This window comes from Desulfovibrio oxyclinae DSM 11498, from assembly GCF_000375485.1.
Lineage (GTDB): Bacteria > Desulfobacterota > Desulfovibrionia > Desulfovibrionales > Desulfovibrionaceae > Pseudodesulfovibrio > Pseudodesulfovibrio oxyclinae.
On record NZ_AQXE01000006.1, the window covers coordinates 57,672 to 173,014 of the forward strand.

Annotated in this window: 104 protein-coding genes and 1 tRNA gene (2 of these 105 cut by a window edge); 45 read left to right on the top strand and 60 right to left on the bottom strand. The window is 59.6% G+C overall.

What is annotated here, in order from left to right:
- Positions 1 to 1,136, top strand: the 3' portion of a protein-coding gene (locus B149_RS0107710) for an ATP-binding protein (RefSeq protein WP_018124609.1). It extends 91 nt beyond the left edge of the window; only the last 1,136 of its 1,227 coding nucleotides appear in the window; its start codon lies beyond the left edge, outside the window; its stop codon occupies positions 1,134 to 1,136.
- 575 nt (positions 1,137 to 1,711) lie between these two features.
- A complete protein-coding gene (locus tag B149_RS0107715) occupies positions 1,712 to 3,493 on the top strand; it encodes a hypothetical protein (RefSeq protein ID WP_018124610.1) in 1,782 nt (593 codons plus the stop codon).
- A 749-nt stretch (positions 3,494 to 4,242) separates the two neighbouring features.
- Here B149_RS0107715 and B149_RS0107730 read toward each other — a convergent pair.
- Both B149_RS0107730 and B149_RS0107735 read right to left on the bottom strand, forming a co-directional pair.
- Entirely contained in the window at positions 4,243 to 5,652 is a 1,410-nt protein-coding gene (locus B149_RS0107730; RefSeq protein WP_483782816.1) for an RHS repeat domain-containing protein, read from the bottom strand.
- A gap of 224 nt (positions 5,653 to 5,876) precedes the next feature.
- Positions 5,877 to 8,063 (bottom strand): molybdopterin-containing oxidoreductase family protein, encoded by a 2,187-nt coding sequence (locus tag B149_RS0107735; RefSeq protein ID WP_018124614.1) that lies wholly within the window; start codon positions 8,061 to 8,063, stop codon positions 5,877 to 5,879.
- A 385-nt stretch (positions 8,064 to 8,448) separates the two neighbouring features.
- Here B149_RS0107735 and B149_RS0107740 point away from each other — a divergent pair, with 385 nt between their 5' ends.
- A complete protein-coding gene (locus B149_RS0107740; protein ID WP_018124615.1) occupies positions 8,449 to 8,982 on the top strand; it encodes a TetR/AcrR family transcriptional regulator in 534 nt (177 codons plus the stop codon).
- A 33-nt stretch (positions 8,983 to 9,015) separates the two neighbouring features.
- Here the strand turns inward: B149_RS0107740 and B149_RS0107745 are convergent, their stop codons facing one another.
- From B149_RS0107745 to B149_RS0107820, 15 genes are all read right to left on the bottom strand, one after another.
- Complete coding sequence (locus B149_RS0107745; RefSeq protein ID WP_018124616.1) at positions 9,016 to 10,005, bottom strand: PGN_0703 family putative restriction endonuclease; 990 nt, start codon at positions 10,003 to 10,005, stop codon at positions 9,016 to 9,018.
- Between the two features lie 192 nt (positions 10,006 to 10,197).
- The gene (locus B149_RS0107750) at positions 10,198 to 11,547 is read right to left on the bottom strand and encodes a sigma-54-dependent transcriptional regulator (RefSeq protein WP_026167511.1); all 1,350 of its coding nucleotides are present in this window, start codon (positions 11,545 to 11,547) and stop codon (positions 10,198 to 10,200) included.
- The gene (locus B149_RS16750) at positions 11,544 to 13,004 is read right to left on the bottom strand and encodes a sensor histidine kinase (protein WP_018124618.1); all 1,461 of its coding nucleotides are present in this window, start codon (positions 13,002 to 13,004) and stop codon (positions 11,544 to 11,546) included. Before B149_RS16750 ends, B149_RS0107750 begins: the two co-directional genes overlap by 4 nt.
- A 2-nt stretch (positions 13,005 to 13,006) precedes the next feature.
- Entirely contained in the window at positions 13,007 to 13,870 is an 864-nt protein-coding gene (gene phnD, locus B149_RS16755) for a phosphate/phosphite/phosphonate ABC transporter substrate-binding protein (protein WP_083909181.1), read from the bottom strand.
- Between the two features lie 21 nt (positions 13,871 to 13,891).
- Positions 13,892 to 14,359, bottom strand: a complete 468-nt coding sequence (locus B149_RS0107765; RefSeq protein ID WP_026167512.1) for a universal stress protein — start codon at positions 14,357 to 14,359, stop codon at positions 13,892 to 13,894.
- 240 nt (positions 14,360 to 14,599) lie between these two features.
- On the bottom strand, positions 14,600 to 15,679 hold the full coding sequence (locus B149_RS0107775; RefSeq protein ID WP_018124621.1) for a YeiH family protein: 1,080 nt from the start codon (positions 15,677 to 15,679) through the stop codon (positions 14,600 to 14,602).
- A 487-nt stretch (positions 15,680 to 16,166) separates the two neighbouring features.
- A complete protein-coding gene (gene secA / locus B149_RS0107780; RefSeq protein WP_018124622.1) occupies positions 16,167 to 18,698 on the bottom strand; it encodes a preprotein translocase subunit SecA in 2,532 nt (843 codons plus the stop codon).
- 135 nt (positions 18,699 to 18,833) lie between these two features.
- Positions 18,834 to 19,235 (bottom strand): hypothetical protein, encoded by a 402-nt coding sequence (locus tag B149_RS0107785; RefSeq protein WP_018124623.1) that lies wholly within the window; start codon positions 19,233 to 19,235, stop codon positions 18,834 to 18,836.
- A 163-nt stretch (positions 19,236 to 19,398) separates the two neighbouring features.
- Positions 19,399 to 20,124 (bottom strand): hypothetical protein, encoded by a 726-nt coding sequence (locus tag B149_RS0107790; protein WP_018124624.1) that lies wholly within the window; start codon positions 20,122 to 20,124, stop codon positions 19,399 to 19,401.
- A gap of 83 nt (positions 20,125 to 20,207) precedes the next feature.
- A complete protein-coding gene (locus tag B149_RS0107795) occupies positions 20,208 to 21,314 on the bottom strand; it encodes a (Fe-S)-binding protein (RefSeq protein WP_018124625.1) in 1,107 nt (368 codons plus the stop codon).
- Between the two features lie 71 nt (positions 21,315 to 21,385).
- The gene (locus B149_RS0107800) at positions 21,386 to 22,573 is read right to left on the bottom strand and encodes a pyridoxal phosphate-dependent aminotransferase (protein WP_018124626.1); all 1,188 of its coding nucleotides are present in this window, start codon (positions 22,571 to 22,573) and stop codon (positions 21,386 to 21,388) included.
- Positions 22,570 to 23,331 (bottom strand): GNAT family N-acetyltransferase, encoded by a 762-nt coding sequence (locus B149_RS0107805; RefSeq protein WP_169332910.1) that lies wholly within the window; start codon positions 23,329 to 23,331, stop codon positions 22,570 to 22,572. Before B149_RS0107805 ends, B149_RS0107800 begins: the two co-directional genes overlap by 4 nt.
- Before the next feature lie 301 nt (positions 23,332 to 23,632).
- Positions 23,633 to 25,021 (bottom strand): FAD-binding oxidoreductase, encoded by a 1,389-nt coding sequence (locus B149_RS0107810; RefSeq protein WP_018124628.1) that lies wholly within the window; start codon positions 25,019 to 25,021, stop codon positions 23,633 to 23,635.
- Between the two features lie 153 nt (positions 25,022 to 25,174).
- Complete coding sequence (locus tag B149_RS0107815) at positions 25,175 to 26,758, bottom strand: HEAT repeat domain-containing protein (RefSeq protein ID WP_018124629.1); 1,584 nt, start codon at positions 26,756 to 26,758, stop codon at positions 25,175 to 25,177.
- 33 nt (positions 26,759 to 26,791) lie between these two features.
- Positions 26,792 to 27,250 carry a chemotaxis protein CheX gene (locus tag B149_RS0107820; RefSeq protein WP_018124630.1) on the bottom strand — a complete coding sequence of 153 codons (459 nt, stop codon included), beginning with the start codon at positions 27,248 to 27,250 and terminating at the stop codon, positions 26,792 to 26,794.
- 237 nt (positions 27,251 to 27,487) lie between these two features.
- Between B149_RS0107820 and B149_RS0107825 the strand changes: the two genes are divergently transcribed.
- From B149_RS0107825 to B149_RS0107845, 5 genes are all read left to right on the top strand, one after another.
- The gene (locus B149_RS0107825) at positions 27,488 to 28,660 is read left to right on the top strand and encodes an MFS transporter (protein WP_018124631.1); all 1,173 of its coding nucleotides are present in this window, start codon (positions 27,488 to 27,490) and stop codon (positions 28,658 to 28,660) included.
- A gap of 64 nt (positions 28,661 to 28,724) precedes the next feature.
- On the top strand, positions 28,725 to 29,477 hold the full coding sequence (locus tag B149_RS0107830; RefSeq protein WP_018124632.1) for an N-acyl homoserine lactonase family protein: 753 nt from the start codon (positions 28,725 to 28,727) through the stop codon (positions 29,475 to 29,477).
- A complete protein-coding gene (locus tag B149_RS0107835; protein WP_018124633.1) occupies positions 29,477 to 30,385 on the top strand; it encodes an AEC family transporter in 909 nt (302 codons plus the stop codon). Before B149_RS0107830 ends, B149_RS0107835 begins: the two co-directional genes overlap by 1 nt.
- A gap of 84 nt (positions 30,386 to 30,469) precedes the next feature.
- Positions 30,470 to 30,943, top strand: coding sequence for a hypothetical protein (locus tag B149_RS0107840; RefSeq protein ID WP_018124634.1), 474 nt, complete (start codon positions 30,470 to 30,472; stop codon positions 30,941 to 30,943).
- A gap of 90 nt (positions 30,944 to 31,033) precedes the next feature.
- On the top strand, positions 31,034 to 31,531 hold the full coding sequence (locus B149_RS0107845) for a gamma-glutamylcyclotransferase family protein (RefSeq protein ID WP_018124635.1): 498 nt from the start codon (positions 31,034 to 31,036) through the stop codon (positions 31,529 to 31,531).
- A 6-nt stretch (positions 31,532 to 31,537) separates the two neighbouring features.
- Here B149_RS0107845 and B149_RS0107850 read toward each other — a convergent pair whose 3' ends face one another.
- The 3 genes from B149_RS0107850 to trpB form a co-directional block, all read right to left on the bottom strand.
- A complete protein-coding gene (locus tag B149_RS0107850) occupies positions 31,538 to 31,933 on the bottom strand; it encodes a DUF2721 domain-containing protein (protein WP_026167514.1) in 396 nt (131 codons plus the stop codon).
- Positions 31,934 to 32,062: 129 nt separating this feature from the next.
- Positions 32,063 to 32,860 carry a 2-amino-3,7-dideoxy-D-threo-hept-6-ulosonate synthase gene (locus tag B149_RS0107855; protein WP_018124637.1) on the bottom strand — a complete coding sequence of 266 codons (798 nt, stop codon included), beginning with the start codon at positions 32,858 to 32,860 and terminating at the stop codon, positions 32,063 to 32,065.
- A 279-nt stretch (positions 32,861 to 33,139) separates the two neighbouring features.
- On the bottom strand, positions 33,140 to 34,360 hold the full coding sequence (gene trpB, locus B149_RS0107860) for a tryptophan synthase subunit beta (protein WP_018124638.1): 1,221 nt from the start codon (positions 34,358 to 34,360) through the stop codon (positions 33,140 to 33,142).
- Between the two features lie 287 nt (positions 34,361 to 34,647).
- Here trpB and B149_RS0107865 point away from each other — a divergent pair, with 287 nt between their 5' ends.
- Entirely contained in the window at positions 34,648 to 36,000 is a 1,353-nt protein-coding gene (locus tag B149_RS0107865; RefSeq protein ID WP_018124639.1) for an MATE family efflux transporter, read from the top strand.
- A 76-nt stretch (positions 36,001 to 36,076) separates the two neighbouring features.
- Positions 36,077 to 38,359 carry a PAS domain S-box protein gene (locus tag B149_RS0107870; protein ID WP_026167515.1) on the top strand — a complete coding sequence of 761 codons (2,283 nt, stop codon included), beginning with the start codon at positions 36,077 to 36,079 and terminating at the stop codon, positions 38,357 to 38,359.
- A gap of 89 nt (positions 38,360 to 38,448) precedes the next feature.
- Here B149_RS0107870 and lepB read toward each other — a convergent pair whose 3' ends face one another.
- The 4 genes from lepB to B149_RS0107890 all read right to left on the bottom strand — a co-directional run bounded on the left by lepB (position 38,449) and on the right by B149_RS0107890 (position 43,067).
- The gene (gene lepB, locus B149_RS0107875; protein ID WP_018124641.1) at positions 38,449 to 39,123 is read right to left on the bottom strand and encodes a signal peptidase I; all 675 of its coding nucleotides are present in this window, start codon (positions 39,121 to 39,123) and stop codon (positions 38,449 to 38,451) included.
- Between the two features lie 23 nt (positions 39,124 to 39,146).
- On the bottom strand, positions 39,147 to 40,949 hold the full coding sequence (gene lepA / locus B149_RS0107880) for a translation elongation factor 4 (protein WP_018124642.1): 1,803 nt from the start codon (positions 40,947 to 40,949) through the stop codon (positions 39,147 to 39,149).
- A gap of 147 nt (positions 40,950 to 41,096) precedes the next feature.
- Positions 41,097 to 42,470: an MFS transporter gene (locus B149_RS0107885; RefSeq protein WP_026167516.1), complete on the bottom strand. Its 1,374-nt coding sequence runs from the start codon at positions 42,468 to 42,470 to the stop codon at positions 41,097 to 41,099.
- Positions 42,471 to 42,599: 129 nt separating this feature from the next.
- On the bottom strand, positions 42,600 to 43,067 hold the full coding sequence (locus tag B149_RS0107890; protein WP_156816778.1) for a hypothetical protein: 468 nt from the start codon (positions 43,065 to 43,067) through the stop codon (positions 42,600 to 42,602).
- A 104-nt stretch (positions 43,068 to 43,171) separates the two neighbouring features.
- Between B149_RS0107890 and B149_RS0107895 the strand changes: the two genes are divergently transcribed.
- Complete coding sequence (locus B149_RS0107895; RefSeq protein ID WP_018124645.1) at positions 43,172 to 43,789, top strand: LysE family translocator; 618 nt, start codon at positions 43,172 to 43,174, stop codon at positions 43,787 to 43,789.
- 51 nt (positions 43,790 to 43,840) lie between these two features.
- Positions 43,841 to 44,590 carry a hypothetical protein gene (locus B149_RS0107900; RefSeq protein WP_018124646.1) on the top strand — a complete coding sequence of 250 codons (750 nt, stop codon included), beginning with the start codon at positions 43,841 to 43,843 and terminating at the stop codon, positions 44,588 to 44,590.
- Between the two features lie 1,475 nt (positions 44,591 to 46,065).
- On the opposite strand, the gene rlmN is transcribed toward B149_RS0107900, so the two are convergent.
- The 4 genes from rlmN to B149_RS0107920 all read right to left on the bottom strand — a co-directional run bounded on the left by rlmN (position 46,066) and on the right by B149_RS0107920 (position 48,664).
- Positions 46,066 to 47,100, bottom strand: coding sequence for a dual-specificity RNA methyltransferase RlmN (rlmN, locus tag B149_RS0107905; RefSeq protein ID WP_018124647.1), 1,035 nt, complete (start codon positions 47,098 to 47,100; stop codon positions 46,066 to 46,068).
- A gap of 63 nt (positions 47,101 to 47,163) precedes the next feature.
- On the bottom strand, positions 47,164 to 47,337 hold the full coding sequence (locus tag B149_RS18695; RefSeq protein ID WP_018124648.1) for a hypothetical protein: 174 nt from the start codon (positions 47,335 to 47,337) through the stop codon (positions 47,164 to 47,166).
- A gap of 2 nt (positions 47,338 to 47,339) precedes the next feature.
- A complete protein-coding gene (locus B149_RS0107915) occupies positions 47,340 to 48,104 on the bottom strand; it encodes a purine nucleoside phosphorylase YfiH/LACC1 family protein (RefSeq protein ID WP_018124649.1) in 765 nt (254 codons plus the stop codon).
- Positions 48,092 to 48,664, bottom strand: a complete 573-nt coding sequence (locus tag B149_RS0107920) for a 5-formyltetrahydrofolate cyclo-ligase (RefSeq protein ID WP_018124650.1) — start codon at positions 48,662 to 48,664, stop codon at positions 48,092 to 48,094. Before B149_RS0107920 ends, B149_RS0107915 begins: the two co-directional genes overlap by 13 nt.
- A 208-nt stretch (positions 48,665 to 48,872) precedes the next feature.
- Here B149_RS0107920 and B149_RS0107925 point away from each other — a divergent pair, with 208 nt between their 5' ends.
- Genes B149_RS0107925 through B149_RS0107940 form a run of 4 tightly spaced genes read left to right on the top strand, consistent with a single transcriptional unit; the run spans position 48,873 to position 51,517 of the window.
- Positions 48,873 to 49,529: a metallophosphoesterase family protein gene (locus B149_RS0107925; RefSeq protein WP_018124651.1), complete on the top strand. Its 657-nt coding sequence runs from the start codon at positions 48,873 to 48,875 to the stop codon at positions 49,527 to 49,529.
- The gene (locus B149_RS0107930) at positions 49,529 to 50,005 is read left to right on the top strand and encodes a 23S rRNA (pseudouridine(1915)-N(3))-methyltransferase RlmH (RefSeq protein WP_018124652.1); all 477 of its coding nucleotides are present in this window, start codon (positions 49,529 to 49,531) and stop codon (positions 50,003 to 50,005) included. The genes B149_RS0107925 and B149_RS0107930 overlap by 1 nt, the downstream gene beginning before the upstream one ends.
- 13 nt (positions 50,006 to 50,018) lie before the next feature.
- Positions 50,019 to 50,237, top strand: coding sequence for a hypothetical protein (locus tag B149_RS0107935; RefSeq protein WP_018124653.1), 219 nt, complete (start codon positions 50,019 to 50,021; stop codon positions 50,235 to 50,237).
- 2 nt (positions 50,238 to 50,239) lie between these two features.
- Entirely contained in the window at positions 50,240 to 51,517 is a 1,278-nt protein-coding gene (locus tag B149_RS0107940) for an iron-containing alcohol dehydrogenase (protein WP_018124654.1), read from the top strand.
- A gap of 69 nt (positions 51,518 to 51,586) precedes the next feature.
- Here the strand turns inward: B149_RS0107940 and B149_RS16760 are convergent, their stop codons facing one another.
- A complete protein-coding gene (locus B149_RS16760; protein ID WP_018124655.1) occupies positions 51,587 to 53,338 on the bottom strand; it encodes a PAS domain S-box protein in 1,752 nt (583 codons plus the stop codon).
- Positions 53,339 to 53,523: 185 nt separating this feature from the next.
- The gene (locus B149_RS18700) at positions 53,524 to 54,018 is read right to left on the bottom strand and encodes a hypothetical protein (RefSeq protein WP_018124656.1); all 495 of its coding nucleotides are present in this window, start codon (positions 54,016 to 54,018) and stop codon (positions 53,524 to 53,526) included.
- Between the two features lie 295 nt (positions 54,019 to 54,313).
- On the opposite strand from B149_RS18700, the gene B149_RS0107960 reads away from it, so the two are divergent.
- On the top strand, positions 54,314 to 55,687 hold the full coding sequence (locus B149_RS0107960; protein ID WP_018124658.1) for a sodium-dependent transporter: 1,374 nt from the start codon (positions 54,314 to 54,316) through the stop codon (positions 55,685 to 55,687).
- An 83-nt stretch (positions 55,688 to 55,770) separates the two neighbouring features.
- Here the strand turns inward: B149_RS0107960 and rffA are convergent, their stop codons facing one another.
- Positions 55,771 to 56,901, bottom strand: a complete 1,131-nt coding sequence (gene rffA / locus B149_RS0107965) for a dTDP-4-amino-4,6-dideoxygalactose transaminase (RefSeq protein ID WP_018124659.1) — start codon at positions 56,899 to 56,901, stop codon at positions 55,771 to 55,773.
- 484 nt (positions 56,902 to 57,385) lie between these two features.
- Here rffA and B149_RS0107970 point away from each other — a divergent pair, with 484 nt between their 5' ends.
- From B149_RS0107970 to B149_RS0107980, 3 genes are read left to right on the top strand one after another with little or no spacing between them, the layout of a single operon-like run.
- Complete coding sequence (locus tag B149_RS0107970; RefSeq protein WP_026167519.1) at positions 57,386 to 58,516, top strand: class II glutamine amidotransferase domain-containing protein; 1,131 nt, start codon at positions 57,386 to 57,388, stop codon at positions 58,514 to 58,516.
- On the top strand, positions 58,480 to 60,114 hold the full coding sequence (locus B149_RS0107975; protein ID WP_018124661.1) for a glutamate synthase-related protein: 1,635 nt from the start codon (positions 58,480 to 58,482) through the stop codon (positions 60,112 to 60,114). Before B149_RS0107970 ends, B149_RS0107975 begins: the two co-directional genes overlap by 37 nt.
- 40 nt (positions 60,115 to 60,154) lie before the next feature.
- On the top strand, positions 60,155 to 62,482 hold the full coding sequence (locus tag B149_RS0107980) for an FAD-dependent oxidoreductase (RefSeq protein WP_018124662.1): 2,328 nt from the start codon (positions 60,155 to 60,157) through the stop codon (positions 62,480 to 62,482).
- Between the two features lie 624 nt (positions 62,483 to 63,106).
- Here the strand turns inward: B149_RS0107980 and B149_RS0107985 are convergent.
- From B149_RS0107985 to B149_RS0108005, 5 genes are all read right to left on the bottom strand, one after another.
- Positions 63,107 to 63,508: a hypothetical protein gene (locus tag B149_RS0107985; RefSeq protein ID WP_018124663.1), complete on the bottom strand. Its 402-nt coding sequence runs from the start codon at positions 63,506 to 63,508 to the stop codon at positions 63,107 to 63,109.
- A gap of 183 nt (positions 63,509 to 63,691) precedes the next feature.
- On the bottom strand, positions 63,692 to 64,372 hold the full coding sequence (locus tag B149_RS0107990) for an ABC transporter ATP-binding protein (protein ID WP_018124664.1): 681 nt from the start codon (positions 64,370 to 64,372) through the stop codon (positions 63,692 to 63,694).
- The gene (locus B149_RS0107995) at positions 64,373 to 65,461 is read right to left on the bottom strand and encodes an efflux RND transporter periplasmic adaptor subunit (RefSeq protein WP_018124665.1); all 1,089 of its coding nucleotides are present in this window, start codon (positions 65,459 to 65,461) and stop codon (positions 64,373 to 64,375) included.
- On the bottom strand, positions 65,458 to 65,934 hold the full coding sequence (locus tag B149_RS0108000) for a YkgJ family cysteine cluster protein (protein WP_018124666.1): 477 nt from the start codon (positions 65,932 to 65,934) through the stop codon (positions 65,458 to 65,460). Before B149_RS0108000 ends, B149_RS0107995 begins: the two co-directional genes overlap by 4 nt.
- A gap of 10 nt (positions 65,935 to 65,944) precedes the next feature.
- Positions 65,945 to 67,312, bottom strand: a complete 1,368-nt coding sequence (locus B149_RS0108005) for a phosphomannomutase/phosphoglucomutase (protein WP_018124667.1) — start codon at positions 67,310 to 67,312, stop codon at positions 65,945 to 65,947.
- Positions 67,313 to 67,389: 77 nt separating this feature from the next.
- Here B149_RS0108005 and hflK point away from each other — a divergent pair, with 77 nt between their 5' ends.
- The 6 genes from hflK to B149_RS0108035 all read left to right on the top strand — a co-directional run bounded on the left by hflK (position 67,390) and on the right by B149_RS0108035 (position 73,625).
- Positions 67,390 to 68,475 (top strand): FtsH protease activity modulator HflK, encoded by a 1,086-nt coding sequence (hflK, locus tag B149_RS0108010; RefSeq protein ID WP_018124668.1) that lies wholly within the window; start codon positions 67,390 to 67,392, stop codon positions 68,473 to 68,475.
- A 15-nt stretch (positions 68,476 to 68,490) separates the two neighbouring features.
- Positions 68,491 to 69,342 carry a protease modulator HflC gene (gene hflC / locus B149_RS0108015; protein ID WP_018124669.1) on the top strand — a complete coding sequence of 284 codons (852 nt, stop codon included), beginning with the start codon at positions 68,491 to 68,493 and terminating at the stop codon, positions 69,340 to 69,342.
- Between the two features lie 303 nt (positions 69,343 to 69,645).
- Positions 69,646 to 70,368 carry a LexA family transcriptional regulator gene (locus B149_RS0108020; protein ID WP_018124670.1) on the top strand — a complete coding sequence of 241 codons (723 nt, stop codon included), beginning with the start codon at positions 69,646 to 69,648 and terminating at the stop codon, positions 70,366 to 70,368.
- Between the two features lie 115 nt (positions 70,369 to 70,483).
- A complete protein-coding gene (locus tag B149_RS0108025) occupies positions 70,484 to 71,758 on the top strand; it encodes a diguanylate cyclase (protein WP_018124671.1) in 1,275 nt (424 codons plus the stop codon).
- A 22-nt stretch (positions 71,759 to 71,780) separates the two neighbouring features.
- A complete protein-coding gene (panB, locus tag B149_RS0108030) occupies positions 71,781 to 72,662 on the top strand; it encodes a 3-methyl-2-oxobutanoate hydroxymethyltransferase (RefSeq protein ID WP_018124672.1) in 882 nt (293 codons plus the stop codon).
- On the top strand, positions 72,663 to 73,625 hold the full coding sequence (locus tag B149_RS0108035; protein WP_018124673.1) for a hypothetical protein: 963 nt from the start codon (positions 72,663 to 72,665) through the stop codon (positions 73,623 to 73,625).
- Between the two features lie 500 nt (positions 73,626 to 74,125).
- On the opposite strand, the gene smpB is transcribed toward B149_RS0108035, so the two are convergent.
- The 8 genes from smpB to B149_RS0108080 all read right to left on the bottom strand — a co-directional run bounded on the left by smpB (position 74,126) and on the right by B149_RS0108080 (position 80,430).
- Positions 74,126 to 74,602, bottom strand: coding sequence for an SsrA-binding protein SmpB (gene smpB / locus B149_RS0108040; protein ID WP_018124674.1), 477 nt, complete (start codon positions 74,600 to 74,602; stop codon positions 74,126 to 74,128).
- Positions 74,603 to 74,610: 8 nt separating this feature from the next.
- A complete protein-coding gene (gene ptsP / locus B149_RS0108045) occupies positions 74,611 to 76,395 on the bottom strand; it encodes a phosphoenolpyruvate--protein phosphotransferase (protein ID WP_018124675.1) in 1,785 nt (594 codons plus the stop codon).
- A gap of 8 nt (positions 76,396 to 76,403) precedes the next feature.
- Entirely contained in the window at positions 76,404 to 76,709 is a 306-nt protein-coding gene (locus tag B149_RS0108050; protein WP_018124676.1) for an HPr family phosphocarrier protein, read from the bottom strand.
- A gap of 48 nt (positions 76,710 to 76,757) precedes the next feature.
- Positions 76,758 to 77,534, bottom strand: coding sequence for a PTS system mannose/fructose/sorbose family transporter subunit IID (locus tag B149_RS0108055; RefSeq protein WP_018124677.1), 777 nt, complete (start codon positions 77,532 to 77,534; stop codon positions 76,758 to 76,760).
- A gap of 55 nt (positions 77,535 to 77,589) precedes the next feature.
- The gene (locus B149_RS0108060; RefSeq protein ID WP_018124678.1) at positions 77,590 to 78,132 is read right to left on the bottom strand and encodes a biotin transporter BioY; all 543 of its coding nucleotides are present in this window, start codon (positions 78,130 to 78,132) and stop codon (positions 77,590 to 77,592) included.
- The gene (gene bioB, locus B149_RS0108065) at positions 78,125 to 79,123 is read right to left on the bottom strand and encodes a biotin synthase BioB (RefSeq protein ID WP_018124679.1); all 999 of its coding nucleotides are present in this window, start codon (positions 79,121 to 79,123) and stop codon (positions 78,125 to 78,127) included. Before bioB ends, B149_RS0108060 begins: the two co-directional genes overlap by 8 nt.
- Positions 79,120 to 79,965: a 16S rRNA (cytidine(1402)-2'-O)-methyltransferase gene (gene rsmI / locus B149_RS0108070; RefSeq protein WP_018124680.1), complete on the bottom strand. Its 846-nt coding sequence runs from the start codon at positions 79,963 to 79,965 to the stop codon at positions 79,120 to 79,122. The genes bioB and rsmI overlap by 4 nt, the downstream gene beginning before the upstream one ends.
- Positions 79,966 to 80,043: 78 nt before the next feature.
- Complete coding sequence (locus B149_RS0108080) at positions 80,044 to 80,430, bottom strand: YraN family protein (RefSeq protein WP_211208183.1); 387 nt, start codon at positions 80,428 to 80,430, stop codon at positions 80,044 to 80,046.
- Positions 80,431 to 80,521: 91 nt separating this feature from the next.
- Between B149_RS0108080 and B149_RS0108085 the strand changes: the two genes are divergently transcribed.
- Positions 80,522 to 81,154: an HD domain-containing protein gene (locus B149_RS0108085; protein ID WP_018124682.1), complete on the top strand. Its 633-nt coding sequence runs from the start codon at positions 80,522 to 80,524 to the stop codon at positions 81,152 to 81,154.
- Between the two features lie 24 nt (positions 81,155 to 81,178).
- Here B149_RS0108085 and B149_RS0108090 read toward each other — a convergent pair whose 3' ends face one another.
- Positions 81,179 to 81,931: a substrate-binding periplasmic protein gene (locus tag B149_RS0108090; protein ID WP_018124683.1), complete on the bottom strand. Its 753-nt coding sequence runs from the start codon at positions 81,929 to 81,931 to the stop codon at positions 81,179 to 81,181.
- A gap of 246 nt (positions 81,932 to 82,177) precedes the next feature.
- On the opposite strand from B149_RS0108090, the gene B149_RS0108095 reads away from it, so the two are divergent.
- The 13 genes from B149_RS0108095 (at position 82,178) to B149_RS0108160 (ending at position 94,307) form a co-directional block, all read left to right on the top strand.
- Positions 82,178 to 82,984, top strand: coding sequence for an MlaE family ABC transporter permease (locus tag B149_RS0108095; protein ID WP_018124684.1), 807 nt, complete (start codon positions 82,178 to 82,180; stop codon positions 82,982 to 82,984).
- Positions 82,985 to 82,997: 13 nt separating this feature from the next.
- Complete coding sequence (locus B149_RS16765; RefSeq protein ID WP_018124685.1) at positions 82,998 to 83,819, top strand: ABC transporter ATP-binding protein; 822 nt, start codon at positions 82,998 to 83,000, stop codon at positions 83,817 to 83,819.
- A 27-nt stretch (positions 83,820 to 83,846) separates the two neighbouring features.
- Positions 83,847 to 84,290 (top strand): outer membrane lipid asymmetry maintenance protein MlaD, encoded by a 444-nt coding sequence (gene mlaD / locus B149_RS0108105; protein ID WP_026167523.1) that lies wholly within the window; start codon positions 83,847 to 83,849, stop codon positions 84,288 to 84,290.
- 2 nt (positions 84,291 to 84,292) lie between these two features.
- Positions 84,293 to 84,922 carry an MlaC/ttg2D family ABC transporter substrate-binding protein gene (locus B149_RS0108110; RefSeq protein ID WP_018124687.1) on the top strand — a complete coding sequence of 210 codons (630 nt, stop codon included), beginning with the start codon at positions 84,293 to 84,295 and terminating at the stop codon, positions 84,920 to 84,922.
- A gap of 2 nt (positions 84,923 to 84,924) precedes the next feature.
- A complete protein-coding gene (locus tag B149_RS0108115; protein WP_018124688.1) occupies positions 84,925 to 85,728 on the top strand; it encodes an MlaA family lipoprotein in 804 nt (267 codons plus the stop codon).
- Between the two features lie 2 nt (positions 85,729 to 85,730).
- Entirely contained in the window at positions 85,731 to 86,210 is a 480-nt protein-coding gene (locus B149_RS0108120) for a metallophosphoesterase family protein (protein WP_018124689.1), read from the top strand.
- Between the two features lie 101 nt (positions 86,211 to 86,311).
- Positions 86,312 to 86,611, top strand: a complete 300-nt coding sequence (locus tag B149_RS16770; protein ID WP_018124690.1) for an SHOCT domain-containing protein — start codon at positions 86,312 to 86,314, stop codon at positions 86,609 to 86,611.
- 91 nt (positions 86,612 to 86,702) lie between these two features.
- Positions 86,703 to 87,353: a Crp/Fnr family transcriptional regulator gene (locus B149_RS0108130; protein ID WP_018124691.1), complete on the top strand. Its 651-nt coding sequence runs from the start codon at positions 86,703 to 86,705 to the stop codon at positions 87,351 to 87,353.
- A 154-nt stretch (positions 87,354 to 87,507) separates the two neighbouring features.
- Positions 87,508 to 89,385 (top strand): anaerobic carbon-monoxide dehydrogenase catalytic subunit, encoded by a 1,878-nt coding sequence (gene cooS / locus B149_RS0108135; RefSeq protein ID WP_018124692.1) that lies wholly within the window; start codon positions 87,508 to 87,510, stop codon positions 89,383 to 89,385.
- A 55-nt stretch (positions 89,386 to 89,440) separates the two neighbouring features.
- Entirely contained in the window at positions 89,441 to 90,217 is a 777-nt protein-coding gene (locus tag B149_RS0108140; protein WP_018124693.1) for an ATP-binding protein, read from the top strand.
- A gap of 300 nt (positions 90,218 to 90,517) precedes the next feature.
- Positions 90,518 to 92,269, top strand: a complete 1,752-nt coding sequence (locus tag B149_RS16775; RefSeq protein WP_018124694.1) for a methyl-accepting chemotaxis protein — start codon at positions 90,518 to 90,520, stop codon at positions 92,267 to 92,269.
- Positions 92,270 to 92,497: 228 nt separating this feature from the next.
- On the top strand, positions 92,498 to 93,010 hold the full coding sequence (locus B149_RS0108155) for a phosphate-starvation-inducible PsiE family protein (protein WP_018124695.1): 513 nt from the start codon (positions 92,498 to 92,500) through the stop codon (positions 93,008 to 93,010).
- Between the two features lie 58 nt (positions 93,011 to 93,068).
- Entirely contained in the window at positions 93,069 to 94,307 is a 1,239-nt protein-coding gene (locus B149_RS0108160) for a cation:proton antiporter (protein ID WP_018124696.1), read from the top strand.
- Here B149_RS0108160 and B149_RS0108165 read toward each other — a convergent pair.
- The 5 genes from B149_RS0108165 to B149_RS0108190 form a co-directional block, all read right to left on the bottom strand.
- Entirely contained in the window at positions 94,304 to 95,170 is an 867-nt protein-coding gene (locus B149_RS0108165) for a carbon-nitrogen hydrolase family protein (protein ID WP_018124697.1), read from the bottom strand. The genes B149_RS0108160 and B149_RS0108165 overlap by 4 nt on opposite strands.
- A gap of 207 nt (positions 95,171 to 95,377) precedes the next feature.
- Positions 95,378 to 96,307, bottom strand: a complete 930-nt coding sequence (gene hpsH, locus B149_RS0108170) for a (2S)-3-sulfopropanediol dehydratase activating enzyme (RefSeq protein WP_018124698.1) — start codon at positions 96,305 to 96,307, stop codon at positions 95,378 to 95,380.
- A 96-nt stretch (positions 96,308 to 96,403) separates the two neighbouring features.
- Positions 96,404 to 98,899, bottom strand: a complete 2,496-nt coding sequence (hpsG, locus tag B149_RS0108175) for a (2S)-3-sulfopropanediol dehydratase (RefSeq protein ID WP_018124699.1) — start codon at positions 98,897 to 98,899, stop codon at positions 96,404 to 96,406.
- Between the two features lie 404 nt (positions 98,900 to 99,303).
- Complete coding sequence (locus B149_RS0108185) at positions 99,304 to 100,752, bottom strand: sigma-54 interaction domain-containing protein (RefSeq protein ID WP_018124701.1); 1,449 nt, start codon at positions 100,750 to 100,752, stop codon at positions 99,304 to 99,306.
- A 33-nt stretch (positions 100,753 to 100,785) separates the two neighbouring features.
- The gene (locus B149_RS0108190) at positions 100,786 to 101,514 is read right to left on the bottom strand and encodes a sulfite exporter TauE/SafE family protein (protein ID WP_040372471.1); all 729 of its coding nucleotides are present in this window, start codon (positions 101,512 to 101,514) and stop codon (positions 100,786 to 100,788) included.
- A 144-nt stretch (positions 101,515 to 101,658) separates the two neighbouring features.
- On the opposite strand from B149_RS0108190, the gene B149_RS0108195 reads away from it, so the two are divergent.
- The 3 genes from B149_RS0108195 (at position 101,659) to B149_RS0108205 (ending at position 105,906) form a co-directional block, all read left to right on the top strand.
- A complete protein-coding gene (locus tag B149_RS0108195) occupies positions 101,659 to 102,495 on the top strand; it encodes an amidohydrolase family protein (RefSeq protein ID WP_018124703.1) in 837 nt (278 codons plus the stop codon).
- Between the two features lie 480 nt (positions 102,496 to 102,975).
- On the top strand, positions 102,976 to 103,995 hold the full coding sequence (locus B149_RS0108200) for a TRAP transporter substrate-binding protein (protein WP_018124704.1): 1,020 nt from the start codon (positions 102,976 to 102,978) through the stop codon (positions 103,993 to 103,995).
- 33 nt (positions 103,996 to 104,028) lie between these two features.
- On the top strand, positions 104,029 to 105,906 hold the full coding sequence (locus B149_RS0108205) for a TRAP transporter large permease (RefSeq protein WP_018124705.1): 1,878 nt from the start codon (positions 104,029 to 104,031) through the stop codon (positions 105,904 to 105,906).
- A 214-nt stretch (positions 105,907 to 106,120) separates the two neighbouring features.
- Here B149_RS0108205 and B149_RS0108210 read toward each other — a convergent pair.
- The 3 genes from B149_RS0108210 to B149_RS0108220 form a co-directional block, all read right to left on the bottom strand.
- A tRNA-Pro gene (locus B149_RS0108210) sits at positions 106,121 to 106,197 on the bottom strand.
- 42 nt (positions 106,198 to 106,239) lie between these two features.
- The gene (amrS, locus tag B149_RS0108215) at positions 106,240 to 107,256 is read right to left on the bottom strand and encodes an AmmeMemoRadiSam system radical SAM enzyme (protein ID WP_026167528.1); all 1,017 of its coding nucleotides are present in this window, start codon (positions 107,254 to 107,256) and stop codon (positions 106,240 to 106,242) included.
- Positions 107,257 to 107,263: 7 nt separating this feature from the next.
- The gene (locus tag B149_RS0108220; protein WP_018124707.1) at positions 107,264 to 107,617 is read right to left on the bottom strand and encodes a hypothetical protein; all 354 of its coding nucleotides are present in this window, start codon (positions 107,615 to 107,617) and stop codon (positions 107,264 to 107,266) included.
- A gap of 191 nt (positions 107,618 to 107,808) precedes the next feature.
- Between B149_RS0108220 and purM the strand changes: the two genes are divergently transcribed.
- Both purM and B149_RS16785 read left to right on the top strand, forming a co-directional pair.
- Entirely contained in the window at positions 107,809 to 108,870 is a 1,062-nt protein-coding gene (purM, locus tag B149_RS0108225; RefSeq protein ID WP_018124708.1) for a phosphoribosylformylglycinamidine cyclo-ligase, read from the top strand.
- Positions 108,871 to 108,882: 12 nt separating this feature from the next.
- Positions 108,883 to 109,755 (top strand): mechanosensitive ion channel family protein, encoded by an 873-nt coding sequence (locus B149_RS16785; protein ID WP_018124709.1) that lies wholly within the window; start codon positions 108,883 to 108,885, stop codon positions 109,753 to 109,755.
- Here B149_RS16785 and B149_RS0108235 read toward each other — a convergent pair whose 3' ends face one another.
- The 7 genes from B149_RS0108235 to dinB all read right to left on the bottom strand — a co-directional run.
- Positions 109,756 to 111,777: a hypothetical protein gene (locus tag B149_RS0108235; protein WP_018124710.1), complete on the bottom strand. Its 2,022-nt coding sequence runs from the start codon at positions 111,775 to 111,777 to the stop codon at positions 109,756 to 109,758. It abuts the gene before it with no gap.
- On the bottom strand, positions 111,713 to 112,543 hold the full coding sequence (gene truA, locus B149_RS0108240) for a tRNA pseudouridine(38-40) synthase TruA (RefSeq protein WP_040372430.1): 831 nt from the start codon (positions 112,541 to 112,543) through the stop codon (positions 111,713 to 111,715). The genes B149_RS0108235 and truA overlap by 65 nt, the downstream gene beginning before the upstream one ends.
- Before the next feature lie 2 nt (positions 112,544 to 112,545).
- On the bottom strand, positions 112,546 to 113,220 hold the full coding sequence (locus B149_RS0108245) for a MotE family protein (protein WP_245533206.1): 675 nt from the start codon (positions 113,218 to 113,220) through the stop codon (positions 112,546 to 112,548).
- Entirely contained in the window at positions 113,132 to 113,584 is a 453-nt protein-coding gene (fliJ, locus tag B149_RS0108250) for a flagellar export protein FliJ (RefSeq protein ID WP_018124713.1), read from the bottom strand. The genes B149_RS0108245 and fliJ overlap by 89 nt, the downstream gene beginning before the upstream one ends.
- A gap of 6 nt (positions 113,585 to 113,590) precedes the next feature.
- On the bottom strand, positions 113,591 to 113,767 hold the full coding sequence (locus tag B149_RS18705) for a hypothetical protein (protein ID WP_018124714.1): 177 nt from the start codon (positions 113,765 to 113,767) through the stop codon (positions 113,591 to 113,593).
- Between the two features lie 80 nt (positions 113,768 to 113,847).
- A complete protein-coding gene (locus B149_RS16790) occupies positions 113,848 to 115,113 on the bottom strand; it encodes a hypothetical protein (protein WP_018124715.1) in 1,266 nt (421 codons plus the stop codon).
- Positions 115,114 to 115,186: 73 nt separating this feature from the next.
- Positions 115,187 to 115,343, bottom strand: the final stretch of a protein-coding gene (gene dinB / locus B149_RS0108265) for a DNA polymerase IV (RefSeq protein ID WP_018124716.1). It continues 1,019 nt past the right edge of the window; 157 of the gene's 1,176 nt are visible here — the last part of the coding sequence; its start codon lies beyond the right edge, outside the window; its stop codon occupies positions 115,187 to 115,189.

Sequence of the window (115,343 nt, forward strand, 5' to 3'; positions counted from 1 at the left end):
GCACTCTGGTCAAGGACCTGCTCGCTGACGCGTTCGAGGCCAAATACGTCACCTTGGACAACGCCACGGTTCTAGCCTTAGCTGGTGGCGATCCTACGGCATTCATCGCAGGTCAACCAAGGCCATTGATCATAGACGAGGTTCAACGAGTGCCGGAGTTGCTGCTGGCAATCAAGGAGGCTGTGGACGCAGATCGGAAACCAGGAGATTTCCTGCTGACTGGCTCTGCAAATCTTCTGACCCTCCCCCTAGTGAGTGACTCCCTTGCCGGACGCATGGAAATACAGACTTTGTGGCCGCTCTCCCAGGCAGAGGTGCATGAGCGCAAGACGGATTTCGTGCAAGCTCTGTTCGACAAAGATTTCGGGCAGCAAGGCGTAGCGGAAGAGTACGACCTGCCAGACATATTGATAGCGGGAGGCTACCCGGAAGCCATGACGCGTAAAACGCATAAGCGAAGAAACGCATGGTTCGATTCTTACCTGACAACCATCGTTGAGCGAGACATCCGCGACATTGCACGTGTCCAGGAGACAGCCACCATGCTCAGACTGGTGCGCCTGCTCGCAACGCGCACGTCGAGCCAGCTCAACCAGTCCGAAGTGTCCAGAACCATGCAAATGCCAAATGCGACGCTCGGACGGTACATAGACCTGCTTGAGAAGGTTTTCCTCATCCACTTTCTTCCGGCCTGGGCCCCCAACCTCGGCAAACGCCTCGTCAAGTCGCCCAAGCTTTACATGGTGGACTGCGGCCTTGCAGCCCACCTCATGGGCGCTGACGCTGATAGGTTGCTAAACACGCCGGAACTCGCAGGCCAGCTCCTCGAAACCTTCGTGGTCAACGAAATACTCAAGCACCTGACGTGGAGTAATGTTTCGGCCACCCCCTATCACTTCCGCACTCATGCAGGCCTTGAGGTAGACCTCATTCTGGAAAAGCCGTCCGGCAAGATCGGATGCGTTGAAATCAAACACTCCGCACAAGTCGCACCGAAGCACTTCCGTGGGCTGAAAGCAGTGAAAAACGATCTCGGAGACAAGTTCCAATCAGGTGTGGTGCTGTATGGAGGGACGGAGGTAGTCCCATTTGGTGAGGATATGTTTGCAGTCCCCATCAGCGCACTATGGGGATAGGCACATTGGATGCTCACCCTCCTGACAATTACTCAGTAAGTCATCTCAAGCGAATTGGCTGGATTTATTAAAAAAATGGGTCACACCTTCTATTGTAGCAAAGTCAAAAACAACAAGTAACCGCCTAAAAATCATGCCTTTTTCCTTGGTATACCGAGTGTATACCAGGATACGCCTTTTTGCCCCGGTATACGGAAATCTTAAAAATAAATTCAATCATTTCAAGACTTAATTCCCAGATTTTGTCTTCGTAATCAGTAGGTCGTCAGTTCAACTCTGATCTCTGGCTCCAACGAAATCAAGCACTTACGACAAGTCGTAAGTGCTTTTTTTGTGCCTTGGTATACGCCTTGGTATACATTTGAGTGCAGGGGGATGTCCTGGGGTGGCCGGGGTGTATACATTAGAAAGGACGGCATACACTTGGTAACGACGGTAACAATATTACATCAAAACAGTCTGTAACACCCTCAGATACTAAAATGTTGGCAAAATGAAAAATTTTAGCCTATATGAAATTCTCGAAATCAATAATCACACACGAATATCTCAGTCTAAACACTAGGTAATACTACATGCGCTTTCGAAGCATTCAAAAATGGAATGATTTAGAAAACTCAAAGAATTTATTATTCTTTGCCCAAATAGTTGATGAATTACTATTTGATTTCTCGCTAGACACATACAAGCCTTCAGCTATGAACCCTAGCATACTCTGCAACGAAGCGATGTTAACAATAATCAACATCGATGAGGGAGTAATATCACGACCGAACCTAACTCATATTTTAGATGAGTTACATGACCAAATTTCCAAAGATGAAGTTGCACAGTCCCTCATATCACAAGACTTGGGATTCACATACAAGATACTGAAGGATCCTGGATGCACTTTTGAAGAAAGGAAGACATTAATTGGTATTCTTTTAACGCAACTCGATATTCCACAATACAAAAATAAGATCGAAAAGCTTATAGAGCAATCAATTATTGATGAACAATTCTCCCCTTCTAGGATTCGAGCATTAGCCCGCTCATACATTACAACACTTATAAACTTCGGATACAGCCAAAGACATATCAATAAAGCCTCTCAAAACTATTTTTTCTATGGCGCAAACACAATTTCTGGGAATAATGACATTAAGGTGTATTTTGAACTATTTAAATCGACACTTAAGGAATACACACTCATATACAAAGCATCTAAACAAATAGTTTCGATTAAAGATTCCTGCATAAAACTTGGAATACAAGTTCATGAAAACACCGACGGTTTCGGCGCGGATTTTGATCAAGAGCTATTCAAGCTGGGTGAAAACGAAGTCTATATAAGCATACTCAAAAACTCATTAGACAAATACAGAGCAAGATCTTTAGCAGACAAAGATATTGAACAAGCTCTTACGGTATACAAAATATTCAATCATAAAGAGCCTATCGCCATTTCCTCAAAATGCATAATTTTTGACAAAGACTCTGAGTCATATTCTTCTTCCCCTGCACCTATAAACACAATGCTAAAGTGCAGTGATTCAAAATCATCAGTTGCAGCGAAAAAAATGAACCAGTTCGTGCCCGACTTCTCACTTGCACATGAATCTTTTTTAAAATTCCATCGCGCAGCAGAACTCCACTCGATGGCCTTGGAAAGCAGGTTCGAAGAAAATCAATTAATCAACCTATGGATAGCCCTTGAGTCAATTGTTCCCGTTAAATGGGAGGACAAAGACATCTCCAAAATCAAACACATTGTTGATTCAATCACCCCAGTGCTCAATATCAACTATTTTGACACATTGATGAATAACCTCCTCAAAGACTTGATACGCTGGAACAGAAGAGAATTAACGCATGCAGTTACTGGAGTTCAAGGGACAAGCTTAAGGGAAAAACTGACCAAGATTATAGCTCTTGGAATATATAAGACAAAAAGGGAACGATTAGAACAACAGTTTGGCGATTTTCATTTACTACGAGATCGCTTCAGTTTTTTTGTGTCTGCGTTTTCTTCACCCAAGACTATTGGAGCTATGCTAGAAAAACATACCCAAAGAGTTGGATGGCAGATTCGGAGAATTTATCGGGCAAGAAATATGATTGTACATAGTGGTAAGACTCCCTCCTTCACTAATATTCTCATTGAAAACACTCACGACTACCTTGATACAATCATGAAAACTACGATAAAATTATCGACTCACAACAAAAAAATAAGTTCAATACAACAAGCATTTATGTACTCAAATATCCAATACTCAGCCTTGATAAAATGGCTTTCAAAAAAAGACACAGAATTTTCCGATGATAACATCAATCGTATAATAGGAAATCCACTCGCAACTAATGATTTCTAATAGTCACTCCTCACCTCCACGACAACGTCCGCAAATCGTCTGACCTTGCTCCGGCACAGGACCATCAGCCCAGGAGCTGTCCCCATCTCGGCAAGCGTGAAGTAACCCCACTCTGCGTCATCGAAATCGCCATCCAGGACGACGCAGCCGAAGTACAGCCCCCTGCCGTTGGCCTCTGCCGCCATCCAGTGAGAGCCCGAGCCCAGCCGGAAGAAGTGCAGCCATATCTCCTTATCCTCGAAGGGGACGCCATCGTCTCCCCAAGCCTGGGCATCTTTGCTGTGTGCAGCCGGAACCCGTCAGCCATTCCATCCCCCTCCGTGCTGTTCCGACATGACCTCCTTGAACTCACGCACCCGCCACCCGTCCTCGACGCTAACCACGAACGGCCCTACCCTGAGTTCGGTCAACTCTGCCAGCGAGAAGTATGCCCACTCCAAGTTCATCATGTCGTCGTCCTGTGGTCCGAAGAACGGAGGCCACTTCTAAAACACGCTTACATGAAAAAACGCCCTGATAATCATGCAGGGCGGTTTTCATTAGTCCTTATTATCTTTTTTCGCGAGATGAAGACCGAAGTATCCAAGCAACAATTGGAATTGCAACCCCTAAAGCAATGAGTATGCCTCCTGACAGTCTGGGATACGCAATTGGAATATCTCGAATAGACATTTTCCCATCAATTGCTCCTTCCAACCCCATAAGAATCAGCGCAATCCCCAAGCCTAGATCCATCCACTTCAATCGCTTCAACGCCTTTTCCTCCATTCTTCAAGACGATCTATCGTTTCCTTTACACCCAATCCAAGTATTCCTGCTGATGATTGCGGCGGCTGCCCAGAGTTAAATGCGCCGTCAATCAACTCCGTCGCAGTCGCAACGTATCCCGGATTCAGCCTTCCAAATCTGGCAACAGCAGCCCCTCCCGCCCCCAAGACACCTGCTCCGACCGTACCCGCCTGGATTCCAGCAACTTTTTTCATGGAATCATGCACCCCCTCAGTAGCCGTGGGCTTATCCTTGCCATAGTTCTCGTCGATATTCTCGCCCAGCAAGTCTACGCCTTTGGCGGCTCCGTATAATCCAGTGCCTGCAATTGCCGTTACAAGCGTTTTCCCTATTATGAGAGGTGCTATAACTCCCATCAATCCGTTAGGATCATGGGCGTTAACCGGATCATCCAGACAATACCCGTACCAGTCCGGATCGCCGCCAGCGTCACCAATCGGGTCAGGGGCTGTCCAGCGCCCGGTGAAGGGATCATAGTCCCGCCAGCCGAACCTTACGAAGCCCAAATTCCTGTCATGAAGACCACCTGCAAACCCTATTGGCACCCGTATATCCGGGTTGGTGTCTCTGATTATTCCACCGAATGGGTCGTACAGGATTTCCTTTATCACGTTGTTTGCTGAGTCAGCAACAACACGGAGCGAGCCGACCTGGTCGTAGTGCAGCGTATAAACGGCGCCATCTTCACGGCGCATGGCCGAAGGCAACCGTTCATCGTTTTCGTACTCAAATTCATATCCCACGCCTCCGTCGTGGAATGCTGCAAGGCGAAGAAAGTCGAGCCACTGATATACTTCCACGGTCTGACCGTTGAGTTGCTTGGCGACCCGTTGCCCGTTGTCATCATGCAGAAAGGTAACGACGTGGTCCTGATTCTCTATCTTCATACTCAGCAGCCGATAGTCCGGCGCATATTCGTAGAGGTGGTACGTGCCACCATTTGCCCAAATACAGCGGAACCCGTTTGCGTCATGCGTGTAACCGCTGTTCCCCGCGGCCTGAAGTCGGTTGTCCGTTGTATACCGGTAGTCACGAAAGCGAGGTCCCACCGTTACAGGCAGATAGTCCCGCATGCGGCGACCTTCATTATCGTAGTACCCCTGAAAAATCAGGCGGTCATCCAGATGGGCTTGAAAAAGACGCCCTGCGTCATCATAGGAATAATTCCAGGTGACCTGCCGCCCTGCCACTGTTTCCTTTTTCTCGACTATGCGACCGTGTTGGTCGCCTTTCACCCGATATGAATACACTTCAGTCATAACGATACACCACTCATCATTTTGTTCCCGAAGACCATTCCCGGAAATCAGGACAAGAATACCACGGGTTTGGCGACAAAAGTGGGTGAAACAGCTTCGGAGGGACGAAATGCAACATTATGTCGGTCCTCGGCGCGTCCAGACAGGCAAGATACTTACTCTGGTTGACCGATTTGTCTTGACAGGATTTTGAACGAAGGACGTCTCCCCTCTCCTCCTGCTCATGAAAAGCGCACCTGTAACATGATACAAGTGCGCTCTCATTGACGATGTTTTCCACACAGCCACACGATGGCAGGCTGGCCGAAGGTGGACTAATGCATCAGGACCGCTCGCTATTCTCCTTCCTTCTCGATGCGACACATTAACGCGGAATGGGGCCAGCTGCCGATTTCCGGGCTACAGAATTCAGGAGCGTCCGGGCACAGGACGTTGGTATTCGACTCAAAAACTCCGAACAGTTCCGGTAGCTTGTCGCTTCTTTCAGGGAACCACCACGAATGTTGTGCGTCCGCCATGTGTGGGTGGATGGCATCCGTGACATGCACCCGCTGCCGGATCGATCCTAGCGGTGTCGAAATCACGGCCCAGTCGCCCTCGGCCAAACCAAGCTCTTTGGCGGTATCCGGATGAATCGATACCAGAGGATCCGGTATCTTCTTGCGGGCCTTTTCAATCTGCCGCTGCTCTGAATGATACATCGGCATGAATCTGCTTCCGGTTATCAGAATGATCGGATATTCGTCCGATATTGAGGAATCCCTGCTCTCGGGGCTCCAGATCGGCTCGCGATATGTGGGCAGGGGCTCCGCTCCAAGTTCTTCGAAGATAGAAGACTTCAGTTCAACCTTGCCGGACGGAGTGCCGAACCCGTGATTTTCGTACTGTCTGTATTCCCTCTTTCCGAGAAGACCGTTCTGCTCCGCCAGCTGCTGGAATGTCAGTCCGACCGGTTCCAGACAGTGGTCATAAACCTCTTCCACGGTCTCCCACGGCCAGTACTCTTCCTGTCCGAGCCGCACTCCAAGCCCGCGATAGAAATCATAGCTGCTGCGACGCTCCTCTATGCGCTCAATACCTTGCGGGCAGGCCACGCAGAACCCGCTGGTCAGCCACAGCTCCGGCTGTTCCACGGTGGTCGCTGCCGGGAAAACATAGTCGGCCATGGCTGCGGACGGAGTCATGTAATACTCCATGACCACATAGAGCTGAAGAGCCTGCAATGCCTCGAACACCTGCTTTGTATTGGGCAGGGCCAGAAGCGGATTGTTGGCCAGCGTGATGGCGGCGGTCACAGGGTACGGCTCGCCGGTTGTGATGGCGCTCATCACTTCCCTTGCATGAGCCAGATTGGAATGCCATGCCTCAGGCGCAGCGACGTATCCATGAGGCAGTTTCTTGTTGGCCGCCGAGTTCATTTCCCACCCAGGGAAACCGAAGAACGGATACTTGTCTATGCCCAGCTGCTTGGCCCGCTGCTCACCGGAGATCATGTCATTGAGTTCAAGAAACTCAAGGTCTCGAATCTTTCCGACTTCACCGGCCATACTGAAACCGTCGCCGCCCTCAATTTCCAGATTGCCCGTGATGGCGCGCAGGATCGCCCTGCCCCTCGCGCATTGCGTGGAGTTGACGCCTTGCTTGTCCAACCCAAGCCCGAAGGGAATGACCGCCGGGCCGGAGGTGGCGTACATTCTGGCGGATTCGGCAACCATCTCGGGAGGCACCGAGGTAATTTCGGCCACCTTTTCCAAGGTATAGGAATCCACTGCTTCCCAGAGCTCTTCAAATCCCACTGTCCAGTTGGCCACAAAATCCTTGTCATGCAAATCGTTTTCGATGATGTAGCGTATCCAGCCCAACATCAGGGCGAGGTCCGTCCCGGGGCGAATCTGCAGCCACAGATCGGCGGATTCAGCTTCTTTCGTCCGACGCGGGTCGATGACGATGAGCTTCGCGCCGTTTTTGCGTGCCTTGCTCACTTTGGGGTACATTCCCACGGGGCTCGACTTTGAAGCATTGCACCCCCACATGACGACGCAGCTCGCGGTCATGACCTCGCTGCCCATGACCATGCCGCCGTATGTGGCATACTCGGTGGCATAACTCGGACACATGCAGATGGTGTTCACGCCGCAGGTGTTGGGAGAGCCGAAGAGGTTGAAGAAGCGGCGGCAGTCCCAGTGGTAGGTCCGTTTGGTGCCGTGGGTGAAAGTCAGCGTTTCCGGGCCGAACTCATCCTTCAGCTTCCGCAGTTTATCGGCCACCTCGTCAAGAGCCTGATCCCAACTCACCCGTTCCCAGCGACCTTCCCCGCGTTTGCCGACACGCTTGAGCGGGTAATTCAACCTGTCCGGATGATATATGTGATCCAGCATCAGCCGTCCGCGTTCGCAAATGGCTCCGCGGGTGATCGGATGATCCGGATCCCCGGTGACTTTCACGACCTTGCCGTCTTCAATATGTAACAGCGTTCCACAGCGTGGATGACATAGGCCGCAATAACTTCTGCGCACTTCCATGGCTTCGGCTCCTGCTTTTCGATTCTTCGCCCTGACACCGCATACACCTGCATGCCAGTATACACATTACTGGCTCCGGCGTTCAAGGCTTCTCGCACCGCACTGCCATTGCGAGCGCCCTCCGCACTCTGCCGACAGGGCTGAATCCAGCCTGAACCAAAATAGACCGACGGTCAATTTTAAATTCGACTTGCGGTCGAAAAAACTGTTATTGACCACATATGCATTCGCGCAGAGTATTTTCCGCAAAGGATAACGCTCAGAGAGAAATCGGGGATATATGAAGAAAAGCACGCAAGTATCTGTCCACTCAGACGACAGGCCCACATCGCGCCGCGGCGCGCCTCCGGGGCCCCGCAAGGCAAGCCTTCGGCGCGCTGCGCTGATGGAAGCCGCCGAGAAGCTATTCATGGAGAAGGGATACACCGCCACGACCATGAACGGAGTAGCCGCTGCGGCCGGGTTCGCCAAAGGGACCTTATATCATTATTTCGCGAACAAGGCCGAACTGCTTCAGGCGCTGAGGGACGACTTTGACAAAGAGGTGACAAAGCGTATTCAGGCGCACGTCGAACGCTGCCCCGCCGGGGACTGGCGAGGACGGGTGAAAGCCTGGATCGAAGGCGCGGTGGAGAGTTATTTCGCCATGAGCGCGCTGCATGACGTGGTCATCTACGGCTCCGGGCAGCCGTTTCGCAACGCGATGACACACTCCGAGGTGACGCGCCATCTTGCCGGGCTTATCAGCGACGGGGCACGAGCCGGAGCATGGAAGGTCGATGATGAACGCTGGCTTGCGGTGATGATGTTCTACAGCTTTCGCGGCGGCTGCGACGAAGCCATGCTCGGCACGCAACGCCCCGAGGACCTTCCGGAAAAACTCTACGAGCTGTTTCTGCGGATGCTTGGAGTCAGCTAACTATGGGCGTATCTTTTGATATTCAGATCTCTATCAGCCTGCCGGCGCTCGCTTCCCTTTCAGGCCATACTTTGCTTCAAATAAATCAATCCAATCACTATGGATATTATGGCGTTTGATTTCCGCGACCAAATCCTGAACGGTCACCCTCCCTATCCTGTCACGGTACTGGTCGGGTATAGACTCAAGCAAGAAAGGCCAGAGCCCGGCCTGCTCTCCATCGCCATCCCTTTCCTTCACGTAAGCAGGGTTTCTGGAATCATGCAGCAGGAGAAAACTGCCCCCCAGATGAAGAGCGAACATCGCCTCCCGGAAGAACTGATAATAACTGACGAATGGACATATCCGACCTTGTAAAAGCGGTGACTCTGTCATTCCCAGTTCTTTCATTCTCTGCCAGTAGGCTCTCCCTATGTGATGAAGATAACACTCCGAAAAACGATCAGGACTCGGATTTCTTCCTGCGCAGTCTCCCCGTGAAAAAACGGAACACCCACCGAATCCGCTTTCCGCGAACTTTGCCTCTATGAAGACCGCATTGCCAGAATCTCCATGCAGGCAGGCGTCTATGGATGTCGGCTGTCCCGCGTCCTCATTGAAAACCGAGCGGTCGTCGAACTCGAAAGTTAGATCAACATTTCCGACGGGGCCTTTGATGCCAGCAGCTGCCACCATGTTCTCAAGTGGAGTCAGGTCACCCCTCACCTTAAGCGGCCCCAAAAGATTAAACAACATGGCCTGACTGCTCAGACCGTGATGCAAATACTTGTGGAGAGGAAAGCAGGTCCTTTCCTGTTCGTGCTGTTCTTTAGTGCTCTGGATATACTCCACCACTTGATCAGAGATGATATTGCCAGGCCAGCTTTCCCGCCCACCGCTCAGGCAGTAGGGCCTTTTGGCGGCAGTTGCATATTCTTTATCTTCAAACCATTTTTCCGCAGCAGCTCGAACCTCACTCTGAAAGGCGCTATAGAGCTTATAATGCCAACTTTTCCTCAAGCCTTTGCTGTTTTTGGCAGTCATATCCAGCCCAATAGTAATGTTATAAGGTCATCAGGGTAACGAATCATCACTGTCCAGAATAGAAAAGCAGACAGCACTTCTCATATAAAAACGGGCAGCTGATTCTTGCGCACCCAAGCCGACATTGACACTCGCTCATGCCCCCCTGCTATGGCGGAGTTGGTATGATTCTACAGGGGCCTTTTCAGCCCCCTACGAATTGATGCCCAGATCCTTCATCTTTTTCCAGAGAACCTTGCGGCTGATGCCGAGCTGCTCGGCGGCGAGCTGTTTTCTGTTGCCGGTCTGTTCCAGTGCGTGGATGATGCGCTCGCGTTCGTACTGGCGCACGCCGTCCTCAAGACCCACGGTATCTTCCACGCACCCCGGAGCGGCGGGCGGTTCCTCACCCCGCACCCGCTGCGGCAGATGCCCGAGGCGAACCACACCCTCCTGCGTGAGCAGCACGGAGCGCTCCACGATATTGCGCAATTCCCTGATATTGCCCGGATAGTCATAGCTCAGCAGGGCGTTCTGGGCCTTGGGCGAGATGGTGATGCCTTCCTTGCCGTGTCGCGCTCCGTAGAGTTGCAGGAAGTGCTGCATGAGCTTGATGATGTCGTCTCCGCGTTCGCTGAGCGGAGGCAGCGTAATGGGCACCACATTGATTCGGTAGTAGAGGTCTTCGCGGAAAGCTCCTTCTTCAAGCGCCGCGTCAAGGTCCTTGGCTGTGGCAAAGACCGTGCGCACCTCCACCCTGATGGGTGTGTTGCCCCCCACGCGGGTGATCTCCCCGTCTTCCAGAACGCGCAACAGCTTGGCCTGAAGCGAAAGCGGCATGTCCCCGATTTCATCAAAGAAAAAGGTTCCGCCGTTGGCAGCCTCGAACTTGCCCACCCGCCGCTTGTGCGCGCCGGTAAACGCTCCCTTCTCATGCCCGAACAGTTCCGATTCCAACAGGTGCTCCGGCAGCGCAGAGCAGTTGATCTTGATGAATTCGCAGTCGTTTCGGGCGCTCAGGTTGTGCAGAGCATTGGCCACCAGCTCCTTGCCGGTGCCGCTCGGCCCCAGAACAAGCACCGGAGTACAGGCGTCGGCAATAGCCCGGATCCGCTCGAACACCGGCTGCATGGCCTGCCCGCCGATCATCTCGTCCAGCCCGGCGCTGGTCTTGAACTGGACGTTTTCGCGCTTGAGCTCGCGGTAATTGAAAAACCGCTCCACGGCGATGAGCAGCCCTTCGTTGCTGAAGGGCTTGCAGAGAAAATCGAAGGCGCCCTGTCGCATGGCCTTCACGGCCAGCTCAATTTCGGGGAAGGCAGTGATGAGCATGGTCCCGGTTCCGGGATACAGCTCTTTGACCCGCCCCAGCAGATCGAGCCCGGAGATGCCCGGCAGGCGCATGTCCGTGATGAGCAGGTCAAAGCTGCGTTCCGTCATGGCCTGTAGCGCGCTGTCCGCATCCTCGTAGGATTCCACGGAATATCCTTCCGCCGTGAGTGTGTGCTGAATCCCGATGCGGATGGAGAGTTCGTCCTCCACAACTAAAACATTCCGACTCATCTATCCTTCTCCCTGCGCGGCAGATGTATGGCGAACACGCTGCCCTCTTTGTCCGATTTGGCCAGAACAAGCCTGCCGCCGTGCTGCTCGGTGAGCGACTTTGCCAGCGCCAGCCCGAGTCCGGTGCCCTCGCCCACGTCCTTGGTGGTGTAGAACGGATCGAAAATTCGTTCGCGTATTTCTTCCGGGATGCCGGGCCCGGTATCCGAAATCATCAGGGTGAGCCAGTCCTTCTCGGCGTAGCCTTCGATGATGATGGAGCCGCCCTCGGGCGTGGCGTGCACCGCGTTCACCAGCAGGTTGACGACCACCTGCTGCATCTTCGCGCTGTCCATGGGAACCTGCGGAAGCTCATCCGGCAGGGTCACTTCAATGCGCACATGACGTTTCCTGCTGAACAGCTCAAGCAGCGAAACGCTTTTGCGAACCACGTCCTCCACATCGGCGGGCTGAATCACCAGCGACGACTGGCGCGAGTAGTCCAGCAGGTCCCGCATAATCTTGCGAATACGCTCAATGCCGGAATGGATGACCTCGATGTGCTGCTCCCGGGCCTGCTCGTCAAGTTCTCCCTTGGTCAGGTTGTTGAAGCACAGAATGACCCCGCCGAGGGGATTGTTGATTTCGTGCGCGATGCTCGCTGTAAGCTTGCCGATGGTCGCCATCTTCTCGGTGTGGAACATCTGCTCTTCCGCTCTGGCGCGCTCCTCTTCCTCGTCACGAAGCCGGCGAACCATCCACGCGAAACTCTGCTGAAGCTGGCCAATTTCGTCCTTGCGTGCGGGCAGCTCCGGGAAAGGTCGTGAAAAATCCTTGTTCACGGTGAACCGTTCCATGGCCCCGGAAAGCTTCTTGAGCGCCTTGACCTGAAAATGAATGACGATCCCGACCAATAGTGCGGAGATCAGCAGGCACAGCCCGGCGATGAGCAGAATTTCGTTCCGCGCGGAAACCCTTGAGCGCTCGATGTTCTCCAGCGAAAAGACGAGACGACAGTAGCCCCAGCGCTTGGACTCGATGGCCAGCGGCATGGAAACGGCGAGGGCGGCGTCATAGCCCTCCCCGACAACCACCGTGCGCAGTCCGGACAACCCCTTGAGCTGTCCGACGTCTTCCCACGCCTCGGAGCGGCTGTTGTTCGCCACCACTTCCCCGCGCTTGTCGAGCACCGCGAAGGCCAGAATCCTCGGGTCGGTGCGCATGACATCGGAGACATAGTAGGAGAGGTAGTCCACCATGTCCGTCTCGTCGAGCATCTCCAACTCTTCGTAGATAAAGGTGTTGGTGAAGACGATGGCGGAGGCCTTTGTCAGCGACACCGCCTGCTGCCGTGCAGTCTTCATGAGCAGCTCACGCTCTTTTTCGAGCATGGAATAGGCGGTGGCGAAAATAGCGCCTGAGATGCACAGCAAGACTATCGCGATGGATCGAAACCGCAGTCCTCCGGGGAGAGCCATCCCTACCCCCCGTACCCGTACCGGGCGGCGCATTGGAGCAGGTCCCGGACCTTGGAGTAATCGGAGTCGGCAACCGAGACGAACCCGTTGCGCAGCAGCGGACTCCATCCTTCAGCCTTGGAACGCAGTTCAGGCGAGGAATAATCCATCCCCAGCAGAAACTGCCTGAAACGCTCGACCCTCGGAATCCCCGGCGCTCTGGCGGCAAAGACGAATCCCGGATGCGACGGGGTGCGGGCAAGGGTTTTCAACCCTTCCCCGGCAAACCGCATGAACGTGGACGCCGAAACCGCTCCTGCGTCATAGTTGCCCCGGAGCACTGCCCGGACAACGGCCTCGTGGGTGCGCAGATTCTCCGCCTTGACGAAATCGGCGCGCTCCACGCCGTTTTTTCCGAGAAAGCACAGAGGGTGCAGATAGCCGGAGGTGGAATGACGGGAGGCAAAGGCGAAACGTTTGCCCCGCAGGTCCTTCAGGGTGGCAATGCTCCCGCCGGTTTCGCGGGTGAAAATGACGGTGCGATTCGTGGGGGTCCCGTCGCCTGAAAGGACACCGCACAGGGGCGTGATGTCGGCGGAAGCCCGGCGTGCTTCGAGGTAGGACAGCCCGCCCAGCAGAGCCACGTCTATCTCGTCATCCAGCAGATCCCGGATGATGCTCTCGTAGTCCTTGGCGAGCACAAGCTCGACGGTCAGCTCGGAGTGTTCGGAAACATGGTCGGTGAACGGCAGGTACTGCCGATACATCATGAGCGGATGACTCAGGGTGATGACGCCCAGCCGCAACGGGTCGCCGGAACCCAAGGCAGGGGTTGATGCGACCAGCAACAGCAGCATTAGGGCCAGAATACGCGCCAGCCTTGTCATCCGTTTAGCGACTCCCGGGAGTTAGAATACCTTCCTGACCTGACACGGCACCTTCCGCGTGAGGCAGTGCGAAAGACTGAACGGGTTGAATCGTTTCCGTTCCCCGCCGATCACCAGAAGCTCGGAGCGCGTCTCGCGCACATGCTTCGTGATGCAATATAAGGGAGCATCCCATTCTATGTACAGTTCATAATCCACGTTCAGGGCCTCGGCTTTGGCGGTTACGCGCTCCAGCCGCTGCCGGACGTCATATTCCTCCTGCCTTCGGGCGTGAATGATGAAATCGCTCCGGTCGCCCTCGGTGGCAAGCGAGTCCACCTGACCGTAATGGCTCAGGTCGGATTCCACCACATGCACGATACCGAGTGTGGCAGCGTTTTCCGCGCAGTAGGAAAGCGCAAACTCTTCGGCCTTGAGACAGTTGTCCCTGCCGGTGGTGGCCAGCAGGACGTTTTTCGTTCCGGATGCAACCGCTGCGTCTGACTGCATGGTCGATCCCTCCCTGTGAAGATGCACCGGCAGCCGCATGTTTTTCGGGGCTGCCGGTGCAAGAAAATATTTATGGAGCCGCACCGTCGGTTGTGCGGCTCCACCTGGACCTCGTTTAACTGTTCATTGCAATGGCAACGAAGACCAACCCTATACCGAGCAAGCAGACCATGAGGTCCTGCTTGCGACTGGAGGAGAGACGTTTCAGATAACTCAGCATGGCGTAATACTCCCTGCTTATCAGTTGATGAAGTACAGAACCGCGAGCAGCGCCAGCCCCGCCTTGAGAGACGCGACGGTGAAGCCCACGACAAATCCGGACACGCCCGCGGCCTTCAGGTCGGACAAGCGCGTGGTCAGGCCGATGCTGGCGAAACCAAGAAGGAACGCCCATTCCATGAAGCCCTTGGCGGTTTTGACGGCGGGATCGCTCAGCATGCCCATGGTGTTCATCATGACCACGGCGAGGAAGCCGAGGACGAATACGGGGAACTTGGACAGGATGATCTGCTTCTTGTTCACCGGCTCGCAGGACAGGCTTGATTCGCGCTGGCAGGCCATGAGCGTCAGCATCAGCACGATGAACGGCAGGAATATGACCCGGCCGATATTGTACACGCCCGCAATGATCCCGGCCTCGTCGCTGAATCCGAATCCGGCTGCCAGCACCTGTGCGGAGTTGATGATGCCCACGCCGGAGAATGCGCCGTACTGGGCATCGGAAAGATTCAGCAGCTGCCCCAGCGGAGGGAAGACGATCAGCGCCAGCAGGCCGAACATCAGCACCACCGCGATGGAGTAGGCCATTTCCTCTTTCTTGGCGTTGACGGCCGGGGCCACGGCGATGGTCGCCGAGACACCGCACACTGAAAGTCCGGCCGCGAGACATGCCGTCAGGGACGTGGGCATGTTGACCTTCTTGCCGACCCACATGAGCACGATCGCGGACATGAAAAGGAAGAAGAAGATCATGCCCAGTGCCTGTCCGCCCACGGTCACCAGCCCCGCGAGGGAATACTTGGCTCCCATGACCACGATGCCGGTCTTGGTGAGAATGGTCGAAAAGCGAAGCCCCGGACGCATGATCTGGGGAACGCCCACCGTATTGCGGATGGCGATACCAACGATAATGGCGAGGATGAAGTCCTTCAGAGTCAGGTATTTCTGAAAGAATTCATAGTTCTTCAGCATCGGCGCGGCCTGATGCGCGCCCACCGCCACGGCTATGACCAGGAAAAGCCCCGGAAGGCTGTCGATCACTTCCTGGGCAAAGGTTCTGGGGAGCGGAGCTCCGTTTGCACTTGCGTAGTTGTTTGACATGTATACCTCCGACTCTCCCAATGGCAAAACACGTGCCAGCCTTCACAAGTCGGTAAGTATCCGATTTATAGAGCATTTATTCTACAACCGACGACACCTTCGCATACGCATTGTTCCCCACCGGGAACAAAACGAACCAGATCGGTTCCCGAAAGGGAACAAAAACCTCAGCTTCCTCTCTGTATTGCTCATACAGACGACAAGCGCCCTCTGGATGAGTAATGGTTGAGAAAGATATCACATCGTCAACACACTCCCATAACAACCTGAAATACTGTGATATCATCCCGAAAGGTCGTCTTCTGACTTTCCCTACGCAACGACGCATAGCCCTTCGTTCAGAAGGTCTTTTTTTCTACGACCATCGCGGTAGGGATTGCGTTCCCAACAGGGAACAATGCCTCTGAAAGATATAAAGCAGGACAAAAAAAAAGCGGAGCCCCGTTTCGGGACTCCGCCTTTGATCTGCTATAGCGTAACGGGCCTGCTAGCGCCCGCAGCACTTCTTATGCTTGCGACCGGATCCGCAGGGGCACGGGTCGTTGCGCCCGACCTTGGGTTCCGAGCGGCGCACCGGTTTCTTTTCCTTCTCTTCCTCGCCGCCGGAGTACTCCAGTTCCTTTTCCGAGCCGTGCTGGAATTCGTCCTCGGTCACCTCGGCCTGAATGCGCAAGTGCGAGAAGGCCCGCATGGCATTTTCCTTGATGGTGAAGACCATTTCCTGGAACAGGTTGAAGCCTTCGCGCTTGTACTCCTGCTTGGGGTCCTTCTGGCCGTATCCGCGCAGGCCGATGCCGTCGCGCAGATGGTCCATGTTGAGCAGGTGCTCCTTCCAGTTGCGGTCCAGGGAATCCAGCAGGAAGTAGCGCAGAATCTCTTCATAATGATCCGGGGCGGATGCCTTGAGCTCCGCAAGAATCTGTTTCACCCACTGATGCGCCTGCTCCATGCTCGGCAGGCCGCCCTCGCGGAAGTCCTCAAAGCGTGAGAAGTTGAATATCTCATCCAGCCGCTTGCGGACGGTGTCGAGCTCCTCCTCGTCCAGCTCCTTGGCGTCGAGCGCCGGGGAGAGGTATTCCTCAAGCAGGTCGTCGGCGTATTCAAACGCAACGCTTTCCGTGGATTCCTTGCTCATGAGTTCGCGGCGCAGGGTATAGACCACTTCGCGCTGCTGGTTCATGACGTTGTCGAAGTCCAGCAGCTGCTTGCGGATTTCAAAGTTGTGGTTTTCCACGCGGCGCTGGGATTTTTCAATGGCGTTGGAAACCATCTTGTTCTCGATGGCCTCCCCTTCCTTCATACCCAGCTTGCCCATGACGTTCTGCAACTTGTCCGAGCCGAACAGGCGCATAAGGTCATCGTCGAGCGCAAGGTAGAAGCGCGAGGACCCCGGGTCGCCCTGACGGCCGGAACGGCCTCGCAGCTGGTTGTCGATACGGCGGGATTCGTGCCGCTCGGTGCCTATGATATGCAGGCCGCCAAGCTCCTTGACGCCTTCGCCGAGCTTGATGTCGGTACCGCGACCCGCCATGTTGGTGGCGATGGTCACGCGTCCCACGTGACCGGCCTCGGCCACGATCTCCGCTTCCTTGTCGTGCTGTTTTGCGTTGAGCACGTTGTGCGGCACGCGCAGCTTCTTGAGCATTCTGGAAAGAAGCTCCGACTTTTCAATGGAGACGGTACCCACCAGCGCAGGCTGTCCGCGCTTGTAGCAGTCCGCGATATCGTGCGCGATGGCGTTGTACTTCTCGTCCTGGGATTTGAAGATGGCATCGGGATGGTCCTTGCGGACCATGGGCTGGTGCGTGGGAATCACGATGACTTCAAGCTCGTAGATCTGGCCGAATTCCACGGCCTCGGTGTCTGCGGTACCGGTCATGCCCGCAAGCTTGTCGTACATGCGGAAGTAGTTCTGGAAGGTGATGGAAGCCAGCGTCTGGTTCTCGGACTCGACCTTCACGTTCTCCTTGGCCTCGATAGCCTGATGCAGCCCGTCCGAGAGACGGCGGCCCGGCATGAGACGGCCGGTGAATTCGTCAACCAACACCACCTGACCGTCCTTGACGATGTAGTCCACATCGCTCTGGAAGATGTGGTGCGCCTTGAGGGCCTGAAGCACGTGATGTTGCAGGCTGATGTTCTGAGTGTCGAACAGGTTGTCCACGCCCAGCAGCTTCTCCACCTTTTCCACGCCGGCGTCGGTGAGGGTCACGCTCTTGGCCTTCTCGTCGATCTCGAAATCGCCGTCCGGCGGAGTCTCGTCCTCGGCCTCACGCGGGGTGGAGCGCACAAGGTTGGGGATGATGCCGTCGATCTTTCGGTACAGGCCGACGTTCATCTCCACCTGTCCGGAGATGATGAGCGGGGTTCGGGCTTCGTCGATGAGGATGGAGTCGACTTCGTCAACGATGGCGTAATTCAGGTCGCGCTGCACGAGCTGTTCTTCATAGAACTTCATGTTGTCGCGAAGATAGTCGAAGCCGAATTCATTGTTGGTGCCGTAGGTGATGTCGGCGGCGTAGGCCTGCTTGCGTTCCTCGTCGTTGAGCCCATGCACGATGACGCCGTAGGTCAGGCCGAGGAAGTTGTAGATCTCGCCCATCCACTCGGCGTCGCGGTGCGCAAGGTAGTCGTTGACCGTAATGACGTGCACGCCCTTGCCGGAGAGCGCATTGAGCACCACGGGCAGGGTCGCCACGAGGGTCTTGCCCTCACCGGTCTTCATTTCGGCGATCTTGCCCTGATGCAAAACGATGCCGCCGATGAGCTGCACGTCGTAGTGGCGCATCTGCATGGTGCGCACGCCCGCCTCGCGGACCAGTGCAAAGCATTCGGGCAGCACGTCATCAAGCTTTTCGCCCTTGTTCTGGACGCGTTCCTTGAGTTCCTCGATGCGCCGCGGAAAATCCTCGTCCGCCAGGGCCTGCATCTCGGGCTCCAGCGCGTTGATCTTGTTGATCACCGGCTTGAGCTTTTTCAGATACCGGTCGTTCTTGGTTCCAATGATATATTTGAGCATCGTATATGACTCCTGAGGCCGCAACTGTCGGATGCGGCACGGATAGGCTGTGGGCAGACCCCGGGCCTGCCTTGAATTGTCGTGGCTTTGGACGTCCCTTTCCCTTTCGAGAGGACTTGTCCAACGGCGATTGCGCTAGGCGCGGATGGCGGTGGGTGCGCGCGGCGGCGCTCTGCCCGTTATCGGGCGGGAAATGACAAGCGGCGGCGGGAGCACGCTTGCGTCGGGGAAATCGACCTGCCGGTTGGCAGCGGTCCAGCCGTCGCGGCGCGCGGCAAGAGCCAGCTGATACGACGGCCCATCACCCGCCGCTGCGGCCTCCGGAGAGCCCGAAGGCTTATGGCTGACGCGGCCAAGCAGGTGCAGCCCGGAACGGTTTCTGCCGTTTGGCCTGACGCTTTCCTCCTGCATGAGCGGAGAGGCCAGCGCCTCGGCGGCCACTGCGGGACAGGCCACGGTCGCGGCCACTTCGATGAAACCCACCGCCACGGCGAGGGCTACGAGGGAAACGGATTTCCGGGCGAAGTGTCTCTGCAAGGGTCTGTCCAGCGTTCGGGTATCATTCATGCGGCCAATAATGGAAGTATGCCCGCAGCATTGAAAGTCAACGGGCCGGAGCGGTTTTCCGCCTCCGGCCCATGGTCGATAGCATATTCGTTTGCGTCAGTAAAAGCTTTCCGGACGCTCCCGGCGGAGCGTGTTACTGAGCGGCAACCGGCTCGCTGGTCATTTCATCATACGCCACCGAGCAATACAGGCACAGAATGACAACCATCAGCCCCCTCAGGACGACCAGCCCTATTGAGGGAAACAAGCCGCCTCCCAGGTACATCCAGAGATAGTCGAGCGCCGTGCTCAGCACGAAGGCAATGATCAACGGCAGCAGATAGGAAATGGTCCTGCCACTCGTCAACCGCCAGGAAGCGGCCATGGGCACCTCATGGTTCGCCAGCGGAGCCATTGCATAGGGCAGAAGACGAAGCCCGATGTACCCAATGAGTATGGTGCTGATGATCCCGTTGGCGACCAGAAGAGTCGTCACGACATCGGTCGAGAAATTCGTGGCGGCAAATGCCGTGGAAAACGACATGATCAAGAACGGGATGGAGGCAAGGAGAAGCACTATGAGAAAGCGACCAAATGCTTTGACAAGCGGACGCACTGGTCGCAGGAGAACCAGTTCAGATTCTCCCTTAAGACGCTGCATTCCCATGCGGACGATCATAAACGGAATTGCCATAAGGACAAGAAACAGAGCAAGGCCGACAGGCACCATGATCAGACCGATAGGCTGCTCGAAAAAATCGGGCGGAAGACTGATGAGGGGAAGTAGGCAAAGCGCCATGAAAATCGCCGTAAGACGTCTCAGCGGACCGGAGGTGCTTTTTGCAAGAGAAAAGACACGGTACCACAAATCCATACGCATGAAGAGCTCCTTAAAAGGGAAAAGGGAGAGAGTGAGGGAGAGGTCGAGTTCGACAAGGATTCCCGGCAGCAAAAAAAGGGGTGCTAAATATCAAACATCATTACATCTATCCAGTGTCCTGCATTGCCTTTTTCCGACAGGATGGACGGCAGACGCGCCGCACAGGCGGAGCAGCCCGTCAGCACCAGCTCGGCCCCGGATAACGCACGCGCGCATTCCGCCCCGGCGCGGTCCGCGGTGTCAGGATCCGCAAGACGCATCAGTCCGCCGAAACCGCAGCATTCGCGGCTGGTGCGGACATCCGGTTCCGCTCCTAGCATGGCCCCGACGAGCGCAGCGTCCGTGTCGCGCCCCACCGTATGGCACGGCCTGTGATAGCCCACCGGCTCAGGTCTTTCCCCGGCAACGGCAAACTCACAGTCGAGCAGCGCGCCGGACAGGGGACGCAGTGACGCGCGCCAACGTTCAGCCTCGTCCGAATCGGCGAACACGTTCCCGGAATAATCCGTCAACGAATGCAGGCAGGAAGCGCACGGTGTGACGATCAACGGCTCCCCGGCCTTCCGCCATGCCTTCACGTTGCGCACATTCAGCCTGTCGGCGTCCTCGAAGCATCCGGCAAGGCGGAGCGACCCGCCGCAACACTCAAAAGATGCGGGCAACACCTCTGCTCCGAGGCCTTCCAGCAGGTGCAGCGCCCCCCGAAGCCAGTGCTTGCGCACATGTCTGGCCATGCAGCCGGGGAACAGGGCCACCCGCTGTCCGCGCAGGGCGTCACCAAAGGCCTTCACCCGCACAAAGGGCTCCACGGCTGGGCCGCGCCGTGCATCCGCGAGCATCTTGAGCATCGGCCCCAGTCGTTCGGGGCGCATCCGCCCGGGCAACAGCCGCGCGGCAAGTCCCGTGGACGGCCAGAGCTCTCGGGAACGCGTCAGCCACATCTTCCAAAGCCACGAATGAAAATCGGGATGCTCGCTGCGAAGCCGCGCCACGAGCATGGGCACGTCCACACCCTGCGGGCATTTGTCGCGACACCGCTGACATCCGAGGCACAGCCCCGCAAGCCTTGCCGCATCCTCGCCCGAGAGATCGGACAGCACGGCCTTGGCGCGCGGGGAAAGCTCCTCGCGGTCCGTGGCCCGAAGCAACGGGCAGACTTCCATGCACTTGCCGCACAGAATGCAATTCATGATCAATGCCTCCGATGCGGCCGGAACTCCTGTTGGAGTCCCGACCGCAGGGTCAAGGCATAGTCATTTCATCAGGCGTTGGCAACTTCGCGCAGCGTTCGCACGAACAGACCGTTTTCATAGGAACTGCGCATGGTCATGCGCAGGAACCCGCTGCCTTCGATGCCGGTCACGCCGTTGAGGTTGGCGGTCAGGAATCCCCGGTTCGACAGTTTCTCGTGCAGGCTTCCGGCGGGAACGTCCTCGTGCCGGAACATGACGGTGTTGGTGTCCGTGGAGAGAGCCTGAATGCCGGGGATGGACTGCAACTCGGGAAGCAGCCGGTTTCTGCGCCGCAGATTGCGCCCCCGGCACTGGCAGACGTAGGGGTCGTCCATGATGGCGATCTGGGCCATCTGGATGGAGCTCCACGGCAGGGGGAACGTGGGCCGGAACGCGTTCACGGCCTGAATCAGTTCCTGCGCCGCGCACATGACGTACCCCACGCGGGCGCTCGGCAGCGCGTACATCTTGGAGAACGTCCGCAACACCATCAGGTGCGGGTATTCTTCCAGATACCGTGTTGCGCTGACCACGGCGTCCTCGTGGTCCGTGTATTCCCCGTAGGCCTCGTCCACCGCCACCAGCGTACCGGTCCGCTCCGCCTGCTCGCAGATTTCCCGGATGGTCGCCAGCGGGAGCAGCTGGCCCGTGGGGTTCACGGGGTTGCTGATCCAGATGAGCTTGGGGTTGCGACGGCGCATCACCTCGCAGATGCGTGCCACCGTCGCGGCGGTCCATCGATGATTCGGCGGCGAGGTGCTCACCGGGATGACGGCCGCCCCGGCCCGGCTGGACATATCCTCGAACACGCTGAAGTTGGGGACCGGAAACAGCACTTCGTCATCCGGTTCCAGCACGGCACGGCAGATCTGGTCGATGATCGACTCCAGCCCGGCGCCAAAGGCCATGTGCGCCGGGTTGATACCGTGACGCATGGCGATCTGCCGCCGCAGCTGGCGAAAGTGGTTGTCCGGATACTCCACCATGTTCCGGGTGACGTTTTCGGCGGTTTCCGGCAGGGACAGCACGCCCCGGATAAGCGGGGTCACGCCGTCGGTGTTCTTGCCGATGTCGAAACGATAGACATGACTCAGGCCGCCGGCGGCCATGATTTCGTCGATGTGCGCCTGCTCGTCCACGTCCTTGCTGACGTAGTCGCCGGACTGGCGAGCGAGAGCCTGCTGTGCCTGCGTCGCGAGCATGGTCTGCATGTTCATGCGGCCTCCCCTTTTTCGAGCAGATAGCGACCGGTGGCGCCGTCGTCGGGCAGAACCACCCCCACGGCCTGATATCCGCGGTTGTTCAGGTACTCCGAAAGCACTTCGCGCGTCTGCATCCTGTACTCGGCGGCCCGCTCCAGATCGGCCTTCTTCAGCCCGGCCAGATCGCGCGGAATCTCCACCAGCACATGCTTTTCCTCGGGCATGGAGTCGGGCATGGCCAAGGGGGCGTCGTCATGCAGGTTCTTGCTCGGCGGCTCCACGGTCACCGGGAAGCTGAGCAGCATCCGGTCCAGTGGCAGCCCCTTGTGCATCTCGCACTCCACGTCGTAGCATTCGGGCACGTACCCGTAGGCCACGGCCCCCATCTTGTTCAGATAGATGTGGGCGTTCTTGCATTCCAGCGGATCGAACGTCCCGGCCATGCTCCTGATGCCACGGTCGGAAAGCTCGTGCATCATTTTGGCATAAATGCGCGTCCCAAGGCCCATGTTGCGGTACTTCGGCAGCACGCCGAACATGTGGGCGTAGGCCATGTCGTTCCGGAAGGAGGGAATCACCAGCATGAACCCGGCCAGCACGCCATCGACGAACGCTCCCAGATTCACGCTCATGTTGGGGTTCTCGAAAGTCAACGCTTTGAGCGTCACCGGCGACATGGTGCCCTGCGCGTCGAGCCCCCAGATTTCTTCCTGAAGCGCGATGCATTCACGCAATTCGCCGTGGGTTTTGATCTTCCTGATTTCCTGTGCCATCGCTTCGTCCTCTTTTCCGAATGTCTTGATGATACGGCGGCTTACTGACCACCCGCGCCGCACCGCTTCGGATACGGCACAGCGCATACGACAACCCGTTATCATCTAGACTATTGCAGCGGACATGCCAAAAGACACGACATATCGTTAGAAATATCGTGTACGGCCCTGCGACCCCGAAGGATGCAGGGAAAACGTTTTTTTCAAACAGTCAAGCTATTGAAAAGAAGAAGGGAAATTGGTCCGATAGCGGCCCGCGGGTGCGCACGCATCCGGCACTGGTGCGCAACTGACGAAGCGTCTACCAGCCCTTGCCGGGATTCATTATCCCGTGCGGATCAAACGCCGCTTTTATCTCGTGCATGAGTCCCCGCTCCACCTCTCCGAGCTGGTCGTCGACGTGATCTCTCTTGGTCAGGCCGGTGCCGTGCTCGCCCGAGATGGTCCCGCCGAGGTCGAGGGCCAGCCCGAAGACCTCCCTTTTGGCGGCACTGGCGGCGTCGGCTTCTTCGGGCCACGAGGCGTTGTACATGATGTTCACGTGAATGTTGCCATCCCCGAGATGCCCGAAGCACATGATGGGCAGGTTCAGCCTGGAGCCGATGCGGTGCGCGGCCTCCACGGCTTCCGGCACTCTGGAGCGAGGCACGGCGATGTCCTCGCCCATCTTGTCGGGCCTGAGGTTGAACGATGACGGGCTGATCCGCCGCCGCACATCCCATATCGCGGTTTCAGCGTCGCCCGTGCCCGAGACAATCTCCAGCGGCCCGCTCTCCCCGAGGGCCTGCTCCAGCGTCGCTAGCTCCGACTGCACGCAGGCGTGCGAGCCGTCCACCTGCAACAAGAGCGCGGCCTGCGCCGCATCGGGCAGAGGCAGGGAGTCGCCCAGACGAATGGCGGCGAGCGTGGCGCGGTCCATGAACTCGCAGGCGCAGGGAAGAATCCCGGCGCGAAAGACCGAGGCTGCCCCATCCATGGCCGAGCGGAGGTCACCGAAACCGGCAAGCACCGAAGCCGTGGCCTCTGGCCGGGGAACGAGCTTCATGGTCAGTTCCGTCACGATGCCGAGTTTGCCCTGCGATCCGCAGAACAGGCGTCCGAGGTCAAGGCCCACCACATCCTTGTGCGAGCGTCCGCCAAAGCGCACGACGCTCCCGCCCGGGAGCACAGCTTCGAGCCCCAGCAGATAATCGCGCGTCACACCGTACTTCACGGCTCGCAGACCCCCGGCGCAGGTGGAGACGTTTCCTCCCACGGTGGAGAAGCCCGAGCTGGCGGGATCCGGCGGATAGAGCAGGTTTTTTCCGGCAGCCTCGCGTTGCAGCTCTGCCGTGACCACGCCGGGTTCGACCACAGCGGCGAAATCGCGCTCGTCGATGTCGAGGATGCGGTTCAATCCGAGCAGGGAGACGGCGATTCCGGGCACGGACGGCACGCTGCCGCCCACGGTGCCGGTGGCGCGGGCGCGGGGATACAGAGCTATGCGCTCCCGCTGGGCGAAACGCAACAGCTCCTCGACCTGCTCGCGGGTTCTCGGGCGCGTCACGGCGAGCACTTCACCGCGCAGCCGGCTGGCGTCCATGCCGTGAACGTAGCGGCAAGCCTCGGTCAACATGCAATCGTCGCCGGGAAAAAGATCGGCGAGAAAGCGTTCGTGATTGGACGAGAGCTTGCTGACGAGGTTGGGCATGGGCGTTCCTTGTTCGGTGCGTGGGGTCGTTTCTTCGCCTCGAAACGGGCGAGCGGATGACGAAAAGGTAAGCGGGGCACGCGGGAGTGTCAACGCGAACGAAAAAGGCCGCCCCGAAGGAGCGGCCCTGATAGTTTCGCATCGCGTGCCCGCCTAGGCGAGCAGATCGTTGATCTTGGTCTTGAGATCGTGCGGTTTGAAAGGCTTGGTGATGAAGGTGGTAACCCCGGTCTTCTCGGCCAGACTCTGCTGGGAGCCTTCGGACTCGGTNGTGACCATGATGATGGGGGTGTCTTCAAAGCCCGGCGTATTGCGGATCTTGCCCACCAGCTCCATGCCGTCCATGACAGGCATGTTCATGTCGGTAAGGATGATATCGAAGTCTTCGCCGCGCTCGATGAATTCGAACGCTTCCTGTCCGTTTGAGGCGATGAAGGGTTCGAAGCCGAGATCGGTCAGGATGGCGCGGTGCATGGCGCACATGGACCGGGAGTCGTCCGCGGCCAGCGCCTTGCGGGTGCTTTCTTCGAGATCCGGCAGTCTGGCGAGGTCCTCGTCGGCACGCGCGCCACCGATTTCCACGAGCAGCCCCTTGAACTCGTCCAGCACTTCCTGGTCCCGCGATTCGGCCAGGGCGTCAACCAGCATGTCCCCGGCTCCGGCGCTCTCGTACAGCGCATCAAAGAGCCGCGTGGCGCGGGCGTTGACGATGGCCTTTGCCAGACGCTCGGCCTGATCGTCTGCCGCACTGAGCATCTTCGTGAGCTGATTGACCATGCCGGGGTTCACGTGCTTCTCAAGCCCCGTAATCACCGCCATGAGCGTGAGTTCCTCGGTCTCGTTCAGGCCGTCCACGAGGCAGATGATGCCCTTCATGGTGCCCACGCGTCCGAGCGCCTCGTAGAGCGCGTAGCGGACGTTGGGAGTCTCGGCCAGCCCTTTGTCGAAGGCGGCCACGAGACCGTCGGCACAACTTTTGTCACCGATGAACCCGAGCACGTTGGCGGCCAGCACCTTATGGTCGTCGTCACCGGTTTCGAAGGCTTCGAGCAGCAGCGGAATCACCGGGGAGCCGATGGAAATCATGGCGTCCGTGATGATCCGGCGCACCGTGGGGTTCTTGTGGTGCAGCTTGTCCACCAGAAAACGCAGGGTGTCGTCCGTCTGAATGGAGGCCAGCGCCTCAATGGACTTCCACGTGGTGATCTCGCACACTTCGTAGCGTTCCGGGGCCTCGCTCTCTTCCACAAGCCCCTTGAGTTCGGGAATGGAGTCGTGATCATTGAGCTTGCCCAGCGCTTCAATGCAGAGCGCCTGGATGAACGGATCTTCGTTGTTCAGAAATTTTCTGAAAGTGGGCAGCGTTGCGGGATCGCCGATGTGCGCCAGAGAGGTCAGCACTTCCATGAGGCGGTCCGGGTCCTCTTCGTTCTCCGCCAGCGAAGCCAGCACGGGGGCCGCTTGTTCGAAGCGGTGTTCCCCGGCCACGCGGATGCAGAGGGTCCGAAAGCCCGCATGTTCATCGGAAAGACCGCGAACGGTCCGCTCGGGATCCTGCGAAAGCACGGCGTTCAGGGCGTTGACCACCATGTAGTCGATGGAGGTGTCGCCGACGGGGACCTTCAGAAGGTCGATAAGGCCGGGCAGGGTCTGGGGATCCTTGCTGCCGGCCACCTCGTTCAGGATCGTTATCTGGTCAAGAAATTCCTTGCTTCGGAAATCGTCGAGAATCGACATGTAGCGCTCCGTTTTTCTCTTGGCGACAGTTCGTTACTCGAAACAGAATTCGATGGTGAACCCGCCGCTGTCCGTACTGAACGGGATGGCCATGATGGGAGTTTTCGCAACGTGGGAGATGGTGTGGTTGTCACCCATGATGACCGAGGGCGTGGAGCCTTCGAAGACGAGCCCCCTTTCGGCGAGACCGGCTCTTGCCTGTCCCGAGATCATGTTGGTCAGCTCACCCACCGCGTCCTTGACGTCGGTCATGATATCTTCGATTTCGTCGCCCAGCATGTTCTTGACGATGCTCACGGCGCACTTTTTGTCGAACGACATGGACACGCTGCCGTTCTTTTCGCCGGTGAGGCCGACGAGGCCGGTGACATCTCCGACGGCCGTGTTGTTCTTCTTGACGTAAGGCTTGCCCACCTTGGGCTTGACAAACGCCATGGTGGACAGCACGTCCACGGCAGCCTTGATGAAAGGTTTCGCCAGTTCAACGTCCATATGAAAACTCCTCTCGGAACTGCAGGAAACGGGTGCCGATCGGGCTTCGGTCCCTGTTGTTTGATGTGTACGTCAGACCATTCCCGTCATGCCGGAAATCGGGAGTGCCTACGAGTATTTTTTGGTAACGGTTTACGCAATATCGGTCAAGTCATGTAGAAAGATGCGTGGCACCGTTTTCCTGCCGCTTGCCCCGGCCGCATTCTGAATGTATCCCCCCTCCATGGAGAGTGACACATGACCCGCAGTGAAAACGGTGCGGCCTTCGGACAGGTGCTCGGGTGGGCCCTGTTCATCGCAGGCATATTCTTTCTCAACTTCCTTTCCCGCGTCACCTTCGGCCCGCTCATGCCGGTCATCCGCGAAGAGCTGGGCATATCACACGCGCAGGCTGGCAGCATTTTCCTCATGGTGGCCGTGGGCAACGCCCTCGGGCTGCTGCTGAGCGGTTTCGTCTCACGCAGGCTCGGACACCGTCGAACCGTGGGCGTTTCCGGGCTGATCGTCGGCCTCATGTGCCTGTCCATCGGCTTCTGCGACGGCCTTGCCACCCTGCGCGCCTTCACCGGCCTGCTGGGACTTGCGGCCGGTATCTACCTGCCCTCGGGGCTGACCTCCATCACCACGCTTATTCGCCGAGCAGACTGGGGCAAGGCGCTCGCGATACACGAGCTGGCGCCAAACACGGCCTTCGTACTTGCCCCGCTTCTGGCGGAGGCCGCTCTGCTTCAGGGCGACTGGCGCGACGCCTTCCGGCTGCTCGGCGCGTTGCAGCTGCTCGCGGGATGCGCCTTTCTGTGGCGCGGGCGGGGAGCCGATTTTCCGGGGATAGTCCCTTCGCCCGGCGCCATGCTCGCGGTGCTGCGGCGACCGGTGTTCTGGCTCTTCGCGCTGCTCTTCAGCCTTGCGGTGGGGGCCAGCGTGGGACCGTACTCCATGCTGCCGCTCTATCTGGTGGACGACCACGGCTACGCGCGCCCCGATGCCAACGGGCTGCTCGCGGCAGCACGCGTGGCGGGCATCTTTCTGCCCTTCTTCGCCGGATGGCTGGCCGACCGCATGGGCGGCCGCGCCGCGCTCGTGCTGTATCTGGCTCTGACCGGTTCGGCCACGGTGGGGCTCGGACTGGCCTCCGGCCCGTGGCTCCCCACCATGGTGCTGCTGCAGCCCGCGCTCTCCGTCCTGTTCTATCCCCCTGCCTTTTCGCTGCTCTCAGCGGCCTTCGACGACTCCGAGCGCAGCCTTGCGGTGTCGCTGCTCACGCCCATCTCCGCCACGGTGGGCCTCGGCCTGACTCCCACACTGCTGGGCTGGCTGGGCGACCACGGCCTGTTCGGACTCGGGTTCACGGGCCAGGGTGTCCTGCTGCTGGCCGCGCTGCTGCTTTTTCCAACCATGCCGCGCCGCTGACGCCCCCTTGCATTTCATGGCCTCTGGAGTACATTCGGGGAAAAATTCCCCGCGGAGGCACTCTATGAGCAAATGGACCATTCATCCCATCGTCATGGGCACCAAAGTGTTCGACAAAGGCATGATGACCTATCAGCACGACTACGGCACCCCCTACACCATCCCTATATACACCTGGCTGCTCAAGGGCGGCGACAAGACCGTGCTGGTGGATACCGGCGAGATGAGCCCGGTCATCTCCGAGGAGCGCGAGAAGGCCATCGGCGGCCCCATCCATACCTTCGAGAAAGGCCTAGAACTGCACGGCCTCAAACCAGAGGACATCGACGTGGTCCTGCATACCCACCTGCACAACGACCACTGCGAAAACGACTGGAAATGCTCCAACGCGCGCATCTACGTTCACGAAAAGGAGCTGGAACACATTCACGACCCGCACCCGCTGGATTTCCGGTACCTCGAAGACTACATCGACGACGTGGAAGAAAACGGCCAGCTGGAGATACTCGGCGGCGACGCCGAACCGCTGCCGGGCATCCGCATGGTGCATACTCCCGCCCACACCGAGGGCGGCATGTCCATATTGGTGGAGACCGAAAAAGGCACGGCCATGATCTGCGGCTTCTGCACCATTCTGGAGAATCTCTTTCCCCCCGTGGAAGTCAGGGCAATGGAGATGGAGGTCATTCCGCCGGGCACCCACATCAACGCCAATGAAGCATATGACATTCTCAAAAAAGCCAAGGACATGGCTGACATTCACATTCCGCTGCACGAGCCGCGCTTCGCGTCCGTGCCGGTAATACCGGAGCCCTGATGGACCCGGTTCTCCCGGCAGTGGCACCGGTCTTCGGACTGGTGCTGGCGGGGCACGCCCTGCATCGCATGAGCTTTCCGGCGCGGGCCTTCTGGCCCGCCTCGGAACGGCTCACCTACTACGTACTCTTTCCGGCGCTGCTGGTGGGCGGCCTTTCCGGGCGCGACTTCGAATCCGGAGCCCTGCCGCTGTCGCTTGCCGTGGGCGGCGCAATCCTCGCGGTGGCCGCACTCTTGTGGATTCTGCGCCCCCGTCTGCCGCTCTCCGGTCCGGTGTTCACCTCGGTCTTTCAGGGCGGCATCCGGCCCAACACCTACATCGCCCTCTCGCTGGCGGCGGCACTGCTCGGCGCGGACTGGATGAAGCTCTCCGCCGTGGCCCTGCTCACCGCCATTCCGCTGGTCAACGTGCTGTGCGTTCTTGTCCTCTCCCGCCACGGAGAAGGCAACGCCACGGGTGTTGGCGCCGTTTTTCGGCAACTTGCCGGAAACCCGCTGATTCTCGCATGCCTCACCGGAATGATTCTCAACGCGGCGGACGTCACTCTGCCGGTCGTGGCAGCGGATTTTCTGGACATACTCGGCCGCGCCGCGCTGCCCATGGGACTGCTTGCAGTGGGCGCGGGCCTCAGACCGGCGACTGCCGCAGGACATCTGCGCCCGGCAATGCTGAGTTCCGTGGCGCACCTGCTGCTCCTGCCCGCAGCGGCGTGGCTCATTGCCTCGGCCCTCGGCGCACAGCCGGACATGGTCAGGGCGGCACTGATATTCACGGCCATCCCGGTGGCGGCGTCCTCGTTCATCCTCGCGCGTCAGATGGGCGGCGACCATGAAGCGATGGCCGCAATCATCACGGTTCAGACCGCGCTGTCCATCCTGAGCATTCCCGTGCTTCTTTCTTTGGCCTGAGGGCGGCTTTTTCCACGCAGTGCACTTGTTTTTGCTCGTGAATTCTGGGATTACAAAGCAATTCAACCCAAGGAGTGAGGAATCATGGCGAAAGATTTCAGGCAATATCTCGAAGAAAGCGACCGCAGCGAAGACTTCGGCCGTTTCTTCAAGGAAATTGGCATCGGCTCCAAGATCGTGGCCTCCATTCAGGCCAGTTCGGTGCACGACTGCTCCCCTGCTGAAACCCTCGACGACCTGAAGGCGTACGAGACGTGGGAAGTCGCCCTCAGGCAGACCAACCGCCCCATCTACGTCACCCGCGTCGGCGTGTGGGAACACCTCTATGAAAAGGACTGGGCCAAAGATTTCGAACAGCCCGACTTCGGCCGCTTCCTCGAACGTGTTCAGATGCCGACCGCGGAAGTGCAGACCATGTTCGACGACCTCGTGTCCTTTGCGCTGGAAAACGAACAGCTCGAAAAGGAAGAGGACATCCACATGGTTGACCCTGACGAGCCCATCAAGAAGATCGACAAGAACAGGAAACTCTCCTGCGGCGGCTGCCAGTCCAAATAGCCCGTACCGCCCGCTCCCGCTCCGGGGGCGGGCGTTTTCCTTGCGCCATCCCTTGGCTCCCGGCCCTGCAGCAGGTACCATGGAGCCGCAATGAACAATGACAGGAAAACGCTCCGGCTCTTCGTCTACGGCACCCTGAAATCGGGCTTTCCGCAGCACAGACACTACTGTGGACCCGACGCCCGCACTTACGCCGCCACGGTGCCCGGCCACCTCTACCATCTCCCGCAGGGCTATCCCGCCGCCACGGTCCCCGCAGACACTATTATCGCTCACGGCAGTGCCGATCCGGACCTCGACGCATCTCTTCAGGACACGCATCAGCCCCATCCGGAAACCGGCCCTAACGCACCACGCATCCACGGGCAGGTCGTGGAGTTGGACGATCCCGGAAGGCTCCTGCCCGCCATTGATGATTACGAAGGGTTCACGCCCGACGGAACCGGCGATTATCTCAGGGTGCTGGTGACGGCCGACACCGCCGAAGGCCCGCGCACGGTATGGATGTATGCGATGAAATCCGTGCGCCGGGGGTTGCAGGTTCCCGGCGGACGCTGGCCCGAGGGCATGGACGGGCTGAAGGGCTGATCCGCCCTACTGCCGCTTCTCCATGTCTTCCAGCAGGATGTCCAGCGCCTGCACCGAGATGCGGATCTCCAGAAAGGACACGAAAAGCGACGTCAGCAAAAAGAACAGGCTGAGTCCGAAGAAAATCTGGCCCGCGAGAATCCAGTCCTCGAACAGACAGACCATGGACAGGATGCAGGTCAACATGGAGAGTACCCCGAAGCCCTGCATGTTGCGGATCATGTAGACCCTGCGGCGCAGGTTTTCCAGCTGCTTGCGCACGGACTCCTCGCCGCCGTTCTTGTACTGATCGTGCAGGGCGCGGATGCGAGCGCCGAGCGACAGGAAGCGGTTGGTGAAGGCCAGCATGAAAAGGGAAATGGCCGGGAACAGCAGCGCGGGCGTGGTCATGGATATCTTCACGGGAACACCTTTTTCCAAGAAGTTGCGGTCGCAAGATGATTCCTGCGGACCGCCACGGCTGTCAACGGAAATCGCACGAAAAAGGCGGGACGGGGCCAGAAGACCGCCGCCCCGCCCTTCGCACGGCCGCTAGTCGAAAAGCTCCATGGCCGCGTCCACGCTCCAGTCCTCATGCACCACCTTGTGCAGCGCCTTGACAATGCGCGAGGGGTCGGCGTGCTGGAAGATGTTTCGTCCGACAGAGAGACCGGAACCGCCCGCCTGAATGGAGTCGTGTACCATCTGCACGATGTCGCGGTCGCTCTCCAGCTTGGGCCCGCCCGCGATGACCACGGGCACGCCGCAGGCTCCGTTGACCACATTGCGGAAAGAGTCGGGGGCGCCGGTGTAGTTGACCTTGACGATATCCGCGCCCAGTTCAACGCCCACCCGCGCGCAATGGGCCACCACAGCCGGATCATACTCGTCCGTCACCTTGGGGCCGCGCGCATACATCATGGCAAGGACAGGCATTCCCCACTTGTTGGCCTCGGAACAGACCGCGCCCAGATCCGCGAGCATACGGGGTTCGGTCTCGTCTCCGAGGTTGATGTGCAGCGAAACCGCGTCCGCGCCGAGGCTCAGAGCATCCTCCACGGTTGCCACGAGGGTCTTGGCGTTGGGATACGGGGACAGGGAGGTGCTGGCGGAAAGATGGATGATCAGCCCGATGTCCGGACCGTAATTGCGGTGAGAGCAGCGAGGGATGCCCTTGTGCATGAGCATGGCGTTGGCACCGCCTTCTGCCACCTGATTCACGGTCTTGCGCAGGTCCACCAGCCCGTAAATGGGCCCCACGGTCACGCCGTGGTCGATGGGCACGACGATGGTCCTGCCGTTGTTACGGTTCATGATCCTTTCCATCCGGACGGCTTTTCCCAGCTGCATGTCGGTCTCCTGTGTTTTATGCCCAGACAGGCCCGGGCCAAAAAAAGAGGCCGCGGGCTCGGAGCCTGCGGCCTTGGTGATTGACGTTCATTCAACAGTCAGTGCACACCCCAGCCACAGGCGTTCCTAAAAAAGAAAAAGAAGAAAAAGAAACGGGCGGCTGTGATGTTCATGGCTTTTGAATATCCGCGTCGCGCGGGGGTTGTCAATAATTGTTTGCGTATCGATGCGGTGACGGCGGCCTCCCCGTTCGCGACGGGAAGACCGCCGGTCCGGAGTCTATTTGCGCAGGTGCGGCAGCTCGAAGCAGCCTTCGCTGACCATGCGTTCGATCTGGGCCACGTCCTTGTCGCCGCGGCCGGAGAGGTTCACGATGATGATCTGATCCTTCTCCATGTTCGGGGCGATGCGCAGGGCGTGCGCCAGCGCATGGGATGACTCCAATGCGGGAATGATGCCTTCCATCTGCGACAGCTCGAAGAACGCGTCCACCGCTTCCTTGTCCGAGGCGTGGACGTATTCGGCGCGGCCGAGATCCTTGAGGTGCGCGTGCTCCGGGCCGACGCTGGGGTAATCCAGCCCGGCGGAGATGGAATAGACCTCGGCGGGCTCGCCAGCCTCGTCCTTGAGCATGTATGAGTTGAAGCCGTGCATGACGCCCGGTTCGCCAAGGCAGATGCTGGCGGCATGCTCGCCGTACTCCAGTCCGCGACCGGAAGGCTCCACGCCCACGAGCTTCACGCCTTCGTCCTCCACGAATCCGGAGAAGATGCCGATGGCGTTGGACCCGCCGCCCACGCAGGCGATGCAGCAGTCGGGCAGTTTGCCTTCGGCCTTCAGCACCTGCTTTCTGGCCTCGCGGCCCACAACGGACTGGAACTCGCGCACCATGAACGGATACGGATGCGGCCCGACTGCGGAGCCGAGCAGGTAGAACGTATTCTCGGCGTCCTTGACCCATGCGTCGAGCGCCTCGTCAACGGCTTCCTTCAGCGTGCGCTGGCCGGACTCGGCCGGGACCACGTTCGCACCGAGCATCTGCATGCGGAACACGTTGAGCTTCTGCCGCTCCACGTCCACGGCGCCCATGTGGATGGTGCATTCCATGCCCATGAGCGCGGCGGTGGCGGCGGTTGCCACGCCGTGCTGTCCCGCGCCCGTCTCGGCAATGATCTTTTTCTTGCCCATGCGCTTGGCGAGCAGAATCTGGCCGATGGTGTTGTTGACCTTGTGCGCGCCGAGGTGGTTCAGGTCCTCGCGCTTGAGATAGATTTTCGCACCGCCCATCTTTTCGGAAAGATTGGCGCAGTGGTACAGCGGGGTTTCACGTCCGGAATAATTGCTGAGGTAGTAGTGAAGTTCCTCGATGAAGTCCGGATCGTTGCGATACTTCTCGAAAGCTTCGGCAAGCGTGTTGAGAATGGGAATGATCGGTTCCGGCACATACTGGCCGCCGTATTCTCCGAAAAAGCCTCTCGCGTCGCAGGTGGTAGTCGTCATTGTTCCTCTCTCCTTGATACATCCGGCAGCGGGCAGACCATACAAAAAACCGCGGTCAGCTTTCACTGCCGCGGTTGGGTATACCTGTTCTTTTCAGTTCTCGAATGCAGGCAAATACGTTCCCCCGGCGCTGTTACCAGCGCCACCACCAATTCTGCAGGGTGAAGGACGTATCGATTGCGAACTGCATGGCGAAAAGCTAGGCGAATTCCCGTAGCGTTGTCAAGCATCTTGCCGCACTGCCGATTTTTCTTGCCCTCAAACGGCCTTGGCCTTAGCGTGAGAGAATGGAATCCTCCGACGACCTCACCACGGGGCCGATCCCGAAGCACATACGCAATCTGGCGATACCGGCCAGCATCGGACTGTTCTTCAACACCATGTACAACGTGGTGGACACATGGTTCGCCGGGCGCATCGGCACCGAGGCACAGGCGGCCATGTCCCTCTCTCTGCCGGTGTTCTTTCTGGTCATCGCCCTTGGCAACGGGCTGGCCACCGGCTCCACTGCGCTCATCGGGGAAGCCCTCGGCGGTCGCGACCGAGAACGCGCGGCCTTCGTATCCATTCAGGCCGCCGTATTCGGTCTGCTGACGGGACTGATGCTCACGGTTGTCGGTCCCATCGCGGCCCGCCCCCTGTTCATCTTCATGGGCGCGAGCACCGCCTACCTCGACACCTGCATGGAGTACATGACCCCGATCTTCATCGGCGCGCCGCTGTTCCTGCTGGTGTACATGTTCAACGCGGTGCTTCAGGCCGCAGGGAACACCCGCATCTATCGGAATTTTCTCGTGGCCGGAGCCTTGCTCAACTGCGTGCTCGACCCATGGTTCATCTTCGGCGGATTCGGCCTTCCGGCCATGGGCGTGGCGGGCGTGGCCTGGGCCACCGTGGCAGTGCAGGCGGTGGGCGTGCTCTATCTGGGTTCTCGCGCCAGAAGAACCGGCTTGCTCAGCACCGGACGGGGGCGCTTCCTGATTCCATCTCCCCTGCACTTCGCCCAGATCGCCGGGCAGGGCTTCCCGGCCTCCGTGAATTACCTGACCATCGGGCTAGGCATGTTCATCATCAACCACTTTGTCAGCGATTTCGGCAAATCCGCCGTGGCGGCCTACGGAGTGGCCATGCGTGTGGAGCAGGTGGCGCTCATGCCGAGCATCGGCCTAAACGTGGCCGCTCTGGCCATGACCGCCCAGAACAACGGAGCCGCCGCTTATGACCGGGTGCGACAGTCCATGCGCACCTGTCTGCGCTACGGCGCGTGGCTCACGATCCCGGCCTGCGTGCCGCTTCTGATCTTCGCCGAGCCGTTCATGAGCTTCTTCAGTTCCGACCCTGACGTGATCCGCATCGGCGCGGGCTATCTGCGCGTGGACGCCGTGGCCCTGTACGGTTATGTGGTTATCTTCGTCTGCACCTCCACCCTTCAGGGGCTCAAACGACCCATGTTCGCCGTATGGCTGGGGATTGCCCGTCAGGCCGTCGCGCCCGCCCTGCTCTTCTGGTTCTTCACCCGCCACCTCGACTACGGCATCTTCGCCATCTGGCTTTCCATCCTCGGCATCGTCTGGGTCTCGGCAGCGGTCTCCCTCAGATATGCCCGCAAGGAAATCGCCTCCAGACTGTCAAACCAATGAGTCTAATCCCCTTTTCAAAAAAGGGTTATTTCTATAGCATACGTTTCATCATAAAACCTCAACGGAACGGCTCCGTGTGAATAAAACGGTCATTACGGCGACACTGGTCACCGCTCTCCTCAGCATCGCACTGCTCGCGGTCACGCACGGCCTTGAACAGGAGCGCCATGCCCGACGCCAACGAATGGCCGTTTACCATACCCTTTCCAATGTCCAGACCCAGCTGCGCTGCGCCGCAAGCGAGCGGGCCATGCACCTTCGCTTCTTCCGCGACCGCGCCGCCGAGTTGCCCGCTCTCGACCGTACCTCCCTGTCCCGCCTGACCAAGGCGCTTGTCAGAGAGACCCCGGGCATCAGTTCGCTGGAAGTATTCCACGAAAATCGGCTGCTGTGGATCTATCCCGAACGCCTGACGAGTCTGGTGGGCACCGCGGAGACGGCACTCATTCCCCGTCGGCTGCTTGCCCGGCTGGATACCATGGACACGCCTTCGCAGGTGTTACTGACGCCCCCCATGCCGGACGATCACAAAGGGACGGACGTGGCACTCATGACCACCATCAGGCGTCAAGAACAATCAGGAACCGTGCCGCAGCCATGGGGGTACGTGGTACTCTTCATCGACAACCAGACGTTCCTGCGTCAGGCGGGCGTGGTCGAAGCCTTTCCCAACCTGCGCGTGGCGGTCCGCGAGGCGGGGCAGGACAGCCAGTTCATTTACGGCGGTCCGGCGGTCTTCGAGGCAGCCCCCGTTCGGCTCGACGTCCGGGTACCCGGGGCTGACTGGGAACTGGCAGGCATCCCCGCCGAGGGCTGGAGCGACTCCCCCTATCTCTTTCAGATATGGGCATTCGGTCTGCCACTGGCGCTGATCGGCACACTGGGTGCGTGGCTGCTGACGAGGCAGCTTCAGCTGCGCGCGCGTGAACGGGAAGAATACCGCCACCTCGTCCAGAACGCCCGAACCATCATCCTGCGCTTCGACATAGCGGGACGCATCACCTTCATGAACGAATACGGCCTGCAGTTCTTCGGCTACGAGGAAAAGGAACTGCTGGGACAGCCCATCATCGGGACCATCGTGCCCCCGGGGGCGCTCTCCGCAAGCGACATGCGCCGCATGCTCATCCGGCTCATCGATTCTCCCGGCAAACACTCCTTCCACGAAAACGAAAACGTACTTGCCAGCGGCGAACGGGTCTGGGTCGCATGGTCCAACAAGGCCGTGCTCGACGGACGCAAGCGGGTTAAGGAAATCCTCTCGGTGGGAACGGACATCACGGAACGCCGCCGCTTTGAGGAAGCCTTGCGCGAAAGCGAGAAGAAGCACCGTATGTTGGCGGAAAACATCACGGACGTGATATGGGGGCTCGACGCCAACCTGAACTTCACCTACATCACCCCCTCCGACCGACAACTGAGGGGATATCCCCCTGAAGAAGTCCTCAACCGCCCGCTTTGGGATTTCGTGGCTCCGGGATCCCGCGCGACGCTGCTTGACGGAGTGGCGGAGATCGAAGCCGCAGAAGGCACGGAGGAGCCGCTCAAGTCCCTGCGCATGACGCTGGAACTCACGCGAAAGGACGGCGGCACCGTATGGGTGGAGACCCTGTGCACCATCCTTTACAGCGAGGATGCCAAATTCGTGGGGTTGCAGGGCGTCTGCCGTGACATTACCGACCGCATCCGCATTCAGGCCCTGCGCGAGGACGTGGAGCGCATGGCGCGGCACGATCTCAAAACGCCGCTGTCCGCCGTCATCGGTCTGCCCGCCGAAGTGGCGAAGGAAGGGGTCAATGACCGCCAGCGCGAACTGCTCGACGTCATTTCCCGCGCCGGCAAATCCATGCTCGACCTCGTGAACCGCTCTCTGGACCTGCACAAGATGGAGACCGGAACCTACGAGCTTCAGGCCGAACCGGTGGACCTCGGGCGACTGCTCAACCAGATCCGCGCGGAACTGCGCTCGCTCGCCTCGGACAAGTCCCTGAGCATTGCGCAGGAGAACGGCGAGGAATCCGTGATCGTCATGGGTGAGGAGGTGCTGCTGCACAGCATGATTTCCAACCTGCTCAAAAACGCCATGGAGGCCTCCCCCGAGGGGGCAGCAGTTTCCATCCGACTCCGCACCGCCGGACATCAGGCCATGCTCACCATCCGCAACAAGGGCGAGGTCCCCAAAGAGCTCCGGGAGACGTTCTTCAACAAGTACTCCCGCTCCAAAAAGTCGAGAGGCTCAGGACTCGGCACCTACTCCGCCCGCCTCGTGGCCCGCACCCACGGCGGCGACATCGTCCTCAACACTTCTCTTTACGGCGAGACAGAAATCTCCGTCTCCATCCCGCTCATGCGCGGATAGGACTTCCCACCCGCTTAGGCCAAGACAGAAAAACGGGCCGCCCCCGAAGGAACGGCCCGAAATGATCAGCTATTCAGCGCCCAAACGCGCTATTCGATGATGGTGCCGATGCGGCCGAACCGGATATCCGTAAGAGATTCCCACGACCAGTAGATGAACAGGGCCTTGCCCTCTATGGCGTCACGATCCACGAAACCCCAGAAGCGTGAGTCATGGGAGCCGTCACGGTTGTCGCCCATGACGAAGTATTTGCCCTCGGGCACGGTGATCTTCGGCATCTGGTCGCGATGGGACATGCGGCCCTTGCCGTTGAAGTACTCGTCATACTGATCGGGCGGGAGCACGTCGGGCATGCTGGCCGGTCGCGGGTACACCATGCCGCTCGTGTACTGAGTGAAGTCCTCGTTCACGGGCTGGCCGTTGCGGTAGAGCTGCTTGCCACGGATCTCCAGCGTGTCGCCGGGCACGCCAACGATGCGCTTGATGAAGTCCACGTCCGGGTTTTCCGGGTACTCGAACACGATGACGTCATTATGGTCGGGATCCGTGACCGGAACGATTATATGATCCGTGAACGGCATCTTCACACCGTAAAGGAACTTGCTGACCAGCAGGTGATCGCCGATCTGAAGCGTCTCCAGCATGGAACCGGAAGGAATCTTGAACGCCTGCACGATGAACGTGCGGATGAACAGAGCCAGCAGTCCGGCCACCACCAGTATTTCAAGCGTCTCGCGAACGCTTCGGGTCAGGTCCTTCTTCATGAGATTACTCCGATTGGTGTCGGCTAATCCTCGTCGGTCTTGAGCACGGCGAGAAACGCTTCCTGTGGGATTTCGACGTTGCCCATGCGGCGCATGCGGCGCTTGCCTTCCTTCTGCTTTTCCAGAAGCTTGCGCTTACGGGTGATGTCGCCGCCGTAGCACTTGGCGGTAACGTCCTTGCGAAGGGGCGGATTGCGCTCCTTGGCCACGATGCGGCTGCCGATGGCTGCCTGTATGACGACCTCGAACATCTGCCGAGGGATGCTTCTCTTGAGTTTGAGCGCAATGGAGCGCCCCACGCGGGCGGCCTTGTCGCGGTGGACAATGCAGGAGAACGCGTCCACCGGGTCGCCGTTGATGAGCATGTCCAGCTTGATCATGTCCGCCTCGCGGTAGTCGATGACCTCGTAGTCGAGGGAGGCATAGCCCTTGGTGCTCGACTTGAGCTTGTCAAAGAAGTCGAACATGATTTCCGCGAAGGGAATCTCGTAGGTGATGATCACGCGGTTGGTGGACATGTAGGCGATGTTCTTCTGGATACCGCGCTTTTCTTCGCACAGCGCCAGCACCGCGCCGACAAAGTCGTTGGGCACGTGGACTTCCATGCGCACGAACGGCTCGCGAACACGCTCGATTTTGGTCGGATCCGGGAGCTTGCTGGGGTTGTCGATGACCAGCTCCTCGCCGTTGACCGTGGTCACGCCGTACACCACACTGGGTGCGGTGGTAATCAGACGCGCCTGAAATTCACGTTCCAGCCGCTCCTGAATGATCTCGATGTGCAGCAGCCCCAGAAAGCCGCAGCGGAAGCCGAAGCCCAGCGCCTGCGACGTTTCGGGCTCGAAGGTGAAGGCCGCGTCGTTGAGCTGGAGCTTTTCCAGCGCTGCCTTGAGCGGCTCGTATTCGGAAGGTTCCACGGGATAGAGCCCCGCGTACACCATGGGCTTGACCGGTTTGAATCCGGGGTAGGCATTCTCGCAGGGACGCTTCACCTTGGTGATGGTGTCGCCCACGGGCGCGTCGCCCAGATCCTTCATGGATGCGCTCACAAATCCGACCTCGCCCGGTCCGAGGCTCTTCACCTCTCTGGGATCGGGCATGAAGATTCCCATGGCCGTGACGTCGAACTTCTTGTCGTTGGACATGATGCGAATCTCGTCGCCCTTCTTGAGGGTGCCGTCCACGATGCGCACCAGCACGACCACGCCCTGATAGGAGTCGTACCACGAGTCGAAAATGAGCGCCTTGAGCGGGGCCTCGGGATCGCCTTCCGGCGGCGGGAGCATGTCCACCACCGCGTCCAGCACCCGGTCCACGCCTTCCCCGGTCTTGGCGGAGATGCAGATGGGGTCGGAGCAGTCGAGGCCGATGCTCTCTTCGATCTCTTCGGCGATGCGCTCGGGTTCGGCGCTCGGCAGATCGATTTTGTTCAGCACGGGGATGACTTCCAGGTCGTTGTCCAGCGCCAGATAGACGTTGGCCAGCGTCTGGGCTTCCACGCCCTGTGTGGCGTCCACGACGAGAAGCGCGCCCTCGCACGCCGCGAGACTTCGGGATACTTCGTAGCTGAAGTCCACGTGGCCCGGCGTGTCGATGAGGTTGAGGATGTATTCCTCGCCGTTGCTGTGCTTGTACGGGATGCGGACCGCCTGCGACTTAATGGTGATGCCGCGTTCGCGTTCCAGGTCCATCCTGTCGAGATACTGGTCCTTTTTCTGGCGTTCGGTCAGCAGCCCCGTCATTTCGAGAATGCGGTCGGCCAGAGTGGACTTGCCATGGTCGATGTGCGCAATGATGCTGAAATTTCTGATATTTTCTCTTTTCATAGTGTGCAGGCCCGGCGGGTTGATGTTTGGACGCAATTGAAGGCCCGGGGTTGCCGGGGAAGCAGGAGATGCTTTTTACGGCACTTCCGTCCATGTGTCCAATATAATGAACCCCGCCGTTTAACAAGCGTGTCGGTTTTCGTAAACTCAGCCCGTATGGCCGTTACGCGCACGGTATGCCAGAAGAATTCCCGGAATGCCGATGGAAGTGAATCCCATGAGGGAATATTGCAGCGACTTCACGTACAGGTCGATGTTCTGCGACGTGACCGGGTTCTGCCCCAGCATATGGGCCATGACCATGGTGATGAGGATCATGCCCGAGGTCATACCCACCGTGCGCATGGTGGCGGTCATGGCCGATGCCACGCCCAGATGCCGTGGCCCCACGCTGCCCATGATGGAACTCATGTTCGGGGTGGCGAAAAAGGCCGTCCCCACGCCCACGAGCAGCAGCACGGACACCACGTGCGGCAATCCGCTGTCCAGCCCGATGAAAGAACCGAGTGCGACCCCGGAGATGGAGAGCAGCATGCCGGTCCCGGCCAACAGGCGCGTCGGCAACCTGTCCGACAGCCTGCCCGAAATGGGCGAGAGCACCGCCATGGTCAACGGCTGTATCACGAGAATGCCCCCGGCCTCGTGCGCGGTCATCCCCCGCCCGTACTGCAGGAACACGCTCAGCAGGAACGTCACGCCGAATGTGGCGGTATAGTTGATGTACTGAGCCATATTACCGAATGAAAACACCCGGTTACCACGGAACAGGCGCATATCCAGCAACGGATGCGTGCAAAACAGCTCCCATACAACGAATCCGGCCACGGCCGCCAGTCCCGCCCCCAGCCAGTAGACGCCGTAAGGCTCGTCGAACGAGGAGCTGCCGAATACGGCCATGCCGATGCCAGAGACCGAAAGAGCCGCCCCAAGCCAGTCGAATCCGCCTTCCGTGCGTCTGCTGAACCTCATGGGCAACCCGCGCACCGAGAGCCAAAGCGCCGCAAGGCAGGGCACGAGCCCCGTGAAGAGCACCCAGCGCCAGCCGAACATGGTGGTCACCATGCCGCCCAGATACGGCCCCGCCGAGATGCCAAGATATATTCCCGTCACCGAGATGCCGATGGCCTTGCCGCGCTCCTCCGGCGGATACGCCTCTGCCAGAAGCGCCATGCCCGGCGAAACCATCATGCTCCCCGCAAATCCCTGAAACAGCCTGAGCAGCACGAAATGCTCCATGTCGTGCACAAACCCGAGCGCAAGAGTGATCAGCTGGTACAGAGCCAGCCCGATGGTGAAGATCAGTCCGCCGCCGAACATGTCGCACAGCCGCCCCACGGGAAGCAGCAGCATGGCTACCGCCGCAATGTACGAAGACTCCACAAGAGACAGCCCCACCGCACTGGCTCCCAGCTCACGCCCGATGGCAGGCAGCGCCACGGCAATTCCGGAAACCATGTAGGGAACCGCGAACTGTGTCGTGGTTATTGCAAATAATATTGAATGCTTATTTTTAGATTCCATGCTCAGAAAATCCCCAAGGGCGCACCCGCGGACCGCAGTCCGATCCGGTGCGCCCTCAAATAGTTTACGGTGCAACTAATCCAGTCCAAGGGGAGTGTCAACCGCAGGTCGCGGTTGTGAAAAAGTTCATTACATGGAGTTGATGAGGGTGTTGCCGCTGCCGCCCTTTTCGCCGCCCACGGCCCGGGCCGCCTTGGCGTCCTTGTCCAGCTTGGCCATGATGTCTCTGACGAATCTGCGCATGGTCGTCCGCTGGACCGGAGTCCTGACCTTGGTGCCGTTCTTCATCTCCGCGTGAATCTCGAACAGCACGTGTGCGTTGGGTCCCTTGGCGTAACTGTCCTGCTTGGAGGCAATTATCTTGACGGATTCGAAGACGTCCCGGTGCTTCCCGAGGTAGGTGCGCAGGCGCTCCATGCCGTCTTTGGGGACATCACCGCTCTTCAGGTCCCCGGTAAAGGAGATTGGCGGGCTGTTATGCGAGGAGAAAAAAAGCGGGCTGCGCCCTTCGAAGAAATCCAAACCGAAAAAGACGACCAGTGAGCCAATCGCGATAATGGCAAGCAGCACGTTCCTGATCACTTCGGTATTTGACACTCTCGACCTGGCAACCATATGTTCCCCTCTTTGCTGACGCCTTCAGTCAGTCTATAGCACAGCGTTATAACAGGTCAAGATGACCGCTTCTCACGGGAAAATCCATGTTCGCCACGCTTCTCAAAGGTATGATCATCGGCCTGTCAATCGCCGCCCCCGTTGGCCCCATGGGCGTTCTCTGCATCCAGCGCAGCCTCTCGGGAGGAATGCGCGGCGGCATGGCCGTCGGGCTCGGTGTGGCAGTCGCCGACGCCCTCTACGGCGCCGTTGCCGGCTTCGGCCTGACCTTCATTTCCGGCTTCCTGCTCGACCATCAGGCATGGTTCAAGATAATCGGCGGCTTCATTCTGCTCTGGATGGGTATCAAGACCCTTCGCCAGCCTACCGACATGCCCAAAACCGTGGCCACCCCGAAGCCCGGCGGTCTCGCCGAGGACTTCGGAGCATCGTTCCTGCTCGGCCTGACCAACCCCGCCACCATCGTCTTTTTCATGGCCGTCTTCACCGCCTTCGGTTCCGAAGGCCTGACCTTCGATGCACTCGGCGCCTGCGTTCTGGTCCTCGGCGTATTCCTCGGATCCACCGGCTGGTGGGCCTTCCTCAGCGCCGCATCCAACCGCATGAGAAACCGCCTCACAGCCAAACTGCCGCTTGTCACGAAGATATCCGGCGGCGTCATCGCCGCCTTCGGCATCGGCTCCTTCGCCAGCCTCATCATGTAATTTGCTTTTTTCCCACGCTGGAGTACCCTTCTGCAAAACCCGGAGCAGGAAATGGCCGAAGGCAAAGATCTCGACATACTGGAAATGCCCTTCGAAGGACTCGCCGCCTACTGGCTGTCCATCCGTAAGATAATGGACACCAGAAAAGGCAAGACCATCGTCCGCGACGAACTCGAAGGCACCACGGAAATCTTCATCCGGCACCTGCTGGAAACCGTCTTCTCCAAAATGGATGAAGGACTCGTACGCAAACTCGCCGAAGTTAAAAAAGACACCCTGCTCGACGATTATCGCCGCAAGATAGACCTCATGCGGCTCTCCCTGTTCGCCATAGCCTCCGGCGAGAACCCGCGCGTCACGCTCGTGCGCATGGACTCCAAATTCTCGCACGCCCCCCTCTCCGAAAAAAAAGCCTTCGAAATGGCCTCCGGACTCGTCCAGGCCGTCAAACAACAGGACGCCGACCTCGCCACCCTGCTCGCCGTAGACCACAAAATCCGCTTCGACCAGCTGGTTGTCAAACTGCTCTTCTTCACCATCTACGCACGAAGAGAAGGACGCACCGGACTCGACCGATTCCTCGGATACACCAAGTCCCGCTACTTCACCGAAGGACTCTCCCTCGCCATAGACAACTTCGAACCCGACTTCCTCGCCTACCATCTGGAAGGAATCCGAGACCAGACCATCAACGAAACCAGCCGCAAAATGGATATGTCCCTCGAAATGGCCCTCGGCATCAGAGCCAAAATGCCCTACGACGACGTATTTCGCATCGCCAAAGCCTACATGCCCGGATAAATCGTCTCCGACGGGCAGGGGCGCTGCCCCTGCACCCCGCCAAAGGGGCGGGCCCCCTTTGGAATCCCTGAGTTGTCAGCGGTGTTGCAGCTGCCGGGTTCATGCGGTCGCACTCCTCGCGTCCAAGCTGCAACCCCGCTGACGGGGGTTTGGGAGCTGTGGGGCTTGGCTGACGGGCTTCTGTAGCAAAACTTAGTTAAGCGGGATTCCGTCAGCCCGCAGACTTCCCACCTGTACTTCCAACAAAGCTTCTGCTCCCGCCAATCAAGTACCGCAGCAATGCCGATCGAGGCATAGAGGCTCTTTTGACCGGTCACGCAGGTCCGGGTGGTGTTTGTTAGCCACAAACGTTTCACCCGGAGCAGTGACCGCGTCATAGAGCCTCTCGCCGAGAGCGGCGGCTCACCCCCAACAGCGCAGTTTTTGCCTTCTTTTTTCTGCGCAAGCAAAAAAGAAGGTCGGCCGACAGGCCGAAACCTGCAACTGGTGCAAAACGGCAATGCCTCCGGCGGGCCCTTCAGGCGGACCAAAGGGGCGGGCCCCCTTTGGAATCCCTGCGTTGTCAGCGGGGTTTGGGAGCTGTGGGGCTTGGCTGACGGGCTTCTGTAGCAAAACTTAGTTAAGCGGGATTCCGTCAGCCCGCAGACTTCCCACCTGTACTTCCAACAAAGCTTCTGCTCCCGCCAATCAAGTACCGCAGCAATGCCGATCGAGGCATAGAGGCTCTTTTGACCGGTTACGCAGGTCCGGGTGATGTTTGTAGGTACAAACATTTCTCCCGGAGCAGTGACCGCGTCATAGAGCCTCTCGCCGAGAGCGGCGGCGCCCCCCCAAAAGCGCAGTTTTTGCCTTCTTTTTTCTGCGCAAGCAAAAAAGAAGGTCGGCCGACAGGCCGAAACCTGCAACTGATGCGAAACGGCAATGCCTACGGCGGGCCCTTCAGGCGGACCAAAGGGGCGGGCCCCCTTTGGAATCCATGCGTTGTCAGCGGGGTTGCCGCTGACGGGTTCATGCGGTCGCACTACTCGCGTCCAAGCTGCAACCCCGCTGACGAGAATTATATGGTTCTGTGCGTTTTGGCTGACGAACTCTGTTAGCAGAGTTCAACTAAACAAGACTCTCTCAGCTCACACATTTCCCCCTCGGAACTCCCATAAAACCATCCACTCCCGCCAACCAAGTACCGCAGCAATGCCGATCGAGGCATAGAGGCTCTTTTGACCGGTCACGCAGGTCCGGGTGGTATTTGTGTTCACAAACGTTTCCCACGGAGCAGTGACCGCGTCATAGAGCCTCTCGCCGAGAGCGGCGGCGCCCCCCCCCCAACAGCGCAGTTTTTGCCTTCTTTTTTCTGCGCAAGCAAAAAAGCCAGCCGACAGGCCGCAACCTACAACTGGTGCTCACAGGAGAGTCAACGCTCGGGCCGCAAGGCCCGACGACGCCTCCCTCGCCCATCGCACTTGCTGTTCGGAAATCTACTTTGCCTGATCGGCCTTGAGCTGTCCGCATGCGGCGGCAATGTCGGCACCCATACTGCGGCGAATAAAGGCGGTCATCCCTTTCTGCTTCAGGATGTTCTGGAAGGCTTCGGCATCCTCGCGCGACGGCGCGTGATACGGCATGTCTTCGGTGGCGTTGTAGCTGATGAGGTTTACCTTGCAGCGCAGGCCGGAGAGAAGTGTGGCCAATTCGCGTGCGTGCTCGGGACGGTCGTTGACGCCGCCGAGCAGCAGGTATTCGATGGTGATGCGCTCACGGGGGCGCATGGGGTAGGCTCGCAGTGCTGCTACGAGGTCGTCGATATGGAATCGGGCGGCTTTGGGCATGATTTGTTCCCGCAGGGCCTGATTCGGGGCGTGCAGAGAGATGGCCGGCAGGGCCATCTCGGAATCGCCAAGGGTGCGCAGTTGATCCGGAAAGCCCACGGTGGAAACCATGGAGCGGCGCCATGAGATGTTCAGCCCCTTGGTGTCGGGCAGGGTCCCGAGCACCCGCAGCAGGGTATCCAGATTCAATAAAGGCTCGCCCATGCCCATGAACACGAGATTCTTGAGCGGCGGCAGATCATTGTCTTCCAGATGCTTTCTGGCGGCCAGCACCTGACCGAGAATCTCGCCATGGGTGAGGTTGCGCTCGAATCCCATGAGGCCGGTGTTGCAGAAGGTGCAGCCCATGGCGCACCCAGCCTGTGTGGAAAGGCACTGGGAGTAACGGTCATGCATGGGGATGATGACGGACTCGATGCGCTTGCCGTCCTGCATCCTGAAAAGGAACTTGGTGGTGCCGTCTTCCGAGACCTGCGTTTTTTCGATTTCCGGCCAGCGGACCTCGCATTTCTCCTTCAGGGCTTCGCGCAGGGGCTTGGCGATGTTGGTCATGGCGTCGAAGTCGGCCACGCCTTTCTGCCACATCCATTGCCAGAGCTGCTCGGCGCGAAAGCGCGGCAGCCCGAGCTCCTGCGTGCAGAAGGTTTCGAGTTCGGTACGGGTCAGGTCCAGAAGATTGATCATGTTTACCTCGCCCGGGCAATGTAGGGCCGTGGGCGGTTGTGTCAAGTACGCGATGCGGGCGGATCAGCGGACGATGGTGTGGATGAGCGTGAAGAGCATCACGGCCACGAGCACGGCCAGCAGCAGATTCGTTATGTTCTGCCTGCGTCTGGCGCGCTTTTCCTTGCTGCGGGTGAACTGGCCCGTGATGAACAGGATCAGCAGCAGGATGACGATGACTTTGGTCAGCATGCCCATGGTCAGGCTTCCTGCATCCAGATGATTCCCGCCTGACGACCGGTGCGTCGTTCCGGGACGGGAGCGTTGCGGTAGGAGTAGAAGCTATCGGTCATGGTTTTGGTGCACAGGTCGATGCCGCTGATGTTTTCGTCGCGCAATCCGGCAGCCAGAAGTTGATAGCGGGTCAGGGCCCAGAGGTCCACGCAGTTGGTGGCCGGATCGCGGAACTGTTTGAATTTCGCTCCGAACTCTTCTTCGAAGTTGGTGAATTCGGCATGCAGCGGGCCGAGGCTGGGGCCTCGCACGGCGAGGAAATCTTCGGGGCGAAGCCGGTAACGTTCGCAGATTTTTTTGACAGCGGAGACGGGGAACCCGGCCACGTTGCCGCGCCAGCCCACATGCAAGGCGGCGATAAAGTTGCCGGAGCGATGGGCCAGCATCACCGGCTGGCAGTCGGCGGTCTTGATCATCAGCGCCTGCCGCTTGCGTGTGGTGGCCATGCCGTCGCCCTTGAGCACGGGCTGATCGGTGGCCTTGGACGGCGCAGGCTCGAAATGCACCTCGGTGCCGTGAACCTGAAGGCATTCACCCCAACTGCGGAAGCCGAACTGTTCCTGAAGGGACTCGCGGTTCTCGGCGACGGCACGCGGGTCGTCGCCAACTTCGTAGGAAAGGTTTGCCGCATCAAAAGGTTCGCACGAGATGCCGCCGAGCCGGGTGGTGAAGGCGCAGCCCACGCCCGGCAGAAGATCGAACCGGTGAGTGAAGGTGGCTATCTGGACCATATCTGTTCCTCTTCCGCGATCATCTTGACCGGCACGTCCCATTGCTCCGTGTGAATCTCGTCGACCAGCTGGAATCCGTAGCACACGCCGATGGTGACGCAGTCAACCATTCCCGAGCTGGCGAGCAAACGGTCGTAGTAACCGCCGCCGTGTCCGAGACGGTTGCCTACCCTGTCAAAGGCCACGCCGGGCACGAGGGCGAGATCGGGCGTGAAGTCCGCCACGATGGGGCAGGCCTTGTCCGGCTCCATGATCTCATACATGCCGGGGACGAGGTCCTCGCCGCAGGTGACGCAGGCAAGGTCCATGCATCCGGGCTGCTCCGGACGGCATCGGGGCAGGAGCACCCGGTCGCCGCGCTGCCAGAGTTCGGCCACCAGCGGACGAATGTCCACTTCGTTTCGCGCGGGCCAGTAGACCAGCACTTCGCGGGCATTTTTCCATTCTGACAGGCTGCGGATGTTTGCCGCCACAGCGAGGCTGCGGGACGCGGCGTCCTCCGGCTTGAGGGCCTTGCGCTCGGCCAGCATGGCGGCTCGAAGATCGTGCTTTGCTTGCATCTGCGAATCCTTAGCATGGGCAGGCGGCACAATCCAGCCCGGACCGGAGCGTTCCGCACCACCGATATCAGTGGCGCAATGGGCGCACCCATGCCGAAATAAACCGCTCGCCGCCGGTAGAGGGCCGAACTGTTTTCTGGTATATTTCCGAACTGTCCGGCGGAAATGTCGGGCTGACGGAATCATGCAGCAACCACAAGGAGAGAGCATGTACTGGATCGCATTCGGCGACGTGCATGAGAGCACGGCGGCCATGGCGGACATCCCCGGCATACGCGAAGCCGCCGGGGTCATCGTCACCGGCGACCTGACCAACTGCGGCGGCAAAACGCAGGCTGGGCGGGTGCTGGAGGCCATCCGCGCGCTCAACCCGGTCATCCACGCCCAACCGGGCAACATGGATACGCAGGAAGTTACGCGCTTTCTGGAGGAATCCGGCGTGATGCTGCACCGTCAGGTGCGCGAGCTCGCCCCGGATCTGTGCCTGATAGGCGTCGGCTATTCCACGCCCACGCCCTTCAACACGCCCGGCGAGGTCCCCGAAACGGACATCGCCGCGTGGCTCGACGAGCTGGACGAAGCCAGCGCCGGTTACAGCCACCGCATTCTCGCCATTCACGAACCGCCGGGCGAGAGCAAGCTGGACGTGGTCGGCGGCGGGCAGCACGTGGGTAGCGCCGCGGTGCGAAGCTTCATCGACAAGGCGCGGCTCGACCTGGTGATCACCGGGCATATCCATGAAGCCAAGGGACGCGACGACATCGGCGGCACGCCGGTCTTCAACCCGGGCATGGTGGCCGGTGGCGGATTCGTGCGCATCGAATTTGCCGACGGAAAGGTCGCGGCCACGCTGGAGAGCGTCTAGTGGCGGCTGGTCGCATCAATTTCATATGGGTGGGCAAGCTCAAGAAAAAGTTCTACGCCGACGGCTGCGCTCACTACCATAAAAAACTTTCGCGCTTTTATAAACTGGACGAGCGCGTGGTGCGTGACGGACCGGGGAAGCTTCCCGCGCCGGAACGCAATGCCAAAGAAGGCGAAGGGATTCTCGCCAAAGCTGGCAAGAACGACCTGCTGGTGGTGCTCGACGAACATGGCGAGCAGACCATGTCGCGCGGGTTTGCCAAGCTGCTGACCCGCTGGACCGACATGCCCGGCGTGGAGCCAACCTTCGTCATCGGCGGTCCCTTCGGGCTTTCGGATGAGGTGAAGGCAGCGGCAAGACACACCATGCGTCTTTCGGACATGACCCTGCCGCACGAGCTGGCCCGGCTCATGCTCATGGAACAGCTCTACCGGGCCGCCTGCATCCAGAAAGGCATCCCCTACCATCACGACTAGCGAGGAATTTCCAATGATAGACATGGATTATCTGAACCGTCTTCAGGAATACCTGACCAACGGAGACTGTGAGTTCGAGTTCGACAATTGCGACGAGGAAAAGCGTTACGAAATCCTCGACGGGTTGGAGAAGCTCATGGACGTGGCGGAACACGCCGACGAACTGGCGACAAAACTGATTTTCAAAGGCGGTCTCGGCGCATTGGCCGGGGTCGGAAGCGAAAAGGAGTAATAATGGACTCCAGAGAGAAAGCCAAACAACTGCTGACCGAATTCAAGGGCGACACTTACAGCTACGGCCTCGGCGTGTACGAGGAACTGGCGCGCCATACTGCGGAGCTGGGCAAGCGGGCCCTGTTCGTTGGACGCCTCGCCAGCCCGTGGTTCGCTCCGCTTCGCGAGCGCGCCCTCAAGGCACTGGCCGATGCGGGTGTTGAAGTGGTGGGCGAATGCCGCGGCGCATACCCCAACGCGCCGCTTGAAGATGTCTACCGCATGCACTCGCACATCATGCACAAGAAGCCCGACGTCATCGTGACCGTGGACGGCGGTTCCGGTATCGACGCCGTGAAGTCCGCCGTGGTTCTCGCGGCTCTCGGCGACGTGGAGCCGGAGATCGACCCGTTCTTCGGCATGGGCAAGGTGGCCGAGGCGCTTGAAAAGCACGGCCGCACACTGCTGCCCACGGTGTCCGTGATGCTCGCCGCAAGCTCCGCCGCACATCTGACCAAGTATTCCAACGTCACCGACAACATCAACGGCCAGAAATATCTGGTCATCGACGAAGCGGTGACGCCCACGCGTGCGGTGTTCGACTACGAAGTGACCTCCACGCAGCCCGCAAGCCTGACGCAGGACGGCGCCTTCGACGGCATCGGCCACTGCGTGGAAGTGTATTTCGGCGCGGGGCCGGAGACAGAGGAAAAGTGCGCTGAGATCTGCGAAGCCGGCGTGGACCTCGTCATTCGCGGCCTGCTCGCGCTGACCGATAATCCCGACGACAAGGAAGCACGCATGGACCTCGGCCTCGGCACCGACCTCGGCGGTCAGGCCATCATGGTCGGCGGCACCAGCGGCCCGCACCTCAACAGCTTTTCCCTCGTGGACGTGGTCTCTCACGGCCGGGCCTGCGCCCTGATGGAGCCGTACTACACCGTGTTCTTCGCTCCGGCCATCGAGCACAAGGTGCGCCGCGTGGGTGAAATCTACCGCAAGCACGGCCTCATCACCGAAGATCTTGCTGCCCTGAGTGGTCGCGAACTGGGCGAAGCCGTTGCCAGAGGCATGCGCGAACTGAGCCTTCGGGTGGGCTTTCCTGAAAAGCTCAGCGACCTGCCTAACATGACCCGTGAGCACATCACGCGTTGCCTCGAAGCCGCCAAGAATCCGGCGCTCGAATCCAAGCTCAAGAACATGCCCGTGCCCCTGAACGCCGACCTCGTCGACGAGTACATGGGACCGGTGCTCGAAGCCGGTTACACCGGCGACTTCTCCGTCATCAAGAACATGTAAAATAGTGCCGCGGGCCTCCCTCAGGGACGCCCGCGGCATTTCATCGCAAAGCCGGAACAACCGACGCTGCTACTCTGCCGCCATTACCCGATTTCTGCCTTCGTGCTTGGCCTGATACATGGCTTCGTCCGCCTTCTTGATCAAATTTTCAAGTGCGAGGACACTTCTACTGCTGGCGAGACCTATACTTGCCGTATGATGGATGCTCCCACCACTCCATGGCGTCGGACTCTCCTCCACAAGCTTTCGTAACCGTTCGCCTGCTTCCCGCCCTTGCGAAGCATCCGTCTGCGGCATGAGCACGATGAATTCCTCTCCGCCGTATCTGCCAAGAATGTCCGCATCGCGCATGGCCTCGCTCATGAGCTGGGAAAAGTGTCTGAGCACGGCATCTCCGGCATCGTGCCCGTAAGTGTCATTGACCCGCTTGAAATGGTCGAGATCGATCATGAGAACCGTCAGCGGGCTCCCGTAACGGGCGGCACGGGTGACTTCCCGTTCGGCTAGTTCGAAAAAATGCTTACGGTTGTTGAGGCCGGTCAAGCCGTCCGTGCGCGCCAGTTCAAGCAGTTGCTGACGGCTTTGAACGCGCTTGGTGATATCGCGCAGGGTTCCCACGGCGTACCAGCGGCCCCGAAGCCGAAACGACGAAACCGTGCGCTCCACGGGGAAGGTGTGGCCATGTTTGTGCCGGGCCGTGAACTCCATGATGCTGCCGATGACAGGTCCCTTGCCGGTCTTGGCAAAGATCTTCATCCCCTTGTGGGCTTGCCGCGCGTCCTCGGACAGGGCTATCAGGTCGTGCAAATTCTGCCCCAGCGCCTCATTGGAAGCCCAGCCGAATATCCGTTCAGCGGCCTGACTCCAGAAGGAGATCAATCCCTGATCATCCACCATGATCAAGGCGTCGTGCGAGGCTTCACTCATGGCTTTCATGGTGGTCTCGCTTTCGACCATGGCCTCTTCGGCCATTTTCTGGGAAGTAATATCGAGATAAATACCCACCGCTCGGGTCGGATTGCCTTCAGCGTCGTGTTCGAAAACCTTGCCCACGTCCAGAACCCACGTGGGGTCGCCATCCTTGCGAATAATCCTGTGCTCGGCCTTGAACCCGGGAGTTCTGCCTTTCAGATGTGCATCCAGAATGTCATAGACCGCATCACTGTCTTCAGGATGAATAACGGATTCCCATGAAGAAATGTGATTGATCAGCTCGTTTGGCTGATACCCGGTGATTTCGTACCAGTTGTCGCTGAAGAACGTCTCGCCAGTGACGATATTCCAGTCCCAAAGTCCGAGCTCCGCACCGTTGATGGCAAGGTCCAGCCGTTTCTTGCTTTCCTCCAGTTCCTGCTGCGATTCCAGCAAATCCGAAATGTCGGCGATCATGCCGATAAATTTGTCCGCCTTGCCGTCGCGGTCTCTCACGCACTTGACGTCGATTCTGGCGAAAAGCACCGATCCGTCCTTGCGCAGATACCGCTTGTCCATCTGGTACCCATCGCGCTCACCGGCAAGAACCGACTCGAAGAGCCGGACATCCTCTTCAAGGTCCTCCGGGTGCGTCAAGTCAGCCCATGTTTTGGTGACCATCTCATCGTGCGTGTAGCCGAGCATGTCGCAGAGCCGCTGGTTGACCATCAGCCACCCCTTTTCCAGCGATGTCAGAGTCATGCCCACAAGGCCGAGATCAAAAAACAGCCTCAGCGGTTCCTTGTCATATACGGTGTTCAACTGCGTACGCAGGGCCTCGTTTTGCTTTTCCAGCTCGCGGATTCGGGCCCGAGCCTGCTGCAACGTGGTGATGGAACTGTCTGACATGGCATTATTTGTAGCTATGGGGGCAGAATAGCGCAAGCGAATACAGCAAAGGGGTGAAAAGGAGCGATGCAAAGATAAAACCGGATTCAAATCTGTGGGCAAAAAAGCAGGTCGGCCGACAGGCCGAAACTTGTAGCTGGTGCGACAAAAGATGCCTTTCCTTGATGGACTCACCGGGGAATGATTTAGATGTAGACTTCGCGAATGCCGCGCTTCATGTCGGGAGATCGTCTCAGTCTGTTGTATTCCGTGGCTGCAGTATCGACGTAGCTGACGATGCTTTCGACGAGTTTTTTTCTGGGACATCTGCGCGGCCATGATTTGACGCTGCCCTTCCCTCGCGGAGTAAGCTCCATGCTCCAGGACAACCGGGTGCTGTCGCTGATGCTTTTGGCGGCCTGCTTGTCTATCTCTATGAACATCTCCTTGAAGGTTCCGGAATGGCGACCCATGGAGCGATTGAGTTTGCCGATCTCGCTGTTCGTGAGATTCAGGTCCTTGAGGGAGAGGCCCTTGATGTTGATATTGGAGCTCAGGGTGACTTCGGTCATGGGGGTATACCCATGTCGGTAGTAGCCGAGTCCCAGTCCGGCTGCGACGGCCACGGTGAAAAGGAGCACGATTATCATTGCCTTGCGAGTCAGATTCGCGGTCTGCTTGGTTCCGCTGCTCCGTGCCATGGTGCCTCGTGGATGTTCTGCAGCAGAGGACATCTGCCTTTTTGAGTTGCGGGGCATCTCGGATTAGTAAGAAACGTTACTCCTCATGCGTGATTGACGCAAATGCTTTTGTTGTTTCGATGCACTGCTGCTGAACAATCTTCAACAAAGACCGCACGCTGTGCTTTTCGGATTCCGAAATGAGCAAGCGTTCTTTTTCGCCATTCATTACATTCTTGCAAATGTTCTTCTTTTTTTCTATCAATCACGCGCGTTCACGGCGGCGAATCTTCCAATCAGAAAAAAGGATACAATCATGGCAGCTCCACATTGCGACCGGGAAGGGTTTGCAACAAAGTTGGGAGTCCTGACGGCGACGCTCGGTTCCGCGGTCGGTCTGGGCAATATCTGGAAATTTCCCTATATGACGGGCGAGCACGGCGGCGCGGCTTTCCTGCTTATCTACATTCTGGCGACCCTGCTCGTGGGGCTGCCGGTCATGATCTCGGAAATATTGCTGGGGCGTTATGCCCGCAGCAACGCCATCAGCACATGGCGCAAAGTTGCCCGCAGCAAGGCCTGGATGCTGGTCGGCGCTTCGGGCGTGGTGGCCGCGTTTGCGATCATGGCGTTCTACACGGACGTCGCGGGCTGGGTGTTCAACTATGTCATCAAAGCCTCGATGGGCGACCTGAACACCACCGATCCGGCCGTGGCCGAGGGCGTGTTCGGTGCCATGGTTTCCAACCCGTGGTCCTCGCTGGCGTTCCAGTGGGGCGTGCTGGCGCTTGTGAGCACCATCATCATCGGCGGCGTGACCAAGGGCATCGAGAAAACCACCAAGACGCTGATGCCCATCCTTTTCGTGATGCTGGTGGTGGTCTGCATCCGTTCCCTGACGTTGCCCAAGGCGGGCGAGGGGCTGGCGTTCCTGTTCTCTCCCGACTTTTCCAAGATCACCGGCGAAGCCGTCCTCATGGCGCTGGGGCTGGCCTTCTTCAAGCTTTCCATCGGCATGGGCACCATGATGACCTATGGCTCCTATTTCCGTCAGGACGCCAATGTGCCTCTGGTCGCCACGCGCGTCATGCTGGCCGACCTGACGGTCTCTCTGCTGGCGGGTATCGCCATTTTCCCGGCGGTGTTCAACTACGGATTCGAGGCCGCTGCCGGACCGGGCCTGCTGTTCATGACCATCCCGGCCGTGTTCAGCTCCATGCCCATGGGGCAGTTGTTCATGGTGGTGTTCTTCGTGCTGACAGCCATCGCCACCATCGGCGCCATGCTGTCGCTTTTCGAGGTTCCGGTTGCCTTCTTCACGGAAACGCTTAAGGACTGCTCACGCCGAAAGGCGACCATCCTCGTGGCCATCGGCCTCGGCCTGTGTGGGGTGCCGGCAACGCTTTCCTTCGGCCCCATGGCCGACGTGAAGATTTTCGGTCTGAACTTCTTCGACTTCTACGACCAGCTCTCTTCCAACATCCTCATGCCCGCAGGCGGTCTGATGATTTGCCTGTTCGCCGGGTGGCTGTTCGGACAGGAGAAGGTCAAGGAGTGCCTGTCCAACAACAACTCCCTGCACAACGGCGCAGTCATTTCGCTGTTCCTGCTCATCGTGCGCTACGTGTCGCCGCTGCTGGTGCTGTTGGTCATGCTCAACGGTCTCGGCCTGCTGGATCTCTTCGGCTAGGCGCCACCCTGCATCACAATATTGAAACGGCCGCTCCCGGTTTTCCGGGGGCGGCCGTTTTTTTGCGCTAGTCGTATGAAGGATCAGGCGAAGAAATCGCGGATGGCGGCTGCCACCTCGCGCACGTCGTCCTTTTCCATGTCGTAATACAGGGGCAGGCGCAGCAGCGTGTCGCTGACCTGATCGGTGACGTTCAGATCCCCAAAAGCTCTGCCGTAGCGTTGGCCTGCGGGCGAGGAATGCAGCGGCACGTAGTGAAAGACCGCCTTGATCTCACGTTCGGCCAGAAAGCGTATCAGCTCGGTTCGTTCTTCGAGGCTTTTGAGAATGATGAAGTAGAGGTGCCCGTTGCATTCGTGGCAGGCGTCGGCGTCGGGGGCCACTATGGCGCCGCGATCGGCGAGGTCGGCCAGCTCTTCGCTGTATACCTGAAACAGCTCCCGACGTTTGGCATCGATGGCTTCGGCGTTCTCCAACTGGGCGTGCAGGAACGCGGCGGTCAGCTCACTGGGGAGATAGGACGAGCCGATGTCCACCCACGTGTACTTGTCCACCTGCCCTCGGAAGAACTGACTGCGGTTGGTCCCCTTCTCACGGATGATCTCGGCGCGGTCGAGGAAGCGGTCGTCGTTGATGATCAGCGCACCGCCTTCACCGGAAATGACATTTTTGGTCTCGTGAAAGCTCAGGCAGCCGAAGTGGCCGATGGTCCCGAGCGGGCGGTCGCCGTCAAAGGACATGAGCGACTGCGCCGCGTCTTCGATCACGATGAGGTCGTGCCGCTCGGCGATGTCCATGATCGCCTTCATGTTGCAGGCGCGGCCGCCATAGTGCACGGGCACGATGGCCTTGGTGCGCTCGGTCACGGCCTGCTCGATGAGGCTCTCGTCGATGTTCAGAGTGTCGGGGCGAATGTCCACGAACACCGGCGTGGCCCCGCGCAGCACAAAGGCGTTTGCGGTGGTCACGAAGGTGAAAGAGGGCATGATGACCTCGTCGCCCGGGCCGACGTCCGCGAGGATGGCGGCCATTTCGAGGGCACCGGTGCAGGAGTGGGTGAGCAGCACCGATTTGCAGCCCAGCATTTTGCCGAGCAGTTCATGGCATTGCTTGGTGTACGGACCGTCACCGGCCAGATGGCCGTTCTGCACCACGGCGCAGGCGATGTTGTACAATTCCTTGCCGACGATGAACGGCTTATTGAATGGTATCATTGTACCTTCTTGCTGTTTTTTTGGACGGTCTCGGCCCGCAGGCCGCAGGATCGGGCCGGGCTGGAGGCGTCGCGGGTTCCTGCCGCTTATAATTGTCACGGCCTCGTGAAGTCAACCACGGTGGTCTCACAAGGAAATGACTTGTGCGCGGCCGCAAGATATTCTTGACGCAGGGCAGGATTGCGAGTGTTTTTTATCTTGTTGCTAGCGCCCCAATCGGGTGGTTGTGTGGTGTTTATTGCTTCGGCGCCAAAAATGTCCGCGAAACGTCTCTTTGATGGGCTGAAAAGATGCCCTGAATGGTGTTTTTGAACAAAAATGTTTATTTCTACCCCATAACGCAGGGGTCAAAACACCCATGAATCCCCTTTTGAAACAAAAATATGTCAATTCGACGCTTTTTCCTTTGACTTTCAGGCCAAATTGCAAATATGGAAACCTTTCCGACTCTGAAAAATGAACTCAAACCATGGAGAGAGTGATCATGTGCCGCTTATTTGCACTCACCAGCCGTGATCCGATATCGCCCATGCTCGCCGTCGACGCTCTGAACGTCATGAAGGAGGGCCACGACGGCTCCGGCGTGGGGCTGTATCTCAACGGGCTGGGCGGCCCGTTCGAGGGGCTCGGCGACTGTCCGATCCTTTCAGGCATCTTCACCGACGAAGGGCTGCGGCGTGCCGACGAATATGTTTCCGCCAAGGGGTTCAAGGCCAAGCACAGCGTGCTGTTCACCCCCGAAAGCGAACCGCCCCCGGGAACGCCGAAACGTGGCACATACGCCTCCATCGCCTTCCAGCCCCCGGCGGATTGGAAGGATCTGCCAGAAGAAGAGCAGGGCAGGCAGCTGGTGCAGATGCGCCTGGACCTGCGCGCCGAGGGTGAAAAGACCGGCGACATGATGGCGTTTTCCTTCTGGCCGGACACCATTATGATAAAGGAAGTGGGTGATCCACTTGCCATTGGCGAATATCTCCAGCTCGGCCGCGAAGAGATTCACGCACGCCACATTCTGGCGCAGGGCAGGCAGAACACCAACTACGCCATCAACCTGTACGCATGCCATCCGTTTTTCATAGAGGGCGTGGGCACCATGACCAACGGCGAGAACACGGCCTTCATCCCCATCCGGGAATACCTGCAATCCCGCGGCATCACCGGCTATGAGGGGTATCAGTCCGACTCCGAAGTCTTCACCCACATCGCCCACTACACCGTGAAGCGACTCGGCTTGGACATCCGTGCCTACAAGCACATCATCACTCCCCTCAGCAACGGGGAGATGGAGAAGCACCCGGACGCCGCATTCCTGAAAGAACTCAAGCGCAGCTGCCGCAAGCTGATCATTGACGGTCCAAACTGCGTGATCGGCTGTCTGCCGGACGGCTCCATGTTCATGACCCAGGATCGCAAGAAACTGCGCCCCGGCGTGGTCGGCGGCAAAGACGGCATCTATGGTTTCTCCTCGGAAATATGCGGCCTCGACGCCGCCATTCCCGACCGCGACAGGACCAAGGACTTTCAACCCATGCATCTTGATACGGCGATCGTCGGCCCCGATTGCCGGGAGGTTGTCACATGCTCTCAGAACGACCCGTTACCCCCTCGACGTTAGGCGTCAAGGATCTCCCCTGGCAGATCCAGTGGGACAAGGAAACCTGCCAGCAATGCGGCCGCTGCACCTCCGTGTGCCCGGTCAGCGCCATCGAACTCGGCGTATTCCGCAAGCGCGAGATCAAGACCCCGGCAGGGCTGCGCACCAAGGCGCACAATGAATACTCCATTTACTACGGCATTCGTCAGCGCACCGACCCGGCATATGCGTGCATCGGCTGCTCCATGTGCAACATGGTCTGCCCCAACAACGCCATCCGGCCCGAACGCCAGTTTCATTCCAACACCCTGCAGTTTCACAACAACAGGGGCGGACAGCCGCGCACCCGCGGTGGCCGCAGGAATGCCGACGAAAGCCTGCTGAACCAGATCAAGTTCATCCGCATCTCCATGCTCACCGACCCGGCGCTCGATGCCGGCCGTCACGAGTTCGAGCTGCGCACCCTGCTCGGCCGCGTGCAGTCGCCCGAGCAGTCCCTGAAGACGTTTGACGAGCACGGCTGGAAACCGCCGGTTCGCGAAATCTACCCGCTGGTGATCGGCGCCATGTCCTTTGGCGCGCTTTCCCCCAACATGTGGGAAGGGCTTCAGATGGGTGTGGCCTACCTCAACGAGGAGCTGGGCATGCCCGTGCGCATGTGCACCGGCGAGGGCGGCTGCCCGCCGCGCCTTTTGCGCTCGCGCTTTCTCAAGTATGTCATTCTCCAGATCGCCTCGGGCTACTTCGGATGGGACGAGATCATCCACGCCATCCCGCACATGAAAGAAGACCCCTGCGCCATCGAGATCAAATATGGACAGGGGGCCAAGCCCGGCGACGGCGGCCTGCTCATGTGGTACAAGGTCAACAAGCTCATCGCGGCCATCCGCGGCGTGCCCGAAGGTGTGAGCCTGCCCAGCCCGCCCACGCACCAGACCAAGTATTCCATCGAGGAAGCCGTGGCCAAGATGATCCAGTCTATGTCCATGGCCTGGGGATTCCGCGTACCCGTCTATCCCAAGATCTCGGCCTCCTCCACCTCGTTGGCGGTGCTGAACAACCTCGTACGCAACCCGTACGCCGCGGGCCTTGCCATCGACGGCGAAGACGGCGGCACCGGCGCGGCCTACAACGTGTCCATGAACCACATGGGGCACCCCATCGCCAGTAGCGTGCGCGACTGTTACAACGCGCTCTGCAAGACCGGCACCCAGAACGAGATTCCGCTCGTGGCCGGGGGCGGCATAGGCAAGACCGGCAACCTCGCCGCCAACGCCGCCGCCATGATAATGCTCGGCTCCAGCGTGGTGCAGTGCGGCAAGTACGTCATGCAGGCCGCCGCGGGCTGCGTCGGCTCCGAGGCCGACCGCTGCAACGTCTGCAACATCGGCGTGTGCCCCAAGGGCATCACCTCGCAGGATCCGCGTATCTATCGTCGCCTCGACCCCGAAAAGGTCGCCGAACGCGTGGTGGACTTCTACCTGAGCTTCGACACGGAACTGAAGAAGATCATCGCTCCGCTCGGACGCTCCACGTCCCTGCCCATCGGCATGTCGGACGCGCTCGGCATCAGCGACAAGGACGCCGCCGAACGCCTCGGCATCAAGTACGTGGTCTAGGCCCCGAGACAGCGAATCCTCAGGATACCGGAGAACAACAATGGCAACGAAAAGCATCAGAATAGAGGGCCGCGACAACGACACAAGGGTCGAATCGCGCATCCTTGAAGAGCGCATCCAGCAGGCCGTGACCGACGGTGCGCGCGAGCTGACCGTCGAAGCCTTCGGACAGCACGGCATCGGCGGCCGCCTCTGGGTCTCCGACAAGGAGCCCGTCAATATCACCGTCAACGGCGCCCCCGGCCAGCGACTCGGCTCCATGGGCTTCGGCGGCACTTCCATCGAAGTCATGGGCCCCGTCTCCGACGACGTGGGCTGGCTCAATGCCGGAGCCGAGATCGTCGTGCACGGCCACGCCTCCAACGGCGCATGTAACGCCATGGCGCAGGGCAAGGTGTTCATCGAAGGCAACATCGGCGCGCGCGGCATGACCATGACCAAGACCAACCCGCGCTTCGATCCGCCCGAAATGTGGGTCCTCGGGGGCTCCGGCGACTACTTCGCCGAGTTCATGGCCGGCGGCACCGCCGTCATCTGCGGCCATGAAGCCCAGAACCCCGAGAACGTCCTCGGTTACCGTCCCTGCGTGGGCATGGTCGGCGGGCGCATCTTCGTGCGCGGCCCGCACGACGGCTTCTCCAATGCCGACGCCCGTCTCGAACCCATCAGCGACGAGACCTGGGCCTGGCTCACCAAGAATCTCGAAAACTTCCTGAATAAAATCGGCCGTGCCGAACTGCTTGACGAACTCACCCGCCGTGAAGACTGGCAGCTCATCGTCGCCAAGACCCCGTACGAGAAGAAAGGCACGGCGCGGCGCTCCATGAGCGCATTCCGCGCCGATGTGTGGGAAGATGAGCTCGGAAAGGGCGGCCTCATCGGCGACCTGACCGACATCGACCGCAGCCCCATCCCCCTTGTGGTCAATGGGGAGCTGCGTCGCTTCGTGCCGGTCTGGGAGAACGCCAAATATGCGGCTCCCTGCCAGTCCAGCTGCCCCACCGGCATGCCCGTGCAGGAACGCTGGCGCCTCGTGCGCGACGGTCTTGTGGACGAAGCCGTGGACCTCGCGCTGGCCTATACGCCGTTCCCTGCAACGGTTTGCGGCTATCTCTGTCCCAACCTGTGCATGGAAGGCTGTACCCGCCAGACCAAGAACATGCCCGCCGTGGACATCCAGAAGATCGGCCGCGAGGGCGTCAACAGCAAGGTGCCCGAGCTTCCGCCGCTTTCCGGCAAGAAGGTCGCGGTCATCGGCGGCGGCCCCGGCGGCCTCTCCGTGGCGTGGCAGATTCGCATGAAGGGGCATGAAGCCGTGGTCTTCGACATGGCCGAGACCCTCGGCGGCAAGATATCCTCCGCGATTCCCAATAGCCGCGTGCCCAAGGAAGTGGTGGACGCCGAGCTCGGACGGGTCAGCAAGGTCCTGCCCCATGTCCATTTGCAGAAAAAGCTCGACAGCGACGATTTCACTGCCCTGCGCGACGAGTACGATTTCGTGGTGCTCGCCGTGGGAGCCCAGAAGCCGCGCATCATCCCGGTGCCCGGACACGAACGCATCGTCCCGGCTCTGACCTTCCTTCAGGAAGCCAAGAAGAAAGCCATCAAGCCCGGCAAGAAGGTCGTCATCATCGGCGCGGGCAACGTTGGCTGCGACGTCGCCACCGAAGCGGCAGGCCTCGGAGCTGAGGACATTACCCTCATCGACATTCAGGAACCCGCCTCCTTCGGCAAGGAACGCAAGGAAGCGGAAGAAGTCGGAGCCAAGTTCAAGTGGCCCTGCTTCACCAAGGAAGTCACCGAGGAAGGCGTCCTGCTCCAGTCCGGCAAGTTGCTGCCCGCCGATACGGTCATCATGTCCATCGGCGACCAGCCCGACGTGGAGTTCCTGCCCGAGAACATCGCTCTTGAGCGCGGACACGTGGTGGTCAATGACAACTACCAGACCACCGACTCCAAGGTCTTCGCCATCGGTGACATCGTCCGCCCGGGCCTGCTCACGCACGCCATCGGTCACGGACGCCGCACCGCCGAGGTCATCGACGAGATGTTCCAGGGCAAGCGTCCCCAGACCGATACCCGCGAGATGATCGACTATTCGCGCATGACCCTCGAATACTTCGACCCGCGACTCACTGAGTTCTCGAATCTGCAACAGTGCGCCGATGAGTGCTCCTCCTGCGGAACCTGCCGCGACTGCGGACTCTGCGAGACCGTCTGCCCGCAGGCCGCCATCTCCCGCAAGACGCTGGAAGGCGGCGGCTTCGAGATGGTTTCCGATCCGGAAAAATGCATTGGTTGCAGCTTTTGCGCCAGCGCCTGCCCCTGCGGCATCTGGAACATGGTCGAGAACACGCCTATCGGCTGATACGTAGCGTTATAGAATACAAAAGGGCGCGGATAGAATCCGCGCCCTTTTTTTGACCTCCGGCGGGTGCTTTAAGTGGAAGTCCGCCTTTGTACACCAGCTACAGGTTTCGGCCTTTCGACCGACCTGCTTTTTTGCTGGCGTAGAAAAGAGAAGGCAAAAACTGCGCTTGTGGGAGTGCGCCGCCGCTCTCGGCGAGAGACTCTATGACGCGGTCACTGCTCCAGGCGAATCATCTGTGCCTACAATCCCCCCTCGCACCTGCGTGACCGATCAAAAGAACCTCCGTGCGCCAGTCGGCACTGCTGCGGTACTTGGCTGTCGGGAGTGGATGAATGGCTGGGAGTTACCAAGGGCAATGTTTGAACTGAGAAAGTTGCTTAGCTGAACACTGTTAACGGAGTTCGTCAACCAAGACGCACAGAATATAAATGCCCGTCAGCGGGGTTGCAGCTTGGACGCGCATTGTGCGGCCGCATGAACCCGGCAGCTGCAACCCCGCTGACAACCCAGGGATTCCAAAGGGGGCCCGCCCCTTTGGTCTGCCTGAAAGGGTCCGCCGGAGGCATAAGAAAAGCCCCGTCCTTGGACGGGGCTTTTCCGTGCGAGGTTGATGGCGCCGCCTTATGCGAGGCCGAGGTCGCCTGCCATTTTCGAGTAGAGCATGGTGACGTAGCTCTCGTATCCGGGCAGCTTGGCGGTGATTTTTCCGAAGCTTCCTTCGACGTGAACGAGATAGGCATTGTGTCCGTCTTCGGTGACGATTTCGGTTTTGGTAGTCATGGTTTCATCGGGGACGGTTTCCCTGAAAAAGAGGAGTCTGGGTCTGGTGATGGTTTTGTCGGCCGGATTGATTTCAAGGTACTGGTTGGTGGCGTAACGCAGGTACAGTGCTATCGGCAAAAGGATTCCTACCCACAGCAGCCATGGCGACGAATGGAGAAACCATGTTACGGCAAGCAGCGATGCGGTACACGCCAGAATAGCTCCTCCGGCCCACGATACGCTCTGTTCGATCCGGTACATCAGCACCCTCCTCCTCTTTTAAAAGATCCATGACAGAGAAAACTTCCCCCATAAAACGCTTTTGCCCTGCAGTTAGCACGTCCATCTATCCGACACAAGACAGAGGGATAAATAAAGTCGATAGCTGCGTGGCTTGATGGGGCGTGCCACAGATTGAGAGACAAGGGGCAACGGCCAGGCGTGTCAGTCCATGCGTCCGTCGGTGAGATGAATGATTCGCTGTGCGGTTTTGGCGACTTCTTCGTCGTGGGTGACGAGGACGATGGTCTTGCCGCTTTCGTGCACGTCGTGAAAGAGGTTCATGATTTCGGCGCTGGTTCCGGAGTCGAGCTGCCCGGTGGGTTCGTCGGCGAGGATAACATCGGGTTCGTTGAGCAGGGCTCGGGCCATGGCGACGCGCTGTTGCTGACCGCCCGAGAGCCGATTGGGGCGAAAGCTCATGCGATCGGCGAGTCCAACGCGTTCCAGCAGGTATTCGGCCCGTTCGTGCAACTCGGTTTGCGGCCTGCCGGAGTAGAGTCCCGGCAGGGTCACGTTTTCCAGCGCAGTTGCATAGGGTATCAGGTAGAAGCTCTGAAATATGAAGCCGAGGGTACGATTGCGCAGATCGGACTGCTCGTCGTCATCCAGCCCCGAGGTGTCGCGACCCATAAGCTCATAGGTGCCGGAGGTTGGGCGGTCCAGCAAGCCGATGATGTGCAGCAGCGTGGACTTGCCGGAGCCGGAGGTTCCCTGAAGGGCGGCAAACTCGCCCCGGCCGATGTCTATGGAAATGTCCTTGAGCACCTCGATGCCGGGGCCTGCGCTGTCACCGCCCTGCGAGAAGGTGCGCACTATGTTGCGAAGACTGATGGCGGGCTGCATCTACATGCCCTCTTCGTCTTCCGGGCTCTTCGGCAGCACGAGCTGCGTGGCCACTTCATCTCCTTCTTCGAGGCCGGAGAGCACTTCGCTGCGTTCCAGTCCCTGAAGGCCGAGGTCTGGCTGCATTTCCTCCGGTTGCTCCTGTCCGGGAATCACGCGGAAAACGCGCTGCTTGCCGCCGACCCATTTGAGGGCCGTATTCGGGATGGTAAGCACGTTCTCGACGGTTTCGACGATGATGCGGCACTGGGTGGTCATTTCAGGCCGAAGCAGGCGTGCCTCCTGCGGTTCCACCTTCACCAGCGCGCGATAGTAGACGATGTTATCGCGAATTTCCGGCTCGGGGTAGACGCGGTCGATACTGCCAATGAAGACCCTGTCGGGATAGGCGTCCACGGAGAATTCCACCGGCAGGTCCTTGACTACGCGTCCCACGTCGGTTTCGTCCACGTAGATCCACATCTCCAGCTTTTCCGGGGCAAGAACGGTCACGAGGTTGGACACGTTGAGGCCGGAGACGATGGTCTCCCCTTCCTGCGCGGCAACCTGACTCACGACGCCGTCTATGGGGCTCTTGATGCGGGTGTAGGACTGCTGAATACGCAGGGTTTCAAGCTTGGCCTGCGCCGCTTCCATTTCGTACTTGGAAACCTTCATGTCCTGCAGGGCCTGATCGAGCGTGTCCTGTGGTTCGAGGTTCTTTTTCACGAGCCGTTCGCGACGCGGAAGGTTCTTGCGGGCGTAGTCATACCTGGCTCTGGCGAGCTTGTAGCGGGCTTGTGCCTCCCGCAACTGGGATTCCAGTTCGCGGTCGTCCACCACTGCCAGCAGTTCATCCTTTTCAACCTCGTCGCCAACCTTGACGCGCACTTCCACGAGTTCGCCGGTGGAGCGGGCTCCCACTTTGACCATGGCGCCTACCTGCGCCTTGATGATGCCGGTTGCTTCGAGCGTCTTGCGCACGTCGCCCCGGGTGACGGTATCGGTGCTGATGATCTTGATCCGGTCCCCGCCGGAGGAGGTGGCCCAGTAGATGCCGCCGCCGACGGCCAGCAGCAGCGCAATCCCAGCGATGAGGTATTTCTTCATGAGTCGGTTCCGTTCTCGTCCTGTTTGTCCAGTTCCCGCCGCAGCACGTTGTCGAAGATTCGCTTCCTGCCCAGAAGGCTGTCCCATGCGTCGCGGAATGTCCACTCCACGTAGCGGTAGCCGCAGTCATCCAGCAGGATGCCGCCGCGATAGTATAACAGCTTTGCAGGATAGGTCTTGCACAAATCCGGCCTCGTGTCATGCACGGAGCACAGATTGTCCTCGCCAAGCAGATCGCAGGTGAACGTGAGCATCCCGTCGTCCGTGCGACCGGTAATGCGAAAGCGCTCGTAATGCGATTCCTCGCGCTTGAGCCGTTCAAAATCGCGCTCGCGATGCAGCCAGCGGCCGTGATCCATAAGTACGATCTTTCGGCAGCAGCGGCCGCAGGCGCAACATGAGCCCTCCACGTGCACCCCGCGGCGGAGTATGGCGGCACGCAGCTTTCTGTAGAAGCCGCACCAGGACAGCATGTACACGGCGTCAGTCGCTCAGCTCATCCACCCACTGGCGAATGGGTTTTTCCATGGTCTCGCGGATCGCTGCAAGACGCTGGGCGCTTTCGGCTTCAAACCGCATCACCAACGCGCCCTGCGTGTTGGAGGCCCGAACAAGCCCCCATCCGTCGCCGAACTCCACACGCGCGCCGTCCATGTCGATCACCTCGTGGTCCTTGCGGAAAAATTCCTGCGCCCGGCGCACCACCTCGAATTTGGCGGACTCGGGACAGTCCACACGGATTTCAGGGGTATTGTGCGTCTCGGGCCAGTCAGCCAGCATCCCGGAAAGCGGCTTTTGCGTCCGGCTCATGATGGAAGCCAGCAGCAAGGCACCGTAGGTGGCGTCGTCGAATCCGTAATATCCCTTGGAAAAGAACATATGGCCGCTCATCTCGCCACCGAGCGCCGCGCCCAGTTCCTTCATGCGCGCCTTCACGATGGAATGGCCGGTGATGCACATGACGGATTTGCCACCGTGGGCCTCCACATCGCTGAAAAGCAAATGGCTACATTTCACGTCAGCCACAACGGTTTCTCCGGGCGACTGCGCAAGCAGGTCCCGGGCGTAAATGGCAAGAAGCTGGTCGCCGTAGAGCAGCTGGCCGGTCTCGTCCACCGCGCCGATGCGGTCGCCGTCGCCATCCAGCCCGACGCCGAAATCGGCGCCCTCCTCCACGACGCGGGCCTTCAGATCTTCCACGTATTGTTCGATCACCGGATCGGGATGATGATTCGGGAAATCGCCGTCAGGCTCGCAGTACAGGCGCACCACTTCGGCTCCGGCGGCCTCAAGGATGTCGGCAGTGAAGTCACCGCTGGTGCCATTGCCGCCGTCCACGACGATCTTGAGCGGCCGTTCCAGTGTCGCCCGCGAAAGAAGGTCCTCGCGATACGCGGGCAGGATGTCATGGCGGTTGATGATGCCGTCGCCCTGCGGGAAGTCCCCGTCCCGCATGGCGTGGTATATCTTCTGGACCTCTTCGGAGTGGATGGTGGTTTCCCCGGCCCACACTTTGAACCCGTTGTATTCCGGCGGGTTGTGGCTGGCGGTAATCATGACCCCGGCTTCGAGACCGAGGTGCTTTACCGCAAAATAGAAGACCGGCGTGGCCACTAGGTCAAGCTGGATGACGTCAACGCCCGTGGAGGCCAGCCCTTCGGAAAGCGCTCTCTGATAAGCGGGCGAGCTGTGGCGGCAATCATGCCCCACCACGGCACGGTTCAGGCCGCGCGACAGAAAATAGGCGCCGCAAGCCCTGCCGAGACGCTCCACCCATTCCTCGTCGAAGTCCTTGTCCACCACTCCCCGAATGTCGTATGCTCGAAATATCTCATTGGTTATTTTTTTCATTGATCGCTCTCCAGAAACGGCGGTTTTTTTCGGTATATCTTGACCCGGCGCGGCTTTGTGCCTAAACAGGGGCTATTATGAATTGGGACTGGGATAAACTGCAAAAGCAGCAACAGGGGCGCAGAGGCGGTGGTTCATCCACACCTCCCGGATTTGAAGATTTCAACCAGCAGTTCGAGAAGTTCAAGCGCATACGCTTTCCCGGTTGGAAGCTTGTGTTGCTTGCGGTGGTCATACTCTGGCTCATCTCGGGCGTATACATCGTCGAACCCGGCGAAGTGGGCGTGGTGAAACGTTTTGGTGAATACCAGACCATGACGTCGCCCGGACCGCATTACCATATTCCATACCCGGTGGAAAGCGCCGTCACGCTGAACGTGGAACGCGTCCGCCGCATGGAATTCGGTTTCCGTTCGATCAATCGCAGCCGTTCGGTACCCTTTCAGCAGGGCCAGACCAGAAAGGTCACGGACGAATCGCTGATGCTCACGGGCGATGAGAACATCGTCAGTGTGCAGTTCATCGTCCAATACCAAATCAAGAACGCAAGGAACTATCTGTTCAATGTGTTCGATCAGGAAGGCACGATCAAGAACGCGGCGCAGGCCGCCATGCGCGAAGTCATCGGCAAGAGCAACATCGACCGCGCCCTGACAACGGGCAAGCAGGAAATCCAGGTGGCCACGCGCCAGCTGATGCAGGAAATCCTCGACCTCTACAGCACCGGTATCCGCGTAGAAAACGTGCAGATGCAGAACGTGCATCCGCCGGACGCCGTCGTGGACGCGTTCAAGGACGTTGCCAGTGCCCGCGAGGACAAGAGCCGCTTCATCAACGAAGCCGAGGCCTACCGCAACGATATCCTGCCCAAGGCACGAGGTCAGGCAGCTCGCATCATCAACGCTGCGGAAGCATACCGCGAAGCCAAGGTCCGCCGGTCCGAAGGTGACGCATCCCGCTTCCTCTCCGTGCTTCGCGAATACCGCAAGGCAAAGGACGTTACCCGCACCCGTCTCTACCTTGAGACCATGGAAGAAGTGCTGGCCCAGCCCGACGCGGACAAGGTCATCCTTTCCAACGAGGCGCTGAAGCAGTCCCTGCCGTATCTGCCGCTTGAACGGGTGAAGCCCGGTGGCGGAAAAACAACGAACAAAACCCAGTAAGCGAGGCTCAGTTTCATGCAGAAGAAAGCCATCCTGTTACTGGCAGTCATATTCATCGGCGTAGCCGTCCTTACCCAGAGCCTGTTCACGGTGGACCAGACTCAGCGTGCCATCGTTCTCCAGCTCGGTAAGCCGGTCTCCGACGACTCGCTCGGCCCCGGACTGCACTTCAAGCTGCCGTTCGTGCAGAACGTCGTGTACGTGGATTCCCGGATTCTCGACTATGACGCCAAGCCCGAGGAATTCACCACCGAAGACAAGAAGTACATGGACATCAACTCCTACTCCAAGTGGAGGATTGTCAATCCGCTTCAGTTCTACCGCACCGTCCAGAACGTCCCGGCCGCACAGGCGCGCCTTGACGACATCATCCGCTCGCAGCTGCGCGTCGAACTCGGTCGCTACAAGCTCATCGAGATCGTCTCCCTCAAGCGTCCGGAGATCATGGAAAAGGTCACCGCCAAGAGTAAGGAACTGCTTGATCCCTACGGCATCGAGGTTGTGGACGTTCGCATCAAGCGCACGGACCTGCCCACCGAGAACCAGCGCGCCATCTACGGCCGCATGAAGGCGGAACGTGAGCGTCAGGCCAAGCAGTACCGCTCCGAAGGACGCGAGGCCGCAGACAAGATCAAGGCCAAGGCCGACAAGGAACGCACCATCCTGCTGGCGGAAGCGAAACGCACCGCCGAGGAAGTTCGCGGTCAGGGCGACGCCAAGGCAACCAAGATCTACGCCGACTCCATGGGCCAATCTCCGGAATTCTATGATTTCCAGAGAAGCCTTACAGCATACCGCAATTCCCTCAAGGGCGGATCCAAGTTCATCATGACTCCCGAATCACCCTTCCTCAAGTTCTTCCAATAGAAGGTCTTTTCATTCGAAAAGAATTCATTGGACATTTTGTTTCAAATGCCGATAACCCGGTGATTTTCACCGGGTTCGGCTTTAAATAGCAAAATTTCCTATTGACAAAAATTGATAATCCCCCCAAACCTTCTAGGGGAATCCCCCAGACAAAACACCGGGAAAAGCTCCCGGTTTAAGTCCCTGTCCCGAACTCGCTTCTTCATTTTACTACTTCACCTGAGGACAGAACTGGGGTTACATTTATAACCCTCGAATGTACCTGTTATGGTATATTCATGATCAAAACCGGAGAGACGTCATATGCCGAAGTTGAAGAAACGTTGTGACGAGGGGCAACAAAAATGGTTCGACGAGTCGCTTGAACGCATCAAGAAGGCCACCGGCGCCCGCACTCAGGTCCAGTTGGCGGAAGTGCTTGATGTTCGCCAGTCAAGCATTTCCGACGCCAAACGCCGCTGCTCCATCCCTGCCGAGTGGTTCTTAAAGCTGTATCGCAGCCACGGCCTTGCACCGGACTGGCTTTCGGACGGAGTCGAGCCGGTGTACCTGAACCCGAACAAGGCCAAGATATCCGCGGACGTTGTCCTGCGCGAATCCCCGGCCCCGTATGGTCGCAACAACGCACGTGCTCGCGTAGTACCCGTTTCCACTATGGCCGGACTCGACAAGTCCGCCTCCACCTGGGCTCCGCAGCCGCAGGAAGAGCTGGCCATCCCCGAAACATACTTCCGCCCCAAGCTGCAGGTCTGCAAAGTGGACAGTGCAAGCATGGAGCCGGTGATCCAGCGCGGCGCCTTCGTAGGCATCGACCGCGAGCAGACTCAGCATCCCGACGGCGACCTCTGCGCCGTGCACTTCCCGCATCAGGGGCTTTTGATCCGTCGCGTATTCCTTCAGGACGGACAGTTCGTGCTCAAGGCTGTCAACGAGCAGTACAGCGACCTGACCATTCCCGCTGACGAAATGGATGAACGCACTGTGGGACGCGTTGTCTGGGTTCTTCAGGACCTGGCCAGCGCCTAGGACCTTCGCCTACAACCGAAGTTTTCGACCGCCGCATCCGATTCACGGAAGCGGCGGTTTTCCTTTTTGCGCCAGGGTGCTAAGATTCATATCCGTGCATCCCGGAGATTCAGCCATGGACAGACACACTATCTTGCTTGTTGAAGACAGCCGTTTTTTCGGACAGATGGTTCGCGACAGGATTGAGGAAGAGCTCGACCTGAGCGTGGACTGGGCCACAAGCATGGCCGAGGCCATTTCGCTTATCGAAGCCCGAAGCGACGACTATCTCGCTGTTCTTCACGGCCTGTCGCTGCCCGATGCGGATGAAGGCGACATGGCCCGCTACGTGACGGAAAAAGGGCTCCCGGCCCTTGTCTTTACCGCCACCTTTTCAAACGAATCACGCCACCGCATTGCAGCACTTGGCGTAGCGGACTACGTTCTCAAGGAAAACCCCAAAGCCATCGATACGGTGCTCGACACCATTCGCCGCATCCGCAGCAATCCCGACACCCGCGTCCTCGTGGTGGATGATTCTCCGACCGCCCTCACCAAGATTCGCAAGCTGCTTCAGGCCCACCGTTACGAGGTTCTCACCGCTGCCGACGGCAAGGCCGCCCTGCGAATCATGGATGAAGTCCCTGACATCAAACTGGTGCTCACGGACTTCAACATGCCATCCATGGACGGATTCGAGCTGACCAGACGCATCCGGGAAAATTTCCCGAAAGACCGACTGGCGATCATCGGTCTTTCCTCTGAAAGGGATGAAATGCTCTCCGCACGTTTCATCAAACTCGGCGCTAACGATTTTCTCAAGAAACCTTTCATCGCTGAAGAATTCTATTGCCGCGTGCAGCACTCACTGGACATGCTTCAGCAGATCGAAACCATCCGCGAACTGTCCTACCGGGATCCCCTCACCAAGCTGGCGAACAGACGCTGCTTCTTTGAAAGCGCGCAAGCGTTCATTCACCGGGCGCAGCAGGCCGGAGAGCGTCTTTGTCTCGCCATGCTCGACATTGACCATTTCAAAAAGGTAAACGATACTTATGGGCACGATACCGGTGACGCGGTAATCTCCAACGTGGCCACCCTGCTGGATACCGCGTTCCCCGAAGGCGAAGCCCTGACGGCCCGTTTCGGCGGCGAGGAGTTTGCAGTGCTTTTGCGCCACGCCCCGGAGCGCGACCCCGTCCTGCTGTTTGACGGGTTCCGCCGCACCTTGGAGCAGTCGCCGGCACATGCTTCAGGCGGAAATATATCCGTGACCATCAGCACCGGACTTTGTCTGGACATTTCCGGCTCTTTGCATCAAACACTCAGTGCGGCCGATGAAAATCTCTACCGCGCCAAGGAACAGGGCCGGAACCGCGTGGTTTCCGGCGTCTGCGAACTGAAAGACTGACCGACACGTCAAGGAGACAAGGATGAGCACCCAAACCGCTCCCAAGACCGGGCAGGAACGTCCGGTGACCGCTCCCGACATCCGTGCGCGCAAGGGCGAAAGCCCCATAGCCTGCATTACCGCCTATGATTACTGCTCCGGCACCATTGCGGACCAAAGCGGTGCCGACCTGGTTCTCGTGGGCGACTCGCTCGCCATGGTCATGCTCGGGCACGAGGATACGCTCTCCGTCACCATGGACGAGATGCTGCACCACACCCGCGCAGCCAGCCGCGGCGTGAAGCGGGCCCTGCTCGTGGGCGACATGCCGTTTCTTTCCTACAATCTGAGCACAGAGCAGGCTCTTGCCAACGCCGGACGCTTTCTTTCCGAAGGACGCGCCAAGGCCGTCAAGCTCGAAGGTGGCGTGGGCGTGGCTCCGCAGGTCAAGGCCATCGTGGATGCGGGCATTCCGGTCCTCGGCCACATCGGCCTCACTCCCCAGCACGTGGCGCGTTTTGGCGGATTCAAGGCGCAGGGCAAAACCGCCGAAGCGGTCAAGTCCATGCTGGACGACGCACTGGCCCTTGAAGAGGCGGGGGTCTTCGCCATCGTGCTGGAAGCCGTCCCCGAAGAAGCCGCACAGCTCATCACCGAAGCCCTCAGCGTGCCGACCATCGGCATCGGCGCCGGAGCCGTGACCGACGGCCAGATCCTCGTCTATCATGACGTGCTGGGCATGTTCGACCGCTTCACTCCCAAGTTCGTGCGCCGTTACGGCGAACTGGGCGAACTCTGCGCCGAGACCCTCAAGCGCTACTGCGACGATGTGCGGCACTGCCATTTCCCCACGGAAAAACACACCCTGCACATGGATGACGACGAAGCGGCCAAGCTCAGGAAAATCAAAAGGCCGAAACGCTAAATGGATTCACTGCTCTCGTGGCCGGTTCTGTGGAACGGGCTTTTCTGGCCGCTTATGCGGCTGGTGTTCTTCATCAGCGTCGGCCTGTTCATCGGCAATCTCATCGAGTCCCTGAACTGGACGCGGCATGTGGCACGGTTCGCCGAACCGCTGGCCCGCCGCGCCCGGCTCAAGGACGTGTCCGCAGCCAGCTTCTCGCTGGCCTTCTTCTCCGGCGTGACCGCCAACACCATGCTTGCCGAGGCTCACGAAAAGCAGACCATCTCCGATCGGGAACTGTTGCTTTCCAACCTGTTCAACAGCCTGCCCACGTATTTTCTGCACCTGCCCACGATTTTCTTCATCGCCGCGCCCTTCATCGGTTCCGCGGCCGTGGTTTACGTGGGCATCACCGCCAGTGCCGCCGTGCTGCGCACCGGCACCATCGTGCTGATGGGCCGCTTCCTGCTACCCCCTGTCCCCGAAGGATGCGTACCGTGCAGGCTAGACGAAGCCCCGGACAATCGCGGCAACCCCCTGCAGAAAACACTCAAGCGGTTCCGCAAGCGGCTGCCCAAAATTCTCTATTTCACCGTACCCATCTACATTCTGTTCTTCCTGCTGCGGCATTACGGCATCTTTGCCTCGCTCCAGCAGTTCATGTCGGACAATGTGGGATTCCTGTCATGGCTGCCCACGGAGGCGGTCGGCATCGTGGCCTTCCATGTGGCAGGAGAATTCACCGTGGGACTCGCCGCGGCCAGCGCCCTGCTTCAGGACGCTTCCCTTACTACCCACACCGTGGTCCTCGCCCTGCTCACGGGCAATGTCCTGTCCTCGCCCATGCGCGCCTTCCGGCACCAGTTTCCCTACTATGCCGGGATATTCCGTCCCCGCATGGCCGCCCGGCTCATCGTGGTCAACCAGACCCTTCGCGCCACCAGCATCGCCTTCGTGGCCGTCCTGTACGCCGTATTCGGATAATGCGCACTTGTGCAACTTGTGCAACGCACAAATTGCCGAACATTGCACAAACTGCATTGCACACTCTTCACCACATTCATACATTTCAGGTGCTTACACTTTGGCACGGCACATGCTTAAGTCTCACTACAGATCAGGGTGAGAAGCAGAAAAGCATTGCCTCTATCCTTTATGTGACAGCAATACTGGCACACCTCCTCTCGGACCGGGCCCATGCCGGATGGGCCCGGGACCAGGAGAAAGGCACCTCCCCTGAACCATAGCGGCAAGACAGAGCCGGAAGAGCGTCAACGCAAGTGCCCCCTCACTCCTAATCGTCGCTCTGCCCCCTCAGGCGACGATTCGCTCTGCGAACCTCCGGACTGTCACGCAATAAAGGCCGACCGAACCATCGGCCATATTCATCCCTCCCCCCCTTAGACCTACAGGAAAGGGGCCGCCCGAAAGGGCGGCCCCTGCATCCTGGGTCCAAAAGCCGTATTGAAAAATCGAACCTGTCGCTATTTATACGCGGCGAGTTGACGGGCGGTATCCCGTGCAATGTCGCGCTGCTTCAGGTCTTCCTTCTTGGAATGCACGTTCTTGCCCTTGCCGAGGGCGATCTGCAACTTCACCTTGCCCCGCGAAAAATACATCTTCACGGGAATCACGGTAAGACCTTTCTGATCCGCCCGGGACTGGAGCATGTCGATTTCACGCTTGTGCAAAAGCAGCCTGCGCGGACGCTCGGGGTCGGGGCGGTCAAAAAGGGAGGTGTTCTCGTACGGAGCGATGTGCACGCCCACGAGCCACGCTTCCCCGTCGCGAAAGCGCACGTATCCGTCCTTGAAGCTCACTCGTCCCTCGCGCAGAGACTTCACTTCACTGCCCTGCAGGGCGATGCCGGCCTCGAAGGTATCCATGAATTCGTACAGGCGCCGGGCCTGCTTGTTCTGCCCGATGACGTTTGCAGCGGGTTTCTTCTTTTTCTTTCCCATATATGTCTCTAATGCGGAAGTTCGTCGTTTTCCAGAAGCGATGCGAAAAAGGTCAATTCTTCCGGATACTGTTTGAAAATGGTCTCCATGACCAGCGAGTTGATGCGCCCGACGGTGCGGCATTCCAGCACCTTGCGCAGCAGTTCCCGGCACTCGCGCATCCGGGTCTGACGGATGACGCGCTTGATGCCCGGTATGGCTTGCGGCGTCAAGGAAATGGAGTCGATGCCCATGCCCATGAGCAGCGGCACGCAGTAGGGATCGGAGGCGACCTCGCCGCAAAGGCTCACCGCAATGCCCGCCTCGTGGGCAGCGTCCACCACCAGCTTGATGGCGCGCAGCGTGGCCGGGTGCAGCGGCTGGTACAGGTACGAAACATGGCTGTTGGTACGGTCCACGCCGATGCTGTACTGAATGAGGTCGTTGGTGCCGATGCTGAAGAAATCCACTTCCTGAGCCAACAGGTCCGCGATCATCACGGCAGAAGGCAGCTCGATCATAATTCCCACGGGCATGTCCGGATCGTACTCCACGCCTTCGCGCCGGAGTTCCGCCTTGGCCTGCGCCAGCCATGCCTTGGCCTGACGCACTTCCTTGATGCCCGAGATCATCGGAAACATCAGCGCCACATTGCCGTGCGCCGAGGCGCGCAGGATCGCCCGCAGCTGCGTCTTGAAAATTCTCGGATGCTTGAGGCAGAAGCGGATGGCCCGCAGCCCCATGGCCGGGTTGGCTTCGTCCAGCATCCCGAAACTGCTCATGAACTTGTCGGATCCGAGGTCGAGACTGCGGAAGATGACCTTGCGCGGCTTCATGATTGAGGCCAGGTCCGCGTACTTCTGGTACAGCTCCTCCTCGCTCGGCAGGTCGGACCGGCTGATGTAGGCGTACTCCGTACGGTACAGGCCGATGCCTTCGCCGCCGCTGTCCAGCACTGCCGCGACTTCCTCCACCAGCTCGATGTTGGCGTGCACGTCCACCTTGAACCCGTCGAAGGTCTCGGCCGGAAGCTGGCACTGAAGACGCGTCTGCCTCGTGTATTCCTCGAACTGCGCGGCCCGCTCGTTGTAGTCGGTCAGCTCTTCTTCGCTGGGATTGACCACGATTCGGCCCTGAAGACCGTCCACCACGATCAGATCACCGTCGCTGATCACCTCTTCAAGCCGATTCACGCCCACCAGCGCGGGGATGCCCAGCGTGCGGGCCATGATGCCCGTGTGCGAGGTCTTGCCGCCCTGCACCGTGGCAAAGGCCATGATCCTGTTCACTTCCAGTTCGGCGATATCCGCCGGAGAAAGGTCGTGCGCGAGGATGATGACGCGCCCCTGTACAGCAGCGTTGTCCGCGCCCTTGCCGATGAGTCGCGACTGAACGCGGTCGGCCACCACATGCACGTCCTGCATCCGCTCGCGGATGTAGGGGTCTTCCACGGCGCCGAAGGCCGCTTCCTGATCGGCCACGGACTTTTCCAGTGCCCATTCGGCGTTGAGGCCGAGGGTGCGGATGTATTCCGCCGCGGTGTTGGAAAGCTTGGGGTCGCCCAGCATCATGAGATGCGTATCGATGAGCAGGGCGTAGTCCTGAAGTTCTGCGGGAACCTTTTCACGAACGGCCTGCATTTCCTGACGCACGGTCTCGAAGGCCGCATGCAACCGTTCCACCTCACCTTCGATGCTGGAGGCGGGCACGGTGTTACGCGGCAGGTGCGCCTTGTGGCTGCGGTTGACGAACACGGCCTTGCCGATGGCAATGCCGGTCGCCACGGAGATACCGCTGATAGTCTTGCCGTTCACTTTCCCATCTACTCCTCGCGGAAGCGGTTCTCGAAGAGCCGCTCCAGCCTGTCCAGCGCCTGCGGCGCGTCATCGCCGCTGGCCCTGAGTTCCAGAGTGGTTCCTTCTCCGACGGCAAGTGTGAGTATGTCGAGAATACTCTTGGCGTCAACCACCTGCTCGCCGGAAGCGATGCTCACCGACGCACTGAACTTCTGGGCGGCCTGAGCCAGCTTGCCCGCGGGCCTTGCATGGAGCCCGTTGGGGCTGCTGACCACGACCTCCCGCGTCTGCGTATCCCCGTTGCCGCCGGGTTCGGATTCATTCTTGACCATATATATCTGTCCTTGATCGGCTTTGAAAGCCGTTCGACTTATCTTGTATCACATTCCGGGCATCACGGACATGATGCGTTGCGCCGTCAAGCCTATTTCCGGCAACAGTTCGGTCATCAGCAGAAAGGCCGCTGCCGCAAACACCCGGGAAACAAGCCCGGTGTTGACGAATCGACCGAACAGAGTCAGCGCGGAAACCCCGAGCACCCATTGCCACCAAACCATGGGCTGCGGCCATATCTGTGCCCATATTACAACCAGAAGCGCGGCGTTGGCGTATTTCAGCCTCGCGCCCCAGTTGATGAGATCCCAACGTCTGAGCCGCTCCAGAAACTGCAGGCCGTTGCGCAGTCCCGCCAAAAACGTCAAGGCACGGAACCCCTGCAAGCCGGCGAAGAGAACCAGCCCGAGTACGAAAGGCGCGACGTGCAGCCCAGCCAGAAGCATGGCCGTGGTCGCCAGCGCCCAGAACACGAGCAGACTCCCGGCGAAAACCGAGTCGCCCAGTGCCGAGAGCGTATAGCTTGTGGTATCGCGCACTTTGTAGAACATCTTTTCCGGGAACCGCCCATCATGGATGTTCTGTTCCAGATGCAGATAGATGCCGGCCAGACAGGGAAGCCAGAACGGATGCGACTGATGATGTCGCACATAGCGGCGAAGGGCCCTGCGGTACGCGGCGGAATCCGGATGGATGGCGCGCAGGCCGGGCATCATCGCATAGGTCATGCCTATATTCTGCATGCCGCGGGTGTTGAAGCAGGCACCGCCCAGCCAGCAACGCACGAACGTACGCATGAAGGCCTGTGCCTTGCCCTCCCGCATGAGGCTATCCGTGCTGCCGAGTCCGATGGCCGTTCCCTCCAAAATACTTGCCGGATCAGCCGGGAAGCAGGCTGATTCTCTGAAGATAGCGCGAAATCAAAATCGCCGCCACCACCTTGAGCTCGTCCCACGGAGCAAAGGGAATGACCCCCACGGTGAGCGTCTTGCCCCAGGTGAGATCAAGGGACATCTTCAGCCACACCGAGCCGATGCCGTAAATGACCAGCATGGCGCAAAGCCCCCAGAACAAGCCGGAAATCCAACCGAAGCCACCTTGTTCATCCCGTACCCGTCCTGTAAAAAGCGGTGACAACAGGAATCCGACCAGATACCCGCCCGTCGGCCCCAACGCGTAGCCGATCCCCGCGCCGCCGCCGCTGAAGACCGGCATCCCGGCGATGCCCGCCAGAATGTAAAGCCCCACGGCAGCCATGCCGTACCGGGGACCGAGGATCATGCCCGCCAGAAACACGAACAGCGGCTGCATGGAGATTGGCACCGGCCCGATGGGGACGATGAGGTATGCGCCAACGGCGATGGCCGATGCCATGATCGCCGTCCATACGATGAGACTCAAACGTTGGATGCCTTCAGCCATTGCGGATCTCCGGTTGTTCCGCACCGACGGGATCCAGCCCGGCCGCGCGGATGCGTTTAAGGTCCTCTTCCGGACCTTCGCCCGGTGTTGTCAGATAATCTCCGGTCATCACTCCGGTAATGCCCGCCCCGAAAGGCTTGGCCGCACTCTCCGGACTGAACACTGCGGGACGTCCGCCGCAAAGCCGCAGCTGCCTGTCCGGAAGCAGAAACCGCAGCAATGCCAGCGTCCTCAGCGCTTCCGAAGGCGTCATCACGGAACGCCCCTCCAGCGGGGTGCCGGGCACCGGCGTCAGAAAATTCACGGGAACCGAGGGCACCCCCAGTTCCGCAAGCGTCAACGCCAGCTCGGCGCGGTGCTCCCAGCTTTCCCCTAGTCCGAAAATACCACCGGAGCACACGAAAAGCCCTTCCTCCAACGCATCCCGGACGGCCTGCACGTCCTCTTCGTAGTCATGCGTGGAGCAGATGCTGGGGAAATACGAGGCCGACGTCTCCAGATTATGATGGTATCCGGCCATTCCCGCACGTTTCAGCTCACGAAGCACGTCCCGGCTCACTATGCCCGGGGACGCGTCAGGCGTGACCCCTGCCTCGGCCGCCGCCCTCAGGCAACGGGAAAATTCATCCAGCTCCCCCTCGCGCAGCCCCGTGCCGCTGATGACCACCCCGAAGCGGCTCGCACCGCCGCGTCTGGCTTCCTGAGCCGCGCGGCCCACTTCACCGGGATCCAGCAAGGGGTATTCGTCACAGCCGGTGTCATGATGCGCGGACTGGGCGCAAAACGAACAGTTCTCGGGACACCGTCCGCTGCGGGCGTTGACGATGGCGCAGACATGCATCCGGTTGCCGAAGAAGTGGTACCGCACGGATTGCGCGGCCTGCATCAACTCCGTGATGCGCTCGTCCGGGCACAGGGCCACGGCTTCGATATCCGTATCGGCCAGCGCCCTGCCCTCCACGGCGCGTTTCGCCAAGCGCTCGAAAGTCATTGCGTACGCATCCTTGCATAAAGCTGTTTGGCGGTCCAGCCGCTCAGCCGCGCCGCGGCACGTCGGGCGACCTCCTTGGGCTTGCCCCCGGCCTCGGCCTCCTGCGCCAGCACGCGGTCGGCCTCATCGGCTTCGCTCACGGCTCCCTCTTCGGGTGGGCCGATGACCACCGTCGCCTCGCCCCGAATCTCGAAATGCGCCGCATCCGGGGAAGCGAGGGTGCCGTACAGGTACTCCTCGTAATCCTTGGTCAGCTCACGGGCGATGCAGTACGGACGGTCGCCCAACGCCTTGAAGGCTGCGGAAAGGGATGCCTCCAGCCGGGTCTTGCGCTCGAAGAACACCAGCGTGGCGCCCGTGTCGCGATATGCCTGAAAAAATTTAGTCGCCTGTCCTTCCTTGCGCGGCGGAAAGCCGAGAAAGGCGTAGGGGATGGGCGGCAGCCCGCAGGCGGAGAGCGCAGTCACGGGTGCGCTGGGGCCGGGCACGGGCCGCACGGGCAGCCCGGCGTCGCGACAGCCGCGCACCAGCCGGAATCCGGGGTCGGACATGAGCGGCGTCCCGGCATCGGAGACAAGGGCCACGGCCTCGCCCGCCTCGATGCGGGCAAGCACCATGGCGGTCTTGGTCGCCTCGTTGTGTTCGTGAAAACTGGTCATGTCGCCGGACCGCTCCACGCCGCAGCGCTGAAGCAGCAGTCCGGTGCGTCGGGTGTCCTCCGCCAGTATCAGGGAGGCGGCGGAAAGAACCGCTGCCGCCCTCGGCGAGAGGTCCCCGTCGTTGCCCAGCGGCGTGGCCACCACGTACAGGCCGGGGGAAGGAAATTCGTTCGATTCGTTCATGGCTGGTACCGTCCTGTGGGATCGGGGGTTCTTCTACCACCGGGAGCCGCAGGACGGAAGCGGCAATTTTCCCGGTTTTCAGGCGTAATCAGCGGCGTCGATAACGTCGCGGTACAGCGTGATTTCAAGACCATCGGCCCCTTCGGAGACCGCGGCCAGATCGAAACGACACGGCACCTCCCACTGGTCGCTGGCGGAAAGATAATGCGAGGCAGCTCTGACAAGCCGGGAACACTTCTCACGGCTCAGGGCCTGCGAGGCGCAGCCGCGCGAGCCGCGCCCGCGCGTCTTGACCTCCACGAACACGAGAGTGTCCCCGTCGCGGCAGACCAGATCAAGCTCCAGCCGCCCGTGACGCCAGTTGCGTTCCAGCACCCGAACCCCCTCGGACTCCAGATGACGGGCCGCCGCATCCTCGCCCATGCCGCCCGCGCCGGGCATTATGCTCTTCAGAATTGCGCGCATGGTGCCAAGTAGCACACCGTCGCGCGGCGGTCCATGGGCCGCCAATTCACATTTCCTTGAACTTGCAGGGCGCGAGGCGTATGCAGTCCGCATGAAACACGACGACACCAACGCACAGGGCGGCGCGGCGCCGGTTCGCGACCGCGTGACGCGGATAGCGGATTTTCTCTTTGAATGCGGCATGCTTCGCAAAACGCCCAGAACCGGCTACCAGTTCCTTGGCTCCGGCTCGGAGAACGTGGCGGAACATTCGTTTCGCACTGCGGTCATCGGCTACGTGCTGGCGCGAATGGCAGATGCCGACGAAGCCCGCACCACCCTTTTGTGCCTCTTCCACGACCTGCACGAGGCCAGAACCGGTGACTTCAACTACGTCAACCGCATCTACAACAGCTCCACTCGCACCATGGCGCTGGAACATGCCACGGCCGGGACCGGCCTCGCCGACGAGTTGCTCCCCATGTGGGAGGAGCTTGAGGCGGTTCAGACGCTTGAGGCCCAGCTTGCGCAGGACGCGGACCAGCTTGACTTCATCCTGAACCTCAAGGAAGAGGCGGACATGGGCAACCGCTACGCCACCCAGTGGCTGGAGCTTGCGGTACAGCGCGTGCGCACCAAGTGGGGGCAGGAGCTGGCCGAGACCATCGCCCGCACCGACCACAAGGACTGGTGGTTCCTCGGCCCCGACCCCGAGTGGTGGATTCGCAAGAACGGCAAGAAGTAGGCGTTGCCGATGGCCCGGCGCGGGTTACTGCAGGAAAAAGCGTTTAAGAATGGCTTCCACACGTCCGCTCTCGATCATGGCTCCGAGCGCCCTGTCGAACCGATCGACGGTGACAGCCCTTTCGGGGCTGCGGGTATAGCCGATGTAGTAGTCAACGTCCTCGTACTTCGCGACGTACTCCAGATTGCCCAGATGCAGCTTGCCCATGAGGGCCACACCTACATCCCGATTGGAGAAGACGGCGTCGATCCGGCCCCACGCAAGTTTCTTGAATGCTTCCTCGTCGTCCGGGGTCATGTCTATGAAGAAATCCCCGTCCAGTTCGCGGCAGAGAAGGTCCAGCGTATTGGAGGTGTTGGAAGGGCCATAGACGCCCACGACCTTGCCTTTAAGAGCCTGCGGTCCCGACTCCTGCATGGCCAGCGGGCTGTCCTTTCGCTGAAAGAACCCATACTCGGTCCGCACGACGGCACTGGAAAAACGCATCCAGCGAGTACGCTCGTAGGTTTTGCCTATGAAGAACAGCGCGTCGGCTTGACCGCGCCGTAAGAGCATCTGCGCCCGGGGCCAAGGCAGAATACGAACATCGCAATCCACCCCCTGCTCGGTGCAGACTGTCTTCACGATCTCCACCCCCGGCCCTGACGGCACCCCGTCCACTGCATAGGTGAACGGCGGGAAATCCTGTGTCAGAAAGAGCAGACGCTCCCTTTCCGCGGCACCGGACGACGTCGCAAAACAGAGCAGGATCACTGCCGCAGCAAACCACTTTTTCATGCTCCACCTCCTTGGCACAGGGGCTTTTGCAGCGGATTGCAGACTCCGATTTTTTCCAGCTTAGGCTATTTGGCAGTGGTTGGACATGTTTTTTCAATACGTCCGGCGGCATTGGTCACATTTTCAATACCGAGCTTGCGAAGCGTGAATGAATTCTGTAATAGTCGCTAAGCCAAGCAGACGGATTCCGGCCGGGCGCGCTGTTGGGGACTGGCGGCGTCCAAGGTTCCGTCATCGGGGAAAGCAATGTCACAAGCTGTGAGGGGAATTTCCGCCCCGTTCGCCACGCTCGGCGCGGCGTTCCTGGGGTTTGTGGGAGAATTGGGCGCGCTTGCCATCTTCTTCCTGGATTCCCTGCGTCTTGTCTTTGCCGGATGGGGGCAGTTTGCCAAGATCATCCGTCAAATCTACTTCATCGGCGTGCAATCCATCAGCGTCATCGCCCTCATCGGCGGTTTCGCGGGTATGGTCATGGGCATGCAGCTCTATTTTGCCCTGTCCATCTTTGGTGCCGACGGCTTTCTCGGCGCAGGGGTCGGCCTTTCCATGGTGCGCGAACTCGCGCCCGTGCTGACGGCCATCATGCTCGCCGGACGCGCAGGCTCCGCCATGACCGCCGAGATCGGCGTCATGCGCATCTCCGAACAGATCGATGCGCTGACCATCATGGACATCAACCCCATGCGCTACCTCGTGGCGCCCAAGATGGCGGCGTGCATCATCAGTTTCCCCATCCTGACCACCTTCTTCAATCTCATCGCCATCTCCGGCGGCTGGCTCACCGGCGTCAAGCTGCTCGGGGCCAATGAAGGCGTCTACTGGTCGCGCGTGCAGGAGTCTCTCAGCTGGAGCGACATTGAAGGCGGACTCATCAAGTCTCTCGTCTTCGCCTGCATCGTCTGCACCATCTGCTGTTTCGAAGGATATTTCACCCACACCCGCAAAGGGCACGTGGGGCCCGAAGGCGTCAGCCAGTCCACCACTTCGGCGGTGGTCAAGGCCTGTGTCGTGACGCTTGCCTCCGACTACATTCTCACTTCGATACTGTGGTAGGAGGGAAGGCGATATGACGAAAGCACCGGGAATACGCACCCAGAATCTGAGCATCGGCTACGGTGGAGTCCCCGTGGCGTCGGATCTTGATCTGCAGATGCCCGCAGGCAAGGTGACGGTGGTCGTCGGCGGCTCCGGCTGCGGCAAGTCCACCCTTATAAAACACATCCTGCGACTGCACGATCCCATTGAAGGGCGCGTCTTCGTGGGGGACCACGAGGTGCACTCGCTCTCCGGCAAGGCGGCCCGCTGCTTCAAGCAGCGCATGGGGGTGCTGTTTCAGGACGGCGCCCTGCTCGGCTCCCTGACCATTGCCGACAACCTCGCCCTGCCCCTTCGCGAGCACACGAGGCTGAAGGACCCGGAGATACTGGAGATCGTGCGCAACAAGCTCCAGCTCGTGGGGCTGGAGGGCACTGACGCAAAATACCCCACGGAGCTTTCCGGCGGAATGCGCAAACGCGCGGGACTTGCGCGGGCGCTGGTCATGGACCCGCAGGTTCTTTTCTGCGACGAGCCCACTTCCGGGCTGGACCCGATTCTTTCCGCGGAACTGGACCATCTGCTGCTGGAAATGATGTCGCATTTCGACATGACCATGATCGTGGTCAGTCACGATCTGGCAAGCATGCGGGCCATTGCGGACCACGTGGTGCTTCTGGGCGACGGACGCTGCCTGTTCCAAGGTTCCGTCGAGGAACTGGACGCCAGCGAGGACGAGTACCTCAGACGGTTCCTCGATCGGTTGCCTGAAGAACGCACCACCCCACGCCTGACCATGCCGGCGCTGGACCCATCCAAACTCAAGATCGACTGCAGCAGGCTGCTGGACTAAAGGACAGGTTCCGACACAATGAGCAACATGAAGAAATACAGCAAGGAAACGGCCGTCGGCATTTTTGTCTTCGTCGGGCTTCTCGCCATGGTCTACATGAGCGTGAAACTCGGCAACGTGGGCATCTTCAGCGACAACCACTGGACCCTCAAAGCCAGCTTCACCGACGTTTCCGGCCTGAAGGACAACGCTCCCGTGCAGATGTACGGCGTGAAAATAGGCTACGTCAAATCCATTACCCTCAATCAGAAGGATGGCGTGGCGGACGTGGACATGAAAATCCACGAGGATGTAACCGTCACCGACGACTCCATCGCCTCGGTAAAAACCAGCGGTCTCATCGGCGACAAATACATCAAGATCACACCGGGCCTCGGTAGCGCCATGGAACCGGGCGAATTCCTGTTCGACACCGAACCGGCCATCGACCTTGAAGACCTCATAAGCAAATTTGCATTCGGGAAGGTATAGATATGCGAAAGACTCTTTTTTCCACCATTGTGACGGCTCTTATCTTTCTGGGATTCAGCGCCTCGGCCCTTGCCGCCGAATCGCCGCAAAAGCGTGTCGAAGAGGGTGTCGGCGAGATAGTCGAACTGCTGAAGGACGGCCGCCTGCAGGACAACGACAAGCGCGAGGCTGCGCTTGAGGACATCTCCAAACTTTCCGACAAGTACTTCGATTACAAATACCTGGCGATGATGGCCGTGGGGCGTCCTTGGTTGGAAATGGATGATAACACCCGCGACGAGCTGACCAAGGTCTTCCGGAAAGTGCTTGAGCTCAACTACCTTCCCAAGCTTGAAGGATACTCCGGACAGAAGATCAATTACGTCAAGGAAATGGTTCGCGGAGACAAGGCCATGGTCATCACCGAGGTGATTGACAAGGACAAGAAAATCTCCGTAAACTACAGGCTGGTAAAAATGAATGGCGTGTGGATGGTTTACGATATCATCGCCGAAGGCATCAGCCTGGTGAAGAACTACCGCACCCAGTTCGCCGAGATCCTGCATGACGGCGACGCGCAGACCCTGATCGAAAAGCTCCGGCAGAAAGCCAAGGAGCTTGAAGCCGCTCAACGAGCCGAAAACGGAAACTAACCATGCGCCTGCAATTCATTCTGGCATTCGCCATCGTTCTTTTCGCCGCATCCACGGCTCTCGCTTCCGGGCCCACCTGCCCTTCGGAGCAGCTGGCCCAGTACAACTTCAAGGAAGACATCTGGGACGACTCCGGAAACCTCGTAGAGGACGACAGCGCCGCCTCCATGGACCAGCCCGCTGCCAAGGACTTGGCCTCGGACCCGTTCGAAGGCTGGAACCGCTTCTGGTTCCAGTTCAACGACAGCCTCTATTACGGCCTGTTCAAGCCCATCGCCAAGGGCTACGGTTACGTGGTTCCGGAAAAGCTGCGCCTGAATTTCCGCAACTTCTTCCACAATCTGCTGTTCCCGGTCCGGTTCGTGAACTGCCTCTTGCAGGGCAAATTTCAGGGTGCCGGTCTGAACATGTCCCGGTTCATGGTCAATACCGTCTTCGGTGTCGGTGGTCTGGGCGATCCGGCCTCTGCGCACAAGAAAGCTCGCCCGGAAATTGCTGACGGGAAAGAAGACTTCGGCCAGACCCTCGGCCACTGGGGCATCGGCAACGGCCCCTACCTCGTGTGGCCGATCATGGGTCCCAGCACCGTTCGCGACACCGCAGGCTTTGCCGGAGACTACTTCGTCTCCGTGGATACCTACGTGCTGAACTTCTGGCAGGCCATTGGCTACTTTGCATTCGGCCGCGTCAACTATCTTTCGCTCAATCTGGATCAGTACGACACTCTCAAGCAGGGTGCCATCGACCCCTATCAGGCCTTCAAGGACGCCTACCTGCGTCTGCGAGCCAAGCAAGTCGCCGAGTAGCGATGCTCATAGCCGTCATCTCCGACACGCATATGGGCGCGCCTCCGGCCTGGCTGGATGAAGTGTACGCGCGTTGGCTGGAACCGGCCGACGCGCTTCTTCATTGCGGCGACATCACCAGTCCTTCGGTCTGGTCGTACTTTCTGCAGCATCCGCAATTCCACTGCGTACGCGGCAACTGCGACTGGGACCCGGCACTCGTGGACCAGCTCCAGCCCATGCAGACCATCGACATCGGCGGCCTCACCGTGGGCATGACGCACGGCTGGGGACCCCGTCCGCAGGTACCCGAAAAAGTAGCCGAAGCCTTTGCACCGGACTGCGACCTCGTCTGCTACGGGCACACTCACGCCCGCGACTGGTCTGTACGAAACGGACTGAGGCTCTGCAATCCCGGCAGCCTCGGAGAATCCGGCTCTCTCGCCCATATTACCGTGGCCGATGAAGGCAGCATGGACTGCCGATTCGTCAGCGTCCGGTAAGCCTCCGACACGCCTTTCCTCCCTCGCATCTTTACGCGAAATGGTTCGCGAGCATTGTTGCACGCTTTTCAAAGTGCTATGCTCACGCGAAAGGAGGATTCATGACACTTCGCACACTCATCACCGCAGTTTTTGCTGCCATTCTCACCGCCGGTTGCATGGGGCACACCCCCGGAACACCCGGAGGCTATTCCGGCCACATGGGCGGCATGCCTTTCGGCGGCTTCGGTATGATCCTGCTTGTAGCCGCCATTGGCTTGATCATCTGGATGACCATGCGCGGATCCGCTGGCCGGGACAGGAAGGAAAAGACCTCGCTGGATATCCTCAAGGAACGATACGCCAGAGGCGAAATCGACCACGAGGAATTCGAGCAGATTAAGAGCAAGCTGGAGGAATGATCCGGTCCGGACCGTGCGAATGGGCAGGTGCGTGGACAGTTTTGTGGGGGCGTGGTACGTTTCCCGACCCTGTCACGATGGAGTCAACAGCATGAAGTTTTCCGGCATCAACCTTCTCGACGAACTGCAACGTCCCGAACTCGAAGACCTGCGCCAGAACTTCCGGGAGCGGCGGGTCCGCAAAGGCAGTATCGTCTTTCGTCCCGACGAGGAGGAGGATCTGGTCTTCATCATCTCATCGGGGCGGGTTCGCATCTACCTTGGCTACGAGGACAAGGAATTCACCCTCGGCATCCTCAATCCCGGCGACCTCTACTCAACCCACGCCGACTGTTACGTGCAGGCGCTGGAAGACACCGTACTGCTGACCACCGACGTGAACTCCGTGAAAAACTGCATGGCGCAGATCCCGCTGTTCAACCGCACCATGGTCCGCGTGCTCGGCCACATCCTGAAAAACTCGTTCTCGGTCATCGACGGCCTCGTATTTCGCGACATCAACACCCGTCTCGTGGACTTTCTGCTCAAGGAGGCCGAGGACGGCACCGCGCGCAACGACGGAGCCATCGAGATCGAAACCGGGCTCACTGTCGAACAACTCTCCCAACTCCTCGGCGCTACGCGCCAAACCGTTTCCACGCTTATCAACAACCTCGTCCGCGACGGACTCATTGAAAAAATTGGCCGCTCGAAATGGTTGCTGCCGGATCCGGAAGGTCTCCGCGCCAGAGTCGAAGCATGACGCGCCGGCCCGCGGAAGAACTTTTTCGGATTTTATACCTGCAATGTCGGATATCCGACAAAAACTTGTGCCGGAATTGTCTACAGTAAACTCCGAGGCTCTCAGCCTCGCGCCGTAGATGACATAACGCCCAACCCATCGGGAGGTAAGAGGTATGGCAAAGGAACCTCGTCCGGTAGAAGAACTGTCCATCTGGAAAGATGCGCAGGCCATGATGAAAAAGGCCCGGGCCGAAGGAATCGAAACGGTTCACGAACGGCTCCAGCAGCAGACGCCCCACTGTAAATTCTGCGAACTCGGCGTCAGTTGCCGAATCTGTACCATGGGGCCGTGCAAGATCACTCCCAAGGCACCGCGCGGCGTCTGCGGCGCGGACGCCGACGTCATTGTCGCACGCAATTTCGGACGCTTCATCGCGGGCGGCTCGGCCGGGCATTCCGACCACGGCCGCGACCTCATTGAAGTGCTCGAAGCCATCGTGGAAGGCGACACCAAGGATTATTCCATTTCGGATGAAAACAAACTGCGCGCCATTGCCGCGGAAGTCGGTGTGGAGACCGAAGGCCGCGAAATCATGGACGTTGCCCGCGACGCGGTCGAAGTGTTCTTCGGCGACTTCGGCAGCCGCAAGAAGCAGGTGGCGTTCCTGAGCCGTGTGCCTGAAAAACGCCGCCAGATATGGGACAGGATCGGCATGACCCCGCGCGGCGTAGACCGTGAAATCGCCGAGATGATGCACCGCACGCACATGGGCTGCGACAACGACGCGCCCAACACCATGGTGCACGCGGCCCGCACCTCGCTCTCCGACGGCTGGGCCGGTTCCATGATCGGCACGGAGCTTTCCGACGTGATCTTCGGAACGCCCACGCCTTCCATGTCCGAGGCCAACCTCGGCGTCATCAAGGAAGACAAGGTCAACCTGCTGGTGCATGGCCACAACCCGGTGGTCTCCGAGATGGTTCTTGCCGCCGCACGCGAGCCCGAACTCATCAAGGAAGCCGAGGCGCTCGGCGCCAAGGGCATCAACGTGGCGGGGCTCTGCTGCACCGGCAACGAGCTGCTCATGCGCCAGGGCATTCCCATGGCGGGCAACCACCTCATGACCGAGCTGGCCCTGCTCACCGGCGCTGTGGAAGCCGTGGTGGTGGACTACCAGTGCATCATGCCGAGCCTCGTGCAGATCGCAGGCTGCTACCACACCCGCTTCATCGACACCGCTCAAAAGGCCCGCTTCACCGGCGCCATCCATTACGATATCCACCCGCACAACGCCATGGAACAGGCGCGCGACATCGTGCGGCTGGCCATCAAGGCCTACGCCGAACGCGATGCCTCCCGCGTGGACATCCCGTGCGAGCCCGTGAAGCTCATGACCGGCTTCTCCAACGAGGCCGTCATCGGCGCCCTCGGCGGCAGCCTGACCCCGCTGGTGGACGCCATCAAGGCGGGCGACATTCGCGGCGCCGTCGGCATCGTGGGCTGCAACAACCCCAAGTTCCAGCAGGACTCCATGAACGTGGGGCTCGCCAAGGAACTCATCAAGAAAGATATCCTCGTGCTGGCAACCGGCTGCGTGACCACCGCGGCAGGCAAGGCCGGACTGCTGGTGCCCGAAGCCATCGAGATGGCCGGCCCCGGCCTCAAGAAGGTCTGCGGCTCGCTCGGCATCCCGCCGGTTCTGCATTACGGCTCCTGCGTGGACAACTCCCGCATCCTGCAACTGTGCGCCGCGCTCGCCAACGAGATAGGCGTGGACATCAGCGACCTGCCCGTGGGCGCGTCCTCGCCCGAATGGTATTCGGAAAAGGCCGCCGCCATCGGCCTGTACGCCGTGGCCAGCGGCATCTACACCCACCTCGGCCATCCGCCGAACATCCTCGGCTCCGAGACCGTGACCAATATCGCCACCTCGGGGCTTGAAGATCTGGTGGGTGCCTCGTTCGTCATCGAACCGGACCCGGTCAAAACCGCGGAACTGTTCGACGAACGCATCAAAAGCAAGCGCAAGGCCCTTGGCCTGAGCGAATAGGACTCTACCGGGGGCGGGCCTTTCCGCCCCCGTTTTCACCACCGGAGCACCCCGAATGAAGCTCGCTTTCGCAGGAAAAGGCGGCGTGGGAAAGACCTCGCTCACCGCATGGATGGCCGACATGCTGGCCCGTCAGGGAAAGAATGTCTGGATGATAGACGCCGACACGGCCCTGTCTCTCGGGCAGGCATCCGGTCTTGACGAGGCCGCCCTGCCCGAACCCATCATCGCCCGGCAGGATCTGGTCAGGGAGCGAATCCACGAAGGCGGCTTCCTGAATCTGAACCCCGAGGTCGGCGATCTGCCGGAAACCCTTGCGGTGGACGTACCGCTTTGCGACGAACCGACACCCGGCATCGAACCGGGGCGCAAGCGGCTGCTGGTCATGGGAGCGCTTACGAATGCGGGCGGCGGCTGCGCCTGCGACGCCAATGCTCTGCTCAAGGCGCTTCTTGCAAACCTCGTCATGGACAGCGAAGACTGCGTGCTGGTGGATCTCGAAGCAGGCGTGGAACACCTCGGACGCGGAACGGTCACGCACGTGGACGGTCTCGTGGTCGTGAGCGAGCCGAGCTTTCGCAGCTTCAGGGTGGCTGCCGACGTCAGTCGCATGGCCTCGGACCTCGGCCTGACCAATCAGGTGCTGGCCGTTAACCGATACACCGGCGGCGATCAGCCGGAACTCCCGGAACTGCCCGAAAGGCGTATCAGCATCCCCCCGCTCGACGGCCTTGCAAAACGCCAGATGACCAGCGGCAACGTGCTCGGCATTCCCGAGACCCCGCAGATCGAAAAGACCCTTCGCTCGCTACTGGCCTCACTCGGTTTTTAACCCACTCTTTCCGTTCGCAAAGTGCCGATTCGAGACTCTCGGGTCGGCTTTTTGCATTTTACGCTGCATACCCGGCTATGCACCACGCAAACCGAAGTTTTCACTTCCCCAGCCCTTTCCCTTTGATGATTCGGCCACCTCAAATAAAACATTCAGTCAATACAGACCATTGGAATATATAAGTTGTTCTTGCCTTCATGGAACTTTTCTTGCTTTATCCCGGGCTGTTTCAAACACCAACAGCCGGTTTGAACCGGGTGAGGGACCATGTAAGGGGGAAATCCTATCGTGTTCGATAAAATGAAAACTCTCAAATTCAAACTCGTGGGGGTCATCGGCTTCTGTATCCTGTCCATTATCGGGATACTGATCCTCTCCTCGGCGACGCTCGTGGAAATCGAAGGCCGCTTCAAGAGCATGAAGCGCGAGGCGCTGGACGGGCAGGTTGCTTCGCTGGCCATCACCCGCGACATGAACTACGTCAGCCGCCTGACCCGCAACATCATGCTGGGCAGCGACATCGACAAGGACCTTGGCAAGCTCGACAAGCGAATTGAACGAATCGAAAAGAATTTCAAAATCTTGGAAGATTCCGCAATTAATCAGGAAGAGCGCGGACTCATCGAAAAGGCCCGCACTGCCGCACTGGGCTTCGTGGAGGACGGGCGCCGCTTCGCCCGCGCCCTGCGCGATCTGCCGAAGTCCGAACGCTATACCAAGTATCCTGACTACGGTCGCTCCGCCACCCCCCTTGCCCAGAAGTCCCGCAAGTACTTCGGGACGCTGGTCAAGCAGAAGGACGCCCAGTACGCGCACTGTGTCACATCGTTCGAGGCCGAACTCTCCACCGCACGCTGGACTGTTCTCATTGTGGCGTCCTGCGTGGCCGCAATCATGCTCATCCTGAGCCTGTTGCTGCTCAGGGCCATCCTCAAACCCCTCGGTGAGGCCACTGAATTCACGCGCCGCCTCGCCTCCGGCGACTATGAGGCCGAGGTGAAGGCCGAGAACTTCCACGGCGAAATTCGGGTGATGGTCGAGGCGCTGCAGGAGATGGCAGCCAACCTCAAGGTCAGCATGGCGGAAGCCACGGAACAGGCCGAACGCGCCAGAGAACAAGCTGAAAGCGCCGAACGCGCCCGCGAGCAGGCCGACGGCGAAAGCGCCCGCGTCACGACCCTGATGACCGAAATGACCGAAGTTGCCCGCAAGGCCACGGAAATAGCCGAACAGCTGCACACGGAATCCGGCAACCTCTCCGGGCTGGTCAAGGAGATCAGCTCCGGGGCCAGCCTGCAGCGCGACCGGGTTCAAGAGACCGCCAGCGCCATGGAAGAGATGAACGCCACGGTCTCCGAGGTGGCGAGCAACGCCACCAACGCGGTCGAGGAGGCCGATTCCGCGCGCTCCAAGGCGCAGGAAGGCTCGCAGATAGTGCATCAGGTAGTGGAGGCCACCGCAGAGGTCAGCACGCAGGTGGACTCCATGAAGACCGCCTTCGACGACCTCGGACGCCGGGTGGACGAGATCGGCCAGATCATGAGCGTTATCACCGACATTGCCGACCAGACCAACCTGCTGGCCCTGAACGCAGCCATCGAGGCCGCTCGTGCCGGTGACGCCGGTCGCGGTTTTGCCGTGGTCGCGGACGAAGTCCGCAAGCTGGCCGAGAAAACCATGCAGGCCACCAAGGAGGTCGGCGACTCGGTCACCGGCATCCAGACCGGCGCAAGCTCCAACATGGTGGCCATAGACAAGGTGGCGCAGGCCGTGTCCAAGAGCACCGGCCTGACCAGCGAAGCGGGCGAGTCGCTGAACCAGATCGTGCGGATCGTCACCGACACCGCCGACAGGATTCAGTCCATCGCCACCGCCGCGGAACAACAGTCCGCCGCAAGCGAGGAAATCACCCGCAACACCACCGACGTGAACCGCGTGGCCAGCGAAACATTCGAGAACGTCAACCGCTCCGTCGAGTCCATCGAAAATGTTGCCGAGCTGGCCGAAGAACTCAACGGAATCATGCGCCAGCTTGACGAAGTCCGCCGCTGATACACGGTTTCCAAAAGAACTACCCGGATCCCCCGCAGCCTCGACGCTGCGGGGGATTTTTCATTTCAGGCGGGCATGGAAGTCAAAGCCTTGCGAGTCTCGGTACCGCCTTCCGCAACTAACGCCGATCCATGCATCTTGAAAATTGTGCCGATCATGTTCTATATTCCTGAGAATAGGTAAAGCCTCTCAAGGCATCAACATGCACGCAAAAAACAAGGACCGAGCATGAACGAACCTTCCTGCGACAGGGACCGCCCCGAGACCACGCCGGGGTCCAAACAGGACTGCCACCTGATGGGGTCCGACGATCCCCAAATAGATTTTTTGCATCGGATCATCCGGTATGCCGTCAAGGCTCTTGCCTTCCTGATGGTCTTCGTCATCCTCTGGGGCATCCTGGACGTGCTTTGGGTGCTCTACACCAAGCTCTCCACTCCTCCTCACTTCCTGCTGAACATCAACGACATCCTCGCAACCTTCGGCGCGTTCATGGCCGTGCTCATCGCCATCGAAATATTCGCGAACATCGTCATGTATCTGGAGAGCGACATCATCCACGTTCGGTTGGTATTGGACACCGCCGTCATGGCCGCCGCGCGGAAGGTCATTGTTCTGGATTTCAAGCAACTGGATCCCATGGAGATATTCGCCCTCGGCTCTGTCCTTGCGGCGCTGGGCATCTGCTACCTTTTCGTGGGCCACGGCAGGGGCATAAGCTTCGGGCGCAAGAAGGAATAGTAATGCGGAACTGGTTCCCGCTCGCCTTTGCGACCATGAAGACGACAGGATTATCGACATGCATGAGCTGATGGACAACCTCTCGCTCATGGTGCTGGCCACGGGAGCCATTCTCGTGCTGACCATGTTCATGAGGCAGGCGCTTTCCAAGACGCTGGTCCCGCCCTTGGTTGGCTACCTGCTGCTCGGCTTCGCCCTCAGGCTGATGCAGGAGCACGGCGGGCTGCTGCCCCAGGGACATGGCGCGCTCTTCGCGTTTCTGGGCAAGGTGGGGTTGGTTACGCTGCTGTTCCGGGTGGGGCTGGAATCCAAACTATCCGGCCTGATCGAGCAGTTCAGATCAGCCGGGATCATTTCCATCGTGAACATAGCCGGGTGCGCCACGGGCGGCTTTCTCGTGTCACACCACCTCCTTGGCCTTTCATGGATTCCTTCGCTGGTGGTGGCCGTGGCCTTCACCGCCACGAGCGTCGGAGTCTCCATTCAGGTCTGGGAGCAGTGCGGCGCGCTCAAGACACGTCAGGGCAACCTGCTTCTGGACCTTGCGGAATTCGACGACATCTGTGCCGTTGTGCTCATGGCCCTGCTCTTCACTCTCCTTCCGGCCCTGCACGACGGAGCATCACACGGCCACATCTTGATGAATGCAGGCATCACCGCAGGATGGTTCGCGATAAAATTCAGCGCGTTCGTTGTCTTCTGCGTCTGTTTCAGCAAATATCTCGAACCGAGAGTTTCGAAATTTCTCAGAAGCTTCGAGCCGGATGAAGGATACATGCTCTCCATCACCGGCCTCGGCTTCATCATCGCCTCGCTTGCCGGGCTGCTGGGGTTCTCCCTCGCCATCGGGGCCTTCTTCGCAGGGCTTCTTTTCAGCCGGGACCCGGAAGCGGTCAAGGACGAAGCCCCCTTCCTTCCCATCTACGACTTCTTCAGCCCGTTTTTCTTCATCAACATAGGGCTTGAGATCGACCCCGCGGTGTTGGGCGTTTCCGTTCAGCTCGGGCTCGTGCTGCTCGCGGCCGCCGTGATACTCAAAGTGCTCACGGCAGGCGGCCCGGCGTGGGTGCTGCGGGATTTGCCCACCGGCGCCCTGCTCGGCGCGAGCATGGTTCCCCGCGCCGAGATCACCATGGTCGTCATGGAGCGCGGCATGCGCCTCGGCGAGTGGGCCGTATCCGAAGAACTCTTCAGCGCCATGGTCATCGTCTGCGCCGCCACCTGTCTGCTCAGTCCCGTGGTCATCCATTCCATGCTCAACGGCCGCTTCAGGCCGCAGGACAGCGACATAGGCTAATCCCCTTCGGACTCCCTGAACGGAGACCTGTCAAAGACATCGCTTTCAGGCTCGCGTCCGGCAAGAGGTTGCGCCGGAGCGTAATCGTACATAGCCTTCAGCTGCGCGACCTGATCCCAGCTGCCGTGCTGCCGGCAGTGCCGCAGCCGGTTCAGATCAAGACTGACGATGGTGGAGGTGGGCCGCTCCCCGGCTTCGAACAGACAGTCACCCTCGGGGGAAATCACGAGGGAGCCGCCCGCCAGATGGTAATGGCCGTAGTCGCATGCGCCGTTCATGTAGATGTAGTAGGCCTGATTCTCGATGGCCCGGGCGTACTTGATGTGCTGATAGCTGGGCGGGATGCTGTCCGGGTCCATGGAAAGCTGGATGAGCACTTCGGCTCCCATGAGGGTCAGCGTGCGGCTGATTTCCGGGAAGTCGGCATCGAAGCAGATCTGAAGACCGAAGCGGACTTCCGGCTCGGCGATGTCGAACACGTGGTAGTCGCTGCCCGGGACGGTGCCCTTCTCCAGATCCGTATCCCACGGAACCATTTTCCTGTAGATTCCCGACACGTTGCCGGAAGGATCGAACACGGGCGCGGCGTTGCTGAATCCGCCCCCCGGCTCGGCCAGCTTCAGGCTGCCCGGCACGAGCCAGACGCCAAGCTCCGCGGCAAGCCGTCCCAGACGCCGCATGGCCGGACCATCCGGATCCTCGACGGTCTCAGGCGCAATGCCGAACTCCACACCCACAATGAGGTGCGGCCTTCGCGGATCGTTGCAGAGGGCTTTCGCCTTTTCCTCGAACAAATCCACATTGCGACCGGTTTCCCGGCTGATCTCCATCTGTATCAACCCGACGTGAAGCGTTTCGGACATGCTTGGCTCCTTTACTGAATCAATTGCGTGGAGACCCTGTTTGCCACAGGCGGCGCAAGCGGTCAAAAGACACCCCGACTTCAGTCTCGCTACCCACCACTTCGGCTGTTTGAAGACGGTAAGGGCAGCAGCGGGGAATCCAAAAAGGAAACGCCCGAACCAACAGGTCCGGGCGTTTCCACCACCGCAGGAGAAGTACGTACTCGTTTAGCCGTTGTAGGCTTCCACCTGATTTTTGAGACGGTTGAAGACTTCGGGGTCGAGTTTCAGGTCGGAGGGAAGGGGGTATTCACGACCTGTGCTTTCGTACTTGGGCTGACCCATGCGATGGTACTCAAGGAGTTCGTACTCGACTTTCCTGCCGGGGAGGTCGGAAAGAAAGTCGATGACGGCTTTGATGTCCGCTTCGGTGTCGTTGAAGCCGGGGATGACCGGTGTGCGGACCCTGATGGGAAGATTGGGATAGTCGGCCCGGATGCGCTGGAGATTCTCCAGAATCCGCTCGTTGGAAAGGCCGGTGTATTCCTTATGCTTTTCGGGATTCATGGATTTCACGTCGTACATGAGCGTGTTGACGTAGGCGAGCGCCTCCTTGAAATCATCATATTTCGCGGCACCGCAGGTTTCCACGGCGGTATCCACGTAGCGTCGACGCGCCTCGCGCAGCAGGGCCGTGGCGTACTCGGGCTGCATGAACGGTTCCCCGCCGGAAAGCGACAAGCCGCCGCCGGAGCGGGCGTAGAACATTTCGTCTTCCTCGACCCGCCTGAGCGCGGCATCGACCGTGGTTTTCTCACCATAGATGATGAGCGCCTGCGAAGGACAGGCCTCGGCACACTGCAGGCAGTCGTTGCAGATGTCCCTGTCGATGTCGATCTTGCCGTCCTCGCCTTCCGTGATGGCTCCGGCGGTGCATACTTCGCTGCAGCGCACGCACTTGTCCAGCCCGAGGCACTTGTTCCGGTTGTACGCCAGCTCCGGGTTCGGAAGCTGGGATTCCGGGTTGCTGCACCACTTGCAGCGCAGCGGGCAGCCCTTGAGAAAGACGAGGGTACGGATGCCGGGTCCGTCGTGAACGGAATATTTCTGGATGGAGAAGACGTTGCCGGCGACTTTCTGGTCGAGAAGGGAACTCATGATGAACCTCTGGTCATTGCAGGCTTGGGAGTATTCATGGCCGGGGCGGCCCGAAGGCCGCCCCATGCCGGTATTGCCGTGCTTTGTGCGCTATTTCTAGATGGTCTCGTGCGCGGTCCTGCGGATCAGGTCGTCCTGCAGATCCTTGGACAGGTCGCAGAAGTACGCGGAGTATCCGGCGATGCGCACGATCAGGTTGCGGTACTTTTCCGGTTCCTTCTGGGCGGCCTTCAACGTCTCGGCGTTGATGACGTTGAACTGAATGTGCCACAGGCGCAGGTCGCAGAAGGTGCGGATGAAGTCCACGAGCTTCTTGGTGCCTTCCTGTCCTTCCACGCACTTGGGGGTGAACTTGATGTTCACGAGGCGCGCTGCGCGCTCGCGGTAGTTGAAGTTCTTGGTGGTGTAGTTGGACAGCATCACCGCGGTGGGGCCGTTGCGGTCGGCGCCGTGGGATGCGGAGGAACCGTCGGAGAGCGGGGTCCATGCCTGACGACCGTTCGGAGTGGCGGAAACGACCTTGCCGAACGGGACGTGCGAGGTGAAGGGCACGTAGCGCACGTCGAGGTGAACGCCGAGTTCCTGCTGGTACTTGTTGGCAAAGTCCACGCAGATGCGGTCCAGTTCCTTGGCTATGGAGTCCGGATACGGATCGTTGTTGCCGTAGCAGGGAACGTTCTGGAGCATGGCACGGATGTCTTCGCGGCCCTCGAAGTTGCTGCGGCAGGCGTCGAGCACTTCTTCCATGGTCAGCTTCTTCTCTTCGAAGACCAGCTTCTTGATGGCGGACAGGGAGTCCACCACGGTACCCACGCCCATGAACTCGAAGTAGCCGAGGTCGATGCCGCCGGGCACGTCGGGCTGGTGCAGGTCAACCGCGTGTTCCATGCAGAGGTCGTGCATGGCGGAACCGAACGGCGTGGCGAAGTGGTTCTTGCGGTTGTTGATGACGTGGTACTGCTGGGTGAAGGCCGTCTTCAGGAAGTGAATCTGCTGTGCCTTGTAGGCGTCGAAGAACTCGTCCCAGGTTTCGAAGCTGAGCGGGTCGCCGGATTCGAAGGAGAGCAGTTCGTCGCCGTGCTTGAGCATCCGGCCGTTGTACATGGCCATTTCGAGTGCTGCGGCAAAGTTGATGTAGGNGTTGCCGGAGGTGTAGGTGTCGCGGTTCGGCATGCGGATTTCCGCGCAGCCGGAGACGGCGTAATCGTAGATTTCCTCGAACTTTGCGCCCTTGGAAAGGTGCAGGGGGATCACTTCCTCATCGTTGATGAGTTTCGGGAAGCCGGAGCCTTCCTTGATGGTCTCGGCCACTTCGGCGAGAAAGCGCTCGGGGGAGCGGGCGTGAATGCGCGCGGCGAGGTCCGGGTAGTGATGCGGGAACTCGCGCTTGGAGCGCAGGAAGAGGTAGGTCAGCTCGTTGGTGGCGTCGAGGCCTTCCTTGTTCTGGCCGCCGACGGTCACGGCTTCCCAGTGAGCGTATCCTTCGTTGAAGGCGCCGCCCTGCGGGGAGATGTAGAGGTCGATGAACTGGGCCATGCCAACGTACATGCACTCGATGAGCTCAATGGCCTGATCGTCGGTGAGGATGCCGGCTTCAACGTCCTGGCGGTAGTACGGGTAGAAGTACTGGTCCATGCGGCCGTTGGAGATGATGGTGCCGGTCTTCTGCTCGATGCGGGAGAACATCTGGGTGAACCACTGGGACTGCACGGCCTCGTGGAAGTTGCGGGCCGGATGCTCGGGCACGCGGCGGCAGTTGGCGGCGATGGTTTCCAGCTCCGCCTTGCGGGTGGCGTCGGATTCCTCGGCGGCCATCTTCTCGGCCAGGTCGGCGTGGCGATTGGCCCAGTGGATAACGGCGTTGCAGACACGGACGATTGCTTCGTAGAAAGGCTTCTTCTCGGCGTTGTCCCGCGGGGAGAACGGATCGAGGGCGTCCAGCTTTTCCTGTGCTTCCTGACGGATTCCGCCGAAGCCGCGCTTGAGAATCTTCTCGTAGTCGTGGACCCACTGCAGGGAGGAGCGGAAGGAAGAGGTCTCGTTGACGATGAAGCGGGAGTTCAGTCCCTCGGGGTCATCGTAGGTGAGCTTGTGGATTTCCTCGGGGAGAGCCACGTTCAGGGCTTCATGGTAGGTCTTGCCCTTCCAGAAGGGAGCGATCTCCTCAACCACGATCCGGGCGTCTTCCTCGGTGATGGAGAACGGAGAGCCTTCACGCTTGGGCAGCTCTTCCACGGCCATGTCGAGGAAGTCGCCGTCCAGTTCGGGGTACAGGATGCCGTAACGACCCTGATAGCCTGCACGTCCGGCCAGCAGCTGGTCGTCATCAATGTAGACAGTCATGTTCGCGGCGACATGTTCCATGGCCTTGGCCCAGCGCAGGACCAGCGGCTCGCCTTCGGTCTGCTGCATGGACTGGGTGAAGTACAGGGCGCGCTCCACATCGATCTGCGGCTTCTGGTTCTCGATGGTGTCGAGGATCTTGAAGACACGGGCGTGATTCTTGCGGAACACGTCCTCCTTGCCTTCGATACGGTCCTGAAGGCGCTGTTCATGAGGTGTCACGGCATCGCAGCAATGGACATTAAACATGGATTCATACTCCTTGGCTGGGTTCTATATCGTCGCTTTCGATCTGGGAAAGCTCTCCATCTTCGGTGCGCGTCGTCGCGCTTGCACTCTCTTTGGCAATCCTTGTGCCAGATGGGACAAACAGGACCACCCTACTGATAACCACCTGGAAAAAAAGAGCATCTTTCACACCCACCCCCTCTAAGGGAAAACAACGATCCATAAGGCCGACCCCGAAACGATGCAGAAATGCACCGCACAAACGCCCTGTGAAAAATCTTCATGCATTTTAATGATATATGAAAACGATGCAAATATGCATCGCGATGCAGGTTTGCAGCGTTCCGATATGCAGCAACAAAAAGGGCCGTACCGGATTCCGGCACGGCCCTGAGGGACATCGGCAGCTACGACAGACGAATCGCCTACTCTCCCAAATCTTCCTTGGTGATTCCGATTTTTTTGAGCTTCCTGAAAATGGTCGTCCTGTTGACCTGAAGGACCTCGGCAGCCTTGGTGATGGAACCGTACCGCTCTATGGCGTGCTGGAGATATTTGGCCTCGATCTCCGCCATGATGGTCTTGAGGTCCTTGCCCTCTTCCTGCTCCACGCCGAAGTCGAGCTGGGCCGGTTCGCACCGGACCGGGCTGAAATTGAGCATCCGATTCGGCAGGTGCTTCAGTTCCACGCGCTCGTCCTTGTTGGTGACGGCGAGGCTGTGCATCAGGTTCTCCATTTCGCGGATGTTGCCGTCCCAGCGGTAGGAGAGCATGACCTCTTCGGCCTTTGCGGAAATCTGAAGGTTCCGCTTGTATTTGGTATTGAAGCGCTTGCGGAAGAAATGCAGCATGGCCGGGATGTCCTCGCCCCGGTCCCTGAGGGGTGGGATCTGGATGACCGCCACCTGAAGCCGGTAGAAAAGGTCGCTTCTGAAGCGGCCTTCGCGGACTTCTTCCTCCAGATCGCGGTTGGTGGCGGCGATGATGCGTACGTCGATCTTCTTGGCCTTGGTGGCCCCCACGCGCTGAATCTCGCTGTTTTGCAGGGCGCGCAGCAGCTTGCTCTGCATACTCAGCGGCAGCTCGCCTATCTCGTCAAGAAACAGGGTCCCTTTGTCCGCCATCTCGAACATGCCGATCTTGCCTCTGGAATCCGCACCGGAGAAGGCGCCGGGCGCATAGCCGAACAGCTCGGACTCGATGAGGTTTTCCGGAATACAGGTGCAGTCCACCTTGAAGAACGGCTGGCCTTTGCGGGGGCTTTTTTCGTGAACCTCGCGCGCCATGATGTCCTTGCCCACGCCGGTTTCACCGAGGAAAAGGATGGTGGCGTCGGTCTTGGCCACCTGCTCTATCTGGCTGAACAGGTTGATCATGACCTGACTGGAAGGTTCGAGGTACAGCGACTCGCTTTTCTGGTGAATCTCCTGTTTGTACTGTTCGATGAGCTGCTTCTGGGAGGCCACCTGATCCTTGAGCTGGGAAATAAGGGCGATATCGCGGACGAAGGTGACTACAAGCTCCACGTCCTCGTCGTAGTCGAAGATGGGGTGGGCCATGAGCACGACCTTGCGGCCCTTCTCCGTCATCTGCACCGCCGTGGCAGAGCTCTTGGTCTTGACGACCTTGGAGTTCAGCGCAAGGTCGAAGACACCTTTATCCACGAGATCGTTAACATTCTTCCCGATGAGATCCTCGCCCTTGAGGCCGGTGAGGTTCTCGTACATGACGTTCACGGAGAGGGTCTCCCCTTCCTTGTTCGTGATGTAGAGCCCGTCACTCATGGTGTCGAACACGTGGCAGAGATAACTGGATATGAGATATTTCTGCCTGGGAAGAATCCGACGCGGCTTGCGCGGCGCTTCCTGGCTCATGCTATTTCCTTTCATGCCCGTAAATACCTTTGATTAAATGCTGGAATACGTGACCGCCACGCCCGCGGCCAGAATGAGCAGCAGCACCAGCCTCCGGTAGACGTTCTGTGTCACGAACCGGGAAGCCAGTATGCCCACGCCGCCGCCGAGGAGTACCGCGGGACACCCCGCGGCGTAGTAGGTCAACGTCCGGGCGGTCTGCACGCCCGCCAGCGTCTGGCCCGTCACTATAGTGATGCCGGTCACGATAAAGCAAGCGCCCAGTATGCCCTTGGCCGCCTGCTGGCTCCATCCGCCCATGGAAGTGAACACCGCAAGCGGCGGCCCGTTGAATCCGAACAGCACCCCCAGCAGCGTGGAACAGAATCCGGCGGCAAGCCCCCAGACCCTGCCGACGCCACTGCCCTGAAAACTTCCGGGACGCAACAGCGAAACCAGCCCGTAAGCTATCAGCAAAAGCCCCATGGCGAGCTTGAGTTCCTCGTTTGAGACATCCCGCATGATGAGCAGTCCGACGGCGACGCCCGCTATCCCGCCCGGAATGAGAAAGCGCATGGCAAGCCAGTCCACGTGCCGCCGATAGGCCCACCCGAGCTGGAGATTGAGCGTCAGCACGATCAGCGTGGAGCTGGGAACGGCCACCTCAAGCGGTATTGCGAACGCCACCAACGGCATGGCGACCATGGCGGCCCCGAAGCCCGCAAGGTTGTTGACCACACCGGCCACAAACCATGCCCCGCAGAAAAGTGCTATTTCCAACATGCCTTGCTCAAGCAATTTGCCTGCCATCCTTCTGATCCATTGAAATGCCTCCAACAGGGGGACAGAGCGCTCACCCCCCGCTGGTACGGAGCTTGCTCACCGGCCTGAGTCAGTCGGACAATCACACACAAAGGAGCAAACATAATGAACGTCATCGATTTCAGGTTCCGTCCCAACACCCCCGAGGTCATCAACGGCATCGCCAACAGCGTCATGTTCAAGGACCTGTGCGAAGCGATTGATTTCCATAAACAAAAACCGGAGCCGTTCGGGCAGATCATCGAAGGCCTGGAGCAGAACAACGTGGTGAAGGCGGTGATTACCGGCCGCGACTGCGAGACCACCTACGCCTCCATGGCAAACGGCAACGGCGCGGTCCTCGACTTCTGTACCAAGGCCCCCGAAAAGTTTGTCGGCTTCTGGGGCGTTGACCCGCACAAGGGCATGGATGCCGTGCGCGACCTCGAAAAGGCCGTCACGGAAAACGAAACCATCAACGGCGCGGCCATCGACCCGTATCTCGCCAAGATCTATCCCAACGACGCCAAGTACTATCCGATCTACTCCAAATGCTGCGAGCTGGGCATTCCCATGATCTTCACCACCGGCACCGCCAGCTTCGTGCCCGGTGCGGTCATCGACCACGTCGCCCCCCGCTACATCGATTTCGTCGCCCGCGACTTCCCGGAACTCAAGATAGTGATCAGCCACGGCGGCTACCCGTGGGTCAACGAAGCCATCATCGTGGCCCAGCGCAACAAGAACGTGTTCATGGAAATATCCGAATACGAACTCTGGCCCATGGCCGATGCCTACGTGGAGGCAGCCAACACCATCATCGGCGACAAACTTCTCTTTGCCAGCGCTCATCCGTTCATCGACTACAGGGAACAGCTCGACAAGTACGCAAAACTGGCCTTTGAAGAATCCGTTTACGCAAAGGTGATGTACGAAAACGCAGCCGGAATACTTGGTGTTTAATACATAAACAAGAACATCTTAAAGACTGCTTCAAACCTTGGTCGGCACTCCCGGCCAAGGTTTTTTTACGCCCTGCGCCCCGAAAACGCATACGCGCTTCTATTCGATACGATGCAAACATGCAACACGATGCATTTGTGCATCCAATCGGAACAGGGCCGTCATATCAGCCTGTTATGTGAATAATGGCGCATCCCGGCAGGCGACAATGCAGATTTGCAACACCGCACGGCAACTGATAAAGGCAACTCACCCCGGCGCCCCTCCGGGCTCGACCTTGCCCGGCGCCACCGCAAGCATTTAATATTAAATACTTTTTCAGCAGACGAGCACCGTTTCGACTCCTGCGAGCATTATGCGCCTGAAAAAAAATCCGCTTGTTCAATCTCGCACAAGAGGTGGCATACCATTTGCTTTTTCAGGGGCAGACAATGGATTTTTTCACTATTCTTAGAAACTTAGACAACTAGAGGGGGAACGGTGCTTAACTTCAAGACCATTAGGTTGGGTATCCTGCTATCCTGCATGCTGTTGCTGGTTGGCGGATGCAAGCTCGGCAGAAGCGATGACGACGGGATCATCAAGCTGCGGCTGGCGCATCCGATGGCCCCGGGCAACAACGTGACGCTGGGTTACGAAAAGTTCGAGGAACTCGTCGAAAAGAAATCCGACGGCAAGGTTCAGGTGGAAGTCTACGGCAGCTGCATGCTCGGCAGCGACCGCGTCGCCATGGAATCCGTTCAGCGCGGTTCGCTGGAAATGGCATCCAGCTCTTCGCCGAACATGGCAAACTTTTCGCCGTACTTCATGATCTTCGACCTGCCGTACATTACCGACATCAAGTATCAGGACAAGATCTACGAATCGCTCGACGAAGGCAAACTCGGCGACTTCTTCGATCGTCTCGCCAACGAGATCAACCTCAAGCCGATCATGTTCAGCGAGTACGGCTACCGCAACTTCGTCACCACGGGTCAGCCCATCTCCACGGCCGACACCCTGAAGAAACTCAAGGTCCGCGTCACCGCCTCCCCGGTTGAGATCGAAGTCGCCAAGGCGCTGGACATGAGCCCCACCCCCATCGCCTGGGGCGAGACCTACACCGCCATGCAGCAGGGCACCGTGGACGGCGAAGGCAACACCTTCTCCCTGCTGTGCGACGCCAAGCACGACGAAGTCATCCGCTACGCCGTGGACTCGCGCCACAACTATTCCATGCACATCCTCATGATGAACAAGGACTTCTGGGATGAACTGCCCGCCGACGTGCAGGCCATCATCACGGAGTCCGCCAGGGAAGCTCTCGACTACCAGCGTTCCATCACGTCCAAGCTGGAAAAGAAAGCCGAGCAGAAGTTCATCGAACAGGGCATCAAGGTGCACAAGCTCACGCCTGAGGAACTGGCCGAATACAAGGCCAAGACCCGTCCGGTCTGGGACCTGTTCGCCGACAAGATTCCCTCGGAATTGTTCACCATGGTCAAGGAAGTGCAGCAGTAGTCTGCCGCTTCGATACGCATAAGGAATAGTCACATGGAAAACGTCGCAACCGCCACGCACCCCGGCGAGCCCAAGACGGGCCTGCTGCACTGGCTTGATGAAAACTTCGAGAAGCCCCTGCTGTTCGCCGGGCTGCTCTCCATCATACTCATAATCACGTTCCAGACCCTGTACCGCTACGTCATCACCCAGTTCACCGACGGAGCGGGCTCCGCCGTGTGGACCGAGGAGCTGGCCCGGTTCATCTTCATCTGGATATCGTACCTCGCCGCCTCGGTGGCCATCAAAAAGCGCGAAAACATCCGCGTGGACTTCGTGTACGACCGTCTGCCCGAGAAGTGGCAGCAGATATTCTGGATCGTCAACAACCTGTGCTTCCTGCTGCTGGGAGCCGTGGTTCTGGTCATGGGCACCGATCTGGTCCAGTTCCAGATGCGCTACCCGCAGATCGCCCCGGCGCTGCAGATCCCCTACTACATCCCCTACCTGATCCTGCCCATCGGCTTCGGCCTCATGTGCATCCGCCTCGTGCAGGATACATGGAAGGAAGCAAAGGTGGCCGGCACCGTCGGAACGCTCACCGCATTCGCCATCACCGCGGCCATATTCACCCCGGTGCTGCTCGGCGTGAATCTGGCCTCCACCACCATCCTCTTCGGCTACTTCATCCTGTTCCTGATCATCGGCGTGCCCATCGGCATCAGCCTCGGGCTGGCCTCGCTGGTCACGCTCATCGGGTCCGGCACCCTGCCCGTGGACTACATCGCGCAGGTCTCGTTCACCTCGATCGACTCCTTCCCGATCATGGCCATCCCGTTCTTCATCGCAGCGGGCATCTTCATGGGCTCCGGCGGACTCTCCACCCGGCTGCTGAATCTGGCCGACGAACTGCTCGGGCCGCTGCCCGGCGGGATGGCTCTGGCCACCATCGCCACGTGCATGTTCTTCGCCGCCATCTCCGGCTCCGGTCCGGCAACGGTTGCGGCCATCGGCTCGCTGACCATCCCCGCCATGATCGAGCGCGGCTATGACAAGTACTTCGCCTGCGCCATCGTCGCGGCGGCGGGTGCCATCGGTGTCATGATCCCGCCCAGCAACCCGTTCGTCATCTACGGCGTGGCCGCCCAGAGTTCCATCGGCAAGCTCTTCATCGCGGGCGTGCTTCCGGGCCTGCTCACCGGCCTCGTGCTCATGGCCTTCAGCTACTGGGTTTCCAAGAAAAACGGCTGGATGGGCGAACAGAAGGAACGCTCCCTCAAGTCCATCGGCAAGGCCTTCTGGGACGCCAAGCTCGCCCTGATGGTCCCGGTGATCGTCCTCGGCGGCATCTACGGCGGCCTCATGACCCCGACGGAAGCCGCAGCCGTGGCCGCGTTCTACGGCCTCATCGTGGGCCTTTTCGTCTACAAAGGACTGAACAAGGACAACATCGTACCCACGTTCATCAACGTCTGCTCCACGTCCGCCATCGTCATCATCCTTATGGCCATGGCCACCATCTTCGGTTACGTCATGACCGTCGAGCAGGTGCCATCCAAGATCGCCGAGTTCATCCTCGGCATGACCGAAAGCAAAATCCTGATCCTGCTGCTGATCAACGCCCTGCTGCTGGTCATCGGCACCTTCATGGAAGCGCTGGCGGCCATCGTCATCCTCGTGCCGATCCTGCTGCCCATCGTGACCAAGGTGGGTGTGGATCCGGTTCATTTCGGCATCATCATGGTAGTGAACCTCGCCATCGGCTTCGTGACGCCGCCAGTGGGGGTCAACCTCTTCGTGGCCAGTAGCGTCGGCAGAGTGAAGCTCGAAGACGTGTCCAAGCAGATACTGCCCATCCTCGGCCTGCTGATCCTCGTCCTCATGGCCGTCACCTACATTCCGGAAATCTCGCTGATGTTCATCGGCGACTAGCCCGGCACCCAATCCAACAAAAAAGCCTCCGAGCATCCCCTTGCTCGGAGGCTTTTCTTTTGGCTGCAAGAGTTAAACGGGCCCTTCCCCAAAAACATTCGCCAGAACATCCAAACAGGCTACCCTTCATCCACCCAGAACCCCGAAATATTGCGAGTTTTCTCCACAAAAGAAAAAGCGACCTCAGGAATATCCTGAAGTCGCTTGCAAAATATGGTCGGGGCGGAGAGATTTGAACTCCCGGCATCCAGTTCCCAAAACTGGCGCGCTACCAAACTGCGCCACGCCCCGAGCGGTGGATTTCCTACGCTAAAGCGGCAGGAAGCGCAAGCGTCAAGGTAGGTCCACGCCCGCTATTCGCTCGCCGCAGGCGCTGCAATGACCGTCGCTCACTGCGCTGAAGGAGAGCGAGAACCCAGCACGGTTCAGCACCACTTCGCCGCAGCCCGGACAACGGGTCTTGGCATAGTCGTGCCCCGGAACATTGCCGATGTAGATGTACTTCAACCCGGCGTCGCGCCCGAAACTCCACGCCTTTTCCAGACTCGGCACCGAAGTGGGAGCCACGTCGCGCATATGATAATCCGGATGGAACCGCGACAGGTGCCACGGCGTATCCGTGCCAAGGTCGTTGGCAATGTAGCGGGCAAGTCCCTTGAGCTCTTCTTCGTCGTCGTTCTTGCCCGGAATGAGCAACGTGGTTACTTCGAGCCACCAGCCCATCTCCTTGATGCGCTTGGCGTTCTTGAGCACCGGCTTCAGCTTTGCGCCCACGATGTCCCGGTAGAACGATTCCGAAAACGCCTTGAGGTCGATATTGGCAGCATCAATAAGGCCGTCGAGCTCATCGAGACATTCCGGACTCTGGAACCCGTTGGAGACCATGATGTTCCCGAGCCCCTTTTCATGTGCCAGCCGCGCGGTGTCCTGCATGAGTTCAAAAAAGATCGTCGGCTCGGAGTACGTGTAGGAAATGCTCTCGCAGCCGTTGTCCAACGCGGCCTGGACCAGCTGCTCCGGTGTGGCTCGCTCGCCACGCGGCTCGGCTCCGGACTTGGGAGCCTGCGACAGCGTGGCGTTCTGGCAGAAAGTGCAGGCGAAGTTGCATCCCTGCGTGGCAAAAGACAGCGTGGTGGTGCCGGGTTTGTAGTGATACAGGGGCTTTTTCTCCACCGGATCCACACCAAGCGCGGCCACATGGTCATAGACAAGGGTTTCGAGCCGTCCTCCCATATTGGCGCGCACCCCGCAGAGGCCGCGGCTGCCGTCTTCAATGAGACAGAAATGCGAACACAGTCGGCACTGCACCCGCCCGTCGTCCAATGCTTTCCACAATCTGGCTTCCGTCATCTGGCACCTACCAGCTTTTTGTCGTGGTTGTGGTGGTTTCGGTGTCCGTGGAGTTGTCATAGGTGGTGGTCGTGGAGCTTTCCGTACCGTTCTGCGGCCACTTGGTATCGGGATTCACCGTGATGATGATCTTGTCATACCAGTCCACTGGCTCCTTTTTCGGGCCGGAGTCGAGCACGGTGGTGTCGTCACCCTGATCATCCTTGCCGAAGCCGATGGTGGAACCCGTATGGCTCTTGCTCGTTCCCCACGTGTGATCCCGGCGGTCCTTCGCCGTATCCTTATTGGGGAACTTGCCCTGCGCAAACGCGGTGGCCGCGACACTCAGGATAACGATACACGCCAAAATGAACCTGTGCATGATTCCTCCCGGACAGCATGCCTTGCCTTGGTTTGCTCCATGATACGCCTTTTGCGGCGCGAGACAACCCGGACGGATTTCCGACGCCCGGGAAAATCATTGCACGATCCGTTCCCGACCCTTGCGAAGCGGGCCGCAAATCCCTATAACCCTCGGCAACGCCAACAATCAGCAACCGGAGAGCACAAGCAATGAGCGACAGCGCCAAACGCAGCGAAGCCTATACCGCAGCAGGGGTGGACATCGAAGAGGGAAACCGATTCGTCAAACGCATCAAGGACCTTGTCGCCGCGACGCACACTCCCGGCGTGCTGACGGGTATCGGCGGCTTCGGCGGCCTGTTCCGTCCGGACATCGCCGGCATGGAAGCCCCCATCCTCGTCTCCGGCGCGGACGGCGTGGGCACCAAGCTCAAGCTGGCCTTCGACTTTGACAAGCACGACACCGTGGGCATCGACCTGGTGGCCATGAGCGTCAACGATGTGCTGGTTCAGGGCGCAACCCCGCTGTTCTTCCTCGACTACTTCGCCACCGGCAAGCTCGATTCCGGCGTGGCCGAAAAAGTGGTTGAAGGCGTGGCCGAGGGCTGCAAGCAGTCCAGCTGCGCCCTGCTCGGTGGCGAAACCGCCGAGATGCCCGGTTTCTACCCCGACGGCGAATATGACCTCTCCGGCTTTGCCGTGGGCATGGTGGACCAGCCCAAGCTGGTCACCGGCGAACGCATCGAATCGGGCGACGTGCTTATCGGCCTCGCCTCCAGCGGCGTGCATTCCAACGGCTTCTCCCTCGTGCGCAAGCTCTTCGAGGCATCCGACCTCAACCCCGAAGACACCTTCCCCGGCAGCGAACGGACCGTAGCCGAGGTGCTTCTGGAGCCCACCCGCATCTACACCTCCGCAGTGCTCGAAGTACTCGGCATGGCCGACGTCAAGGGCATGGTACACGTCACCGGCGGCGGATTTTACGACAACGTTCCCCGCGTCCTGCCGGAAAAGACCCGCGCGGTCATCGAGTTCGGCTCCTGGCCCATGCTCCCGGTCTTCGACTGGCTCCGCAAGGAAGGCGGCCTCTCGTGGCCCGAGATGCTGCAGATATTCAACTGCGGCATCGGTTACATCTTCGTGGTGCCCGAAAGCCAGGCCGACGCGGTTCTGGACCGCCTTGGCGAGACCGGCGCGGACGCATGGCAGATAGGCGAAGTCCGCGAGCTCGGGGAGCACATCGAACAGGTGGATATTAGCGGCCTTGAGTAGTATGGTCCCTGCATGGACCTGAACCAGTTCTTCCATCAGCTGCAGCTGAACCTCGGCGTACACGGCAGCACCCTCCCGGGCTCCATGGCCAAACTCGCGGCCACGGCGCTGGCGGTGGTCGTGGTCATCGGCCTCAAGCGCATCATGCTGGCCGTGGCGGCGCGCCTGCTGAAAAACCACCAAAGGCTCACGGTGCTGGCGGGATGGATGGGCCTTTTCGCCTATCTCATCATCGGCATCGCCGTCATCCGCATCTGGTTCGAGGGGCTGCACAACTTCCTGACCTTCCTCGGCATCATCGCCGTTGGCCTGACCATCGTCAGCAAGGAACTCATCCTCAACTTCGTGGCCTTCTGGGTCATCATCTGGCGCGAGCTTTTCAGCATCGGCGACAGGGTGCAGGTTGGCGATGTGGTGGGCGACGTCACCAGAAAGGGCATCCTGTATTTTTCCGTGGTGGAAGTGGGCAACTGGGTCAAGGCGGACCAGAGCACCGGCCGCATGGCGAGGATCCCCAACGCGCTGGTGCTGACCACGCCGGTACTCAACTACTCCAAGGGCTTTCGCTTCATCTGGAACGAGCTGACGCTCACCGTGGCGCCGGGGGGTGACTGGAAGCGTGCCCGCGACGTGATGACCCGCACGGCCGAGAACTACGCATCGAACTTCGAACAGCCCGAGCCGCCCGATCCGGTGGGTGATGACGAATTCGTGATCTTCCGGCGGCTCACCCCCAAGGTCTACCTGAAGCTCACCGACGCGGGCTACGAGCTGACCCTGCGGTACCTCTGCAAGCCGCGCTCGCGGCGCGACAGCGAAAACGAACTGTTGGAGCGCATTCTCGACGCCTTAGAGGGCGCCTCCATCCCACTGGCCTTCAAGTAGCTATCCTTTCATGTTCACCAGCCCGTTTCCGAACGGCGAAATGGGCTCGGTGCCAAGGTCATCCAGCGTGTCCACCAGACGGCTCTTGGTCTCCAGGGCGATCTCCGTCAGCGGTTCCGGCGGCGGATAGAGGTCATCCGTGACCGAGGTCTCGGGCACGAGCCACGAATCCGGATCCTGCAACACCGACTCCACTTCGGACCGCCACGCGGGCAAGAGTCCGTCCTCGCCAACCAGCGTCTCCCGCATCTGCTGGGGGTCGGCCGTGATGCGGGCGAAGAGATCATCGAACGCCACCTGAAGCAATTTACGCTCCCCGAGCTCCGAGAATCCGGCATACTGGAGCACGTCCATGCGGGACTGCAACGGGCCGCGCCACTGTTCAGCCAGCGTGTCGCGGAATAGATCCTGATTGGAGAGGATGAACGAACGCAGGTTGTTGTACTCCGAGACCGCATCCCCCAGCGTGCGCTCCATGCGTTCCATGGGCTCCACCACGGAAAACGGCAGGGTGCCGGGGAAGGAATCCGCAACATCCACAGTGACGCGCCCGTTGTCCAACGACAACAGGCCGCCCGCCTCCAGCGTCCGTTCGGTGCCCTCTGCGCGAATGCGCGTGTCGGTCCCGGGCCACGCCGTGGCAATGTCGAAGATATCGGTGCCCGTTCCCTGCGTTTCGATGCTCAGGTCACCCGCTCCTTCCGAAGTCAGGCTGATGGTATTCCCGGCCTCGGCGTCGGCAAGGCTGGCGGCAAAGCCGATGCGAAATCCGTACTGGTCCGGGTCCAGCCTCACTGCGTAATAGTCGGTGCCGGCCGAGAGCCCACCCGGCAGCGTGTCTGAAGAAGAGACCCGAAGACGTGTGCCGGTATTGTATGCATTGTACTGGTCCTCGCTTACCGTGGCCGCGTACCCGCCCTCGAAGGTTTCAGATACCGAAAATTCGCCGTCGAGAAGATGCCCTCCGCCGCTGATGGAAAGTCGCTCGCCCACCTTGGGGTCCAGCGCGGTGAATTGCACGAGTTGCTCTTCACGGCTCAGGGTCCGCCCGTCCTGATACACCGGAGCGTCCACGCTCTTCTTTTCTGCCCTGAACTGTTCCTGCGAGCCGTTGGCTTCGGACACGAGCCTGTCAAGGACGTCCTGCCACGTATCCCCATCCGAGACTGCCACGGAGAATGTGCCGGACTCTTCACCCAGCGACCAGTCGAAGGAATATTCGCCCGGATTAATGGTGTTGTCCGCACCGGGGTCGAATACGGCGGTGCGGAAGACCGATTCACGTCCGGGAGTGGCCTCCGAGAGCTGATACCGTCCCAAATCCGCCGGCCCCACGGGATCATTCACGGCGCGGAAGTCGAACTCCCGCAGCATGAGCCCCTTGACGTTGGCAAGGGATACGTCCTGATCCTGCCTTGCGGCATTGACCGACAACGCAACGGAAAGCCCGGTGGCGAGTTGTCCCGGCACTTCCTGTCCGGGATAAGACTGATCCAGCAAATGCGCGCGGACGCCCAGTGTGGAGCCGTTGACCCCGTCAGCGAAGGCCTGTGCCAGATCCGCGTTGGTCCAGTCCTCGCCCACATTGAAGCGCAGGCGCTGTTCTTCATCACCGAGCTTCAGGTCCACCTGATATTCGCCCGCAGCGAGATCGGTGGCGGCGTTCTTGTCCAGTCCCCACGAAAGATATTTGTAATAGGAGAGCGCTTCGCCGTCCTTGGGCAGGTCCACCGAATATTTGTCCTGAACGTCATCGCCACGCACGGCGAGGCGTCCTTTGAACAGGGGCATGTCATCCTTGGGGTAGGCAAAGGCGTCGATGGCGTCGCGGAAGGCGAGCAGCCGGTTGGTCAGGCTTTTGCCAAGCACCGGGGAAAGGCGCTCGTAGCGGGAGGCGAACTCCGCCTGCTGGTAGGTGTCGAAGGCTTCGGACGAGGGCGTGGTCGGACGCAGCCGGTTAGTGCCGAACCGGTCCTGATCGATGGGCTTCGCCGGGCCCCATATGATGGTCGTCTCCGACACCTGCCGCCTCCCCGCTGTCGAATCCGGGATAGAGAACGCGCACCAGCGACAACCCCTGCGCCGGGGCCGTTGCCGGGGCCGTCTTTCTGTCCCTTTCGTACAGGACTGATCGGACATTCTGCGGGGAAAGTTTACCCCTGCCCGCCTCCACCAGACAGCCCACGAGGTTGCGGACCATCTGCTTCAGGAAGCCGTCGGCGGTAAACCGGAGCACGGTTTCGTGCGGGGTGATGCCGGGAAGCATCTCCAGCGGTTCAAGGGTGCGCACCGTGTCTTTGACCGGCGTGCCCACGTTCTGGAAGGCGCTGAAGTCGTGCCGGCCCTGAAGGACCTCGGCGGCCATGCCGAGGGCGTTGAAATCCAGTGGGCCGCAGTCCCAGACAAAGCGGCGGCGCTGGGGCAGCAGAAAACGCCGCTCGTGCCACAGGATATATTCATACGTCTTGGAGATCGCGCCGAAACGCGCATGAAAATCCGCGGAGACCATATCGTGACGCAGCACGGCCACGTCATCGGCGGTGAGGCTGTTGAGGGCGCGGGTCCACGGCAGATCCGCCCGTTCATCCGGGACGTCGAAGTGCACCACCTGCGCCGTGGCGTGCACGCCGCTGTCGGTGCGGCCGGAAGCGTGCAGACGCACCGGCTCGCCAACCATGCGGGCCACGGCTTCCTCCAGCTCGCCCTGAACGGTGCGGTCCTCGGGCTGAAGCTGCCAGCCGCAGAAGCCGCCGCCGTCGTAGGCCACGACCAGACGAATCCTCGTCACCGCTAGTTGTCCTCGAACGGAATCTGGAGATTGGTCAGCCGCTCCGAGAGCGTGGCGGCCTTCTCGGTCTCCACATAGGACAGGATTTCACCCGCCTGCCGCCCGCGCATGCCGGAGAGCACCTTGACCGCGAGGTCTTCTTCCATGTTCTCAAGAATCTTGGCGGCCTTCTTGGCCTTGGTGTTTGAGATCATGTCCACGAGCTGGCGGACCTTCTTGTTCTTGAGATTCTTGGCCTCGTCGAGCATGTCGCCAATCTGCTGTCGCAGTTCCTTGAGTTCGGCCATCTGGGCCTTGATTCCGGCTTCCAGCTCGCGCAGTTCGCGCTCGCGGTTGGCAAGCTCCTCTTCCTTGCGCTTCAGGGTCTTCCAGTCGGTGACGCTCATGTCGGCGGGCTTTTCCGAAGATGCTTCGGACTGGCCGTCCTCAGCGGCGGGCTGCTCCTGATCGCCATTGCCTTCATCTTCGGCGGCCATGGCCTCGGTAGGTGCCGGCGAAGGAATGACGGCCTCGGTGACGCGGGCCGTCAGAGAATCGACGCCCATCACCCCAAACACGGCCAGCTTGATGAGTGCCAGAAAGATCAGGCTAAGAAGAATTTTCGAGATCCGAAGGTTGGAACCGAAGCGTTGACATTTCTTCGTTTTCTTTTTGTTCTCGGCTACTTTCTTCTTCATCATGTTTCCTGGCCTGTGTTTCCTTGAGTTTTTCGAGCAGCTTCTTGTCGCGGGAGCGATCCACCACATCCTGCCGGGCCTTTTGCAAGGCGCGGGCCAAGCTTTTCATCCTCACGCGGGCCTCGGCCACATCGTTCTCAAGCGCGCGGCGGTAGTTCTCCCACAGCCACATGTCGCCGCTGGATTTGCGTGATTCCGCCTGCTTGGCCATGTGCTCCGAAAGGCGCTCCTGCAACGTTTCCAGATTGCGCTGCCCTTCGTCGTAGTCGGCCTGCGCGTTGGCAAGGGCCATGCGGGCCTGATCTTCAAGCTGCGCCCGCAGGTCAAGCACCCGCTCCAGCCTGAAGGAAAACTTCTTTGCCATGGGGCGCTAGCTCCCGGCCACGGCCACGGGCTTTCCCGACACACCACAGTATCCGCTCTGCCTGTCGTTATCGCCCCAGCGCCACATCATGCACTGGGAGCCCATGCACATCTTGAGTTTGTCGTCGCTGGTCTTCAGCAGCGGACAGAACTTGAATTTGGCTTCGCTTTCCGGCAACAGCATGGATTCCCCCTTTCTTGAAAAAAGCGGCGCGTTCCCCGCATGGAGTCCGCGCCGCCGTCAAAATTCGTCCGACAGGGACGCTACCCTTCCGGCACGACCTCCGGCAGAACCGCAACAGGCTCGGAGCCCTCGCCTTCGTCCTGCGCATCCGCCGCAGACGGCGTTTTGCCCATGTCCACAAGCGTTTCCATACCGAGTGCGGACTTGAGCTTCTCCAAGACCAGTATACCTATACGGGCCTCACGGTCCAGCACCTCGGTATAGGTTCCGTTGCTGATGATGTCCTCGAAGTCGCCGCCGTCCATCTTTTCATGGTCGGCGCAGGCCTTTTCGAAATTGACGGCATACTCGGCCATCAGAGAATCCATGCGGGTTTCGGGCATCTCGTGAACATCACGGACGAATCCGGCAAGCGTCTCGGAATCCGGCAGGCTCTCCGCCTCCATCACCCGCTGAAACGCCTCGGAAAAACGCATGCTGCCCTCGAAGATGTGCGTGCGGCGAACCACGTTGATGCCGCTCCAGCCAGCGTCGAGCCACTTGAACAGGACGTTGCGCGTGCCGCCGTCAGGCAGGTCGGCAAAGGCCTGAATCGAGGAAGAACCGTACATGTAGGTATCCATCCAGCTCATGAGGCCCTTGTCGATGCCCTCGATGCCGGAATAGAAATAGCGCCACTTGGAGTCGTCGATGATGGCTCCCTTCTTGCCGGGAGCGGACTTGCCGTCCTGCTCCGACACGGAAAACAGCACCCGTCGCCCGTTGTACGGGAACACCACGATCATTCGCTTGAGATCATAACGGTAATAGGCGCCGGCAAAGGAGTCGGGCGTGCATTCCTCGAATTCGCGCCCGCGCACCATGAACGGCTCGTCGCTGTCGAGACGGCTCCAGACGCCTTCCCGAAGGTCGAAAATCTCGCTGTCGGGATACCACCCGGAGACGCGCAGCACGCTCGGGACCATCACGTAGTTCGGGATGTTCGGGTCGTACAGGTAACGGATGACCTTTTCCATGGGCTGCCTGAGATCGGTCTTGTAGACGATTCCCTGCCCCGTGCGCTCGTCGGGTTCGTAGGCCCGCGGGTCCTCGTCGCAGTCCAGGACATACTGGGCAAGCGGCGCGACCTTGGCCTCGTCGAGCTTCACGGCGGGGTCGTTGAGCACCTGAAAAAGATGGGCGAGCCCGGCGTTGATCTCGGGGGCGAGGTCCTCTCCGTACTTTTCCAGCTTCACGTCGCGCGGTTCGGCCGCGCCCGTGGCGGGGAGGCTCAGGAGAACGGCGCAACACAGCGCCGCATAAAAGAAAAACCGGCTCATGGCCGGAAGAAAGCTTTTTACGTTCATTCTCGTCTCCGGTTTTGATGGACACCCAAGACAATATGCATCTTCCTGTAGGTTGGCAAGATGCGGCAAGGCTCTATTCCTTGTCACGCCTGCGATAATCAAGCAGATCGCCACGCAGCAGCGCCTCTTTTCCGAACCGTTTGCGTATGGAATCCACGGTCTTGTCCAGTTCGTCCCCGGCAGCTTCCTCTTCCGGCTCATCGAACAGGGAAAGTTGCCTCGGCTTGTCC

Coding starts and splice junctions, on each gene's coding strand:
- B149_RS0107750 (WP_026167511.1), bottom strand. CDS start 11,547: ATGAGTCGGAATGTTTTAGTTGTGGAGGACGAACTCTCCATCCGCATC.
- B149_RS0107775 (WP_018124621.1), bottom strand. CDS start 15,679: ATGTCAAACAACTACGCAAGTGCAAACGGAGCTCCGCTCCCCAGAACC.
- lepA (WP_018124642.1), bottom strand. CDS start 40,949: ATGAAAAGAGAAAATATCAGAAATTTCAGCATCATTGCGCACATCGAC.
- B149_RS0107995 (WP_018124665.1), bottom strand. CDS start 65,461: ATGAAGAAATACCTCATCGCTGGGATTGCGCTGCTGCTGGCCGTCGGC.
- B149_RS0107745 (WP_018124616.1), bottom strand. CDS start 10,005: ATGACTGCCAAAAACAGCAAAGGCTTGAGGAAAAGTTGGCATTATAAG.
- B149_RS0108155 (WP_018124695.1), top strand. CDS start 92,498: ATGAACGAACCTTCCTGCGACAGGGACCGCCCCGAGACCACGCCGGGG.
- B149_RS16765 (WP_018124685.1), top strand. CDS start 82,998: ATGACGAAAGCACCGGGAATACGCACCCAGAATCTGAGCATCGGCTAC.
- smpB (WP_018124674.1), bottom strand. CDS start 74,602: ATGGGAAAGAAAAAGAAGAAACCCGCTGCAAACGTCATCGGGCAGAAC.
- B149_RS0108205 (WP_018124705.1), top strand. CDS start 104,029: ATGGAAAACGTCGCAACCGCCACGCACCCCGGCGAGCCCAAGACGGGC.
- B149_RS16775 (WP_018124694.1), top strand. CDS start 90,518: ATGAAAACTCTCAAATTCAAACTCGTGGGGGTCATCGGCTTCTGTATC.
- B149_RS0107825 (WP_018124631.1), top strand. CDS start 27,488: ATGACCCGCAGTGAAAACGGTGCGGCCTTCGGACAGGTGCTCGGGTGG.
- B149_RS0108055 (WP_018124677.1), bottom strand. CDS start 77,534: ATGCGGGAGGGCAAGGCACAGGCCTTCATGCGTACGTTCGTGCGTTGC.
- B149_RS0108020 (WP_018124670.1), top strand. CDS start 69,646: ATGCCGAAGTTGAAGAAACGTTGTGACGAGGGGCAACAAAAATGGTTC.
- B149_RS16750 (WP_018124618.1), bottom strand. CDS start 13,004: ATGGCTCTCCCCGGAGGACTGCGGTTTCGATCCATCGCGATAGTCTTG.
- B149_RS0107925 (WP_018124651.1), top strand. CDS start 48,873: ATGTACTGGATCGCATTCGGCGACGTGCATGAGAGCACGGCGGCCATG.
- B149_RS0108160 (WP_018124696.1), top strand. CDS start 93,069: ATGCATGAGCTGATGGACAACCTCTCGCTCATGGTGCTGGCCACGGGA.
- B149_RS0107935 (WP_018124653.1), top strand. CDS start 50,019: ATGATAGACATGGATTATCTGAACCGTCTTCAGGAATACCTGACCAAC.
- mlaD (WP_026167523.1), top strand. CDS start 83,847: ATGAAGAAATACAGCAAGGAAACGGCCGTCGGCATTTTTGTCTTCGTC.
- B149_RS0108140 (WP_018124693.1), top strand. CDS start 89,441: ATGAAGCTCGCTTTCGCAGGAAAAGGCGGCGTGGGAAAGACCTCGCTC.
- B149_RS0108115 (WP_018124688.1), top strand. CDS start 84,925: ATGCGCCTGCAATTCATTCTGGCATTCGCCATCGTTCTTTTCGCCGCA.
- B149_RS18700 (WP_018124656.1), bottom strand. CDS start 54,018: ATGGCACGGAGCAGCGGAACCAAGCAGACCGCGAATCTGACTCGCAAG.
- B149_RS0107790 (WP_018124624.1), bottom strand. CDS start 20,124: ATGCGTATGGATTTGTGGTACCGTGTCTTTTCTCTTGCAAAAAGCACC.
- B149_RS0107900 (WP_018124646.1), top strand. CDS start 43,841: ATGGCCGAAGGCAAAGATCTCGACATACTGGAAATGCCCTTCGAAGGA.
- B149_RS0108110 (WP_018124687.1), top strand. CDS start 84,293: ATGCGAAAGACTCTTTTTTCCACCATTGTGACGGCTCTTATCTTTCTG.
- B149_RS0107990 (WP_018124664.1), bottom strand. CDS start 64,372: ATGCAGCCCGCCATCAGTCTTCGCAACATAGTGCGCACCTTCTCGCAG.
- B149_RS0107805 (WP_169332910.1), bottom strand. CDS start 23,331: ATGGCACAGGAAATCAGGAAGATCAAAACCCACGGCGAATTGCGTGAA.
- B149_RS0107855 (WP_018124637.1), bottom strand. CDS start 32,860: ATGCAGCTGGGAAAAGCCGTCCGGATGGAAAGGATCATGAACCGTAAC.
- hflK (WP_018124668.1), top strand. CDS start 67,390: ATGAATTGGGACTGGGATAAACTGCAAAAGCAGCAACAGGGGCGCAGA.
- B149_RS0107840 (WP_018124634.1), top strand. CDS start 30,470: ATGGCGAAAGATTTCAGGCAATATCTCGAAGAAAGCGACCGCAGCGAA.
- B149_RS0107985 (WP_018124663.1), bottom strand. CDS start 63,508: ATGTACCGGATCGAACAGAGCGTATCGTGGGCCGGAGGAGCTATTCTG.
- B149_RS0107820 (WP_018124630.1), bottom strand. CDS start 27,250: ATGGACGTTGAACTGGCGAAACCTTTCATCAAGGCTGCCGTGGACGTG.
- amrS (WP_026167528.1), bottom strand. CDS start 107,256: ATGACGGAAGCCAGATTGTGGAAAGCATTGGACGACGGGCGGGTGCAG.
- B149_RS0108095 (WP_018124684.1), top strand. CDS start 82,178: ATGTCACAAGCTGTGAGGGGAATTTCCGCCCCGTTCGCCACGCTCGGC.
- B149_RS0107715 (WP_018124610.1), top strand. CDS start 1,712: ATGCGCTTTCGAAGCATTCAAAAATGGAATGATTTAGAAAACTCAAAG.
- B149_RS0107830 (WP_018124632.1), top strand. CDS start 28,725: ATGAGCAAATGGACCATTCATCCCATCGTCATGGGCACCAAAGTGTTC.
- hflC (WP_018124669.1), top strand. CDS start 68,491: ATGCAGAAGAAAGCCATCCTGTTACTGGCAGTCATATTCATCGGCGTA.
- B149_RS0107810 (WP_018124628.1), bottom strand. CDS start 25,021: ATGCCCAACCTCGTCAGCAAGCTCTCGTCCAATCACGAACGCTTTCTC.
- B149_RS0108120 (WP_018124689.1), top strand. CDS start 85,731: ATGCTCATAGCCGTCATCTCCGACACGCATATGGGCGCGCCTCCGGCC.
- trpB (WP_018124638.1), bottom strand. CDS start 34,360: ATGACGACTACCACCTGCGACGCGAGAGGCTTTTTCGGAGAATACGGC.
- hpsH (WP_018124698.1), bottom strand. CDS start 96,307: ATGAGTTCCCTTCTCGACCAGAAAGTCGCCGGCAACGTCTTCTCCATC.
- B149_RS0107980 (WP_018124662.1), top strand. CDS start 60,155: ATGGCAACGAAAAGCATCAGAATAGAGGGCCGCGACAACGACACAAGG.
- B149_RS0107940 (WP_018124654.1), top strand. CDS start 50,240: ATGGACTCCAGAGAGAAAGCCAAACAACTGCTGACCGAATTCAAGGGC.
- B149_RS16785 (WP_018124709.1), top strand. CDS start 108,883: ATGGACCTGAACCAGTTCTTCCATCAGCTGCAGCTGAACCTCGGCGTA.
- fliJ (WP_018124713.1), bottom strand. CDS start 113,584: ATGGCAAAGAAGTTTTCCTTCAGGCTGGAGCGGGTGCTTGACCTGCGG.
- B149_RS0108165 (WP_018124697.1), bottom strand. CDS start 95,170: ATGTCCGAAACGCTTCACGTCGGGTTGATACAGATGGAGATCAGCCGG.
- B149_RS0108080 (WP_211208183.1), bottom strand. CDS start 80,430: ATGCGCGCAATTCTGAAGAGCATAATGCCCGGCGCGGGCGGCATGGGC.
- B149_RS0108060 (WP_018124678.1), bottom strand. CDS start 78,132: ATGGCTGAAGGCATCCAACGTTTGAGTCTCATCGTATGGACGGCGATC.
- B149_RS18705 (WP_018124714.1), bottom strand. CDS start 113,767: ATGCTGTTGCCGGAAAGCGAAGCCAAATTCAAGTTCTGTCCGCTGCTG.
- B149_RS0107920 (WP_018124650.1), bottom strand. CDS start 48,664: ATGCAAGCAAAGCACGATCTTCGAGCCGCCATGCTGGCCGAGCGCAAG.
- B149_RS0107895 (WP_018124645.1), top strand. CDS start 43,172: ATGTTCGCCACGCTTCTCAAAGGTATGATCATCGGCCTGTCAATCGCC.
- rlmN (WP_018124647.1), bottom strand. CDS start 47,100: ATGATCAATCTTCTGGACCTGACCCGTACCGAACTCGAAACCTTCTGC.
- panB (WP_018124672.1), top strand. CDS start 71,781: ATGAGCACCCAAACCGCTCCCAAGACCGGGCAGGAACGTCCGGTGACC.
- secA (WP_018124622.1), bottom strand. CDS start 18,698: ATGCTCAAATATATCATTGGAACCAAGAACGACCGGTATCTGAAAAAG.
- purM (WP_018124708.1), top strand. CDS start 107,809: ATGAGCGACAGCGCCAAACGCAGCGAAGCCTATACCGCAGCAGGGGTG.
- B149_RS0107800 (WP_018124626.1), bottom strand. CDS start 22,573: ATGAACATGCAGACCATGCTCGCGACGCAGGCACAGCAGGCTCTCGCT.
- B149_RS0107845 (WP_018124635.1), top strand. CDS start 31,034: ATGAACAATGACAGGAAAACGCTCCGGCTCTTCGTCTACGGCACCCTG.
- rffA (WP_018124659.1), bottom strand. CDS start 56,901: ATGATACCATTCAATAAGCCGTTCATCGTCGGCAAGGAATTGTACAAC.
- rsmI (WP_018124680.1), bottom strand. CDS start 79,965: ATGAACGAATCGAACGAATTTCCTTCCCCCGGCCTGTACGTGGTGGCC.
- B149_RS0108220 (WP_018124707.1), bottom strand. CDS start 107,617: ATGCACAGGTTCATTTTGGCGTGTATCGTTATCCTGAGTGTCGCGGCC.
- B149_RS0108245 (WP_245533206.1), bottom strand. CDS start 113,220: ATGAAGAAGAAAGTAGCCGAGAACAAAAAGAAAACGAAGAAATGTCAA.
- lepB (WP_018124641.1), bottom strand. CDS start 39,123: ATGAAGAAGGACCTGACCCGAAGCGTTCGCGAGACGCTTGAAATACTG.
- B149_RS0108195 (WP_018124703.1), top strand. CDS start 101,659: ATGAACGTCATCGATTTCAGGTTCCGTCCCAACACCCCCGAGGTCATC.
- B149_RS0107835 (WP_018124633.1), top strand. CDS start 29,477: ATGGACCCGGTTCTCCCGGCAGTGGCACCGGTCTTCGGACTGGTGCTG.
- B149_RS0107740 (WP_018124615.1), top strand. CDS start 8,449: ATGGAAGCCGCCGAGAAGCTATTCATGGAGAAGGGATACACCGCCACG.
- B149_RS16790 (WP_018124715.1), bottom strand. CDS start 115,113: ATGAACGTAAAAAGCTTTCTTCCGGCCATGAGCCGGTTTTTCTTTTAT.
- B149_RS0107865 (WP_018124639.1), top strand. CDS start 34,648: ATGGAATCCTCCGACGACCTCACCACGGGGCCGATCCCGAAGCACATA.
- cooS (WP_018124692.1), top strand. CDS start 87,508: ATGGCAAAGGAACCTCGTCCGGTAGAAGAACTGTCCATCTGGAAAGAT.
- B149_RS0108000 (WP_018124666.1), bottom strand. CDS start 65,934: ATGCTGTCCTGGTGCGGCTTCTACAGAAAGCTGCGTGCCGCCATACTC.
- B149_RS0108005 (WP_018124667.1), bottom strand. CDS start 67,312: ATGAAAAAAATAACCAATGAGATATTTCGAGCATACGACATTCGGGGA.
- B149_RS16760 (WP_018124655.1), bottom strand. CDS start 53,338: ATGTCAGACAGTTCCATCACCACGTTGCAGCAGGCTCGGGCCCGAATC.
- B149_RS0107975 (WP_018124661.1), top strand. CDS start 58,480: ATGCTCTCAGAACGACCCGTTACCCCCTCGACGTTAGGCGTCAAGGAT.
- B149_RS0107765 (WP_026167512.1), bottom strand. CDS start 14,359: ATGCAGTCAGACGCAGCGGTTGCATCCGGAACGAAAAACGTCCTGCTG.
- B149_RS0108050 (WP_018124676.1), bottom strand. CDS start 76,709: ATGGTCAAGAATGAATCCGAACCCGGCGGCAACGGGGATACGCAGACG.
- B149_RS0107915 (WP_018124649.1), bottom strand. CDS start 48,104: ATGGTCCAGATAGCCACCTTCACTCACCGGTTCGATCTTCTGCCGGGC.
- B149_RS0107795 (WP_018124625.1), bottom strand. CDS start 21,314: ATGAATTGCATTCTGTGCGGCAAGTGCATGGAAGTCTGCCCGTTGCTT.
- B149_RS0107735 (WP_018124614.1), bottom strand. CDS start 8,063: ATGGAAGTGCGCAGAAGTTATTGCGGCCTATGTCATCCACGCTGTGGA.
- B149_RS0108090 (WP_018124683.1), bottom strand. CDS start 81,931: ATGAAAAAGTGGTTTGCTGCGGCAGTGATCCTGCTCTGTTTTGCGACG.
- B149_RS0108025 (WP_018124671.1), top strand. CDS start 70,484: ATGGACAGACACACTATCTTGCTTGTTGAAGACAGCCGTTTTTTCGGA.
- B149_RS0107885 (WP_026167516.1), bottom strand. CDS start 42,470: ATGGAATCTAAAAATAAGCATTCAATATTATTTGCAATAACCACGACA.
- B149_RS0108130 (WP_018124691.1), top strand. CDS start 86,703: ATGAAGTTTTCCGGCATCAACCTTCTCGACGAACTGCAACGTCCCGAA.
- B149_RS0108035 (WP_018124673.1), top strand. CDS start 72,663: ATGGATTCACTGCTCTCGTGGCCGGTTCTGTGGAACGGGCTTTTCTGG.
- B149_RS0108190 (WP_040372471.1), bottom strand. CDS start 101,514: ATGTTGGAAATAGCACTTTTCTGCGGGGCATGGTTTGTGGCCGGTGTG.
- B149_RS0108085 (WP_018124682.1), top strand. CDS start 80,522: ATGAAACACGACGACACCAACGCACAGGGCGGCGCGGCGCCGGTTCGC.
- B149_RS18695 (WP_018124648.1), bottom strand. CDS start 47,337: ATGGGCATGCTGACCAAAGTCATCGTCATCCTGCTGCTGATCCTGTTC.
- B149_RS0108185 (WP_018124701.1), bottom strand. CDS start 100,752: ATGAGCCAGGAAGCGCCGCGCAAGCCGCGTCGGATTCTTCCCAGGCAG.
- phnD (WP_083909181.1), bottom strand. CDS start 13,870: ATGACAAGGCTGGCGCGTATTCTGGCCCTAATGCTGCTGTTGCTGGTC.
- B149_RS0107970 (WP_026167519.1), top strand. CDS start 57,386: ATGTGCCGCTTATTTGCACTCACCAGCCGTGATCCGATATCGCCCATG.
- B149_RS0107960 (WP_018124658.1), top strand. CDS start 54,314: ATGGCAGCTCCACATTGCGACCGGGAAGGGTTTGCAACAAAGTTGGGA.
- bioB (WP_018124679.1), bottom strand. CDS start 79,123: ATGACTTTCGAGCGCTTGGCGAAACGCGCCGTGGAGGGCAGGGCGCTG.
- B149_RS16770 (WP_018124690.1), top strand. CDS start 86,312: ATGACACTTCGCACACTCATCACCGCAGTTTTTGCTGCCATTCTCACC.